87 protein-coding genes (2 of these 87 running past the window's edge) are annotated in these 115,343 nt (G+C 58.4%); 34 read left to right on the top strand and 53 right to left on the bottom strand.

The window, feature by feature from the left end:
• From ABD937_RS18290 to ABD937_RS18280, 3 genes are all read right to left on the bottom strand, one after another.
• Positions 1-294, bottom strand: partial view of a GIY-YIG nuclease family protein gene (locus ABD937_RS18290; protein ID WP_345257291.1) — the 5' end (the start) only. The gene continues 648 nt to the left of window position 1, outside the view; 294 of the gene's 942 nt are visible here — the first part of the coding sequence; the start codon lies at positions 292-294; the stop codon falls past the left edge of the window.
• Positions 295-408: 114 nt separating this feature from the next.
• Positions 409-1,350, bottom strand: coding sequence for an HNH endonuclease (locus tag ABD937_RS18285; protein WP_345257290.1), 942 nt, complete (start codon positions 1,348-1,350; stop codon positions 409-411).
• Between the two features lie 36 nt (positions 1,351-1,386).
• Positions 1,387-2,064 (bottom strand): DUF4339 domain-containing protein, encoded by a 678-nt coding sequence (locus tag ABD937_RS18280; protein ID WP_345257289.1) that lies wholly within the window; start codon positions 2,062-2,064, stop codon positions 1,387-1,389.
• A 149-nt stretch (positions 2,065-2,213) separates the two neighbouring features.
• On the opposite strand from ABD937_RS18280, the gene ABD937_RS18275 reads away from it, so the two are divergent.
• The gene (locus ABD937_RS18275; protein WP_345257288.1) at positions 2,214-7,031 is read left to right on the top strand and encodes a RecQ family ATP-dependent DNA helicase; all 4,818 of its coding nucleotides are present in this window, start codon (positions 2,214-2,216) and stop codon (positions 7,029-7,031) included.
• 129 nt (positions 7,032-7,160) lie between these two features.
• On the top strand, positions 7,161-8,159 hold the full coding sequence (locus tag ABD937_RS18270) for an HNH endonuclease (RefSeq protein WP_345257287.1): 999 nt from the start codon (positions 7,161-7,163) through the stop codon (positions 8,157-8,159).
• A gap of 61 nt (positions 8,160-8,220) precedes the next feature.
• Here ABD937_RS18270 and ABD937_RS18265 read toward each other — a convergent pair whose 3' ends face one another.
• The 8 genes from ABD937_RS18265 to ABD937_RS18230 form a co-directional block, all read right to left on the bottom strand.
• Positions 8,221-9,102, bottom strand: coding sequence for an SRA domain-containing endonuclease (locus ABD937_RS18265; RefSeq protein ID WP_345257286.1), 882 nt, complete (start codon positions 9,100-9,102; stop codon positions 8,221-8,223).
• Between the two features lie 98 nt (positions 9,103-9,200).
• Positions 9,201-10,805 (bottom strand): AAA family ATPase, encoded by a 1,605-nt coding sequence (locus tag ABD937_RS18260; protein ID WP_345257285.1) that lies wholly within the window; start codon positions 10,803-10,805, stop codon positions 9,201-9,203.
• Entirely contained in the window at positions 10,792-14,490 is a 3,699-nt protein-coding gene (locus ABD937_RS18255; RefSeq protein WP_345257284.1) for an Eco57I restriction-modification methylase domain-containing protein, read from the bottom strand. Before ABD937_RS18255 ends, ABD937_RS18260 begins: the two co-directional genes overlap by 14 nt.
• A 104-nt stretch (positions 14,491-14,594) precedes the next feature.
• Positions 14,595-17,963, bottom strand: coding sequence for a helicase-related protein (locus tag ABD937_RS18250; RefSeq protein WP_345257283.1), 3,369 nt, complete (start codon positions 17,961-17,963; stop codon positions 14,595-14,597).
• An 88-nt stretch (positions 17,964-18,051) separates the two neighbouring features.
• The gene (locus tag ABD937_RS18245; protein ID WP_345257282.1) at positions 18,052-19,155 is read right to left on the bottom strand and encodes a Fic family protein; all 1,104 of its coding nucleotides are present in this window, start codon (positions 19,153-19,155) and stop codon (positions 18,052-18,054) included.
• A gap of 461 nt (positions 19,156-19,616) precedes the next feature.
• Entirely contained in the window at positions 19,617-20,453 is an 837-nt protein-coding gene (locus tag ABD937_RS18240; protein WP_345257281.1) for a hypothetical protein, read from the bottom strand.
• 131 nt (positions 20,454-20,584) lie between these two features.
• Positions 20,585-21,130 carry a hypothetical protein gene (locus tag ABD937_RS18235; protein ID WP_345257280.1) on the bottom strand — a complete coding sequence of 182 codons (546 nt, stop codon included), beginning with the start codon at positions 21,128-21,130 and terminating at the stop codon, positions 20,585-20,587.
• A 515-nt stretch (positions 21,131-21,645) separates the two neighbouring features.
• The gene (locus tag ABD937_RS18230) at positions 21,646-22,059 is read right to left on the bottom strand and encodes a hypothetical protein (RefSeq protein WP_345257279.1); all 414 of its coding nucleotides are present in this window, start codon (positions 22,057-22,059) and stop codon (positions 21,646-21,648) included.
• Between the two features lie 173 nt (positions 22,060-22,232).
• Here ABD937_RS18230 and ABD937_RS18225 point away from each other — a divergent pair, with 173 nt between their 5' ends.
• Positions 22,233-22,781 (top strand): GNAT family N-acetyltransferase, encoded by a 549-nt coding sequence (locus ABD937_RS18225; RefSeq protein ID WP_345257278.1) that lies wholly within the window; start codon positions 22,233-22,235, stop codon positions 22,779-22,781.
• A 43-nt stretch (positions 22,782-22,824) separates the two neighbouring features.
• The gene (locus ABD937_RS18220; protein ID WP_345257277.1) at positions 22,825-23,403 is read left to right on the top strand and encodes a hypothetical protein; all 579 of its coding nucleotides are present in this window, start codon (positions 22,825-22,827) and stop codon (positions 23,401-23,403) included.
• 937 nt (positions 23,404-24,340) lie between these two features.
• On the opposite strand, the gene ABD937_RS18215 is transcribed toward ABD937_RS18220, so the two are convergent.
• From ABD937_RS18215 to ABD937_RS18205, 3 genes are all read right to left on the bottom strand, one after another.
• Positions 24,341-28,006, bottom strand: a complete 3,666-nt coding sequence (locus ABD937_RS18215) for a hypothetical protein (protein WP_345257275.1) — start codon at positions 28,004-28,006, stop codon at positions 24,341-24,343.
• A 207-nt stretch (positions 28,007-28,213) separates the two neighbouring features.
• Positions 28,214-28,861 carry a response regulator gene (locus tag ABD937_RS18210; RefSeq protein WP_345257274.1) on the bottom strand — a complete coding sequence of 216 codons (648 nt, stop codon included), beginning with the start codon at positions 28,859-28,861 and terminating at the stop codon, positions 28,214-28,216.
• 60 nt (positions 28,862-28,921) lie between these two features.
• A complete protein-coding gene (locus tag ABD937_RS18205) occupies positions 28,922-31,915 on the bottom strand; it encodes a sensor histidine kinase (RefSeq protein ID WP_345257273.1) in 2,994 nt (997 codons plus the stop codon).
• A 148-nt stretch (positions 31,916-32,063) separates the two neighbouring features.
• Here ABD937_RS18205 and ABD937_RS18200 point away from each other — a divergent pair, with 148 nt between their 5' ends.
• On the top strand, positions 32,064-32,492 hold the full coding sequence (locus ABD937_RS18200; protein ID WP_345257271.1) for a response regulator: 429 nt from the start codon (positions 32,064-32,066) through the stop codon (positions 32,490-32,492).
• A gap of 57 nt (positions 32,493-32,549) precedes the next feature.
• Here ABD937_RS18200 and ABD937_RS18195 read toward each other — a convergent pair whose 3' ends face one another.
• The 3 genes from ABD937_RS18195 to ABD937_RS18185 all read right to left on the bottom strand — a co-directional run bounded on the left by ABD937_RS18195 (position 32,550) and on the right by ABD937_RS18185 (position 33,635).
• On the bottom strand, positions 32,550-33,020 hold the full coding sequence (locus tag ABD937_RS18195) for a hypothetical protein (protein WP_345257270.1): 471 nt from the start codon (positions 33,018-33,020) through the stop codon (positions 32,550-32,552).
• A 102-nt stretch (positions 33,021-33,122) separates the two neighbouring features.
• Positions 33,123-33,308, bottom strand: a complete 186-nt coding sequence (locus ABD937_RS18190) for a hypothetical protein (protein ID WP_345257269.1) — start codon at positions 33,306-33,308, stop codon at positions 33,123-33,125.
• Between the two features lie 123 nt (positions 33,309-33,431).
• Entirely contained in the window at positions 33,432-33,635 is a 204-nt protein-coding gene (locus ABD937_RS18185; RefSeq protein ID WP_345257267.1) for a hypothetical protein, read from the bottom strand.
• A gap of 148 nt (positions 33,636-33,783) precedes the next feature.
• Here ABD937_RS18185 and ABD937_RS18180 point away from each other — a divergent pair, with 148 nt between their 5' ends.
• The 6 genes from ABD937_RS18180 (at position 33,784) to ABD937_RS18155 (ending at position 37,684) form a co-directional block, all read left to right on the top strand.
• Positions 33,784-34,326, top strand: a complete 543-nt coding sequence (locus tag ABD937_RS18180) for a hypothetical protein (protein ID WP_345257266.1) — start codon at positions 33,784-33,786, stop codon at positions 34,324-34,326.
• A gap of 4 nt (positions 34,327-34,330) precedes the next feature.
• Positions 34,331-34,981, top strand: coding sequence for a hypothetical protein (locus tag ABD937_RS18175; protein WP_345257265.1), 651 nt, complete (start codon positions 34,331-34,333; stop codon positions 34,979-34,981).
• Positions 34,948-35,733 (top strand): sensor histidine kinase, encoded by a 786-nt coding sequence (locus ABD937_RS18170; RefSeq protein WP_345257264.1) that lies wholly within the window; start codon positions 34,948-34,950, stop codon positions 35,731-35,733. The genes ABD937_RS18175 and ABD937_RS18170 overlap by 34 nt, the downstream gene beginning before the upstream one ends.
• Position 35,734: 1 nt before the next feature.
• The gene (locus tag ABD937_RS18165) at positions 35,735-36,388 is read left to right on the top strand and encodes a response regulator transcription factor (protein ID WP_345257263.1); all 654 of its coding nucleotides are present in this window, start codon (positions 35,735-35,737) and stop codon (positions 36,386-36,388) included.
• Between the two features lie 213 nt (positions 36,389-36,601).
• On the top strand, positions 36,602-37,225 hold the full coding sequence (locus ABD937_RS18160) for a peptidase associated/transthyretin-like domain-containing protein (protein WP_345257262.1): 624 nt from the start codon (positions 36,602-36,604) through the stop codon (positions 37,223-37,225).
• Between the two features lie 237 nt (positions 37,226-37,462).
• A complete protein-coding gene (locus ABD937_RS18155; protein WP_345257261.1) occupies positions 37,463-37,684 on the top strand; it encodes a hypothetical protein in 222 nt (73 codons plus the stop codon).
• A 327-nt stretch (positions 37,685-38,011) separates the two neighbouring features.
• Here the strand turns inward: ABD937_RS18155 and ABD937_RS18150 are convergent, their stop codons facing one another.
• The 6 genes from ABD937_RS18150 to ABD937_RS18125 all read right to left on the bottom strand — a co-directional run bounded on the left by ABD937_RS18150 (position 38,012) and on the right by ABD937_RS18125 (position 47,628).
• Positions 38,012-39,634, bottom strand: coding sequence for a cache domain-containing sensor histidine kinase (locus tag ABD937_RS18150; protein WP_345257259.1), 1,623 nt, complete (start codon positions 39,632-39,634; stop codon positions 38,012-38,014).
• 215 nt (positions 39,635-39,849) lie between these two features.
• Positions 39,850-41,217 (bottom strand): amidohydrolase family protein, encoded by a 1,368-nt coding sequence (locus ABD937_RS18145; RefSeq protein WP_345257258.1) that lies wholly within the window; start codon positions 41,215-41,217, stop codon positions 39,850-39,852.
• Between the two features lie 125 nt (positions 41,218-41,342).
• Positions 41,343-44,678 (bottom strand): error-prone DNA polymerase, encoded by a 3,336-nt coding sequence (locus ABD937_RS18140; protein WP_345257257.1) that lies wholly within the window; start codon positions 44,676-44,678, stop codon positions 41,343-41,345.
• A 254-nt stretch (positions 44,679-44,932) separates the two neighbouring features.
• The gene (locus ABD937_RS18135; RefSeq protein WP_345257256.1) at positions 44,933-45,253 is read right to left on the bottom strand and encodes a GIY-YIG nuclease family protein; all 321 of its coding nucleotides are present in this window, start codon (positions 45,251-45,253) and stop codon (positions 44,933-44,935) included.
• A gap of 141 nt (positions 45,254-45,394) precedes the next feature.
• The gene (locus ABD937_RS18130) at positions 45,395-46,894 is read right to left on the bottom strand and encodes a Y-family DNA polymerase (protein WP_345257254.1); all 1,500 of its coding nucleotides are present in this window, start codon (positions 46,892-46,894) and stop codon (positions 45,395-45,397) included.
• 2 nt (positions 46,895-46,896) lie between these two features.
• Positions 46,897-47,628, bottom strand: coding sequence for an ImuA family protein (locus ABD937_RS18125; protein WP_345257253.1), 732 nt, complete (start codon positions 47,626-47,628; stop codon positions 46,897-46,899).
• A 250-nt stretch (positions 47,629-47,878) separates the two neighbouring features.
• Between ABD937_RS18125 and ABD937_RS18120 the strand changes: the two genes are divergently transcribed.
• The 4 genes from ABD937_RS18120 to ABD937_RS18105 all read left to right on the top strand — a co-directional run bounded on the left by ABD937_RS18120 (position 47,879) and on the right by ABD937_RS18105 (position 55,096).
• Positions 47,879-50,164: a GH92 family glycosyl hydrolase gene (locus ABD937_RS18120; protein WP_345257252.1), complete on the top strand. Its 2,286-nt coding sequence runs from the start codon at positions 47,879-47,881 to the stop codon at positions 50,162-50,164.
• Positions 50,165-50,516: 352 nt separating this feature from the next.
• Positions 50,517-50,873, top strand: a complete 357-nt coding sequence (locus ABD937_RS18115) for a hypothetical protein (RefSeq protein WP_345257251.1) — start codon at positions 50,517-50,519, stop codon at positions 50,871-50,873.
• Complete coding sequence (locus tag ABD937_RS18110; protein ID WP_345257250.1) at positions 50,870-52,180, top strand: hypothetical protein; 1,311 nt, start codon at positions 50,870-50,872, stop codon at positions 52,178-52,180. Before ABD937_RS18115 ends, ABD937_RS18110 begins: the two co-directional genes overlap by 4 nt.
• Before the next feature lie 618 nt (positions 52,181-52,798).
• A complete protein-coding gene (locus ABD937_RS18105) occupies positions 52,799-55,096 on the top strand; it encodes a GH92 family glycosyl hydrolase (protein ID WP_345257249.1) in 2,298 nt (765 codons plus the stop codon).
• A 396-nt stretch (positions 55,097-55,492) separates the two neighbouring features.
• On the opposite strand, the gene ABD937_RS18100 is transcribed toward ABD937_RS18105, so the two are convergent.
• On the bottom strand, positions 55,493-56,452 hold the full coding sequence (locus tag ABD937_RS18100) for a manganese catalase family protein (protein WP_345257248.1): 960 nt from the start codon (positions 56,450-56,452) through the stop codon (positions 55,493-55,495).
• Between the two features lie 519 nt (positions 56,453-56,971).
• Here ABD937_RS18100 and ABD937_RS18095 point away from each other — a divergent pair.
• Together ABD937_RS18095 and ABD937_RS18090 are read left to right on the top strand one after the other, a co-directional pair.
• Positions 56,972-58,180, top strand: coding sequence for a PQQ-dependent sugar dehydrogenase (locus ABD937_RS18095; RefSeq protein WP_345257247.1), 1,209 nt, complete (start codon positions 56,972-56,974; stop codon positions 58,178-58,180).
• Positions 58,177-59,163 carry a hypothetical protein gene (locus ABD937_RS18090; protein WP_345257245.1) on the top strand — a complete coding sequence of 329 codons (987 nt, stop codon included), beginning with the start codon at positions 58,177-58,179 and terminating at the stop codon, positions 59,161-59,163. Before ABD937_RS18095 ends, ABD937_RS18090 begins: the two co-directional genes overlap by 4 nt.
• A 629-nt stretch (positions 59,164-59,792) precedes the next feature.
• Here ABD937_RS18090 and ABD937_RS18085 read toward each other — a convergent pair.
• A complete protein-coding gene (locus ABD937_RS18085) occupies positions 59,793-61,976 on the bottom strand; it encodes a PAS domain-containing sensor histidine kinase (RefSeq protein WP_345257244.1) in 2,184 nt (727 codons plus the stop codon).
• Between the two features lie 227 nt (positions 61,977-62,203).
• Between ABD937_RS18085 and ABD937_RS18080 the strand changes: the two genes are divergently transcribed.
• Entirely contained in the window at positions 62,204-62,479 is a 276-nt protein-coding gene (locus ABD937_RS18080) for a GNAT family N-acetyltransferase (protein WP_345257243.1), read from the top strand.
• Positions 62,480-62,584: 105 nt separating this feature from the next.
• Here the strand turns inward: ABD937_RS18080 and ABD937_RS18075 are convergent, their stop codons facing one another.
• Genes ABD937_RS18075 through ABD937_RS18060 form a run of 4 tightly spaced genes read right to left on the bottom strand, consistent with a single transcriptional unit; the run spans position 62,585 to position 65,699 of the window.
• The gene (locus ABD937_RS18075; protein WP_345257242.1) at positions 62,585-62,992 is read right to left on the bottom strand and encodes an HIT family protein; all 408 of its coding nucleotides are present in this window, start codon (positions 62,990-62,992) and stop codon (positions 62,585-62,587) included.
• Entirely contained in the window at positions 62,958-64,091 is a 1,134-nt protein-coding gene (locus ABD937_RS18070) for an HNH endonuclease domain-containing protein (protein ID WP_345257241.1), read from the bottom strand. The genes ABD937_RS18075 and ABD937_RS18070 overlap by 35 nt, the downstream gene beginning before the upstream one ends.
• Positions 64,072-64,848 carry an HNH endonuclease gene (locus tag ABD937_RS18065; RefSeq protein ID WP_345257240.1) on the bottom strand — a complete coding sequence of 259 codons (777 nt, stop codon included), beginning with the start codon at positions 64,846-64,848 and terminating at the stop codon, positions 64,072-64,074. The genes ABD937_RS18070 and ABD937_RS18065 overlap by 20 nt, the downstream gene beginning before the upstream one ends.
• A 14-nt stretch (positions 64,849-64,862) precedes the next feature.
• Positions 64,863-65,699, bottom strand: a complete 837-nt coding sequence (locus tag ABD937_RS18060; protein WP_345257239.1) for a DUF4339 domain-containing protein — start codon at positions 65,697-65,699, stop codon at positions 64,863-64,865.
• A 649-nt stretch (positions 65,700-66,348) separates the two neighbouring features.
• On the opposite strand from ABD937_RS18060, the gene ABD937_RS18055 reads away from it, so the two are divergent.
• Positions 66,349-67,263 carry a pirin family protein gene (locus ABD937_RS18055; protein ID WP_345257238.1) on the top strand — a complete coding sequence of 305 codons (915 nt, stop codon included), beginning with the start codon at positions 66,349-66,351 and terminating at the stop codon, positions 67,261-67,263.
• Between the two features lie 679 nt (positions 67,264-67,942).
• On the top strand, positions 67,943-68,761 hold the full coding sequence (locus ABD937_RS18050; RefSeq protein WP_345257237.1) for a hypothetical protein: 819 nt from the start codon (positions 67,943-67,945) through the stop codon (positions 68,759-68,761).
• A gap of 102 nt (positions 68,762-68,863) precedes the next feature.
• Here ABD937_RS18050 and ABD937_RS18045 read toward each other — a convergent pair whose 3' ends face one another.
• The 3 genes from ABD937_RS18045 to ABD937_RS18035 all read right to left on the bottom strand — a co-directional run bounded on the left by ABD937_RS18045 (position 68,864) and on the right by ABD937_RS18035 (position 71,652).
• Entirely contained in the window at positions 68,864-69,520 is a 657-nt protein-coding gene (locus ABD937_RS18045; RefSeq protein WP_345257236.1) for an HAD hydrolase-like protein, read from the bottom strand.
• 56 nt (positions 69,521-69,576) lie between these two features.
• On the bottom strand, positions 69,577-69,855 hold the full coding sequence (locus ABD937_RS18040; protein ID WP_345257235.1) for an RNA recognition motif domain-containing protein: 279 nt from the start codon (positions 69,853-69,855) through the stop codon (positions 69,577-69,579).
• 585 nt (positions 69,856-70,440) lie between these two features.
• A complete protein-coding gene (locus ABD937_RS18035; RefSeq protein ID WP_345257234.1) occupies positions 70,441-71,652 on the bottom strand; it encodes a porin in 1,212 nt (403 codons plus the stop codon).
• Between the two features lie 449 nt (positions 71,653-72,101).
• Here ABD937_RS18035 and ABD937_RS18030 point away from each other — a divergent pair, with 449 nt between their 5' ends.
• Entirely contained in the window at positions 72,102-75,011 is a 2,910-nt protein-coding gene (locus ABD937_RS18030) for a PAS domain-containing sensor histidine kinase (RefSeq protein WP_345257233.1), read from the top strand.
• A 425-nt stretch (positions 75,012-75,436) separates the two neighbouring features.
• Here the strand turns inward: ABD937_RS18030 and ABD937_RS18025 are convergent, their stop codons facing one another.
• Positions 75,437-75,886 (bottom strand): hypothetical protein, encoded by a 450-nt coding sequence (locus tag ABD937_RS18025; RefSeq protein WP_345257232.1) that lies wholly within the window; start codon positions 75,884-75,886, stop codon positions 75,437-75,439.
• Positions 75,887-76,190: 304 nt separating this feature from the next.
• Here ABD937_RS18025 and ABD937_RS18020 point away from each other — a divergent pair, with 304 nt between their 5' ends.
• Positions 76,191-77,048 (top strand): hypothetical protein, encoded by an 858-nt coding sequence (locus ABD937_RS18020; RefSeq protein ID WP_345257231.1) that lies wholly within the window; start codon positions 76,191-76,193, stop codon positions 77,046-77,048.
• 196 nt (positions 77,049-77,244) lie between these two features.
• Here the strand turns inward: ABD937_RS18020 and ABD937_RS18015 are convergent, their stop codons facing one another.
• A complete protein-coding gene (locus ABD937_RS18015) occupies positions 77,245-79,656 on the bottom strand; it encodes an outer membrane beta-barrel protein (protein WP_345257230.1) in 2,412 nt (803 codons plus the stop codon).
• A gap of 403 nt (positions 79,657-80,059) precedes the next feature.
• Complete coding sequence (locus ABD937_RS18010; protein WP_345257229.1) at positions 80,060-80,284, bottom strand: DUF3072 domain-containing protein; 225 nt, start codon at positions 80,282-80,284, stop codon at positions 80,060-80,062.
• A gap of 185 nt (positions 80,285-80,469) precedes the next feature.
• On the opposite strand from ABD937_RS18010, the gene ABD937_RS18005 reads away from it, so the two are divergent.
• Both ABD937_RS18005 and ABD937_RS18000 read left to right on the top strand, forming a co-directional pair.
• Complete coding sequence (locus ABD937_RS18005; protein ID WP_345257228.1) at positions 80,470-80,874, top strand: hypothetical protein; 405 nt, start codon at positions 80,470-80,472, stop codon at positions 80,872-80,874.
• 218 nt (positions 80,875-81,092) lie between these two features.
• Positions 81,093-82,949 carry a UvrD-helicase domain-containing protein gene (locus ABD937_RS18000; protein WP_345257226.1) on the top strand — a complete coding sequence of 619 codons (1,857 nt, stop codon included), beginning with the start codon at positions 81,093-81,095 and terminating at the stop codon, positions 82,947-82,949.
• A 242-nt stretch (positions 82,950-83,191) separates the two neighbouring features.
• Here ABD937_RS18000 and ABD937_RS17995 read toward each other — a convergent pair whose 3' ends face one another.
• Positions 83,192-83,590, bottom strand: a complete 399-nt coding sequence (locus ABD937_RS17995) for a DoxX family protein (RefSeq protein WP_345257225.1) — start codon at positions 83,588-83,590, stop codon at positions 83,192-83,194.
• A gap of 106 nt (positions 83,591-83,696) precedes the next feature.
• On the opposite strand from ABD937_RS17995, the gene ABD937_RS17990 reads away from it, so the two are divergent.
• Positions 83,697-84,095 carry a winged helix-turn-helix transcriptional regulator gene (locus ABD937_RS17990; RefSeq protein ID WP_345257224.1) on the top strand — a complete coding sequence of 133 codons (399 nt, stop codon included), beginning with the start codon at positions 83,697-83,699 and terminating at the stop codon, positions 84,093-84,095.
• A gap of 64 nt (positions 84,096-84,159) precedes the next feature.
• Here ABD937_RS17990 and ABD937_RS17985 read toward each other — a convergent pair whose 3' ends face one another.
• Both ABD937_RS17985 and ABD937_RS17980 read right to left on the bottom strand, forming a co-directional pair.
• The gene (locus ABD937_RS17985; RefSeq protein ID WP_345257223.1) at positions 84,160-84,393 is read right to left on the bottom strand and encodes a short-chain dehydrogenase; all 234 of its coding nucleotides are present in this window, start codon (positions 84,391-84,393) and stop codon (positions 84,160-84,162) included.
• A 468-nt stretch (positions 84,394-84,861) separates the two neighbouring features.
• The gene (locus ABD937_RS17980; RefSeq protein ID WP_345257222.1) at positions 84,862-85,014 is read right to left on the bottom strand and encodes a hypothetical protein; all 153 of its coding nucleotides are present in this window, start codon (positions 85,012-85,014) and stop codon (positions 84,862-84,864) included.
• A gap of 187 nt (positions 85,015-85,201) precedes the next feature.
• Here ABD937_RS17980 and ABD937_RS17975 point away from each other — a divergent pair, with 187 nt between their 5' ends.
• Together ABD937_RS17975 and ABD937_RS17970 are read left to right on the top strand one after the other, a co-directional pair.
• The gene (locus ABD937_RS17975; RefSeq protein ID WP_345257221.1) at positions 85,202-86,308 is read left to right on the top strand and encodes a sensor histidine kinase; all 1,107 of its coding nucleotides are present in this window, start codon (positions 85,202-85,204) and stop codon (positions 86,306-86,308) included.
• Positions 86,308-87,069, top strand: coding sequence for a LytR/AlgR family response regulator transcription factor (locus ABD937_RS17970; protein ID WP_345257220.1), 762 nt, complete (start codon positions 86,308-86,310; stop codon positions 87,067-87,069). The genes ABD937_RS17975 and ABD937_RS17970 overlap by 1 nt, the downstream gene beginning before the upstream one ends.
• A 470-nt stretch (positions 87,070-87,539) precedes the next feature.
• Here ABD937_RS17970 and ABD937_RS17965 read toward each other — a convergent pair whose 3' ends face one another.
• Positions 87,540-91,313 (bottom strand): ATP-binding protein, encoded by a 3,774-nt coding sequence (locus ABD937_RS17965; protein ID WP_345257219.1) that lies wholly within the window; start codon positions 91,311-91,313, stop codon positions 87,540-87,542.
• Between the two features lie 154 nt (positions 91,314-91,467).
• On the opposite strand from ABD937_RS17965, the gene ABD937_RS17960 reads away from it, so the two are divergent.
• From ABD937_RS17960 to ABD937_RS17950, 3 genes are all read left to right on the top strand, one after another.
• On the top strand, positions 91,468-91,890 hold the full coding sequence (locus ABD937_RS17960) for a response regulator (RefSeq protein WP_345257218.1): 423 nt from the start codon (positions 91,468-91,470) through the stop codon (positions 91,888-91,890).
• Positions 91,891-91,981: 91 nt separating this feature from the next.
• Entirely contained in the window at positions 91,982-92,188 is a 207-nt protein-coding gene (locus tag ABD937_RS17955) for a hypothetical protein (protein WP_345257217.1), read from the top strand.
• A 24-nt stretch (positions 92,189-92,212) separates the two neighbouring features.
• Complete coding sequence (locus ABD937_RS17950) at positions 92,213-92,566, top strand: DUF6717 family protein (RefSeq protein ID WP_345257215.1); 354 nt, start codon at positions 92,213-92,215, stop codon at positions 92,564-92,566.
• 88 nt (positions 92,567-92,654) lie between these two features.
• Here ABD937_RS17950 and ABD937_RS17945 read toward each other — a convergent pair whose 3' ends face one another.
• The 3 genes from ABD937_RS17945 to ABD937_RS17935 all read right to left on the bottom strand — a co-directional run bounded on the left by ABD937_RS17945 (position 92,655) and on the right by ABD937_RS17935 (position 96,409).
• Positions 92,655-93,041, bottom strand: coding sequence for a hypothetical protein (locus tag ABD937_RS17945; RefSeq protein ID WP_345257214.1), 387 nt, complete (start codon positions 93,039-93,041; stop codon positions 92,655-92,657).
• 144 nt (positions 93,042-93,185) lie between these two features.
• Positions 93,186-95,336, bottom strand: coding sequence for a S9 family peptidase (locus ABD937_RS17940; RefSeq protein WP_345257213.1), 2,151 nt, complete (start codon positions 95,334-95,336; stop codon positions 93,186-93,188).
• Positions 95,337-95,452: 116 nt separating this feature from the next.
• A complete protein-coding gene (locus ABD937_RS17935; RefSeq protein ID WP_345257212.1) occupies positions 95,453-96,409 on the bottom strand; it encodes a hypothetical protein in 957 nt (318 codons plus the stop codon).
• A 319-nt stretch (positions 96,410-96,728) separates the two neighbouring features.
• On the opposite strand from ABD937_RS17935, the gene ABD937_RS17930 reads away from it, so the two are divergent.
• A complete protein-coding gene (locus ABD937_RS17930; RefSeq protein ID WP_345257211.1) occupies positions 96,729-97,088 on the top strand; it encodes a UvrB/UvrC motif-containing protein in 360 nt (119 codons plus the stop codon).
• A gap of 80 nt (positions 97,089-97,168) precedes the next feature.
• Positions 97,169-97,342, top strand: coding sequence for a hypothetical protein (locus ABD937_RS17925; RefSeq protein WP_345257210.1), 174 nt, complete (start codon positions 97,169-97,171; stop codon positions 97,340-97,342).
• Between the two features lie 490 nt (positions 97,343-97,832).
• Here ABD937_RS17925 and ABD937_RS17920 read toward each other — a convergent pair whose 3' ends face one another.
• The 3 genes from ABD937_RS17920 to ABD937_RS17910 are packed head-to-tail and all read right to left on the bottom strand — an operon-like array spanning position 97,833 to position 104,966.
• Positions 97,833-99,788 (bottom strand): OmpA family protein, encoded by a 1,956-nt coding sequence (locus ABD937_RS17920; protein WP_345257209.1) that lies wholly within the window; start codon positions 99,786-99,788, stop codon positions 97,833-97,835.
• 26 nt (positions 99,789-99,814) lie between these two features.
• Positions 99,815-100,804 carry a PorP/SprF family type IX secretion system membrane protein gene (locus ABD937_RS17915; protein ID WP_345257208.1) on the bottom strand — a complete coding sequence of 330 codons (990 nt, stop codon included), beginning with the start codon at positions 100,802-100,804 and terminating at the stop codon, positions 99,815-99,817.
• Between the two features lie 4 nt (positions 100,805-100,808).
• A complete protein-coding gene (locus tag ABD937_RS17910) occupies positions 100,809-104,966 on the bottom strand; it encodes a beta strand repeat-containing protein (RefSeq protein ID WP_345257207.1) in 4,158 nt (1,385 codons plus the stop codon).
• Between the two features lie 485 nt (positions 104,967-105,451).
• On the opposite strand from ABD937_RS17910, the gene ABD937_RS17905 reads away from it, so the two are divergent.
• Positions 105,452-105,652 carry a hypothetical protein gene (locus tag ABD937_RS17905; protein WP_345257206.1) on the top strand — a complete coding sequence of 67 codons (201 nt, stop codon included), beginning with the start codon at positions 105,452-105,454 and terminating at the stop codon, positions 105,650-105,652.
• A 185-nt stretch (positions 105,653-105,837) separates the two neighbouring features.
• On the opposite strand, the gene pepE is transcribed toward ABD937_RS17905, so the two are convergent.
• The 3 genes from pepE to ABD937_RS17890 all read right to left on the bottom strand — a co-directional run bounded on the left by pepE (position 105,838) and on the right by ABD937_RS17890 (position 107,877).
• A complete protein-coding gene (gene pepE / locus ABD937_RS17900; RefSeq protein WP_345257205.1) occupies positions 105,838-106,554 on the bottom strand; it encodes a dipeptidase PepE in 717 nt (238 codons plus the stop codon).
• A 233-nt stretch (positions 106,555-106,787) separates the two neighbouring features.
• Complete coding sequence (locus tag ABD937_RS17895; protein WP_345257204.1) at positions 106,788-107,201, bottom strand: YqaE/Pmp3 family membrane protein; 414 nt, start codon at positions 107,199-107,201, stop codon at positions 106,788-106,790.
• Positions 107,202-107,268: 67 nt separating this feature from the next.
• On the bottom strand, positions 107,269-107,877 hold the full coding sequence (locus ABD937_RS17890; protein WP_345257203.1) for a DUF6642 family protein: 609 nt from the start codon (positions 107,875-107,877) through the stop codon (positions 107,269-107,271).
• Positions 107,878-108,409: 532 nt separating this feature from the next.
• Here ABD937_RS17890 and ABD937_RS17885 point away from each other — a divergent pair.
• Complete coding sequence (locus ABD937_RS17885; RefSeq protein ID WP_345257202.1) at positions 108,410-109,492, top strand: L,D-transpeptidase family protein; 1,083 nt, start codon at positions 108,410-108,412, stop codon at positions 109,490-109,492.
• A gap of 211 nt (positions 109,493-109,703) precedes the next feature.
• Here ABD937_RS17885 and ABD937_RS17880 read toward each other — a convergent pair whose 3' ends face one another.
• The 5 genes from ABD937_RS17880 to ABD937_RS17860 form a co-directional block, all read right to left on the bottom strand.
• Complete coding sequence (locus ABD937_RS17880) at positions 109,704-110,165, bottom strand: SRPBCC family protein (protein ID WP_345257201.1); 462 nt, start codon at positions 110,163-110,165, stop codon at positions 109,704-109,706.
• 89 nt (positions 110,166-110,254) lie between these two features.
• Positions 110,255-111,688 (bottom strand): rhomboid family intramembrane serine protease, encoded by a 1,434-nt coding sequence (locus ABD937_RS17875; RefSeq protein WP_345257200.1) that lies wholly within the window; start codon positions 111,686-111,688, stop codon positions 110,255-110,257.
• A gap of 574 nt (positions 111,689-112,262) precedes the next feature.
• Positions 112,263-113,591: a DNA recombination protein RmuC gene (locus tag ABD937_RS17870; protein WP_345257199.1), complete on the bottom strand. Its 1,329-nt coding sequence runs from the start codon at positions 113,589-113,591 to the stop codon at positions 112,263-112,265.
• A gap of 163 nt (positions 113,592-113,754) precedes the next feature.
• On the bottom strand, positions 113,755-114,513 hold the full coding sequence (locus ABD937_RS17865) for a hypothetical protein (protein WP_345257197.1): 759 nt from the start codon (positions 114,511-114,513) through the stop codon (positions 113,755-113,757).
• 61 nt (positions 114,514-114,574) lie between these two features.
• On the bottom strand, positions 114,575-115,343 hold the 3' portion of the coding sequence (locus ABD937_RS17860; protein ID WP_345257196.1) for a helix-turn-helix transcriptional regulator. 173 nt of this gene lie beyond the right edge of the window; only the last 769 of its 942 coding nucleotides appear in the window; its start codon lies off the right edge, out of view; its stop codon occupies positions 114,575-114,577.

Here is a 115,343-nt window from a genome sequence, read left to right as displayed (position 1 = left end):
TACAAAAAAGATAACCTCATTCCAAAAATCCTTGCCTGAAATGTGGCTTTGCAAGCGGTTGAACACATTTTCAGCCTCGCCGATATAAGCTTTTGCTTCACCAGTCTGCTCATCTTCACCAAAGAGAAAATAAACACCAGGGCGATTTGCTTCCGCCAGCTCGCTCAGCTCACTCACACGCAACCTGGGACAGGAAATGGATTGAATGGTCTGATTGACCACTTCACCGAACTTGATACCGGTAACGGTACCATCTTTCAAGTAAATGCGAATGCTTTTGCCGAAGGCGTTCATAAGCAATTTTATAACGACCGAAGGTGATTTAGTAGGTTGGAAGTTAGACTAAACTTCTTTTGGAATATCCATGCACCTTTAATTCTTACTAAGTATAAAACTATTATGAGCTGCTTAAGCCCGGAATATATTCTCATTATGCCATCGAATAAACTGCTCTTCTGGAAGATTATTCGGATTCACTGGTAAATGCTGCAGTAATGAGCCGTGGTATTTATAATACTCCTTGCCATTTTGAAACTCCTCCCGAATCCGTCCGCTTATCTCGATCTTCAAATTTGTGGTAATGGTCAAATACCCAGAATCGAAAAGCTTGTGCATATCTGATCTTAGAAGCAGTCCATTAGTCAAAGCATGCGGACCTGATTCTGAATAAGGCTTAATATGTGCCGCTTCCAGCACTGGAAGCGTTTTTTCGCCGGTTATGCCGCAGCGTCGCTGGTAAGCATCTGTTACCAATACCCGGAAAGCTCCTTGCCCCAGCCTGACTTTACGAAGCAATGGATTTCCATACAGGGCCCTGTCTTCTTCAGCAATTAGAATGTCTTTTCGTCTCTCGTCAGCCCTGTTTAACGTATACCGGTAAATTAGCTCTTCCAACCTCTCCCAGAGAAATCTCCCATCCAGGCTCGACGAATCGTATCCTTTACCTTGCACGATGCTTTTTCCCCAATCAGGCGGCGCAGGAAGCCAATCTTTTTCGTGAAAGAATATTGGATCAGTCAATACAATACACCCAATTACTGGATTAGTAGATTGTCTGTCCTGGCGATAGTTCTGAATCAAGCTTTGAAGTTCAGCATAAGTCGCTGTACCATTTCTTTCTTTGAAAGTGTCCCACGCAATACTCAGTGGCAAGGTCGTATGACTCGAGAAGAAACCGACTCCGCCAATATGATTGCGTGGCCTCTTTAATTTAAAGAAGAAAGGGGCACCCTGCTGAAGCGCTTTAAAGACTGAATTACCTGAAGGCTGCCAAAAATTGATGTCTTCTGGGTTTCGTCGGCTCAGGAAATCAAACCAACTATTATCGGTTACGCCGAGATAATATTTCATGCTATAGCCTCATTCAAAAACTGCCAATTGAGAAAATCAAAATGTCTCAGCTCGCACGACTTCCCATCCAGCTGTTCTAGTTCCTGAAGGCGCTTCAATCTTCAACTTGAAGCTCTTTGAATATCCATATTGGCAAACAAGGTCCAAGTCATAGTCTTTGGCATCGATGTATTCTTCACTCTTATTATAAAAAGTAACACGTAAAATCAAGTTCCGATAATTGGTATGTGTTGCCACATTTTCCACTTTACCCTCAATAACGAATTGGTCAATAAGATTGAAACGAGTCTTGCCACTTGTTTTTAAGTATTGACCAGGAGATACTTTCTCATCATCTGTAAAAAGGCTCGCTCCGGCTGTATAATGATTCTGCTGATAAAGGACGAAAGCTGCTGCGCCACCCAGAAGCAGAATTAGGATCAATAAGACGGGCCATCTCGACCTTCTTGCTTTTTGTTCTTTTGGTAAGCGTGTCTGCGCATTTGGGGCGGGAGCTGATTCAGAGGCGGTCTCGTGCCGACGACTGTTCGGATTAAAGGGAGGGGGTGCAACCACCAGAATAGAAGCAAGCTCGGACACGTCTTTTGCTTTTGTCCATCCAGACATGCCGGCAACCCAAATGTTTGTATCACCGGTAATCTTCCGATCGCGCAATTGCTCAAAGCTGAAGGGGCCTGTTTGATTTACCCCGTCATGGATAAAGTATTCCGTCATAGCAGTTGTTTAGGAAAACAAAGTATTTAAATTCTATCGGAATAGAGAAGAAACTTGCATCCATTCTTCATTAGGTCTATCGATTGTGAAATACCGCTAGCATACCCTATATGGGTTATTTATTATATTTAACCCAAACCAATAACTGCTTGTCACCCCTACTCACCTTCTTCGATCTCGAAGCTGACGCAAAGTCGCAGAAGATAATGGACATAGGGGCCATGCGATCGGACGGGAGCGGCTTTCACCGCAACGACCTGAAAACGTTCCTCAGCTTTCAGGAAGGCAGCGATTTCCTGGTGGGCCACAACATATTCCGCCATGATTTGAACCTGATCGCGAAAACGCTAGGGCTTTCGCAATGGCGTCGCTCTATCGCCATCGATACACTGCTCCTTTCCCCACTCCTATTTCCAGCCCACCCCTACCACAGACTCCTGAAAGACAAGCACTTCCTGCCCGAAGAGCTGAATGATCCGCTTGAGGATGCTCGGAAATCGATGGATCTCTTTTACGAAGAAGTAGCCGCTTTCAAAAGCCTCGACGAACGCCTGCAACGCATTTTCACCGGCCTGCTAGCTCACCAGGAAGAATTTTCCCCTTTTTTCCGCTACCTAGAATTGTCGCCGCTGCCGGAGGCGTACCTAGTAGATATGATCCGCCTCCTGTTTGATGGTCAGATCTGCGCACATGTCGCACTAACAGAATTAATCCGGTCGGAGCCTGTGGCGCTGGCCTATGCTTTGGCGCTTATCCGGAGCGGCGACAAATATTCGATTACTCCGCCATGGGTGGTCCATACATCTCCTAAAGTCGAACCCGTTATCCGCCAACTGCGAAATGAGCCCTGCACCGGCTGCCCTTACTGCAACCAATGGCTTGCGGCCTTGCCGGCACTACAGCGCTTTTTCAAGCTGGATTCCTACCGAACCTTTGATGGGGTTGCCATGCAGGAAGAGGCGGTTACCGCCGCTATCCGGCACGAATCCCTCCTTGCTGTATTCCCCACAGGTGGTGGTAAGTCGATTACATTTCAGGTGCCTGCTCTGTTGAGCGGAGAGGCCGCACGTGCCCTCACCGTGATCATATCACCCCTACAATCCTTAATGAAGGACCAGGTCGACAACCTAGCCAGGAAAGGGATCACCGACGCTGTAACGATAAACGGACTGTTGGATCCAATTGAGCGACAAAAAGCGATCGAGCGGGTACAGGGTACTTCACCTGACATTTCGGTGGCCCATTTGCTTTACATCTCCCCGGAATCATTACGTTCAGTCACAATTGAGCGCCTTTTGATGGGCCGAAAGATCGCCCGTTTTGTCATTGACGAGGCCCACTGCTTCTCCACCTGGGGCCAGGACTTTCGCGTCGACTACCTATATATCGGAGAGTTTCTACGGAATCTACAGGAAAAGAAAGGCCTGCAGGAACCGATTCCGGTATCCTGCTTTACCGCTACCGCCAAACCACAGGTAATTGAGGACATTCAAGCCTACTTCCAAAATAAATTAGGCATCCGGATGCGCCTGTTTCAGGCAAGTGTGGCACGGAAGAACCTGCAGTACCGGGTCGTTGCCCGGGAAGGAGAGGAAAACAAATATGCAGAGCTGCGCCGCCTGATTGGCGAGAATAGCTGCCCCACCATCGTGTATGTATCCCGTACGAAGCGGGCCGCCGAATTGGCAGAGCGACTTACCACTGACGGTTACAGCGCCCGGGCCTACCATGGCAAAATGGAGCGTGATGAACGGGTAGCAAGCCAGGATGCTTTCCTTGGAGGCGAAGTGGACGTAATGGTGGCTACCTCGGCGTTTGGGATGGGGGTGGATAAGGACAATGTAGGCCGGGTTATTCATTACAACCTGTCGGATTCACTTGAAAACTATGTACAGGAGGCGGGACGGGCTGGACGCAGTGAAAAAATACAGGCGGAGTGCCATGTTCTGTTTGATGAGGAAGACCTCGACAAGCATTTTGCGTTGCTGAACATGACCAAACTGGATGTCAAGGAAATCAACCAGATCTGGCGCGCCGTAAAACAGTTGACCAGCATCCGGAATCCGAAAATCTGCCTTTCGGCTCTTGAAATCGCCCGGAAGGCTGGATGGGATGAAGGAATTCACGATTTGGAAACCCGCGTGAAAACAGCCATAGCCGCTCTTGAAGAAGCCAAGCTTGTAGAACGGGGAAAGAATGCACCACAGGTATTTGCAAATAGTATTCTAACGAAAAACATGGAGGGGGCCCGTCAGCGTATTGAAACGTCTGACAAGATCCAAGAAGTAGACAAGGAGCCTGCTGTGCGGATCATGAAAAAGCTGTTTTCCAGCAAAAGCAAGAGCTTAGCCTCGGATGAAGCCGCCGAATCGCGGATTGATTATATCTCTGATCACCTGGCTATCCGCAAAGAGGAGATAATTCGCATCATCAACCTCTTGCGTGAAGAAAAAATTCTAGCCGATGCCCGCGACCTGACTGCGTTTGTTCGTCGCCAGGATGGATCGAAGAACGCACAAGCAGTGCTTAAAAGCTTCCGGCAGCTGGAAACCTGCCTAGTGAGCTTAATCGAAGACGGAGAACATACCTACAGTATCAAAGACTGGATGGAAGTGGCGACGGAGGCCGGATGCGCGGATGTAGCCCCGGCACAGGTCCGCACCTTGCTTAACTTTTGGGCCGTACGAAATTTTATCCGCAAACGCAGTTCGGAAGGGACAAGCCACTACGTAACGATTTTGATGGAACATGATCAGGAGCAGTGGCGACGAAAAATGGAGCGGCGTCATGAAATGGCCGGTACCATCTTGAACATCCTTTTTGAAAAAGCTGCAGAACTGCGGGCAGCTGAGGGGGATGGAAGTGCAGACGTGCTGGTTGAATTCTCAGTGTTAGAACTCAAAGAGGCCCTTTTGCGAGAAGCAGGGCTCTTTGGCACTGAGCCTACCATCGAGGACATAGAAGACACCCTCTTCTATCTCACCAGAATCGAAGCCCTCAAAATAGAAGGCGGCTTCCTGGTAAGTTATCAGCGTATACGCCTGGAAAGGATTGAGCCAAATAACGCTGTCAAATACGGCCTTGCTCAATACGCCAAGCTCGCCGAGCATTATAAGAATAAAGCGCACCAGATCCATATAGTGGGCGAGTATGCACGGAGAATGCTGGAGAATTATGAAGAGGCGCTGACCTTTACGAATGACTATTTCAGGCTGCCTTATGATGCGTTTCTACGCAAATACTTCCGCGGACGAGCGGAAGATCTCAAACGAACCATGACCCCGGCCCGCTTTGAAACGCTCTTTGGCCAACTTTCGCCTGCGCAGCTGGCCATCATCAAAGAGCGCGATCAGCAACAAATTGTGGTGGTGGCAGGGCCTGGAAGCGGCAAGACGCGTGTTTTGGTGCATAAGCTCGCCTCCATCTTGCTTACCGAAGATGTTCGCTACGAACAGATGCTGATGCTCACCTTTTCGCGTGCAGCTGCTTCCGAATTCAAAAAACGCCTGGTCGCCCTCATTGGAAAAGACGCACATCACGTGGAGATCAAAACCTTCCACTCCTACTGTTTCGATCTTTTAGGTCGCAATGGCAACCTGGCTGAATCCGAAGGTGTTATCCGGGCGGCCACCGAACGTATCCTGGCGGGAGAAGTAGAACAAAGCCGCATCACCAAAGCAATTCTGGTGGTAGACGAAGCGCAGGATATGAATGCGGAGGAATACGAGCTGCTGCAAGCCATTATCGCCCAGAATGAAGACATCCGCGTTCTTTTAGTTGGTGATGATGATCAGAGTATCTATGGATTTCGGAAGGCAGGGTCTGAGTTCATGCAGCGGTTTCTGAGCAATGGAGCCTTCAAGTTTGATCTGGTGGAGAACTACCGCAGTTGCGCTGAAATCGTCTCTGTAGCCAATCAATGGGCCGCACAGCTCCAGCACCGATTAAAAGAGCTTCCAATCGTGGCCGTGAGGAAAGAGCCGGGACAGATACGCATCACGAAGCATAGTTCCGGATCGCTGGTGGTTCCGCTAACGAAAGAGTTGAAAGCGGGGAAAGACGGAACAACCTGCGTACTTACATTCGAGAACAAGGAAGCCGAAATCATAGCCGGCTATCTCGCCGCACAAGGAATCCCGACAAGACTCATTCAAAGTGCCGACAAAATTGCGTTGAACGACCTGCGCGAGCTGCGTCATTTCTCAGACACTGTTTTGAACAGTAACGACAACTATACCATACTACCGGACGATTGGCTGGCAGCTAAAGCTGACCTAAGAGCAAAATTTGCTCGCAGCATACAGCTCGAACGAATGTTGGCCGTCATTGACGAATTTGAGCTGCTTCATCCCGACAGAAGGTACAAAAGCGACTGGCAGCTGTTTCTCAAAGAATCAAAGTGGGAAGATTTTGTTCAGATTGAGCAAAACATCGTTTACGTCTCTACCATTCATAAAGCAAAGGGACGGGAATTTGACAAAGTGCTAATAGCGCTTCAAAAATTTACACCGGACGAAGAAGAGAAAAAGCGACTTCTGTATGTGGCTATGACGCGGGCGAAGAACGAGCTTTCGGTACATTATCGGGCCGATTATCTCCAATCATTCGCCGGCGAAGGAGTCGCCTATCTGCAAGACCAAGCATCTTACCCAGGCCCCGAGGTCGTATCGTATCTACTCAATTACCACGATGTATTCCTCAGCTTCTTCTCAAGGAGGCAGGATGCCATCCACGCCTTGCATTGCGGCGACGAGCTTTCGATCTACGGCAATGAACTGCATAACTCCCGCGGCATTACGGTGCTACGATTTTCAGCGTCTTTTACTACAAAAATTGACGAATGGCAAAGTCGGGGCTATCGACTCGATAGCGCGCGGGTTTTGTTTATGGCCTATTGGAAGGGGCAGGAAGCAACTGAAGAGACATTGATCTTCTTCCCTGAGGTGCGCTTTGAAAAATCACTCTAAGTACATACGTTGTAGCTGCTCGAACCATCTATTCAGATTGCTCCCTATGAACTAGCTATTTGGTTCGAAACCAATCTTAGTGACAAATCTTGATCTGAAGTTTGGGAGTTACCTTCAAATCTCGGAATCATGAACACCTTTCGGATTAACATGCCACAGATTGCTGCCAGCATTGACCGCCAGGCACTTTCCTACTACCTGCATGCCTTCACCCACCTTAAAGTTGCCATAGTAGCTGGCCAGCCTGCGCCACACAAACCCATCTTGCTAATAGCAATCCTGGAAGGGATTGAAAAAGGCGAAATCACCGATAACAAAATCTACATCACTCCCGAACTGGTAGCCCGTTTCAAAGACCTCTGGCACCAATTGGTGCACTACCCGAAATTCACCGCCAACTTTGCCCTACCCTTTTTCCATCTCCAGGGCCCGAACAGAAAGAAAGCTTTCTGGCACCTCAAAACAAAACCGGGTAGGGAGATCTTACTCACATCCTCTGCTTCGATTAAAAGCTTCGCGCATTTAAAGGAAGTGGTGGATCATGCTTGTTTTAACGATGACCTTTTTGAACTGTTGCTTCAAAGGGAAAGTCGACAAAAGCTGAAAGGTGCGCTCTTTCAAAGATGGTTTCCGAACATACATAGCGTCCGAACTGCCAATGGACTCTATGAGGTAATCACAGCGCAGGTCTTGGATAATACCCTTTCGCCATTACCGTCCCTATTGGAAGTAAACGACGAAGAGATCACCTATATCCGGGGCAGTATTTTTAAAAAGGAAGTTCCGCGTGTCTATAATTACGCTTGTGGCATCAGCGGTATGCGCGTCATCGCCGACCGGCAGCTGCAGATGATTGATGCTTGCCACATCATTCCGTTTGCTGAGAGCGGCGACGATCATATTTCCAACGGCATTGCACTTTGCCCCAATCTCCATCGCGCCTTTGACAGAGGATTGATCTCGATAGATGCTAATTTTAAAGTTATAGCAACTTCTTTTACAGAAGCACAGGCCGACTACCTGATCCGACCATTTGTAGGAAGGCGGCTTTTACTCCCAAGCGATCAGAAGTATTGGCCGGCCCAGAGCAAGCTTGAGCTACACCGACAGAAATTCGGGTTCGTTTAATCACAGAATTAGGACCCGACCATGCCGGTGTTCCAGTGGCATCAAAAGAAACGATCGACACTCAGACCTGCAGCTTGTGTCGATGCAAGCACAAGTAGTCAAGATTTCCCTTGGAAAAGGCTTTTACTCGCTCACTCCCTGTAATCCCGAGCTCTTCATAGTTTGTTCGGAGTAACGGTTCTGAAAGAATGATTTTCCCCGAGTCTTCAAAACTTATTAGGTGTCGGTCGAATAGTGCGTCATAATTCGGCGATAGCAAGATGCCATTGTTTACGTCGAGGCGTTGGTCATTGGAAGCTTCGTTCCAAGGAACGATATGTGATGCTATCAAAATGTCCTTTTTATTATAGCCCGTCACGGCACATCGAAACTCCCACCGATATAATATGCTTTTCCGGTACGCACCTTGTCCCACCCTTGAGGTCACCAGGCCCTTACGCTCGGTTTCATTGGGCTTATTCCAGTCTAAGGCCGCATCGTACTCGGCTGCATAGCTGGCTGCGGAAAGATCTTTAGGGTACTCAAGCTGCTTACCAACCCGCTGAAAAAAGAATTTGATCGCGGTCCTGTCCGTCCCATCCCGATCAGGAGCAATGAAAAAGTCAAACTCGCGCAATTCGACCTCAGTTTCAAACATAACATGGCTGCGGAGAGGGGCTTCGGTAAACAGGAAAATGCGTTTCCCGCCTTTCATATGGTCACGCAGCGCCAGGTTCCCTTTTATAAACTGCATATCGGACTGCTGCCCTTCGCCGGTATAGGAGAATACATCCCGGTTCTCCCATTGGTCTTTATAGCCGTGTTGATGCCCGGACTTTCCCGAAAAAATAAAGATATAAGGAAAGCGAGCTGAAGCGGCTATGCCACCCTGCCGATTGCCGCCATACTGATCGTGAATCAGTGAGCGTTTGTAGATTTTATGAACTTCGAATGGTTGGTCCACAATATGCCGATGGTTCGGCACCTGGAAAATAGTTAGGAAAGTTGAAAGATGTTTTTAGATTTCAGAGGAACTACTGCTTCTTGCATAAATCTGTTTGGTCATATAGCTTTCAGTTTGTTCCTTAGTTCTTCGATTATTTTATCTTTTGCCGCCATATCCATATTCAATTTGGCAATATCTTTTTCTAGCCTATCAATAGACCGGTCTTTTTTTATGTTACCCGATGCGGCTTTCAGTTTTTCAATGGCGCCTATCGTGTCCCTAAGTTCTTTCTCAAACTCAGGCTTTTCAAGGTCGTAATGACTAAAGGGGTTCATCACAACACCCCGATGAACTTTTACTTCTTTTATCAGTTCCGGGTCCAAATCAGTTTGAGATTCAATGGCAGCCCAGAAATCATCACTTGTGACTTCTTTTTGGTTCTTTTTGTACGATACCGGTATCCGCTGCTTGTCACAAATAGTTTTAACCAGCCGTTCAAACTCTGTTCTAATGTAAACGGCTGATGCCTTAAAGTCTTTATCGGCAAGATATTTCTTTGCTTTTTCTAAATAACCGTTGTCGTGCTTGATAATAGGAATCTCGAAATCATCTTCTTTTAAAAACTTCGAGTATACCTCAACAAATTTCCACTGCTCTGCACCAAAATAGCTTTTCACTAATTCGTACCAAACCTTGTCATAGGTAGTCATGATGATTTGGAACCGATCATCAGGTTTGACATCTACGAAATGTTTTCTCAGGATTTCCAGCAAGGGCAGCCGGTTACTCATATCAAGACCAATGAGCAAATCATCCAGTACTAAAATCTTCAAGGCTCCCTTAGTAGGATTTACTTTAATCGAAGCCAAATATAAACTGATAGCCAAGGCGGTTAATCGTGCTTCGTTGAGGAAGTTCTGGTGTTTAGGGATATGCTTTGTGAAAAAATCAATCTTGAGTTGGATAACGGCGCCATTTAAATGTCTTCTGCCCACATATCCCACTTTATCAAAATCCAACTTGACATTCAGGCCTATCCCAAAAGTGTTAAGAAATGTGTTTGTGTCGCTCTCGATAGACTGCAAAATTTCCTTCAAGCCCGGACTAAATTTGTCTTTTAGGTAGTTTTTCGTTGAATCCTTTTGGCGGGCTGTTTGCATTTTGTTGAAGGTATCGCCAACAATTACTTCCCACTCTCTCCCTATCTCTCTGGTTGAGAATCTGTTTACGGAATGATACAGTATTCCTTGGTCAACTAACTTATATTCTTTGTTACTATTATATGCGAAGTTTCCTAGGAGGAGACTGAATAAATCCACGCTTTCGGCGTGTCCAAGATGAGTTCTTAGTAAGCTGCGGTAATCAAAAAAGCCTTTTATTTTATTAGCATCCGAAATGAGGATTTTATCGTCGCTAACTATTTCTTTTTGTAAAGCGTTCAGCTCAAACAGGATGCTTTTAGAAGAGCTTGGATTTTCTTTTAACGTTAATTCAATCTTGACGGAGTTCTTTTTGGATGCAGGAACAAAGATATTTTCTTCTAATTCTGGCAGTTTTTTTACCGACGCGGAAAAAAAATCTTTCATGGCGGTGAAAAGGGAACTTTTTCCACTGCCGTTTTCACCGTAAAGCATTAGGTTTTTACCGTCTTTATCTAGACAGATATGGTGCTCACCATAGAAAGCCCGGTAGTTGGTTAATTTGATGTCAGTTATTCTCATGTTTACCTTCTATGATTGCAATCTCAGGTATGGAGCTCATGTAAAACAAATTCGTCCGCACTTGGTGGTCACGGTCGTTGAGGCGATTGAACACCATTTTGCAGATTTTCATTTTCTGTTCATCGCTCATTCTATCGGCAAACTCCGGCAACTCGCCTAAATGTTCAATGATTTCTCGATTGCTTCTCTTAATTAATTCTGGAAAATACAATTCGTAAACCATGCCGTCAATAATTTGCTCAAAATATGCAGGCATAAGCGGATTTGACGTAATTAGTAAGTCTCCTCTTTTTAGAAACACTATGTAGTCGACAATTGTGCTAAATAGCTTTTGCTTAGGTGAGTTCTTTATTCGGAGTCTTCCGACCGGACCAGGGTAATATTCATATCGGTAGTCCATCAATTTACCGTACGACTTAAAGTAAAATGACAATACTTTCGAATTTAATAATGCTAACAAAAACTTGGTCCCAAACCTTTTCTTTCCAATGGAATTTAAAGACACTACTGTTGTATCTGCACTTGAATAAAAGCCTTTAGAATCATAGCAAAATATATTTTCAGATGCCTTGAACCTGCAAATCAATTTTTCTGATTCAAAAAGTTCTTGTTCACGAGGCCATTGTAAATCGAACCATCGGATTTTGCCATTTTTTGCTTCACGTCTATTGGATAGCTTCAGTTTAAACGGCAAAAGCCTTTGTTCAAGTTGTGGGTAGTCCTCAATAGAATCAATTAGTTTAGTGTAAACCAATTCCCTTTTTTCAACAAGCCGAATTGAATATTTATGTATATCACCAACTTTTAACCAAGGCTTGACTATTTCTTTTGGTAGGTTTTTAAATTCGTTTTCAGTCGTAATAAATGCTTTATCAAGACCGGTAACAATACCTTGTTTGCAATTTGCAATTTCATTCAGAGCAATGGTTTCGTTCTCGATTAATTTGAGAATGTCAGTTGATGCTTCATCTGTCAGATTCCATGAGTCTTTACTTGTAATGTTCTCTGCCGAAATAGTATTCGAAACATATTCATTCAAGTCTATGTAATCTATTTTTTTTCCTGGATGAAATCGATAATGAAAATGACTAAGACAGTTTGGTGTTTTCAAAAAACTTGTAATGCAAGTCTTAATGCCAATCCCATCGAATACAGTAACATTTTTGAAGTCAATAATTTCCTTAAGCATTGTTTTAGCTGATAGAAATCTCCTCAGCTTTTTGGCATACTCCGCTTCTATCCAATATCTGGAGGTAATTAATGTTGTTATTCCATGATATTTAGTGAGCTCACATGATTTATTAAAGAAATAGTAATAAATATCTGCTTTGCCATCAAATACTTCTGGGTATAGCTGCCTATATATCTCTTTATCGTCTGTAGAATACATTTTGAAATTTAAGTAGGGCGGATTCCCAATAACAATATCGAATCCCCGCTGCTTTTCTTCAGTAATCAGATAGGGATTAAGCACCTCTGGAAAATCCAACTTCCAATCAAAATGTTCAAATGGTTCTTCTTTATGTTGCTTCAACTTTTGTAATTGGTTGATATGCCTATCGAAATCTTTCTTTTTCTCCTTTAATTCTGCATTGTATCGCAAATCGCTTGCAGTAGGTACAAAGCCGCCACGTACCGCATTGTTCGTTAAAAAACGCTCCTTATTAAACGAAAGTTGATTAATCAGCAAATCCAGTTTTAGGTTCCGTATTTCGGCTTGTAGTTTCTTCTTTTTTTCCTTTTTATCCGTCCTGAAAAACGTTTCCTGCTTTTCAGCAATTTCCTTTAACAGCCTTTGAATGTTCTGCACATACTCATTCGCCTTCCCAACGCTGCTCTTCCGCTCCCAATCAATTTCAATTATCTCCCCCTCAAACTTGCTCATTAAGCTGTCTCCTACCACAATCTTGTAATCGAGGTTAGGTAGGGGACGTGGTGTTTCTTCATCCACCACAAGGCTTAACCAAAAGCGCAGACGGGCAATATCCACAGCTCCCTTTTCAATGTCCACGCCGTAAATGCTGTTTTGAATAATGGCTTCTTTTACATCGGCTGGTTTCCAAGGTTGCTTAAGCTCAAAGGCAATCACTTCTTTTAATGCGTGTATCTCCTGCAATAGACCCATTGGGAAAGCACCAGAGCCGATCGCAGGGTCGCAAATCTTTACAATGTCCAGCAGGTAGTCAATTGTTTTCACTTGTGCTTTGGTTAGGCCGCTGATGTCTTTTTGTTTTACCATGTAGGCCACGTCGTCCCGGTTCAAAGCCTTATCACCGAGGCTTTCCACCAGCTTAAGTTGCCCCGCCTTGGTGTCGTCGCCATAAAGCTCTACCTGTGCATTGCCAAGCTCACGGTATACAATATATTCTTTGCTCAGATGAGTAGTCAGGTACTCTATCAAGCTTTCCTGGCACATGTAGTGCACGATCTCCTTGGGCGTATAAAAGGCGCCTTTGTCTTTGTTGTCTTCCAGTAGGTTTTCAAAAATATGGCCCAGCATTTCGGGATCGACAGCTACGGTTTGGTCGTCAGGGCTGTCTTCATGCACGGTAAAGTTGAACGAATCCAAAAAGTCAAAAAAGCCTCTGGCATGATTGCCATTCTTTTCAGTGAGGATAACATCTTCAAAATCGGCATGGTGAAACAATTTTGCTGGAAAAGTCAGGATGCGTTCATCGTAGTCTTCTTTGTCAAACAGGCCACCGTTCAAGAAGGGCACTTTTCGCTTTTCGCCATCAGGCATGGTAAAGGTATCATCGGTTCGCTCCTTGTTTAGCGTGTCGAAAAAAAGCTTCGTCAGCCAATTATTATAAAAAGTTTCATCGCCACCCGATTGCTTAAATAGCCGTTTGATAAAGTCGCGCAGCCCATCCTTATACGTTGTATCGGTGGCACCCAACCAGCCTTTCTTCTGCACGAAGTAAAGAAACACTATTCGGCCGAGAAGCTTTTTTACAAAATCCCGTATAGGCTTATAGGCTTTGTCCTTTTCCTCGGCAGTTGCTCCAAGCGAAAGGGATATGTTGAAAACCGATCGCCGGAAGTCGGACGCCTGCAGATAAGTGCAGAACTTCTCGTAATGCAGTGTGTATTCGTCAAAAAAAGCATCACTAAGCGTTTCTACAGAGAAAGCCTTTACCAAGCTCTGAAAGGTGATGCGCTTTTCGATACTGAGGGCTTCTAATCGTTCTGCTGCTGTTTTGCCCGATTCCGACGGGCCTAATAGGTAAGTGTATCGCTTGGCGTGGGTAGTTTTTTCTTTGATGCCTTCTTCGGTTAGCTCACTGTCTTTTGCGATGAGTGTAAGGCGCCACACCTGCCTTCCAATTGCCCTACCTTTCGCGTCGGAACATGGAATAAAATTGACCAGAGCAATTTGTCCTGCTGTTAGCAGCTTTCGCACATAATGCTGAATGGCCACCCTGTTGTGCTCGATACGAACGGACGGTTGCAGGTAAATTTCATAGCAAGTGATTTCTGTTCCGTCTTCCAAGTTGATAGCGCCGTAAATGGAAACCGATCGGATAATTGCGCTTTCCGACTTGTTTGGTTGCACGGACGCCGCAATGGGGATGCTGCTTAGGGTAAAAAGCGAACCGAAAACGGGACTTAATACGTCCTTACCGAAAAGGATAGTATCGTAAGGCTTTTGTAGTACAGTTTGTAATTGGGTCCTGGTAGCCATTCTTTCAATTCTTAGTGGTTTCTGTTGCCGATCATGTTACTTTACACTTAGTTTATGTGCTTTTGCTATAAACTTTTGGAACTCGAAACTCTCAAGTCAAAGGTCTAACTGAAGCTTTGGGTTAAAACAATCTTGGGGTTCACGATGCCTTGCCCGTTTTTTCTTTCCAGTCCAGCCTCTGCATTGGCTGAAAGGTCGTAACTATCTAACAAATCAATAAACAGCTGCTCCACAAATTTTGATGGATCTTTAAGCATCTTGGAATTTGTAATAAAAAAATCATTAATGGATTTTGGTAAACCCTTTGAGCCATACGTTCCTTTTTTGATCAGCTCCAAAGCCCGTTGAAGCGCCATTCTTTTTTGTTCTGTAGAGACCACTTTCACAATAGCGTTAATATTGGTAATGGCTTTGTTTTCGGCAGGGCTTAGATTTCTACGAGAAATAGTTTGCACACTTTCTTGGTTTTTCTCCGACTTAAAGTAATCAAGGCCCTTCAGGGTTTGTTCGAAGTGCTGTGCATGCAAGGAAATGGCTTTTTCGTTTTCTGCTGCCTTGTACACCTTTACGGCCTGTAAAAAATTAAGCTCAATGATATTGTAGTCTGCAGTAATTAAACAAAAGATGCCGGGATGATTTTCACTTTTCAAGTACGTAAGCGATGTATGTTGAAGCGGGTAATTGATTTCACCAGTTTCGGCTTTTATGAGGGTTAGTTGGCCGCCTTCGGCGGCTTTTCTACCACATCGCGCTTTATTGGGTATCTGGGAGATTTCGACAAAGCGCTTCGGAAATTTCTTTTTAAAATCTCTCAGTTCATTCAGGTAGTTTAAAATTTCACTTTCTTCCTTTTGAATCTTATTGCCGAATAAAGCACCATCCCCTTTTTCTTCTAATAAGGAGAAAATCTTGTTGTCTTCTCCAAACGCTGTGTGAAATGATTGTAGCTTCCGCAAGGCGCTGTTCACCAACTTTATCTGTTCATCGCCATGCGCCGACGGATAAAAGTTATAGACAAAGATTTGTTCGGCTCTAGAGCCAATCCGGTTCACACGGCCGATGCGTTGCATTAAACGGGTGGCATTCCAAGGAACATCATAATTTACAATCAGGTTGCTGCGGTGCAGATTGATGCCTTCGGCCAATACTTCGGTGGTGATGATAATGTCGTAGTCGAACTTCCACTTTTCTTCTTCCAGATTGGCATCGAAGTTTTCCCGAAGAGTGTTTTCAATGGTTTTCCGGTTTTCGGCGCTAACAGTCAGCACCCGATGATTGAAATTCTTGCTGATTTTTGCTGAAAGCTGCTCGGCTGTTTCCTTTGACTCGGAGAAAATGACCAACTGTCCGCTCGGGTTGTGCTGCTTGCTTTTGAAAAATTCTTTTTTCAGCTGTTCGGTGAACGCTTCTAGTTTTGGGTCTCGTTTTACCTTGCCCCAACGTAAAGCTAAGTAGTCTATTTTTTCCCTATCGGACTTTAATAGGTCAATAAACTTTTTATCAAATGCCCGACTCTTGAATTCTTTGTTGTTGCCACCCTTGCTATTAATCTTGGCTTCGATTTGGTCGTAGCTCCAGCCTTCTTCCAAGAGCTTGTTGATGTCAAGATCCGGAGCAACAAACACGCGGTCTTCCTCGAACATGGCTATCATATTGTCAATGGCGCGTTGAAAGCGCTGGATAGATTGCGAAAAGGCGAAAAAGCTGCTTTCTAGACGCTTTACCAACAATGTTTTCATGATTGCACTCAGGCGGCCGGATATGGATGTTACATTACCGTATATTTTTTTATCTTCTTCGTCGGTCAGAAACTCGATCGCACGGTAACGGTAGTATCCCAAACCATCGGTTTCGTTTCCATACTCGTCCAAACCAGTTATCAGTGACACGGTTTCGTAAAACAGCGTTGCCAGTTTTCCATCCAGCTCATAAAACAAGGGAATAGGGTCATCTACCCGTGGGAAGGTAATTCCCTGACTTTGCATGTCTTCCAGGTACTCTTTATTTTTTTCAATATCGGTTCTTGTACGGCGGATAACGAGGGGTTCAACCACATCATCCCGCAATTTTTGAAACAGGTTTTTCAGCCTTTTTATATTGAGTTCTTTTTCAGCCGCTAGCCTTTTGTACTGCTCATTCAAGGGCTTAAAGTAGTCTTGGAGATTGCGGTTAGCAATATTCTCCAACGTGCTATTGCGCCTATCCTGAAAAAGATAAAGCTGGTTTTCAATGTCTTGCGGCCGGTTATTTAAGGGAGTTGCCGATATTAAAATAACTTTCTTTCTCGTATCACCGTTTTCAGCAGGTCGGCTTCGAGGCTTTTTGCAGATTTCCTGCAGGGCCAAATACATATCTGTGTAGTCGTTTCGAAACTTGTGCGACTCATCCACGACGATCATATCAAACTTATCGGCGTTGGAGTAGCTGTAGTTCTCTTCATTAAGCACCTTATGAAGACTGCCGAGCGTTATAAATTCAAAATGATTCTTTATCTGGAACTCCTCAGTTGTTCTCCGCCAGTTTGCTTCTAGAGCAGGCGGTACCACAACCAGGATTTTTGAATGCGTGCCGTTTTCATAGATAAATTTCTTTATAACCATGCAGGCAATGATGGTTTTGCCTAGGCCCACCACATCGGCCAGGATAAATCCATTGTGCTTCATCATGATAGCATACCCCTGGTTGGCGGCATCCGACTGATATTTCAGTCGCATGAATTTATCAGGTAGCAGCAAGTCAATATTGTAAGGGTCATATTCTACACGTTTGCCGAAGTACTCAATCAACATTTTGATATAAAGCTCAAAAGGGGTGAAATTGTCACGTAAATAAGTTTTATTTCTGATTGCTTCGGCTTCTGCATGAAGAATTGGAACTGACTCACTCCAGAGTCTCTCAAATTCGTCGGATGCGAACTTTACATCTTCATATTCCCGCAAACTAACGTTAAACTCATAATTAGATTCAGGGTGAGCACCGAGACCGGCATCCGTAAGATTTGATGACCCGGTAATGACTTCACAAGGAGCATATTCGTTGAAGGGCTCTGATTTAAAAATGTAAACTTTCGCGTGAATTTTCTTTTTGGGATGTGCTCTTAGTTCAATTTTGCCGCTTATCAGGTCCTCTATAAGCTGGATGATTCCTTTTTCTGTTTCCTCATCATAGTTAGCTTCTTGGATGTTGGCAATTGTTTCTTCCAAAAAGTCTTCCTTTGTCTCTTCAGGATTATCTAAATAGAGCTGCCCCTTATCGTGGTACTTTTTTATGAGCCGATCAACATTAATGCCTACCAATATTCTGATTTGCGGAATCTTGTCTAGGAATTCCCGAACCTTGAAGTATCCGGATGCCCTAAAATAACCAACAAGCGCATCAAAATGACGAATGCTGTCGATGTTAGAAAACACACCTTCAAACTTCTTAAGTAAGCTATTATTATCTTGATTTGTAAAAAACTTTGTTGACGTCAATTTTGTGTTTTTTATCTTTTCTCAACCATTAATCGTTTAGCCAAATTCTTTTCCACCGAGATGGGAATATCAACAAATTTGACTGATTTTATTTTTCTTCAGTCACCGAATAACTTGTATTTCGCCCCCCGCCAGACTCCTTAATCAACACTCCATTGCGGATCAAATCCTGGATATCCCTCCCAGCCGTATCCTGCGAGCACTTCGCCATCTTTGCCCACTTGGACGACGTCATCTTGCCTTCCATCCCGTTCAGCATTCTGTCCAGCATCAGGCGCTGGCGCTCATTCAGCGCTATTCCAGCATACCGCTCCCAGAACTTGGCTTTCATCAGCACATTCGCCAGCAGGTCATTCGTTGCCAACAACGCCCTGCCAAGGCAACCGAGAAACCATTTCAACCAGGGCGTTATATCCAGCCCACCTTTCTGCGTGGCTTCCAGGATCGCGTAGTAATCGTTCCGTTCCTTGCGAATCTGTGCCGACATCGAATAAAACCGCTGCGGGCTTTCATCTGCCCTGGCCAGCTGCATGTCGGCGATCGCCCGGGCAATGCGGCCATTACCGTCTTCAAATGGGTGAATCGTAACAAACCAGAAATGCGCGGCGGCGGCTTTCAATACCGGATCCATATCGGAAGCCCCATTGAACCAATCAAGAAAAAGCTTCATCTCTTGCGACACTTTATTCGCTTCAGGCGCTTCGTAATGCACCTTCTCTTTGCCAATAGCACCTGATACTACCTGCATCGGGCTTTTCGTGCCCGTCCGCCAGGCACCCACCGTGATGCGGTGCATGGCACTCCGGCCCGTCGGGAAGAGTGCGGCCTGCCAGCCAAAGAGCCGTTCGTCGGTAAGTTGCTTCCCTGAGTTCTGTGTGGCATCCAACATCATTTCCACCACACCTTCTACGTTCCGATCGGCTGGCACGGCCTCGGCGATTTCTATTCCGAGGCGCCGAGCCAGCGAAGACCGTACCTGCTCGCGATCCAGCACCTCACCTTCGATCTCGCTGCTCTTGATTACCTCTTGGGTGAGTGCCTGCAGCATCGCCTCTTCACGGAGTGAAAAACCAAGCGCTTCCATATGGCCAATGAGCCGTCCCTGGCGATAGCGCACAGCCGCCAACTGCTCAGCTAATACCTGCTTATCCCACGTCAGTTTGGACCAATCGGGTTGCTGATGGATATACATTCTCCGCACTTTATGCGGTGAATGTATTGCTTTTTCTCCGCAAATGGGCTCTTATTTACCGCACCGGATGCGGAGAATAACTGCCTTATTCTCCGCATCCGTAATCACGGCATTACCCGTCGAAAATGCAAACTTAGCCAAATTGACTTGAAAGCCCCTCGGAATAGCCGATCTTCTCAAATAGCTCATATTCAAGCCTTTATAACGCCTTTCAAGTGATAAATCCCCCTCAATTTCTCCAGCAAAAGGTTTGAGTAACACACTTCCGAGGGAGCAAGTATAAGGTTTGAAGTTGTAAACAGCTTCAAACCTTTTTCATTTTGTGCTTCGTTAAGTCGTTAACAAAACCCCACGGTTGCATTAAAGTCTTTATATTAGGTTCAAAGGACTTGAGGAGAGCCTTTAAACATTATAAAGGCTTGGCCATACAGCCAACTGAAATGCTTCTTCATCATCTCGGTTTAACTCGTATGGTTTGGGTGGTATATCCCAATTTGTAGACCTTCGAATTGCTGAATTGCATTCATCATTAACTCGATCCGATTACCTAATAAGATTTGGTATTTTCCCTGTCGGTATTGGATCATTATGCCTATAAGATGGTAATCGCAAACCAGTTTGTCTCCGGATTGCATTGGCGAAATAGTCCATAACCCACACCCACTTATACCATAAGGAGATGAATTTGCTTTAGTCTTTTCTCCAGTTTCAAGAGAAGTAGCCTTCCCACTATAATTTAGAACTAAGTGAACCGTTCTATCAAAGTTATAGTAATCGTATACCTTCTGCTTTGCGCCCGCGAGTAACATTGTGGTTGACCCGGCATATACTGTGCTTCCTTCTACCCTGATATTCTTCTCTGGGTAACCCAATACCACATACCCGATCGTCTCTTGTAAGTGGTGTCCTGCAGCAATCTTTGATAACTGGAGTGGGACGTAGCTATTAAGCAGCAGCTCTCCTACACCATCTTCCAAAATAATATAACTCAGGTCTAGGTATTTGTATTTCTCTAAGTCCGTTTCACGAACGTATCCTTGTACCAAAATAAATTTACCGCCTGAGTTGATATAAAGGTTCTTGCTCGTAGCCACCTCGCTTACGTGCGATGCTGTAAATATAAAATAACGCGAAAGAATCTGGACAAACACGCCAGTACCTACCGGCTTCATGCCATATGGACCGCCCTCCTCTAAGAATTGAACGGTGTGGAAATGTATGTGTTCAGTTGAGAGACGCCAAACCTCAGCTTCAAACGCAGACTCATATTTAACTTGATCGTCTTTCCCTAATTCCATATTGTCTTGGTCGGTGGTTAAATTATTAGTTACAATGTAGAATACTGAATAACGATGTTTGAAACGTATGACTTAAGGAAGTCCAGTATTCTAAACCTAGAGTGCTAATTTATGAGATTGCCAACCTAAAATTAATCGATGTTCCAGTAGTTATCTGGGTCGTCGTTGAATAACTCACGATACCCCTGATCTACAATTTCATCGTCATCAGCTGACTCAAATCTGGAAGCGTTCTCAGACACCCACTCATCATGTAATATCCAAGCAGTATCGACAATCTCCTTTGTCGTCCGCTTACATGCTCCATATTCTTTCCATCCGAGGATATCATCAGAATAATAATAATGTTCGACAATAATACCATCCCGGAGCCCTATTCTAAAATACGCATTGTCCCGCGTATCGAACTGTTCATACCATTCTTCACGAGTAAATTTTAGACTTCTTTCAGTTTCAACTCTACTCTCTTTACGAAAGCAGGCTAAATAAGTTTTAGTCAAGCATGAAAAGTCAAGTTCAGAAACAAGACTTGGGGCTAAAGGGTCTAAATCAAACCATTGAGGAGCGTTTTCCGTGTTGCGTGGTGCTGCAAAAATCAGATCGTATTTTCTGTTTCGAGGAAAGCCTAATTGACACTTCAGAACTTCGAATGAAGAACAACATTCAACGAATGTCATTACACTATCTATTGGATCATACAAATACCACCGATGTCGAAATAATTCCGTGTACACTATTATTTTAACTTTCAAAGGGACTTTGGGATCTCTATTTTCGAAGGGTGATGAATCGCCGACAGTTCGCTGTTTTAATGGTATCAAGCGAAAACACTCGACTTCGTCTCACGGATAATATTTGTCCTCAGCCCATGCATATAATTGACGTCTATTCATTTACTGGATGTAGTAGATTAAATGTGACCAAATAAAATCAATTGACCAAACAGTCTACAATTGGGATGAGACACTCAATTTACCAAAGCTTCTACCTCCCTCAAATTTGAAGAAACTAAGACATTGTCGTCCAAATAGTTATTAGTCCGGACAACCTATCAATGCTGCATCTATCGTCAATAAGGGGAGCACGTATAAAGTTTGAAGTTGTATACGACTTCAAACCTTTTTTGGATAAGACTTTTATTATTGTAACTGCTTGATTGAATCAAGCCATACTTCTTCTCGAATCTTCCTTATTAATCCCCATATCCTAACGCTTCACCAGATCCATTTTCTATAGACCGTATATAGTCTTCATCATCCATATCTCCGGAATACCTTTCTCTTCGAGAGTCATTTTGATCAGAAACAATAACAAAGTTTCCATCCTGAAGAGTATATTCGGGTGATTCTAAATCTTCAGAAATATACTTCCTCCGCCTCCTACTAATATCATTGGCTTTCTCAACTTGAATTAACACGTGCTTGAGGCTCGAAATCTTGTGTACCCGCAAGGTATTTCCCCGTTTCCAATATTCAATTTGCTTCCTGACGTATTGGAGAATACAACCTTTGTCATTGGGGTCGAAAAAGTCGAAATCTTGAGAAATAAACCATCCTTCACAGAGACTATCGGGAATTACGATAGGCTCAGGGGTTCTATAACTCATAGAAATAAAGAATTAGTTCATACAAATTACGATATAGCTGGAATTTCTCATTGTCATTTCAATAAATAAACGTCCTGTAAATTTGAATAAACTAAACCATTGTTTTCCAAATGGTTCCCGCTTTCGACAGTCTCTCATTCATAATTGAATTATATTAGATTCAAACTCTCCCCATGGACATTTTTTCGTCTGATTATCCAGTAATTCAAACTAAGAGACTTGCACTCAGGCCCTTGGAGAATCGAGATCTTGCATCACTTTACGAATTATATAATTCACCAGATACTCAAGCCTTCCAGTCAAAACACTATTATTCTGTCGAGGCATTAGGACAATATATCTCGGGACAGACTAATGCTTTTAGGTCCAAAGAGAAGATAATGTGGGGAATCGAACGAAAAGCGGATGGGAAATTGATTGGTGTGCGGATCCTATATAATGACGGAAACCAGACTTTTGAAATTCAAGGTGATACAAGAACGGAGTTCTGGAGACAAGGATACACGAAGGAGGCTTATCGAGCGATTATAGACTTTCTGAAGAAAAGCTATGAAAAGTGCACAGTATATGGAAAAGTTCAGGCCCAAAATATAGGAGCTAAAAGATTACTAGAATCGCTGGAATTTACACAAACAGGAATGCATCAAAATAACGGGATAACATTCTTAACATACACCAAGGAGATCAAAAAGAACTGGATCTCAAAAGTATTCAGCGTTTAATTCTACATCTAAGTTTCCGCCAAAAAAACCATTAAGTTTTGGAATGCGTGGCCGAATTTCGAAAGAGGAAAAACTAGCGTTAGAACGCAGAAAGTTGCTTTCGCGAAAGATAGCGTCAGTCGTCTGCTCGCTTTATGATGATGAATTTGAAAACAATCTGGACTCAATTCTATGTTCAATTCCATTTGTCAACTTGCGCCCCGATTTTCTTCATGAAGATTTCATCGTCGTGCGAATATTAGCTGATGTTCGTGGCCCCGTAACTGAGGATCGCCTACATGCTATAGAAGAAGAGCTAGAAAAATTCTACCAAAGTCACCGCCAAAATATTGACATTGAAACTCTTTATCGCTTGGAAATGGAAGCAATTCAGGCCATTGAAGATTTTAATGCTGAGATGATGTATCTGAAAAGGATGAGTGAAACAGAACCTTTTTCGTCCTACATGGTAGAATACAAGATGATTATGGCCAGCAAATCCCCCCTCTCAAAAGCGGACAAAAATGTCGCAATGCACTTTTCCTCTAAACTTAGGGAATTACATTCAACAGGTAAAAGAAACCGTTTGATACAGCTGGATGATGACGGGTCGCCCAAGGACTGCCCAAACCCAGATTGGTAGTAATTGGAGGAATATACATTTCCTCAAATTACTCGACCGGACTATTACATACGCTAAATTAAGAGAGGATTGACTTTCCTGGCAGCCAAGCTCCAGCAAATTTGAAGAATCTAACTATTTGTTTTCCAATTAGGTACCAATTCATAGAGCTCTAAAAAGCTGCATCTTTGGTCAATAAGGGGAGCTGAAAGCCGCACAAACAGTGCGGCTTTTTCATTTTCCGGTTACCAGCACATAACTCGTGCTCCGCCCGCATCCTCCTTTGCCAAAAGCCCCTTTACCATCAGGTCCTGGATATCCCTACCTGCCGTATCCTGCGAGCACTTCGCCATCTTTGCCCACTTGGAAGAGGTCCTGTTGCCTTCTATACCATTCAGCATCCGGTCCACTATCAGTCGCTGGCGTTCACTCAATGCAGCTCCCGAATACAGCTCTCAAAATTTAGCCTTCATCAACACATGCGCCAGCAGGCCATTCGTGGCGAGCAGCGCACGGTCCAGGCACCCGAGAGTCCATTCCAGCCAGGGTGTAATATCTAACCCACCTTTTACGTCGCTTGCAGGATGTCGTAGGAATCGTTTAGTTCCTGGCGGATCTGCGCCGACATGGAGTAGGATTGCTGTGGGCTTTCGTCCGACCTAACCAGCTGCATATCGGCGATGGCCCGCGCAATGTGGCCGTTTCAGCCTTCAAACGGGTGAATCGTGACTAACCAAAAATGCGCAACGGCCGCTTTTTACACCAGGTCTATTGCTAAAGAGGCAGTGAACCATTCCAAAAAGACCACGATTCCGTTCGGCACTTTGCCAGCATCCGGCGCCTTGCAATGCACCGTTTTCTTGCCAATAGCACCCGATATTACGTCCTACCCAAACCTTCCATGAAAAAGAAAAAGCCCCGGCCAAATGCCGGGGCTTACTATAACCAGTAACGAGCCCTATAGCTTCACCACCTTCCGGTAGTACACCGCACCCGTACTGCCTTCCAGCACCCGCACATAATAGGCGCCGGGGCGGAGGATACCGAGGTTAAGCGTCATCACCGGTCCCGTGAAGGCGCGTGGCGCGATCAGGACCGTACCGTACTCGTCCCGTACATCTACGGTGTGCCGGCCCGCAGCCCCGGTGAAGGTGAGGCGCACGAGATCGCGGGCGGGGTTGGGACTCACCTGCAGCGTAGCGGTGCGCGCATTGCCGGCGTCGCTGCCACCGCCGCCTGTGGCCGTGATGCAATTGCCCACCCCATATTGATAGGTCACCGGCGCGCCGGGGCATTTGCCCGGACCCACTGGCGTTACCGTGATCGTAGAAGCGATGGGGCCCGCCGTCGGGTTCGCCGCAACGAAGGAAGGCACGCTGCCGACACCGCGCAGGGCAGCAAGGCCGGTCTGTGTCGAGGAGTTCTGCCAATAGTAGCGCGTGCCGCTCACCGGCCCGGAGAAGGTCACAGGCGCGCTCGCATTGCCCCGGCACAGGAACTGGTCCGCAACGGCATCCACAGCAGGCACCGCGAACACGGCGATGCGGAAGGTGGCCGGCTTTGCCGTGCAGCCGGCAGCCGTCACCGGTGTTACCTCGATCATCGCGTACTCCGGCTGCATGCCGCCGTTCACCGTGGTAAACGAAGGCAGATCGCCCGTGCCGGAGGCCGGCAGCCCGATCGCTGGATTACTATTCGTCCAGGTATAGGAGTCACCCGTTCCGGTAAACGACACCGGAGCCGTCGCCACACCCGCGCAATAAACCGGGTTGCCCACCGGGTTCACGGTCGCCTGCGCGTTGATCCGGATGTCGGTGCCGTTGTCGGCACTGGTATAGGCGGGATCCGAAGCCACGATCCGGACGCGGTAGCCATCGCCGTTGGGAACAGCGGCCGGGATCAGGGCATACGTAGTGCCCGACCCCGTATCGCTCACCGTGCGCAGCGCGAGCGGCGCCGCAAAGGAGCCGGCCGCATCCGACAAGTGCACCGTGAACGTATTGCCCGCGTTGAACGGCTGGAAGGTCTTGTATTGGATCGTCATCGTACTGCCGGCACAGTAGGTGCCACCATTCACCGACACCACTACCGGCAGGTCGAGGGCGCCCAGCGACACGCCGGCGATCACCCCCACCGGGCCCGGGTGGTTGCCGAAGCCGGCCACGTATGCCTCGTTGTTGTGCAGCACCATGCCGCGCATCGTCTGGTCGCCGTCGGCTGCCTTTACGAGCAGCGAGCCGCCGTTGAACTCAGGATCGAGGGTGCCGTTCGGAAGCAGCCGGGCCAGCGTAAATACGGAGTTCGAGAACTCGCGGAACGACTGCCCGCCCAGCACATACTTCCCGTCGGCCTGCAGCGCGATCGCGGCCGTTTGCGAGGGCTTGCCACCACTGGTGAACATCGTCTTGCCGGTGCCGTTGAAGGTATTATCGAAAGAGCCATCAGCGTTGAGGCGGGCCGCCGCCATCTGGGCAATGATCCCCAGCGATGAATTACCGTTCACGTAGCCGCCCACCACAATCCTGCCGTCGGAAAGCGGGAGGATGCCGTTCACGAACTCCGGCGGCGCGCTGCTCCAGCCGAGGGCCACCCAGCCCGTGCCGTTGAAGCTGTTGTCCATCGCCCCCGCGGCGGTGAGCCGGAGCAATGCGCCCTTCTGAAATCCGGCAGTGTAGGTGCCCCCTACGAGGATCTTTCCGTCGGGCTGCAGCGCCAGCGTGCTCACGGCATCGGCGCCTGTGCCGGAGCTGTGGGCACGCAGGAACTTACCACTGGTGCCGAAGCTGTTATCGAGCGTGCCGTTCGGGTTGATCCGCGCGATCGCTATGTCGTTGCCGGTAACGCCGGGGAAACCCGCAAAGCCGCCCGCGAGGATCTTGCCGTCCGGCTGCAGGGCCAGGGTATTGATGGTTTCCACATTCGAGTTGAAGCTGACCAGCAGCTTGCCCCCGGAGCCGAAGCTGTTGTCGACCGAGCCGTTGGCCTGGAGGCGCACCAGGGCGAAATCGGTGTTGGTGGCCGTTACATTGGCCGTGCCGCCCACCACGATCTTTCCGTCGGGCTGCAGCAGGATCGCGTTGGCCGACTCGGTAAGGGATCCAAACGTATACACCACACGCCCGTTGGTGCCGAAGCTGCTGTCGGGACTGCCGTTGCGCAGGTAGCGGGCTACCAGGAAATCGTTGTTGATGGCAGTGGTGGCGGAGCCGTTCCAGAGGCCGGCCACGAGCAGCTTGCCATCGGGCTGGCGCACCACGTTGGATTGAAAGCGCGTGGTGCCCTGGTTCACGAATGCGGTAGCCTTGCCGCTGCTGCCGAAGCTGTTGTCGTTACTGCCGTCGTCGTTGAAGCGGCGCAACTCCATCTGCGTGCGTGCTGTCGACGACGGGGTGCCGACGTATTCAAACCCGAACGTCACCACCCGGCCGTCGGGCTGCAGCAGCATGTTGCGGCTCGTAAGGTTGAAGCGCTCTTCGTTGGGATTCGATACCACACGCACGCCGGTGCCATTGAAGCTGTTGTCGGTAGTGCCATTGGCCTGAAGGCGGAAAAGACCGATATCGTGATTCGCAGACGTAGTGGCCACATCGGCCACCCCGATGATCTTTCCATCCGGTTGCAGGCGCAGGCTCACGAGCTCTGCATCCACCGCCGGGAAGGGCAGCACCGACTTACCGCTGCCGTTGAAGCCGTTGTCGGTGGAGCCGTCGGCATGAAAGCGCCACACCGTCGCCTCCCAGTGCGTGCCGTTGTGGGAATAGCCGCCCACGAGGATCTTCCCATCGTCTTGTACGGCGATCGTTTCGCCGGCCTGCTCGCCTGCGGCGTTGAGCACGCGGTAGCCGGTGCCGTTGAAGCTCGTATCCGGCGCGCCGTTGGAGAGGAAGCGGGCAAGCACGAAGTCCACGTTGTTGCCGGCGGATACGGAGAACCCGGTGGCGAGGATCTTGCCATCGGGCTGGCGCGTGATGCCGTAGATGCGGTCGCTACCGGCGCCAATGGAAAAGACCACCTTGCCGCCGGAGCCGAAATTCGGGTCGAGGCTTCCGTTATGGAGATAGCGGGCGAGGGCGAAGTCGCCGAGGCCGGCATTGTTCTCGTTGGCGCTGCCGGCCGCCAGGAACTTGCCGTCGGGCTGTACGAGGCCGTCCCAGATCCAGTCGATGGTGTTGCTGAGGGAGGTGGCCACCATCCCCCCGTTGCCAAAGCTGCGGTCCAGCCGGCCGTCGGGGTTGAAGCGCGCCACGGCAAACTCCAGGGAGCTGAGGCCCGAGTTGCAGTAACCCGCCATGATCATCTTTCCATCGGCCTGCAGGTAGCCCTTCGGGAAATTCATACGCACGGCCTCGGAATAGCCGTTGTTGCCGTAGGTGACATCGAGCGTGCCGTCGGCGTTCCACCGGGCGATGACGCCGTTGGCATTGATCTCGGCGGTGGTGTACAACTTGCCGTCAGGACTATAAGCGATCGCGTTGGCGAGGTGCGCGAATGCCGGCGCCCCGGTATTGTTGCCGTTGTCGAGCCGCGCCACGCCACGGGTACCGAAGCGCAGCGGGGTGCCGGGCTGGGCGGAAACGGTGACCCCGGTACATACCAGCGCCAGCAGCAAAAGGATTCTGTTCATATACAGTTGATTTGGGTTAACAAAGCGGAAGAGGGAGCGCTTTTCAGAGGTGGGACATCCTTGCGGACGGATACAAAGTTTGGCTCCCGGCCGCTCCCGGGCAATGGTAGATTCCTACTACGGAGGGTGACCACAGGGGTATGCGCAAGCAGCCTGTACCGTACAAATACGGGAGCCGGAAAACACGGCGCGCAGGGAGCGCAGGCGCTAACGGCGCGGACTCCCGCCGGTGGAGCCCAGTGCCTTGTAGGCCGCTTCGGTGGCGGAATTAACGTGCAGCTTCTCGTAGATCTTGTGAATGTGGTTGCGCACCGTGTTGGGACTGATGCCAACGGCCGCGGCGATCATCTTGTACGAGTTACCGCGCACCAGCAGGCCGAGGATCTCCTGCTCGCGGGCGGTGAGCGCGGGCCCCGGCTCGGCGGGCGCGGGCTGGAAGTGCCGGAGCACGCGGCGGGCAATGGAGCCGCTCATGGGCGAGCCGCCGGCGTGCAGCTCCTTCACGGCTTCCAGTATTTCTGCGGGAGGCGTTTTCTTGAGCAGGTAGCCATTGGCGCCGGCACGGATGGCGGCGAAGATGTTGTCGTCGTCCTCGAACACGGTCAGCATCATCACCTGGATCGATGGCGCTACCTTGCGCAGCCGGGCAATGCCCTCGATGCCGTTGGCGCCGGGCATGTCAATGTCCATCAGCACCACGTCGGGACAGGCAGCCGCGATGTGCGCCTCGATGTCGACGGCGTTGGCGAACTGGCCCACGACCTCGATGGCCTCGTCCCAGTTCAGGAAGAGCGCCAGGTTGCGCCGCAGCTCGTCGTTATCCTCGAAGATGGCCAGTCGGATCAAAGGGGGCATTTGCTCAAAGTTATTCTGAACCGGCGGTTTGCCGATGGTACATTGCTACCATGTGGCCCGCTATGCAAACCAGAGCGACACCTTCGTGCCGGAGCCCGCGCCGGTTTCCCAGCGGATGCTGCCACCCAGCTGCACCGCGCGGGCCCGCATGTTGGCGAGCCCATTGCCCGAATACGGCCTGTCCGGGTCGAAGCCGCGGCCATTGTCGGTCACCGTCAGCAGTACGCCCTTCCGGCCGTGCCGCACTTCGATGCCGACCTCCGTGGCACCCGAGTATTTCACGATGTTGTTGAGGCACTCCTTGTAAATGAGGAACACGTCGCGCCGCTTTTCCATAGGGATGCGCAGGCCGCTGTCGGTGGGGAAGTCGAGCGTATAGCTGATGCCCTTCGGCTCCAGCAGCTGGGCGGCTACCTCGCCGAAGCGCAGCTGCAGGTTCTGCAGCTCGTCGTTCTTCGGGTTCACCATCCACACGATGTCGCTCATGGCATTCTGCACCGAGGCGAGGCTTTCGGCAATGCGGCGCTGCAGCTGCCTCGGCTCGGGGCTGCGCACCGCCATCTCGTTCATCAGCGAAATCGAAGAGAGCGTGGAGCCTACCTCGTCGTGCAGGTCCTTGGAGATGCGGCTGCGGATATGATACAGGGCGATGGCCTTGCTCAACTGGTAGCCGTAGAGGGCATAGATGCTGCCCGCCAGGAGCAGTACCGCCAACGTGTAGAACCACCCCGTTTCCCAGAATGGCGCCGTGATCACGAACGTATACGCGGCCGGCTCCGACCAGACGCCCTGGCCGTTGGCCGTCTTTACGCGGAAGGTGTAGCGCCCGGGCTTCAGTCCCGAGTAGTCGGCAAAAGGTGAGCGGCTGTTCATGATCCAGGTCTTGTCGTGCCCTTCGAGCAGGTAGGCGTAGCGGTTCTCCTCGCTGTTATTGAGGTTGACGCCGCTGAATCGGAACCGGAAATGCTTGTGGTCGAAGGTGAAGCGCTCGCGGTCGAGCACGGGTTCATTGTCGACGAGCACCGCCTCGATATAGGTCTTTACCGGCTGCTGGGCGGCCAGCAGGTGTGCCGTGTTCACCCAGCAAAGCTGGTCCTGCATCATCACCAGCAGGCGCTCCTTCCGTTCCTGGAACGGGAAGGCGATGGAGACGATATAGTTGACCGGCAGCCCGTCGTCGGTAGTGAAGGTGCGGAAGCTGTGCTCGCCTTTCACCAGCACCGAGAGCCCATAGATGGTGCCGGCCCACAGGTTGCCTGCGGCATCCATCGCCAGTGCGTTGATGGCCGGGCTTTTCAGCCCCTGGGTATAAGCCACGAACCGGCCGGAGCGCGCATCGCGCCGTAGGAGGCCGTGCTCGTAGGTGGCAATCCAGAGGTCCTGGCTCACCGTATCGAAGACGAGCTGGTGGATGATAAGGCGCTTCTGAGTGATCCCACTCAACACCACGGGCTCGTTGAAAAAGCGTTGCTGCCGGTCGTCCCAGCGGTACAGCCCTCCGTGCCAGCCGCCCAGCGCAAACCACATGTCGCGGCCGGGGCCGTCGGCCACATGGGCGGGCGTGCGCGGTATCCCGCTGCTGTCGCCGCGGCGCTGCACCACGCGGAACTGCCGGGTGCGCATATCCGTAACCGAAAGCTCGCGGTTCAGGCTTGTCCAGCCGCGTCCCCAGCGGTCGAAATGCAACAGGTAGCTCACCGTGTCCTTGTATTTCTGCGGAAGGAAGGGTGGGTGCCGGAAATTCTTCGCCCGCTCGTCGTAGTAGAACAGACCCTTGAAAAACGTGGCGGCGTAGAGGGTGTCGTTGAACACCCGCATGTTCTGCACCAGGTGGCCAAGCGCCGTGTTCGGCTCTTTGAAGCGGCGAAGGTATTTTCCTTCGGCAGTGGCCTCGTAGAGCCCTTCTCCATAAGTGCCGATCCAGAGCCGCCCCTGCCGGTCTCCTACCGCTCCGGTATACTCAATCAGCTTGCCCGTGCCTTCCTTGAAGAACCGGAAGGTGCCGAGGGGCTCGAAGGCCGATACATTGCGCCCGATGCGCACGAGCCCGCCCCGGCTGGCCACCCAGGTGCTGCCGTTGTTGTCTTGCAGCACCTGGGTGCAGTAATTGAGCTCGCGGTTATACTCGCCCCGCTGCTGGAAGGTATACAACGTGTGCTTCAGCTCCGGCAGGCGCAGCTGCACCACGCCCGAGCCGCTTCCCATCCAATAGAGGTTGCTGTCACGGCGGTCCCGATACACGTCGCGCAGGTTGTTGTAGTCGCCTCCCGCAGCGGACGTGATGTTGAACTTCTTCTCGACCTTCTTCTGCGCATCGTACACACTGTACCCTTCGCTCCAGAAGCTGTATAAATACTGGTCGGGGCCAAGGCGGTTCAAGGCCTGAAGAACCGTATTGTATGGGCTGTTGAGGCTTCTCGGAAATTGTGCCGGAGTTCCGTAGGTAAGGGTCCGGGTATCCAGCTCCAGCAGCGCCGGCCCGGCGAGCAGGCGCGTCGAATCCCGGTCGAGAAATACCGCGTTGCGGAAGAAGAAGCCCTCGGGCCGGCCGAGCTCCTTTTTCCGCACCACGCGCAGGTGCTCATCGAGCACGGCCACCCACCGGGCCGCCCCAACGAGTAGCTGCTTTCCCGGCAGCCGGGCAAAGCAAGTGACGGTGTAGGCCGACCCGAGCGCCAGAACGGTATCGGTGATCCGCTCGTTCTCGAAGCGGTTGCGCTTCAGGTTATAGACGGCGATCCCCGAAAGCGTGCCCGCGAGCAGGAGGGAGTCGTTGGGCTGGATCAGCTCCGTGCACACCGTGATGGGCAGCCCCGAGCCAAAGCCGGTGAAGTTCTGGAAGGAGGCCCCGTTGAAGCGTGCGAGGCCATGAGAGGTACCGACCCAGAGATAGCCGTAATTGTCCTCATGCAGGCGGTATACCTCGTTGGACGGCAGCCCGTCGCGTACAGTGAAAAGACGGTAATGCTCGATCACCGACTGTGCGGCCGGGCGGAGGGGCAGGAGGCACAGCAGGAGTACCTGGAGCAAAGCGATCGGAGGCCGCAGCGTCATACGGGCAGTTTGGGGTTCTGGCAGGAGCGCCGGGGCGGCGCCTCGAAAAGATATTGAAAATCCGCGGCCCGCGAAACGGGGCAGCGCATTTTCCCCGCGGCAGCCGCCCGGCATCTACCTTGGCTCAATTATTTTAAGCAGGGAGGGCATGTCACGCTCAGGACCCATTCTTGTGATCGAAGACGATACCGACGACCAGGAGCTGCTCGAGCAGGCCTTCCGCGAGCTGGAAGTACCCAACCCCCGCGTCTACTTCACCAACTGTCCGGACGCCATTGCCTACCTGCTCAAAATGGAGTCGCAGCCCTTCCTCATCTTCTCCGACATGAACCTGCCCGGCATGAACGGCGCCGAGCTCAAGCGGATGATCAACGGAAACGAAACCCTGAAGCGCAAGGCGATCCCCTTCGTTTTCTTCACCACCACTGCCGACCGCGACGCCGTGAACGAGGCCTACAAGGAGATGTCGCAGGGTTTTTTCGAGAAGCCCCACGACATGACGCGCATCAAGAAGCTCATCGGGATGATCGTGCAGTACTGGAAAGCCTGCAAGCACCCCAACTCGGAGTGGGTGTGAGCCGCGCATAAAAAAAAGACCCAGCGGGTCTTTTCGGTAAAAAAGTTCCGGCAGGCCTTAGCGCGCCTCCGGGGTTTCCTCTTCTTCTTCTCCGTTCTTCGTATAGATCGCGATGGCGCCGCCCGGCAGGGTGCGCGCACCCACCATCACCGGCGACCGCATCACCTTCACGAGGGCGATGTCCTGCACCGGGATCAGGTTGAGCACCGAAGGGTCCATGGCGATCTCGTCTATGAAGATGGAAGCGGGCTGGTTGCGGAGGAAAGGCACCGGCACGCCGCGCACGCGGTACAGCTGGAGGCCCGCTACGCGGCCCTGCAGCCAGTCGAGCACATTGAGGTAACTGACGGCGCTTTGCGTGGCGGCATCGTTTTCAAAATCGAAATAGGTACCGTCCACCGCACGGAAGAGCCGTACGTTGTTGGCCTCGTCAAGCCGGTCTTCCCGCCGTTGCGTGGGGGTATAGCGCTGCGCAAACGCGGCGGTAGAAAGGGTGAGGGTAAACAAGATCGATAACAGGCGTTTCATAATCTACTCCTTTTCGGGGCCGGCGGGGTGCCGCGGCCACACATCAAGTTACGACACAAAACGGGCCCTTTCAGGCAACGAAATGTTAGATTTTGGAGGGGGTCAGGCGGCGCGCTCCAGCACGCGCCGGGCGAGGCGGCCGTTCCATTCGCGCTGGAGGACGGTGAGCTCGGTGCAGATGCGGAGCAGCTCGTCGTAAGGGCCACCGGCGGCAAGCAACCGGGTATAGGTTTCCCGTGCAGTACGGATAGACTGGATGAGCTGCTGGTCGGAAAGGATGCTGTTCATGGCTGAGGCGATTACGAGGGGGGAAAGGGGTATGGAAAAAAACAGACAAAGGCCGTGCCGCTTCCGGACCACGGCCTTGCTGCTCATCACAGGCTTCGCCGGCACCACTCTTTCGCGGTGCCGCTAGAAGACGCCGAATGGCAGCCCCACAAACAGCTCGAAGGCGAAGCCGTCGCTGAAGGAGGCCATGTTCGCCGTCGGGGTCAGGTAGCCGGGGCTGATGCCGCCGTTGATGCCGGCGAGGCTGTTGTTCGTACCACGCGTCGGCAGGAAGTACAACGGTACCCGGATCGGCAGGCTGGCAGGCGCATCACTCCGGTGACGCACAAAGATGTGTGCCCGGGCAGCTCCGGGCCAAGCGTTCAATGACCCGGAAATGCACCGTGAAAACACGGTACCAGAACCGTGTAATCCAGAGCCCGGGTTCTGGAACCGGAAGCCTATTTTTGATCCATTCATCACCAAAACTGTATTTATGCCTAAGAGAAGAATGTTGACCGACACGTATATCGACAACACGGGTAAAGGTGGCCCTACCCTTCTGAAATCGGGAGGGACATTCGAATTCACGTTCGATACATTGAAGCCGGCCACGAGCCAGACGACCTACGTAACGCCCTGGGCTGCCCGGGAAATGATCCAGGACCTCCTCAAAGCGGATTGGGACAACGAGGAGAAGGGCGACAAGATCATCGCCGTGGAATTCGATAAGCAGGCGCTCCTCCAGATCCTTTCGCAGAATGGCTGCGAGGGCATCCGCTTCAGCCTGTGCCGCTTCAACGAAAGGGACACGCTGGTGGCATTCGGAATCTCCGGCGACGGCACGCTCATCGGGGAAGAGATGTTCCTTGAGTCCTTTGTGCCCGCCAGCGCCGCGCCGCCGCCCGGCTCCGAGCAGGGCCACGGGATCACCCTTCGCGCCTTCAAGGAGAAGCTCGCTAGAAAATCCGGGGAAGGATTTACCGGCAATCCGGGTGACGTCACCGACATGCTCATCAAGCACAAATTCGGCGTCTGACCCGATGGGCATCGATCCTAAATTCCTTGTCTATTACTTCCTCATCTTTCTCTGTAGCGTAGCCGGCATGCTGCGCTACAGGGAAAAGAGGGAGCTGCGGCCACTCTTTGTGCTGCTGCCGGTATCGCTGTGTACGGAAGTCTATGTTGAATACCTCATTCAGCAGAAGCGCCCCTACTACTTCGTGTACCATGTTTACGAGATCCTGGACTTCCTGTTTTTCTGCCTCCTGTTCTCCCGGAACCTACCGGGCGGCAGGGCAAGGCTGGCCCCGCTTGCGCTGTTTACGATCTACGCCGCCGTCGCCATCACCTTGTCCCTCACCCGGATCCCCGTTTCCGTATACCCGTCGGTGCAATACTCGATCGAAAGCTTTTTCCTGATCCTGCTGAGTCTTTTTTACCTGCTCACGATCCCCGCCGAGAGCGGCAAACGTATCTTCGAGCACAATATGTTCTGGATCTGCACCGGGCTGCTCTTTGTGCATGCGGGTATCCTCCTCGTCAACGGAAGCTATAATTACCTCAAGAGTCTTTCCTCCGCCCGGGCGCTCGCCATCAAAGACTGGGTGAATATGCTGTTTAATTATATCTTGTACTTCAGCTTCTTAACAGCCACCTTATGGCGGACCGGTTCGACGAGGTCGTTATCATGATCATCCTGGCAAGTCTCCTGCTACTGCTCCTGGCGGTCATCGTCATCGTGTCGGTTATCAAGTACAAGCAGCGCCAGCGGAGACACGTGGAAGAGAAAAACGCGATACGCCAACAGTTCAACCAGGAACTGCTGCATACCCGCATCGAGATCCAGGAGCAGACCCTGAAGCACATCGCCCAGGAAATCCACGACAACATCGGCCAGACCCTCAGCCTTGCCAAGCTGCATCTCAACACGATCGGCACAAGGGAAGGACATGAAGGAGCCGAAAAACTGGGCACCACCAAGGACCTCGTGAGCAAAGCCATCGTAGACCTCCGGGGGCTTTCGCGAACGCTCAATAGCGATGCCGTGCTGAGCGGCGGGCTGCTGAAAGCCGTCGAGTCGGAGCTTGCCCTGATCGGCCGCGCCGGTGTCTTTACGACGTCCCTGGAAATCACCGGTCAGCCGGTATCGCTGGATCCGCAAAAAGAACTCATTCTGTTCCGGATCGTACAGGAAGCGTTGAACAACAGCATCAAACATTCCGAAGCGAGCCGCATCGTCGTCAGCCTTTCCTACGGCGAAAACAGCGTGTGCACTTCGGTAGCCGATAACGGCAAAGGCGCAGTCCGGGCACCCGCCGCCGATCAGCCGGGCGGCACCGGCCTGCTGAACATGAAAAGCCGCTCAGAGATCATAGGCGGCACTTTTTCCTTCACCAGCGCAGCCTCCGGAACCGAGGTCCGCGTTATCCTTCCAACCAACTAGTATGAGCGTAAAAGTTGCTTTAGCAGACGACCATATTTTGCTGCGCAACGGGCTGGCAGACCACCTGAAGTCGATCGGCTACGACGTGCTTTTCCAGGCGGATCATGGCAAGAGCCTGATCAGCCAGCTGAACCCTTCGGCCTTGCCCGACATTGTGCTGATGGATATCAATATGCCGCAAATGGACGGCTACGAAACCACTGCCTGGCTCCGGACGAATCATCCTTCCATCAAAGTGCTGGCCCTATCGATGTACGACGACGAGAAAGCGATCATCCGGATGATCAAATCCGGGGCGAAGGGCTATATTCTCAAGGACTCCGAACCCGCAGAGCTCCACCAGGCACTGACGGCGGTGTACCAGAAAGGCTTTTATCACTCGGAGCTCGTATCGGGCAGGCTCATCTACACCATCAACCACTTCGACGACAGCGACAAACCGTTTCCACACGACCTGTTCAGCCTGAGCAAGCGCGAGCTTGAATTCCTGAAGCTGGCCTGCAGCGAACTGACCTACAAGGAGATCGCCGACCAGATGCACCTCAGCCCGCGCACCATAGACGGCTATCGCGACGGACTCTTCGAAAAGCTCGAGCTCAAGAGCAGGGTAGGACTGGTTTTGTTCGCCATAAAAAACGGGATCATTACGCCCTGATCCGTACCGGCCGCGAACGGTGCTCCCCGGGTCAAAGACGGCGGCCGCCAGCCGGTACGTTGCCGCACGCGTTCAGGACCGCTGCATGAAGCGCGCCCCCCACTGACGGGCCAGGGCTCCCGTTGCCCGCACGTTAAAGTTTTTCCAACAAGCACAGCCCCGCTTTTCTGCCCGGCGCATACCCGGTAGCTTGGCCTTCTCAACCAACCGCCCATGCGCCCCGCCTCCGTCCGGAACTGCCTCCTGGGCTCCTGCCTGCTCCTGGCCGCACGCAAGGCCTCCGCACAGGAAGCCGTCCCCACACGCAGTGCCTCGGGCGTAGTGCTGGCCAAAGCCACGATGCAGCCGCTCGCCGGCGCCAGCATCAGCAGCCGGAAGCGCGGCACGATCGCACAGGCCGACCCCGACGGCCGCTTCTTCCTATACACCAACGCCGGCGACACACTGCTGGTCACGCACGTAGGCCACGAAGCCCTGCAACTCGTAGTGCCCGCCACGGCAGCGGACGGCAACTGGGTTGCGATGGCGGCGCTGCCGGCGCGCAGCAACCTTCTCCCGACCGTGTCGGTAGGCCAGCGCCCGACGCCGGCGCAGTTTGGGCGCGACTTCCTCAAAGCGCCGGTGAAGCCCGACTCCGTGCGCGCTGCCATGAGCGGGCTCAGTGCCATTGACCTGGCGATGCTCCGCAAGACGACACCACCCTCCGGCTCCGAAGCGGTCAACGCTACGATGCGCGCACAGGCGGAGGCCGCCGTACACAGGGGCCAGATCGCCACGGTGCCCGGACTCAACGTATTCACCTGGCTGAAGAAGATCAAGCGCAGAAAGAAGAAGTAGGGAAATCGTTTATTGGTTTATTCGTCTATTGGTCTATTGGTAAATAGAGGGACCGTCTTCAGGGGCTGGTTACCGCACGCCCCGCTGCTGCTCATCGACCATAAAACGAAAGTGTCCGTTATGTACCCTGGCCGGGCTGGGCGTACCCGTGCGTCTTTCAGTTTACCAATAAACAAATAGACCAGTAGACAAATAAACCATCCTCCCCGTGGCACGTCCGTTGCACCGGTATGGGCTATGAACGCACAAAACAACCCCAACAATCCCGGCCAGCAGGAGCCCAAGACGCCCCTGGGTCCCGACCCGGAGACCCTGCACACGACCGACCCGCAGGAGCACATGGAAGGCCCACTTTCCTCGCTGATGCACAAGATCGAGCACCAGGGCGAGAAGTCGGACCGCGAGGACCCCATTCCGCCCAGCGGCTCCGAAGAAGAGCAGCGCCGTGACGAAGCCTGAGTAAAGCCCCTAGCGGGGCTTTTTTTGATCTCAGATCGCGGATCGGTGATCTCAGATCTTTGGCTGACGCCGGAGGAATTTCAGATTTCAGATTTGTTGCTATCGCCCGTTGGATCCCGGATTTAAGATTTTTGATTTGGGATTGGGTGTTCCTGCATGACAATCACGGAGCGCGGATCCTTGGTTTCGGACCAGCCCGACGCGTCCACTTCGGATCTGAGATCACAGATCTGATCTTCCCCGGCGTGCGCCGACCATAAATCTGAAATCTGAAACCACACATCTGAAATCCAGATCACAGATCCGCGATCACCGATCTGAGATCCGCTAAGGCAGTGGGAGTTTCACGGTCAGTGTGGTGCCCGCGCCGGGCTTTGTTTCCACACGCGTGGAGCCGCCGAGCACGCGGGCGCGGCTGCGGATGTTGGAGAGCCCGACGCCGCTCCCGCCGGCACGCGGGTCGAAGCCGGTGCCGTTGTCGCGCACCGTAAGGGTGGTATGCTGCTCCGACTGCGCCAGGTCGATCTGTACTTCGGTGGCGCCCGAATGCCGCACCACGTTGTTGAGCGCCTCCTGCAGGATGCGGTAAAAGGCGAGCTTCTGCTCCTTCGGCAGCAGGGTACGGTAGTGCTGGTGGGTGAAGCGGACGGGCAGCCCCGACGAGGAGGTCACCATGTCTATGAGGGCGTTGATGGAATCCACGAGCGAGCGGGTGCCCAGCGTCGGCGCCGAGAGCGCGCGCGAGAGGTTGCGGATCTCGCTGATGCAGTCCTGCACGTGGCGGATGGCGCGGGGCAGCAGCGTCGGGGCCTGCGGCGGCTCGGCAACCGCCATATCGAGGTAGAGCTTTACGGAGGTGAGTACCTGGTTGACGTTGTCGTGCAGCTCGCGGCCGATGGCTTCGCGCTCCTGCTCCTGCGCCCCGATGATCTGCTTGGTGAGCTGCTGCTGGTAGCGTTCCTCCTCCTCCACGAGGCGGCGCTCGCTGGCGCGGATACGCTCGAGGCTGCGCCTGCGCTGCAGCAGCACGATGACCACCAGCGACCCGAAGAGCAGCACGAGCACGGTGATGATGCTGCCGAAGCGGTACTCGCGGCGGGCGGTGGCGTGGTGCTCGGCAAGGATGTCGCTCTCGGAAGCCCCCACGGTGGCGATCACGGGGTAATCGGCAAGGCGGCGGTAAGCAAACCAGGTGGGGATGCCGTGGATGGCGTCGCGGGCAAAGTAGTGGCCGATGGGGCGCCGGGCCACGTGGCCGAAGAGCGGGCTTTTGGAAATGTCTTCGCCCCAGCTCTCGCGGCGGCCTTTGCGGCGCGCATAGGTGATGCCGTTGGGCGCAATGAGCGAGATGAGGTCGTTGTCGCGGAGCGAGGCGTTGCTGTAGAAGCGCAGGAAGGCATGCGGCTCCAGCTGCACCACCACTACGCCCCCGAACGACCCGTCGGGGCGCGAGATGCGGCGGCTGAGGGCCACCGCGGTCTTGCTGAGCGTGCGCGACAGGAAGGGCGTGCTCAGGTAAAGACCCTGCTCGCGCAGGCGGTGCCAGGTGAAATACTCGCGATCGGAGAAGGTATGGGCCTTTTCGTTGTAGCGGAGGATGTTGTGCCGGAGGAGCCGTCCGCCGGTGTCGATGATGGCCACGCCGCTTACGTTCTGCGTGTCGATGACGCCGGCGGCAAGGAGGCGCGGCAGGTCGATGGCATCTCCGCTGCGGGCGTACTCGAGGCGCACGAGCTGGAGCAGGGCGTCGGCATTGCGGATGGTGCGCACGGCATACTGCTCGAGCGACACGGCAAGGTTGGCGTTGTGGGCCACCGCCGCTTCAATGTGGGCGCGCTTTTCTTGCGCCAGCTGCCGCACGATGCCTGCCCAGATGAGGGTGAGGAGGAGCCCGCAAAAGAGGAGCACCCCGGCGATGAGGCGACCGGTCTTTTCGAAATAGCGGGACATGCGTTGCAAAGGTACATCGCTTGGGGGATGCCGGGGAGATCTCAGGTCTGTGATTTCGGATCTGGGATCTATTGCTGACGCACGCCGGGAGATTTCAGATGTGTGATTTCAGATTTATGGCTGACGCACGCGGGGTGAGTCCGAGATCTGAGATCCATTGTGCGTCAGCGCTACATCACAGATCCGCGATCCTGGATCTGGGATCACCGCGCCGGTTACCGCGCGCGCCGCGCCGCTTCGGCCAGCAGTTCATCGAGCCGAGCGCGGTCGTAGAGCACACCGCCCACGATCACGGCGCGGATCCTGCGGGCATTGCCGATATCGGCAAGCGGGTCGGCATCGAGCAACACGAGGTCGGCCGCCTTGCCGGTGTCGACGGAGCCTGCGCTGCGCGTCTTGCCCAGAAAGCGGGCAGGGTTGATGCTGGCGCTGCGCAGGATGTCGATGGGGCGGAAACCCGCCGCCTGCATCCAGTAGAAACCGTCGTGCAGCGTAAAGCCCGGTGTAAGGTAATCGGCGGTCTGTGTTCCGTAAAGCAGGCCGAGGCCCAGCTCCTGCGCCCAGCGGATCTCGTCGATCTCCACCGTGTTCTTGTAGCGTGCGAGCGTCGCAATCTGCTCGTTGTCGGCCAGGGCTTTTTGCAGGGCGGCGGCCCGGCGGGCGGGGCGGTAGCGGGCACGCGTCGTATCGCCGGCCTCGAAGCGCGCTACCGAGGGCATATAGGAAGCATGGTTTAGCACGAGCCAGCAGTCTTCGCGCCGCAGGGTGGCGATCGTGCGCCGGAAGCAGAACGTATCGAGCGGCCCGAGCGACGGGAGCAGGCGGTTGTAGAATTCGACGCGCGGCACCACGCGGCTGCTGTCGGCGCGGTAGAAGGCGAAGTAGCGGGCGCGGCCCACGGTGTTGGTGCGGCGCAGGTCGGAGGCATGGTCGATGGCGTCGACGCCGGCGAGTGCGGCGGAGTCGAAGGGCGTGGTGAAGCCACCCACCACGCGGCGCCGGTGCTGCTGTGCCTGCTGCGTTACCGCTGCCAGCACGTCGGGAGCGAGCGTGTAATCGACCTTGATGACGTCGGCCCCATCGGCCACGGCGGCATCCACGGCGGCGCGCCCCTCGGCGGGGGTGGTCACCACGACCTTGGCGTCGCGGCGGCCGCGGGTGGTGATGAGCGGGCTCACGAGGTAGAGGCGGGGGCCGGGGCGGCCAGCGGCGAGCTCGCCGCGGAGGCGGGCCCCGAAGCCTGCGGGTACGTTGGGCTGGAGGTCGCGCACGGAAGTTACGCCGTTGGCCAGCAGCAGGAGGAGCGCGGGCTCGCCCTGCGCCTCGTAGTTGAGCACGGAGGCGTTGAAGTCGGTGTAGCCCGGCGCGAGGTAGCGGCCGGCGCCGTCAACCACCGGAATGCCGGCCGGCACCCGCAACCTGGGGCCAATGGCGCGGATGACACCCTCCCGGACGAGCACCGATTGGCCCGGGCGGTTGACGCCCCTGATCACATCCACCACGGTGACGTTGCGGATGAAGAGCGACTGGGTGCTTCCGAGGGCAGGAAGGAGCAGGAAGAAGTAGAGCAGGAGGCGCGTCATGCGGTCGGGGTTAAAGAGGCCGGTCTTAAAGATAGGAAAGGCGCGGGATGCGGCAGTGGGCGCACAGGTCCTGCCCGTGCCGCCCGAATAAAGCGCTCAAAGGTTTCAAAGGTGATCATTGCGCGCTAGCGGAAGTCGCGGCTCCTCCCCAGCTCCCTCGCTTTCCGCTGGTCTTCCATACTCGTCTTCGCTTCATCGGCGCGCGACAGCACCCCCATCCCTATCGCCTCCCCGGGAGGGAGGGCGTCTCCTTGTTCCGCCTCCGAAGAAGGCAGCAACTTCCGCAGCAGCTTACTCCCGTCCCACCCTTTCTTCACGATCACATGCACTACGATCCCCTCGCGCTGCACGGTGCCATCGGCCACGAAGAGGCGGGCGTTCACGATCCGTTGCCGGAACAGGTCTACTACCTGCGGGAAGAGTACGAGGTTGGCGGTGCCGGTCTCGTCTTCGATGGTCATGAACCACACGCCCTTGGCGGTGCCGGGGCGCTGCCGCACGAGCACGAGGCCGGCCACGCGCACGGGCGCCCCGTGGGGCAGCGTCACGAGGTCGGCGGCGCGGGTGCAGCGGCCCCGGTCGAGCTCGGAACGCAGGAAGTGCAGGGGATGCGCTTTCAGCGAGAGGCCCTGCGTGTTGTAGTCCTGCACCACGTGCTCCGACTCGAGCAGCAGCGGCAGCTGCACGGCCTCGCCCACCGCGTCGGGCGCCACCTGTCCTTCGAACAGGGCCTGCGGGCGGTCTTTCGTGCTCACCTCCCAGAGCGCCTGCCGGCGGTCGAGGCCGAGGGAGCGGAAGGCGTCGGCATCGGCGAGGCGCTCGAGGGCAGCATCGGAGAGGCCCGCGTCGCGGAGGTCGTTGATGGAGGTATAGGGTCGCGTGCGTTTCGCTACGAGGAGGCGCGCGTCTTCCTCGCGGAAACCCGAGATGAGGCGGAGGCCTAGCCTCACCCCACCCATCCCCCCGCCCCCCTTCCCAGGAGGAAGGGGGAGAGCAGCAGTGTCGCCGGAAGATCGGAGTAGAATCGCTCCCCCCTCCCTCTGGGAGGGGCTGGGGGTGGGAAGGTCATGGTCCCAATCGGAATAGTTCACATCCACCGGCAGTATTTCTACGCCATGGCGCTGCGCGTCCTGCACGAGCTGCGCGGGCTGGTAGAAGCCCATGGGCTGCGAGTTGAGGATGGCCGCGGCGAAGACGTCCGGGTGGTAGCACTTGAGCCAGCAGCTCACCCACACCAGCAGCGCAAAGGAGGCCGCATGGCTTTCGGGAAAGCCGTAGGAGCCGAAGCCCTCGAGCTGCTTGAACACGCGCTCGGCGTATTCCTGCGTGTAGCCCTTTTGCATCATGCCGCTCACGAGCTTGTCGCGCCACTCGCTCACCACGCCCTTGAACTTGAAGGTGGCCATCGAGCGGCGGAGGCCGTCGGCTTCGGCCGGCGTAAAGCCGGCGGCCACGATGGCGATCTTCATGGCCTGCTCCTGGAAGAGCGGCACGCCCTTCGTCCGCTTCAGCACCTCGTAGAGCTCCTGCGTGGGATAGCTTTCCTCTTCCTGGCCGTTGCGCCGCCGCAGGTACGGGTGCACCATATCGCCCTGGATCGGTCCCGGCCGCACGATGGCCACCTCGATCACGAGATCATAGAACTCCCGCGGCCGCAGGCGCGGCAGCATGCTTTGCTGTGCCCGGCTCTCGATCTGGAACACGCCGATCGTGTCGGCCGCGCAGATCATATCATACACCCGCTGTACTTCCGGCAGCTTCTCGTCGTGCGGAATGGAGGCGAGCGTGTGCTTGATGCCGTAATGCCGCTCCAACAGATCGAAGGCCTTGCGGATGCAGGTGAGCATGCCCAGCGCCAGCACGTCGATCTTGAGGAAGCCGAGGGTTTCGATGTCGTCCTTGTTCCACTCGATGCAGGTGCGGCCCGGCATCCGCGCATGGAGCACGGGACACAGCTCCGTGAGCTTGCCGCGCGTGATCACGAAGCCGCCGGTATGCTGACCCAGCTGGCGCGGGAAGCCGATGTATTGCGCCGTCAGCTCCAGCACCTTGCGCAGGTGCGGCTCGTCGGGGTCCATGCCGGTGGCACGCACGGCCTCAGGGTCGATGGGCTCGTCGCTGTAGTGGTGGCTCAGCACACCGGCGAGCTTGCCCACGGCGTCGAGCGAGAGGCCCATGGCGCGGCCCACGTCGCGGATGGCGCCGCGGCCATGCACCTGCGTTACGGTGGCCACAATGGCGGCGCGGTCGCGCCCGTACTTCTCGTAGATATACTGGATCACCTCCTCGCGTCGCTCGTGCTCGAAGTCGACGTCGATGTCGGGCGGCTCGGCGCGCGCCGCGGAGATGAAGCGCTCGAACAGCAGGTCGAACTTCTCGGGGTTCACCGAGGTGATGCCGAGGCAGAAGCACACGGTGCTGTTGGCCGCGGACCCGCGCCCCTGGCACAGGATGCCGCGGCTCCGCGCAAAGCGCACGATATCGTAGACCGTCAGGAAATAGGGCGCGTAGTTGACCTCCCCGATGAACTTCAGCTCGTATTTGATGGCCGCCGCCGTTTTGTCCGGTATGGGTGTACCGAAGATCTCTTCCGCTCCCTTCCAAGCCAGGTAGGTCAGCTCTTCCTGCGGCGTGCGTCCTTCCGAGGTGATCTCCTCGGGGTACTCGTATTGCAGCTCGTCGAGCGAGAAGCGGCATTCCGCAGCGATGACCCCCGCTCGTTCCAGGGCCTCGGGGTAGTGCATGAACAGGCGCGCCATCTCGCGGGCCGGCTTCAGGTAGCGCTCCGCGTTGGGCAGCAGGCGGTAGCCCGCCGTCTGGATCGTGCACTTCTCGCGGATACAGGTGAGCACGTCCTGCAGGGGCCGCCGCGCCGGCTCGTGGTAGTGCACGTCGTTGGTGGCCACAAGGGGCACGCCGGTGCGGCGCGACAGCTGCGCGAGGCGGTGCAGCTGCTTGGCATCGTCGCCGTTGTAGCGGCGCGTGGCGGCCAGCGAAAGGCGGCTGCCGAACGCCTCCCTGTAGAAATACAGGTCCCTTTCGAAAGTGGCATCGAATTGAAAGGCGGCATCCAATGCCTCCGGCGGGAGGGCAATGAAGTGCAGCCCCTCGCCGTGTGCGCGCACGTCTTCCTTATAGAGGTGGCACGCTCCCTTCTCGGCGCGCCCGTTGCCGAGCGAGAGCAGGGCGCAGAGCCGCGCCCAGCCGCCCCCGTTCACCGGCAGCGCCAGCAGCGACGGGCCATCGAGCAGGTCGAGGCGGCAGCCGGGGATGATGCGCACCCCATGCTTGCGCCCGGCCGCATGGGCACGCACCACGCCCGCCAATGTATTGCGGTCGGTAATGGCGAGGCTGTCGTAGCCGAGGGCCCGCGCGTGTTGCACGAGCTCCTCGGGGTGGGACGCCCCGCGGAGGAAGGAGAAATTCGTGGTGGATTGTAGTTCCGTGTACATGATGGGCATCGGTCCGTGCTCCGGTCTTCCTTCGACAAGCTCAGGATGACAAGGAGATCAGCGTCTTATTTGAGAAGCTCAGGATGACAAGGAGGTGGGTGGCTTTCCACAGTTTTGGATGACCCGGTGTGCAGTGTTGTATACGTGATCGAGCCAAGTCCCGAAAGAGCATGGTATGGTTAATGCCAGGATGAACCGGGCGCTTTACCCTGGCACCAGCCCTTTCACGATAACTTGCCTCCCACTTTCCGGAGCTTGTATCCTTACCCGGAGCTTTCCGGAGGATTGACCTGAGCAGAACGGCTTTTCGAAAGAGTTTGTAACCGTTGCATATCTTGCTGCATCAGTGCTTCCTTCTTTGCTCTTGACCATCCCTTCAATTGCTTTTCCCGCTTTATCGCTGCCTCCACATCATTGAAGCGCTCTACGTATTTAAGCACCAGAGGCCTTCGTGAATAAGTGAAGCACTCCCAGTTCAATCCTTCCTCATGCTCCGTCAGCCTGCGCTCGATATCATTGGTAAACCCTGTGTAGTAAGCACCATCACTACAAACAAGGATATAGACGTAGTAATCATGTCTCATAACCTTCCTTTTGATCATCAATAGTATCCGCCTTAGCGACTCTCTCCTATCGAACACGGCCCTCCTTGTCGTCGTGAATAGGCGAAGAAGACACTGCCCTCCTTGTCATCCTGAGCTTGTCGAAGGAAGACCGGAGCATGGTCATGCGAAAAGCCCATGCAGGTACCACTGCTCCGTACGCTCCGGCGTATAGTGCCCCGACCGGAACAGCCAGTACCGCCTCCCCGCCTCGTCTTCCACGCAGTAGTAGTCGCGGTGGGGGCCCTCGCGGATCCACCACTCGGGCTCGATGCGCTCGGGACCGTCGGCCTTGACCACCTGGTGGAGCACGCCGCGGTAGCGAAAGAGCATCGGCGGGTAGTCGGGCACGGGCGCCGTTACCTCGATGCGCTCCGGCGGCGACAGCAGCTGCAGTGGCCGCGGGCGGTCTACCTTCCACTCCGAGGCGGGCGTATCGGTGAGACCCGACGCCGGTACATAGCAGCGCTCGGGCCAGTAGTGCTCTGCCGGCAGGAAGCGGTGGAGGCTGCCCGCGCCGAGCTTGCCCGCGAGGCGGTCGAGCAGCTCCGAGAGCTGCGGGTCGAGGAGGCCGCCACCCGCGCTCCAGAGCGCCGACTGTACTGCGTCCTGGTCCTCCACCTGCGTGGCTTCGAGCAGAAAAAGCTCGATGCCCGTACCCGGCGCCATCGTTTCGAGCTTGAGGCTGAAGAGGTGAAAAAGGTGCTCCTCGTGCTGCGCGGGCCGGCCCGTGGCGATCTCGATGCCGGCGGTGCCGCCGTCCATCCGGTAGCCGCGGAAGACGGCGGTGCGCAGCCCTTTGCCCTCCGCGCGCAGGCGGGTGCACAATACTTCCAGCAAGCGCTGCAGCGCGATCTCGATGCCGGTGCGCGTCACGATGGGCTCGAGGCAGGGCAGGCGCTCCTGGTAGGGCGCGATGGGACAGACCGGCACCAGTATTTCTACTTCCTCGCCCAGGGCCTGCCGCAGGCGCTGCAGGAGCGCGTCGCCGAAGCGCCGGCGCAGCGCCGGCCGCGGGATGACCACGAGATCCCTGATCAACCGGAGGCCCAGCTTGTGGAGGCGCGTACCGCTTTCAGGGTCGAGGCGGAGCGCGGTCACCGGGAGCGGGAGGAGCGCCCGCCCGTGCTGCCCCGGCTCCACTACGGCCTCTTTGCCATAGCGGGCCATCGCCCAGGCGGCGCCTACGGTATCGGCCATCGCGGCGCGTACCGTATAACCACGGTCGGAGAGGCGGCGCACGATGTCGGCTACGTATGCGTCTTCCCCACCCCACAGGTGCGCGCAGCCCGTGGCGTCGAGGAGGATGCCCGCCGGCCCATCGGGGGCGGCTACCGGCGTGAAGCGGATGCACCACTCGGCGATGCGGTCGAGGAGCTGGGCCCCGAGGCCGGGCTTGTCGTCGAGCACCTGCAACCCGGGCATCAGCGCGCGGGCATCGGCCAGCACGGTGCCGGCGCGTATGCCCCCGGCCGTTGCACGCGGACAGGCCGCCGTTACCACGGAGCGGTTGTGCACGGCTGCCTTCAGCACAAAGGCGACGTCGCGCAGCTGCGGCTGCTTGCGCACGTGCCAGTCGGTAACGAGGTGCGGGAACCATATGGAGAGAAAGCGGGCGCCCATCGTTAACCGGTTTTTGTTTGGGCCGCAGGCACGGCAGCGAGCTTCGGTGTGTGGCGGAAGCGTCCGCCGGCCCATTCGAGCTCCCAGGTGCCCGGTGTGCCGTTGCGCACCTTCAGGAGTTGCACTTCCCAGCGCGGCGCACCGAGGCCGGGCAGCCCTTCCTCGGTGCGGCTCGCCAGCGGGCGCACGCGCCAGCGCGCCACCGCGGTAGTAGCCGTAGCCGGAAGCCTGCGGCGCAGCGCGAAGCAGGGCACGCCGCTCGCTTCGATGGCGAGCTGGAAGCGGCGGCTGTCGGTAAAGGAAAGCTCGGACAGCTCGCCCACCACGGCCGACAGGGCGCTGCAGCGGAGGGCTTCCGTGAGGGCCCAGGTCACGTCCTTTTCCTTTTTCAGGTCGAGGAAGATGACCTGCTCGGGGCGGAGGCCGAAGGCGCGGAGCGCGGGCGGGAAGATGCGGCGCCCGGTGCCCACCCAGAGGGCCGCGCCACCGCGCCGCATGAAGGCCGAGAGCAGCCCCGCCACGAATGCCGTGGCTGCCGCGGCCTCTTCCGGTGCCGCACATACGAACTCGTGGAGCGCCGCGCGCGGGAACACGCCGTTGGGGAAGGCCGCGTTGATGCGCCCGAGACCGGTATCGTCGAGCAGGTGCGTCAGCGGGGCCTTGAAGCCTTGCAGCTGCAGCACCTCCTGGCGGAGGCGGGTGATGATATCGGCTTTCTCGTTCGTCAGGAGCATATGCAGGGCAAGATTACTAAATATTTTAGCAAATGGGGTGCCGGTATGGCGGGTATTTGCGCACATGTGGATATTTTACCGGGGGGGCCTGCGCCAGGCGCTTGCCCTGCATTTTCGGGTAGGCCCGGGCGTGGGAGGCAGCCGGAGCAGGTTTTCCCAACCCGGAGTCCGCACTAAAAAAAACCTTCCAAAAGGTTTCAAAACCTTCCAAAACCCTTCAAAACCTAATCTTCATGTTACCTTCCTCCCCATGATCCGAAAGATAACCCTGGCCCTTGGCCTGCTCGCAGCCACCACCACGCAGGCGCAGCTCGTTCAAAAAGTGACCGACCCCGTAGAGTGGGTGAACCCGCTGATGGGCACCGACTCGAAGCCCTCCCTCTCCAACGGCAACACCTACCCCGCCATCGGCCTCCCGTGGGGCATGAACTTCTGGACGCCGCAGACCGGCACCATGGGCAACGGCTGGCAATACCAGTACACCGCCGACCGCATCCGCGGCTTCAAGCAAACGCACCAGCCCTCGCCCTGGATGAACGACTACGGCCAGTTCTCGATCATGCCCGTCACCGGCAGGCTCCGGTTCCGGCAGGACGACCGCGCCTCCTGGTTCTCGCACAAGGCCGAAGTGGCGAAACCGTATTACTACAGTGTGTACCTCGCCGATGCCGACGTCAGCACCGAGATCGCGCCCACCGAGCGGGCGGCGCAGTTCCGCTTCACCTTCCCGAAGACCGACTCCGCCTTCATCGTGGTAGACGCCTTCGACCGCGGCTCGCAGGTACGCATCGACCCGGCGGCCCGCACCATCAGCGGCTACAGCAGCCGCTACAGCCGCGGCACCCTGCCCAACTTCCGCAACTACTTCGTGATCCAGTTCGACAAGCCCTTTACGCTGGCCTACGGCTGGCACGACAGCACGCTCGTGCGCGACTCGTTGCTCATCACCGCCCACCACGCCGGCGGCATCGTCGGCTTCCGCACGCACAAGGGCGAAGTGGTCACCGCGCGCGTCGCCTCCTCCTTCATCTCCGAAGAGCAGGCCCGCATCAACCTGCAGCGCGAGCTCGGCAAGGATGATTTTGAGACCACGAAAGCGAAAGGCAAACGCACCTGGAACGACGTGCTCGGCCGCCTCAGCGTGGAAGGCGGATCGCCGGAGCAGGTGCGCACCTTCTACTCCTGCCTCTACCGCGCCGTGCAGTTCCCGCAGCGATTGTATGAATACGATGCTGCGGGCAGGATCGTGCACTACAGCCCCTACAACGGCAAGGTGCTCCCTGGCCGCATGTTCGGCGGCACCGGGTTCTGGGACACCTTCCGCGCGCTCTATCCCTTCCTCAACCTCGTGTACCCGTCCATCAACAAGGAGATGCAGGAAGGCCTCGCCAACGATTATGCCGAAGGCGGCTGGCTGCCCGAATGGAGCTCGCCGGGATATGCCAACATCATGATCGGCAACAACTCCGCCTCCGTGGTGGCCGACGCGTATATCAAAGGCCTGCGCGGCTACAACATCGACTCGCTTTACGCCGCCCTGCTCAAAGGCGCCAACAACGAGGGACCCATGGATGCCGTCGGCCGCCGCGGCGCACCGTACTATACTTCGATCGGCTATGTGCCCACCGACGCCGGCATCAACGAGAGCGCCGCCCGCACGTTAGAGTATGCCTACGATGATTGGTGCATCGCCCAGCTCGCCAAAGCCCTGAAGCGCCCGCAGTCCGAGATCGACCTGTATACGCAGCGCTCCACCAACTGGCGCCACCTCTTCGACTCCACCATCAAGCTGATGCGCGGCAAGAAGAAGGACGGAACCTTCCAGTCGCCGTTCAACCCGTTCAAGTGGGGTGATGCGTTCACGGAAGGCAACAGCTGGCACTACACCTGGAGCGTCTTCCACGACATCGAGGGGCTCAAGCGCGCCATGGGCGGCAACGACGCGTTCGTAGCCATGCTCGACTCCGTATTTACCCTGCCGCCGGTGTACGACGAGAGCTACTACGGCTCGGTGATCCACGAGATCCGCGAGATGCAGATCATGAACATGGGCCAGTACGCGCACGGCAACCAGCCGATCCAGCACATGCTGTATTTATACGACTGGGCCGGGCAGCCCTGGAAAACGCAGTACTGGGTGCGCCAGGCCATGGACCGTCTCTACAAGCCGACGCCCGACGGCTATTGCGGCGACGAGGACAATGGGCAGACCTCGGCCTGGTACCTCTTCTCGGCGATGGGCTTTTACCCGGTGTGCCCCGGCTCCACGCAGTACGCGATCGGGACGCCGCTCTTCAAAAAGATGACCGTAACGCTGGAGAACGGGAAGCGCCTCGAGATCTCATCTCCCGCCAACAGCTCCGCGAATTACTACGTGGAAAGCGTTCGCCGCAACGGCAAGGTCCATCCGCTGAACTGGCTGGAGCACGGCGACCTTCGGCGCGGCGGCACGATCGACTTCCAGATGAGCGCACAGCCCAACAAGGTGCGCGGCACACAGCCTTCGGCGTGGCCCTACTCGGCATCGCGCAAATAATCACCAACACGTTTCATCGAACGAAAGGACCCGCCCGGGTCCTTTTTTGTTGCCAAACACATATAAACACGGGACAGCGCCGGGTACCGGGACGGAGTACCTTTACCGTCGCACTTTCCGATAGGAGCAGATGGGACAAGCCCCATTTTTTACCGTGTTTTCACCAAATTTTTAAATCGCCTGCGGCCTTATATTTTGCAGCGGCCGGCCCCTGTGTGTAACGCGCTCAGCCTCAAGCGCTTTTGAGCCGTGCCGGGTACGGGAACAGGGCAGGGTGCGGCGCAACGCCGGCCGCCCGCTTGCCACGCCGCGCTCCCCTTATTAGCTTAGCGCTTCCACCAAAGCCCTGCTCATGTCCAAGGTATACCGCTACCGCGACCTCTCCTTTCCCGTCAACGACAACGAAGACGTGACGCTTACCATCAGGTTCGTTTCGTCCGGCAATACCGGCCACACCGTCATCAACGTGCCCGGGCCCAACGACCCCGAGCTCGCCGACGAGGGATCCGTATCGCTCGGCAAGGGCAGTGCCCTTCGCGGTGACACTACGGTTTCCTTCTCCGACATCGTGAACCTCGTTCCCGAGGAAGACGAGATCGCCGTGCAGTATTTTCTCAACGACACGCTCCTGCAGGAGCACCGCAACCCCAAGACCGATGCCGACTCCGTATACATCGTGCTCTTTATCAAATTCCCCCAGGCCTTATGAGAACGCATCCCTTCCTCTTGTTGCTGCTGGCCGCGGCACCCGCCGCTGCGCAGCAAAGCGACAAGCTCGATCCTATTAAGGCGCCCACGTCGCCGGCCGCCTATGCCATCGGCGTGCAGCCCAGCGCCATCCTGCAGCCGAAGTCGTATACCGCTCTCGAAACGGCCCTCTATTCCAACTTCCGGAACGGCTCCGGCGGCTTCGGCCTGCCTTCCGACTTCGCGCTCGAGTTCAGTCCTTACTGGGCAAAAGACCGGGGCCTGTCGTTGCAGGAGTACCTCTTTGCGGCGCCGGGCCGTCAGTTCACGCGCAACTCGTCCTTCTCCATCGCCACCACACCCGGCTTCGCCCTCAGTGGCAACGATGCCACGGCGGCGGTCGGCATTGGCTGGCGCACCTCGATCCACTTCGCCGACCAGAACGACAAGAAGGAATTGAAAGCATATGCCGATTCGCTCGCCCTGCTGCAGCGGCTCTCGGCGGGCATCAAAGTGTATGCGGAAACGATCGCCGACACGGCCAACAACAAGAACGCCTTCCTGCAACTGATGCAGCCCATCGTAGAAACACGGCTCCGGAGCCTGAAGATCGCGAACCCGGGCGCCACGGCCGCCGCGATGATCAGCAAGGCACGCACCGAAGTGACGGCCGACCTGAAGAACGACCGCGACAACTTCGTGGACCAATTCTATGCGTCGCTCGACACCTACGCCGGCGTGGCGGGCGTGGTGGACCGCTACCAGGACTATATCCGGAACCGCTACGGCTTCTCGATCGACCTTGCCTATGCAGGCATGGTCAGCTTTCCGAACAACGACTTCGAATATTCCTTCGCACCGAAACACTCCTTGTGGATCACGCCCAGCTATCACTTCGACAAGGGCGCCCGCTGGCTCAAGCTGCTCGGCGTGTTCCGTTACGAGCGCCTCGACCGCGGGTACTATAGCCGTTTCTTCCCCGGCACGCCGGTGTTCACCAACAATCTGGATTACGGCATCGCGCTCAACGGCAATTTCCGCAAGCTCTCCTTCCAGCTCGAAGGCGTGGGCCGCGCCAGCGGCACCGAGGTAGAAGCGGGCACGGATGCGAATGGCAACCGGCTGTACCGCAAAGAGTCGCGCTCCGACTTCCAGTACATCGGCTCCTTCACCTATCGCGTTACCGATGGTATTGCCCTCACCTATCAGTTAGGCAACAAGTTCGCCCCCATCACCAACCCGCTTCAGACACTCGTGTCGCTCTTATCGCTCAACTTCGGCTTCGGCGGCCCCAAACGCACCGACGTGAAAGGCCTAGGCGCCCCGTGAGGGTGGCACGCAGAAAGCGCGGAAGACGCGGAAGATTTTTTTCTTTTGGTGGAGGAGTTACTTTGGCTCTCGTCAGCGTGTTGTTGGGAATGATTTATGCGTAGTGGCTTATAAAAGTGGCAACCTTACGCTGCCCGACCTGTTTGGGATAAAACGCGGAATGTGCTCCGGATGAAGCGTCTTGCTACCGTTTGTTTCCTTTTCCACGCTTCATCCGAGCCTGCCCCACCCACCGACTACGTCGCGGTGAGGCACGCGGAATACGCGGAAGACGCGGAAGCTTTTTTTCTTTATCTGGCGGAGTTCCTTCGATTCTCGTCAGTGTGTTGCTCGGAGTGCTTTATTTGAAGTGGGCTACAAAAGCTGCGTCTTTACACTGCCCGACGTTGCTTGGATAAAACGCAGAAGCGGAACCCGGCGGGGCGGCCTTGGCGCCCATTCCGCGTTTCATCCAAAACTGTCCCACCCGCAGTCTGCACCCGCCTTTAGAATGAATAATGAACCCGCAGCACCTTCATCCGCAGAAATGCAGCAATCGTAAAGATTATACATCCTGGAATAAATATCTCTTCCGCGTTTTCTGCGCATTCCGCGTGCCCCTCCCCGTAGCTTTGAGCCATGTCCCTCAAGTTACTCCCCGTTGCCCTGCTGCTGTCGCTGGGCACCAGCGCCCAGACCACCAACCATGCTTCCTTCGTGAACCCCCTCATCGGCACGCACCGCATGGGCCATACCTACCCCGGCGCCACGGTGCCTTTTGGGATGGTGCAGCTCTCGCCCGACACAGACACCATTCCGTACGAGGTGAACGGCAAGTACGTGCCCGATGTGTATAAATACTGTGCGGGCTACCAGTACAGCGACCGCACGATCGTCGGCTTCTCGCACACCCACTTCTCCGGCACCGGCCACTCCGACCTCGGCGACGTGCTGCTGATGCCCACCCTCGGGCCGCTGCAGCTCAACCCCGGCACCGCCGACGATCCCGCCTCCGGCTTCCGCTCCGCCTATGCTCATACCGACGAGCGCGCCGCCCCCGCTTACTACCGCGCCCTGCTGCAGGACCATGACATCGACGCTGAGCTCACCGCCTCCACCCGCGTGGGCATGCACCGCTATACCTTCCGCAAAGGCGGCGACGCCCACGTCATCCTCGACCTCGTGCACGGCATCTACAACCACGCGCAGAAGAACGTGTGGACCTTCGTGCGCGTCGAGAACGACTCGCTGATCACGGGCTTCCGCCAGACGGCCGGCTGGGCCAAAACGCGCACGCAGTACTTCGCCATCGCCTTCTCGAAGCCGTTCAAAAGCTTCGGCTACAACACCGGCGGCGACAAGGAAACCTACCGCGGTTTCTGGGGCAAGTTCAACACCCGCCAGAACTTCCGCGAGCTCATCGCCCGCCAGCTCCGCGCCCACTTCGACTTCGACGCGCGCGACGGCGAGCAGCTGCTGGTGAAGGTGGCCCTCTCGCCCGTGAGCGCACAAGGCGCGCTGCGCAACCTCCGGGCCGAGGTGCCGCACTGGAGCTTCGACCGCGTGAAGAACGAAGGACAGCAGCAGTGGAACAAGGTACTCGGCGCCGTGGATGTGCAGACCATCGAGCCGGCCGACCGCATCAACTTCTATACGGCACTGTACCACGCCTATATCGGCACCACGGTCTACAGCGACGTGGACGGGCGCTACCGCGGGCTCGACCAGGAAGTGCATACAGCCACAGGATTTACGAACTACACGACCTTCTCGCTCTGGGACACCTACCGCGCGCTGCACCCGCTCTATACGCTGCTGCAGCCTCAGCGCAACGCCGACATGGTGCGCTCCATGCTCGCGCATTACCGCCAGAGTGCCCATAAGATGCTGCCCGTGTGGAGCCACCATGCCAACGAGAACTGGTGCATGATCGGCTACCACGCCGTACCGGTACTCGTGGATGCCGTGCTGAAAGGCGCGCCGGGCATCGACCCGAAGGCTGCGCTCGAAGCCTGCGTCACTACCGCCCGCAACCGGCAGTACGAAGGCCTCGGTCCCTATATGCAGTACGGCTATGTGCCCGAAGACAAGAGTGGCTCCTCCGTGTCGAAAACACTCGAGTATGCCTACGACGACTGGTGCATCGCGCAGCTCGCCAGGAAGCTCGGACGCACCGACATCTATAACGAGTTCAGCAAGCGCGCAGCGTCGTACCGCAACGTGTGGGATGCGTCCACCGGCTTCATGCGCCCGCGCATGAGCGACGGCTCCTTCCTCAAGGAGTTCGACGTGCTCAACACGCACCAGCGCGGCTACATCGAGGGCAATGCCTGGAACTACAGCCTCTATGTGCCGCACGCGCCCGAAGCAATGATCGGTCTCCTGGGCGGCCCGGAGCTCTTTACGGCCCACCTCGACTCGCTTTTTACGATGGAGCTGCCCGACAAGTATTTCGAAAAGACCGAGGACATCTCGCGCGACGGCATCATCGGCAACTACGTGCACGGCAAGGAGCCTTCGCACCACGTACCGTATTTGTACAACTGGACCGGCGCGCCCTGGAAGACGCAGGAACGGGTGCGTCATATCCTGCCGCGCATGTACCGCCCCGAGCCCGGCGGCCTTGGCGGCAACGACGACTGCGGGCAGATGAGTGCGTGGTACCTCTTCTCGGCCCTTGGCTTCTACCCCGTGACGCCCGGCTCCGGCGAGTACGCCATCGGATCGCCGCTGGTGCAATCCGCTACGCTCCGCCTCGGTGGCAAAACGCTGCGCATCGAAGCGGCGCATCAAAGCGCGCAGAACGTGTACGTGCAGTCGGTGACGCTCAACGGCAAGCGCCTCACGCGCCCCTTTATCCGCCACGCCGACCTGGTGCAGGGCGGCACGCTTCGCTTCGTGATGGGCCCTGTGGTCAATAAGGAAGCGTTCAAGTAAAGACAAAGAACACGGATAGAACAGATGGAGCGGATCGGTACGGAAGTATCGATCCGTTTTTTATTCGTAGCATCCGTATCATCTGTGTTCCCTTACGCACATGCCGGTATGCTGCAAGCGAGCATTTAAAAATGTTTGTGCCTAGTGCTCAACGACTTGCGCGCTCCTGACGCTGCCCACTAACTGTTTTATCGCTTAAATGATCCGGAGCACCCGCGATAATTGCAATTGCCAGCGCGCAGCTGCCTTCAAAAAAGAAAGCCCTGGCGCCAAAGAGCGCCAGGGCTTTTATTGCTGTAGGCATCACTGCTAACGCAAGAAATACCCGACCTAAGTTCCCCCTACGGGGTCAACCGAGCGAAGGCGAAGGTTGCGCGCGTAGCGCTGGGGCCGGGCCTACTTCTTTTTCGCACTCTTCGAAGCCGGCTTCTTCGCATCCGCCTTCTTCGCCATGCCTTCCTTGAACTCCGTGAGCGCATCGGCGAGGGCCTGCAGCTCGGGGTCGAGGCCGGGCGCGAACTCCTCGGGGCGCTCGGGCGCCGTGGGGATCGGGAAGCTGCGGTCGGGCTCGGTCTTCGTGACCACCTCGGTGCCGTCGTTGAAAGGCGCCGCGCCGCTGAAGATCGCGCCCATGTCGGAGCCGTCGAGGCGGAAGGTGTATTGCTCGCGGTGGATGCCGAGGTCCATGAGGCGCTTCACCTCGGGCCATTGCGTGGAGTCGAACTTCGGCACCGGCAGCACCTTCGACCAGTTGACGCCGAGGCTTTCGAGTGCCTTTCCGAAGGCGGCCTGGTGCGCCTCGTCGCGCACGATGAGAAAGGCTACCGTATTGCGCAGCGTTTTGTTGGCCGACATCTGGTAGATGCGGCATTTCTGCAGGCGCCCCGTGGCCTCGAGCACGAGGTTGTCCATCAGGTTGAGCACCAGGTTGCCATGATCGTGCACCCAGGAGCCGTTCCAGGGATTGTGCGCGGCGTCGACCGGCAGGGCGCCCTGCGCGCCCACGATGAAGTGGTGGGGGTTCTGCTGCTCCTTGGCCATGGCCATCGATTCGGCGCCGCCCTTGCCCGGTGTTTCGAACTTCTTACCCTGGTAGCGCGGCGAGCCGTCGAGCAGGGTGGAGATGGTCTTGGAGATGAGCTCGACGTGCGAGATCTCCTCCACGCCTACGCCCTGGATGAGGTCGAGGTAGGGCTTTGCGTCGCCGCGGAAGTTGAAGCTCTGGAACAGGTACTGCATCATGGTGCGCATCTCGCCGAACTGCCCGCCGAGGCCTTCCTGCAGGGCATTGGCGGCCGAAGGATCCGGCTCATCGGCAACGATCTCGTTGATAAGCGACTGAACGTGGTAGAACATAGCTGATTTTGTTTGTGTGCAACACCGCACAATAAGAAGGCCATACGCGGCTGTAGGGAAGGGGCACGCAGAATGCGCAGAACACGCGGAAGGTATTTGTTGGCTGTTTGAGCGATTATTACGATGGCAACGTTGCCGCAAGTGCAAGTGCTGCAGGTGCAACTTTCGTTCTAAAAAACGAGGCAGAATCAGGGTGGTACCTTCCGGTATAAAACGCGAAAAGGGGGCGCCTGGCGCCCCTGTCTCTATGAAGAGGCATTCTTCTGCGTTTTCACACAAAACTTCATACAGCAAGCTGCCTGCACTTTTATAGTCCATTGTGCATAGGGCATCCGCAACAGCGGAGTGACGGCGTACCGGGCAACTCGTCTACCAAAAGAAAAAAAATCCTTCCGCGTGTTCCGCGCTTTCCGCGTGCCATACTCTACCCATGCCCCATCGGGGCACCACAGCAGAGGCTGAAGGCCGTACTATTACGGAGCCCGGTAATTGCAGCCCTGCGGGCAAACCTTATCCCTCATGTTTCAGCTCAGAAAATGGCTATCGGTCCTGCTGCTCTTTGCAGCCCTGGCCGCGGATGCCCAGCGCGGGGTGCCGCCCCGCCATAAGAAAAAGAACGTCTTCGTGGCCAAGTATGCCGAGCACCTCGACTTCCTGCCCCCCATGGTGAAGCTCCTCAAGCCCGCCGAAGGCTGGGAGGTGTCCATCGCCGCCGCCGGCCTCGGCAAGGTGCGCATGATGCACCGCATGCCCAACGGCGACATGTACGTGACGCGCCGCGATGCCAACGACGTGCTGCTGCTCCGCGACGCCGACGGCGACAACGTGTTCGAGGAAGTGAAGATCGCGGAGTATATGTTCCGCACCGTGCACGGCCTCACGAGCCGCGACGGCTACCTCTACCTGTGCAGCAACTACGAGCTGCGCCGCTACAAGATCCGCCCCGACGGGATGCTCGAAGGCAAGGAGGTGCTCATCAACGACCTGCCCTCCGGTGGCCAGCACCCCAACCGCACCATCGCCTTCGGGCCCGACGGGATGCTTTACATCACCGTGGGCACCCTCTGCAACGACTGCAAGGAGATGGACCCCGAGGTGGCGGCCATACTGCAGGTAGATCCGAAGACCTGGAAGCGCACGATTTATGCTACCGGCCTCCGCAACACTATCGGCTTTGACTTTCACCCGCAGACCGGCGAGATGTGGGGCATCGACAACGGCGGTGACGGCAAGGGCAACAAATGGCCGCCCGAAGAGGCCAACCGCATCGTGAGAGGCGGCAACTACGGCTTTCCCTTCGTATACGGCAAGCGCGAGGTTGACCGGGTGAAAGACGACCCGCCCGGCGATACCAAGGAAGAATGGGCGAAGAGCACCGAGCCTTCGGTGTATGAGTTCCCCGCGCACATGGCGCCGATCGACTTCAAGTTCTTCAGTAATGGCGTACAGGCACCGGCGGGCTACACCGGCGACGGCCTCGTGGCCTGGCATGGCTCCTGGAACCGCAGCAAGCCCGTCGGCTTCACCGTGCAGCGCGTGCACTTCGAGAACGGCGTAGCCGTGGGCGCCTCCGACTTCCTCACCGGCTTCCTGCGCCGCGGCTTCCCGCTCTTCCGCCGCCGCATGCGCTTCGGCCGCCCTACCGGTCTTTTCATCGCCCCGAGCGGCGTCGTGTTCCTGAGCGACGATGCCAACGGGGTCATTTATGCCATCAAACCCAAGAAATGATCATGCGTAACTTCTATATATCCGCTTTCTGCGCGCTCCTGCTGGCCTCCTGCGTTCCCGTGCGGCCCACGCAGCGCATCAACTTCACCGCGCCCGACCTCTACCCGGAGGGCATCGCGTACGATGGAGCGGCCAACGTCTATTATGTATCCTCCGCCCGCACCGGCGCCATTGGCCGCGTAACCCCCGACGGTGCTTATACGGTGCTCCATGCCGACTCCACGCTGAAGTCGACCTACGGCATGAAGATCCACCCCGACGGCAAGCGCCTCTTCGTGTGCGCCGCCGACGCCAACTACAGTAGATTTACGGCCCCCGACACGCGTTACAAGATGTCGCGCCTCATCTCGATCGACCTCACCTCGGGCCGCCGTCTCTCGGATGTGGACCTCAGCAACCTGTTCCCCGGCAAGCACTTCGCCAACGACCTCACCTTCGACGACAAAGGCAACATCTTCCTGACCGATTCGTATGGCGACGCTATCATCAAGGTGGACGCGGCCGGCAAGCCCTCGGTGTTCTCGAAGCACAAGCTGTTCGAGACGGTGGGCATCGGCCTCAACGGCATCGTGTGGCACCCCGGCGGCTTCCTGCTGGTCAGCAGCACGGCCCACGGCGTCATCTTCAAGGTGGATGTGAACAACCCCGACAACGTCACGAAGGTGAAGAGCGACATGTACTCGGTGAACGGCGACGGCCTCCTGCTCAAAGACCCCAACAACCTGATCCTGGTGGTGAACGGCGGCGCCGACAAGATCTTCCGCATGACGACCGACGACAACTGGGCCTCGGCGAAGCTGACGGGCACCACCTTTCTCACCGACCGCTTCACGCATCCCTCCACGGCCACCGCGGCCGGCGACGACGTCTGGATCATGAACGCCAAGTTCCACGACCTCAACGACTCCACGTCGATCCCCTCCAAGGTGTTCGCCATCCAGAAGCTGGTACTGAAGCCGATCCCGCGGAAGTTCCGCGGATAAGGCAACTTACTTGCTGGTGCTTCCCGCCGCAAGCGGCTGGCAGTCATCACAGTTCGGCGCGGGTTTCACGCCAAGACGCCAAGGCGCAGGAAATAGTCTGCTACGCGGAGTGCCCGTCATGGCGGGCGCAGCGAAGCAATCTCCTGCGTTACGCAGAGTGTCGCTCATTGCGAGCGCACGACAAAGCCCGTCATCCTGAGCCTGTCGAAGGACACCCTGAGCCCGTCGAAGGGTGTCGAAGGAGCTAATTGTGGAACCGGGTTGTAGAAGCCTGCCCCCTTCTTTATGTGCGGCGAAATGCGACGTCCACAACAACCGGCAAGCGACGCCCCGTATTGCCGCCTCCCGACAACGATCCGACGCCGCTTCCCCAATCGGTGAAACGCAAACGTTTCGGCACGGAATTGCTATTATAACAGACGTAGCAAGCGGGTAACACCGCGCTACTCCCGGCCCTCCGGGATTCGGCTAACCTGTGAAGAAGACACCTTGTGCGGCATGAATGGTAGCCGCCTCAGCAATGAGCAATTGGGCTCCCTTCGTGGGGGCCTTTTTGCATGGGCGCCAGCCGTAATGCGGCACCCTTTCCTTTCTCGCGCCTGCTTCGGCTACCGGAAGAAACGACCAACCTAAGTTCCCCCTCCGGGGGACAGGGGGCCGGGGCTGGTGGGAAGCACCAGCACAAACACCGCCCCTTGCCCCGCGGCTCCCTGTGCCGAGATATGCCCGCCATGCCGCTGCACGATCTTGCGGCACAGCGCGAGGCCCAGCCCCGTGCCTTCGTAATGATCCTTCGAATGCAGGCGGGTAAACGTTTCGAATATATGCTCGGCATAATGCTGGTCGAAGCCGATGCCGTTGTCGCGCACCTCGATGCGCGTCCAGCCGGGAAGGGCGTCGGGCTGGCTGCTCAGCTCGATGACGGGCGTGCCGTCTTCGCGGGCAAACTTCAGCGCGTTGTTGAGCAGGTTGAAGAACAGCTGGTACAGCAGCACCGGCGAACCCAGCAGCACCGGCAGGGCGTGGCTGATGATGCGCGCGCGCTTGTCCGCGATCGCTACTTCGAGGTCTTCGCGGATCGCCGACAGCAGGGCCTCCAGCGGCACTGCCTCCCGGTCGGGCTCCGACTCCTTGATGGACGAATAGGAAAGCACCCCGTTGATCATCATGAACATACGGTCGGTGGCGCTCCTGATCTTCGCGAGGCAGATCCGCCCGCGCTCCGACAGCCGCGTTTCCGGGTCGTCGTCGAGCATGCCTGCGAAGGTCTTGATCTTGCGGGTCGGCTCCTTGAGGTCGTGCGAGGTGACGTGCGCAAACTGCTGCAGGTCTTCGTTGGAGCGTCGTAGTTCGGCGGTGCGGTCGCGCACCAGCGATTCGAGCAGGCTGGCGGCGTCGCGTCGCTCGGTAACATCCACGGCGATGCCTGAGTAGCCCGACAGCGATCCGTCGGCCGAGTAGCGTGGCGCCACGGTAAACTGGAACCAGCGGTACACACCGTCGTGCCGGCGCAGGCGCAGCTCGTGGGTCACGGACGCGTGGCAGGCCACTGCGTTATTGTAGGCGGCAATGGCGCCGGCCACATCGTCGGGGTGGGCCGCCACGCGCCAGCCTTTGGCGTGCGACTCCACGGCGCTGAGCCCGGTAAATTCGAGCCAGAATTTATTCCAGTAGGTGGCGTTGTCGGGTGCGGTCATGAACACCACCACCGGCACCTGGTCGGCGAGCCCCCGGAAGAGCTCCTCGCTCTTTTGCACGGCGGCAGCCATCTGGCGGAAGTGCTCCCAGTAGGCCTGGAGCTGCGCTTTGGCGCGGGCCTCTCCGGCGGCGCGGTCTTCGGTGTAGGCGAGAAAGGCGGTGAGGGCTACCGACAGCAGCTCGTAAAAAGCGAGGTAGGCTTCGTTGAGGGTGAGGCGCGGCGACACGCCCGCTACGGCGAATGCCGCCGGCCCGGTGTACCCGGGAGGGGTGATGGGCAGGATGAAGGCGCGTTGCGGCGCCTCGGGGTAGGGACCTACCGGCACGGCGCCGAGGCGGTCCCCTACCAGCACCTCGAAGGGCGTGCCCGTGCGCACGGCGTTTTCGAAGGGCCAGTCGGCGTCTTCGGCCACCTGGGGCGGAACGGTATGTCCGGCGTGGTCCTCGGTAAAGCCGGCATGGGCCACGAGCCGGTTGCCGCCCTCGTGGGCGCGGTAGAGCAGCAGGAAGGGCAGGTCGAGGTCGAAGGGCGCGAGGGTGAGGGCGGCGAGGCTCAGGGCGGCCTCCACGCTGTGGGCTTCGCCGTTGCGGCTGGCGAGGGCGCGCAGGGCGCTGCAGCGGCGCACCGCCAGCAGCTTGGCCGTTTGGCTGAGCACCTGCACCAGCACGCCGGCCACCGAGCCGTCGGCGCCCGGCACGGGGCTGAACGAGAAGGTGAAGAAGCACTCTTCGGGATAGCCATTGTGGTCGAAGAACAGGCGCTGGTTTTCGATGGAGGACGCTTCGCCGCGGGCGGCGCGCCTAAACGCCGGCCCTATGCCCGGCCAGCCGGGCGGGTGGCAGCGGCGGAAGTCGTGCCCGAGGGTGCGCGCGTGCCCGTCGCCGCAGAGCATGCGGTAGCTGTCGTTATAGAGCAGGGTGAAGTGCGGCCCCCAGGCGAGCGCCATCGGCTCGTTGGACGGCAGCAGCAGGGAGAGGGCGCTGCGCAGGGATTCGGGCCAGTAGTCGAGGGGGCCCAGGGGCGATCTCGACCAGTCGCGGGCGGCGATGGTGCGGCCCATTTCGCCGTCGGTGAGGAATCCGGGCAGGGATAACGATGGCTTGGGGTTTCGCATAGGGTTGGGCAATAAGGAGGTTCCCGAAAATGAGCGTCCGTACGCGGTTCTTGCCACAACAATGGGTCCGGGTTTCTACGGGAACGCCTTCCCGGCGCCTTTTCCCGGAATTAAATAAAAGCGACGGCCAACGGCTGTTTGCGGGCGGTAGCGGGGGTGGCGGCAGTGTTGGGCTATGGCCCAGTGCGCTTATTCCATCGGCTCCGGATCCTCCCTACCTTTCCGGCATGAACATCCGCAACAACACGCAAAACCTACGGTTTGAGATCGAGCTCGACGGCGAGCTGGCCGTGCTCGAGTACCGGCTACATGGCGGCAACATCATGCTCATGCACACCGGCGTTCCCGATGCGCTCGGCGGGCGGGGCATTGCCGCGGCGCTGGCGCTGCATGCGTTTGAATATGCAAAGGCCGAGGGAATGCCGGTGGTGGTGTATTGCCCGTATGTGAAGGTGTGGCTGGAGCGGCACCCGGAGTGGAAGGGGCTGGTGCAGGCGCCGTGAGCCGATTGGGGCGGTTAATCGGCTCAGGATAATGGGATCTTGTGAGCCGAATAGCTAATTGAATTGGCTCCTGTGTCCGCTTGCAAAGACGGTTTGTCTGAATCGTTAATAGGATCCTTTACCAGGTATTACATGTCGGATGCCGCCCGCCGGCAAATCAACGTCACCGTGATAGCGCGGAATGATATGCACATGCGTGTGAAAAACAGTCTGTCCTCCTGCCGCCATCACATTAAAGCCGACATTGAAACCGTCGGGCTGATAACGTTCTCTTGCCAGAGCAACCGCATCGTCAACTAAATTCCACACGGCGGCTTTTTCCGAAGGCAGTAACTTAAAATAATGCTCTGAATGACGTTTTGGAATGACGAGCATGTGGCCTAACGAAACAGCGAAGCCATCTTCTATTACAAAAGCTTCATCGTTCTCCAGGACGATTTTCCTCTCGTTCGCCAACTGACAAAAAGGACAGGTTGGCTTAAGCGTAGGTCCACCCACTTCGAAATCCGGCATTTTGAGCAATTTGAATCATTGGTTTGATACTGTCACAAAGCCTCCCCTTAAACAGTTCGGCCGGCATTGTGTCGATTTCATTTAGGTCATCATTGAACAACAAGGCATAGTCCTCCAGGATCAGGTCGTCGGGACGGGCCTGCCGGGTAAATCTATAGAACTGGTGCTGCAGCTCAGCGAATTCGCCCAAGTAAACTTCGGCAGGAAGTGCATCATTTTTTGCTGAGTTGACTTCTTTTCCCACTGAAGCAAGGTTCCAGTTAAGGTCGTGAACGACAAATGACCAGGGCACAAAGTGGTCCAAAGAAAAATTCGCTGGCAAAGGTGCATTAGAATAAATGCAGGCACAGGACTCACTCTCAGTCCTGAAGAGTGTCCAGGCCTTCCTGCTGCGCTCCAGGTTTCGCTTTTCCGGCTTGAACAGCTTTTGAGAGATCCCAATGATATTTGGGTTGTTTCGTTGAAGGAAACGAGTAAGGTGCCAGTTAATAAATGCGTCCAACAAGCCAAGGTTCTCCAGAAAATAATCCCTCCATTCGCTATGCAAAACGATACCGGCAGACGTAAAGTGGTAGGGAGCTAAATGAGAGCTCCCCCTAGCTGCCCGTGATGCGCAAGCAGCTATCGCCCGGTTGACGTCATGATCCTTGACCTTGGCAATTTCTTCCTGGAAGAAGGGACGCAGGAAACGAAACGGCACATAATTCGTCAGGCTCAACACCGCAGCATAAAAGCGCTCCTTTTCCTGCGCCGATAATAAAGTTTCTACTTGCCGAATGACAGAGGGTGCTCCGGGCGCATTGTTGATCTTGAGATGTGCCGGAAGTTGTTCTGCGATCTTTATAAACCCGTCTTTCTTACCAAACGACAGCTTGTAATAGGTCAACGGGTACCAGACTTGTGCAAACATCTCCTGAGTGAGCTCCTCCCAGGTAAAAGCGCTCGCACGCGTGTTACGGGTCAGCTGCAGTATAGCGCGCAACCAATAAAACTTGTACGAGTTAGTGGTATCCTTGAATACCAGCATGAGGCGGTCTATCGCAAGCCGGCTGTGAAAAGGCAAAAGAACCGCGCTCGTGTCAGGCCCTAAATCGCTCATCGTTATGGTATTTAAGAAACTGGGGGTCAGGTAAAAACCGTGAAGGAAGGTGCATCAGGCTGCCATCATACTTATGAAAATACTTTTTGACAGTATCGTCTTGCTGTTTCAATAGTATCGGAGATACGCGAATGTGAAAGTCCGGAGTGATCGTTATCAGACCGTTTTCGAAGGCCCGGTCGTGCAAATAGTTTATCGCAATTCCATTGGAGGGGTTGATTCTGTTCGCTTCATCAACTCCCCAAGGCCGTATGTGCCCCGCCACCAAAAGCTCATTTTGCTTGAGACCTGTGATACAGCAAGTACCGTTGTAGGCACTAATCACTGCCTTTCTGAAAAACGCCTGATTTATCCGAACTTTTACCAACTGCTCCTTGGTTCTTCCTACCGGAAATTGCAATAACTCGCTTTCTTCGATAAGCTCTTCAACTGCTGTCTGTTTCTTGTTGGCCAGCCTCAGTTCGCTCTCAAAAGCCAGCTCAGTCCAATTTGAGTAAAACTCGTTCCAAACTTTTTGATCCAACCTGCCTGCATTGGCAGCTCCTTTTATCCCGCGGGCACGAAGGGTGGGATCAAAGGAAGCGAAATTGGCCAGCTTGAATGCTACCGATCCGGGCGTACGCTCAACCAGATGGGCGAGGGCGATGACCTCCGGGTTCCGATGATGCATCTTTCCAAACGGGAGCTTGCAATACAAGTTTATTGCTAAGATCAACTCATCTCTCGTCCAAAGCTTACGTGCGCTTTTCTGTACCACAGGCACTCTTTTGACTATTTAGCGAAATACGGATCTTCAGGGTTGCCGCTATAATAGTTGTCACCAACATAGATATGTAATTTCTTGCTGCTGATTCTTTTTATGTCAACCTGAACGGATGTCCCACGCTCTACATCTGGCACGGAAACAGTTTTTTCACTATAAGCGGGAACATTGGTAACGGGTATATCCACACGATCCCAAACTCCTCCATTGGCCTTGATATAGGTAACGGTAGCCACCATCTCGTCTGCCATGTATTCCGAATTATTCTGAAAAATGACTTTTAAGCCATATATGCCTCCCAAGGCACTATATCTATATTCACTACGTGTAGCTGTAAAATAGGTAGTCCAATTATTCCGGTAGTTTCTATTTTTTCGTGTCAATTCCTCCAGCGCACGCTTTTTCTCTTCTTCCTTTTGTCGCCGCTCTTGTTCTTTTTGACTTTCATCCGCTTGCATCTGCGAGATCTGTGATTGAACTAAAGCTGTTTCCTGCCTGCCGTTGATATAAAGGAATACAAGCGCCAGCACTACTATCGCGCCTATTCCAATAGGAATAAAGGCAATATTGTTTTTGGAGCCCCTGATTACAGGAACCTGCTCTATCGGCGCAGAATCTGACCTTGAGAAAGGCGGCGGCGTAATTGGTGATTCTATTTTTGTGCCCGTGAATGGAGGAGGCGTTCTGAATACCTCTCCTAACTCATCAAGTGCACCAGCTTTCGACCAGCCGTCTGCTCCTTCATACCAAACATAAGTATCCCGGTTTACAGTAAGCGCTTTCAATTCGTCGACGGAAAAGGGGCCCTTCTGCTCTTGGCCATCGATGATGTAATACTTTTTCATGGGCAGTTAGTTTTGATTTCGGCGACGAACAAGATATAAATTAAAATTCAGGGCGCTGAATTTCACCGGCGCAAGGCGTAGTATCTGTTGAGGAAAGGTCCTTACTGGCCGGCGCACGTCGGTACCCGGCGGTGTTCACCCCCTTCCCGCCTCCGCTTACCGTTGCGCAGCATCCCGCCGGGAGCACCGGGCGACGCCCTGCCGATTGGGAGCAGGGTAGGCTCTCCGGCTGCGGGGCTGCAACGGGATCGGTTCGATGGGGAAGCACGGGACGCCGGTAAGCAAGCACCGTCGTCGCCCGACTAAAAGCGAGTACCATTTCTTATGGCCGAGGGGACGTCTTCCGAAGACACGACTCAAAGGGCGCTCACTCCGCGCCTCGTACCTGGTGACTAAAGAACGCGGGTCGTTCCCGTTTCCTTGTTCCCCGTACCCCACGTTCCGTTCCCGGTATCCCGTTTCCCGTTCCCGTGCCCCACGGCTAAAGCCGTGGGCTGGTCGTAAATCGAAAACCCACGACTAAAGTGTGGGCTGGTTGTAAATCGAACACCCACGGCTGAAGCCGTGAGCTGGTTGGCGCCAACCCCCAAAACCTCCAAAACCCTACAAAACCTTCCCCGCCCGTACCTTGAGCCTTCAACTCCTTCCTATGCTCGTCATCGACGCCCGCAACGCTGCCCTCGGCCATGGCCTCGCCGTGCGCCGCATCCTCCCCTTCCGCCAGCGCCGCATGGTGGGCCCCTTCATCTTCATGGATCATGCCGGCCCCGTGGCCGAGCCGCCCCGCGTCGTAAGCGAGCTCGACGTGCTGCCCCACCCCCACATCGGCCTCTCCACCGTATCCTATCTCTTCGGCGGCTCCGTCACGCACCGCGACTCCCTCGGCGTGCAGCAGGTGATCCGCCCCGGCGAGGTCAACTGGATGACGGCCGGCTCCGGCATCGCCCACTCCGAGCGCTTCGAAGACCCCGCGGCCCTCGCCGGCGGCGCCCTCGAAATGATCCAGACCTGGGTGGCCCTCCCGGAGCAGGACGAGGAGGCCGCGCCTTCCTTTGCCAATTATTCGGAAGCGGAGCTGCCCGTGTTCACCGAGGGCGGGCTCTGGATGCGCCTCATCGCCGGCGACGCCTATGGCCTGCGCAACGGCGTCAAAACGCACTCGCCGCTGTTCTATATCCACGCCGTGCTGCAGCCCGGCACCACCTTCGGCCTTCCGCAGGGCCACGAGGAGCGCGCCCTGTACATCGCCAGGGGAACCGTCGAGATCAAGCACGTTACCTACGGCATCGGGCAGATGATCGTGTTCGAAAAAGACGAAGACCCCGCCCTCCGTACTTCTACGGGCGCCACCCTCCTGCTCCTCGGCGGCGCGCCCCTCGGCGACCGCTTCATCTGGTGGAACTTCGTGTCCTCCCGCCGCGAGCGCATCGAGCAGGCCAAGCACGACTGGAAGGAAGGCCGCATCCTGCTGCCCCCCAACGACAACGATACCTTCGTGCCCCTTCCGGAAGACAAATCCAAACCGGCCGGCGGACCACCGCCTCCGCCTAACCCGCTGTCGTGATCTCAGATGTAGGATCTGGGATCTCAGATGTGGCTGACGCCGGTAGCGATAGGGGCCTTTAGCGTGGAATATGGAATAGAGAAGGAACGCAGATCACTATGATGTATACGATGAACGCGGAGGGTTGCTTGCATCACCTCCGCGTTGGCATATTTGCCGTACGTAAGATCTGTTGGTACGATAGGGTAAGGCGCGGAAAGAAGGAACACGGATCTAACGGATTTGATACGATGAGCGCGGATAATAGCTTAAAGCGCTTGGGTCCCACCCCGGCATGTGTGCAGCAAGGATGATTTGTGGGTAGGATAGCGTTGGGCGCGGAGCGAAGAAACGCAGCTGATTTGGATGTGTACGATGAACGCGGATGGCAGCTTTCATCACCGTCGCGTAGGCAAGTCTGCCGCACGTATGACTTGTTGGTACGATAGGGTCTGCCGAAACGATCTATTACCAATAAACGAATAGACCAATAGACCCTCTCTTAGCGAAACCCTTAGCCTCTTCTTTTCTTAGCGGTAAAAATCCCTTCTTCTCCTTCTTCCGCCTTCCCACGGAAGGCTACAATTCATCGACGGATTACCGCAACTGGTGCCCGCATTAACCTTCGTTCACGTTTTACACAGGTGCATTAACCCGCTCCGGGCGCGGGTTGCAGCAGCTTTGCGGGAAATCAACCGATATGAAACCGCTCTTCCTGTGCCTCCTGCTCCTAACCTCCCTCAGCTCCCTCCACGCCCGGCGCGATGCGCCCGACAGCAGCATCGTGCAGCAGCTGCGCGCCTCCGGTAAAAAGATCGAAGGGACCCGCGCCATCGTCTGGTACCACCCCAACGAAGCAAAGGAACCCGTCGTCGCCGCCTTCCTCCGCGAGCTCGAGCGCGGCATCGAAGCCATCGAATCCTTCACCGGCCGCCGCTTCGACAGTGCGGGGTACGGGCAGGCACGCATCGAGTACTTCGTGTCGCGCGCCACCACCGTATCGCATGTCTACAACGGCTACCAGCACAACGAAGGCCCGCGTCTTCCCTACATCTTCTTTTCGGCAAAGCGCCTCGCCGACGGCACCGTGCCCTACCTCCACGAAACCACCCACCTCGTGCTCCGCGACTTCCACTCCCTGTGGCTCCGCGAAGGCACCGCCGAATGGGTAGCGCAGCAGGTGGCAGCGCAGCTTGGCGCGGGACATACCGCCTTCTACGGCAGCGCGGGTAATGAAGACGCGCATACGCTGGCCGCAGCCCTGCACAACGACCCCGACCGTGATGCCGTGCTGTCACTCGTTCCGCGCAACGGCATTCCATCGTTCACCAGCACGGAGCAGCGCCGCAAATTCTACATCGCGGGCACTTCTTTTGTCTCCTTTCTGGCGGAGCTGCTTGGGAAAAACGGGTTGCTGAAATTGTATGATGCGCCCGATACCGACGGGGCACTTGCCACTACTTTGAACCAATCACCGGCTGCGCTGCAGGGTCAATGGTTGTCGGCGATCCGGAAGTAAGGCTCCTTCGGGAAGACGAGGAACGCGGATCAAACGGATGCGGCAGATAAAGACGGATCGATTCGTAACGCTCCGTCCAATCCGTACTATCCGTGTTCTTCATTACGCGGGGCGGGCAACGGGATCTGCAATGAGTGCCTGGAGCAGCGTCAGCAACTCCCCGGCTGTGTGTACGGCATAAGCAGGCGCACCAACGGCAACCGCCGCCTCGGTATCATAACCCCAGCTTACCCACACGGCCCGGATGCCGGCTTCGGCGCAGGCTTCCACGTCGCGGAGCTCGTCGCACACATACAGCACCTCGGAAGGCTGCAGGCGCTGCGCGCGCAGGAACTGCTTCAGCGCCCGCCCCTTGCCGAAGAGGCGGCGCGTGCCGTGGATGTCGGTGATGCCGGCAAGGCCCTGCGCCTGCAGGAAGTGGCGGATGGTGTCGGCGCGGTTGGAAGAAAGGATGGCGAGGTGCGCCGGCCCCGCGGCAAGCGTGTGCAGCAGGTCGGCGATGCCGGGCTGAAGGCGAACGCCGCCGAGCGCGGCGCGGTATTCCCGCAGGAAGCGGCGCGACAGGAGCGGCAGCTTCCACAGCGGCACCCCGAGCGCGCGGAAGCGCTGCCGCATGGGCAGGGCACGCAATGCGTCGAGGTTGTGCTGGTCGATGGGCAGGAAGCCGTGCGCGGCCGCAAGGCTGTTGTAGGTGCGGATAAAGACGTCGCGCGAATCCACGAGGGTGCCGTCGAAATCGAAGAGCAGGCAGGTGACCATACCGGCAAGTACCGAAAAAAGAAGGGGACGCACAAGGGGCGCCCGTACGAAATGCGTCAGCCGGCGCGGCGGGGAGCGGGGCTGCCGGCGCCGAGCTCTTTGGGACGCGCCTCCATCACCCGGATCGGCTGGCCGCCAAGCACGCTGTTGTCGAGCGCGGCGATCGCTGCCAGGGCTTCGGTATCGGCCATCTCCACAAACCCGTAGCCCTTCGGCAGGCCGGTGTATTTGTCGATGATGACGCGGCAGAAGACCACGGTGCCGTAGGGGGAAAAATGCGCGGCGAGCGCAGCATCGCTGGTGCCCGGGCTTAAGTTCACAATGTAGATGTTCATTTCCTTGACCTTTATAGATGAAGAGGATCTGAGGAAGGCAAGGAGTAAAGCGTAACTAAAGTGCGCAGGCAGGATAATTAAACCGGACTGGTTGCGAGGCTCAAATGATTGCAGGGTGAAGGTAGGCTTTAAATGCCGCACGCCCTGTTAATTAAATGCAGCGTGTTGCCGCCGGGCTTCGCGGGGAGAGAAAGAACGCAGATGGTTATGATCTATACGATGAGCGCGGATACAGAGAAAAAGGCCAATGACTTCACTGTCCGGGACAAGCAGTATGATTTGTTGGTACGATGAAGCGACAGCACGGCTATGCAGCAGGCCGAACCCGCGCCGAAGGAGAGAAGGAACGCAGATTTTTATGATTGATACGATCAACGCGGATATACGAAAAACGGCCGATGTCTTCACTGTGCGAAATAAGCGGTATGATTTGTTTGTACGATAAAGTGGGCGCGTATTAGTTTGGTACGTGGTGCGTAAAAACACCAGCGCGGCGAACGATGACCAATCGTTTTCACCAATCGCCCGAATAAGCGGGATCTCTAACTCCCCTCCCTCCCGGGGAGGGGCCGGGGGTGGGGTGGGCTAAAAATTCAACTGTGCCTGCAGGCGCAGCAGGTTGCCGCGCTGCCGGTTATGCTGCTTGCGGAAATCTTCGAAGCGGCGATCGGAGATCATGTACTCGGCCACGAATTCGAAGTTCTTCATCGGCTGCCACTCCAGGCCGATCTCGAGGTCGCGCACCGTATAACTACGGGCATCGGTCTCGAACTTCTTACCGCCCGAGTAATACTGGCCGCGCACAAAGGGGAAGAAGAACTGCTTGCCCGCCTTCAGCATGTAGTGCAGGGTCACGTAGCCGCCTTCGAGGCGGCGCGTCTCGATGGAGTCCGTAACCGGGTTGAACTCGGGGCCCCGGCCCACGTTGTACTCGGCGTGGATGCCGAACGGCCGCGGGTAAAGCACGAAGGTGGCGGCCACGCGCTCGTCGGTGTACTCGCCGCCGGGGCGCACCTTTACGCCCGCCGAAAGCTGGTCGGCCGTCACCACGTAGCGGCCTGTATAGGCCTGGAGCGCCGGCTCGATGATCTGGTTGCCCACGGCAAAGGGGTAAGCCACGCGGCCCACCACGTGCAGCTGATCGTTCTGCTCGGGGCGGTTGGCGGTTTGCCCGTTGAACACACCAAAGCCCACCACGCCGTAATCGCCCGAGCCCTTATACCCCTCGCTTACGAGCTCGGAGAAGCGGTCGCGGATCTTCCGGGGCGCCCAGTAAAAGAGGGCCGCCAGGTCCCGCTCGTTGGAGAGGGCGCTGTTGAGCGCGTCGGCACGGTCGAGGGGCATGCGGTTCTGGCTCGACTGCATGTTCTCGAAGCCGAAGGGGATCTTGCTCTGCCCCAGGCGGAGGCGGTACTCGTTCTTCTTATCCAGGCCGAGGTCGATGTACATGTCGCGGATCTGCCCGATGTGCTGGGTGGTGCCCACCGAGGAGGCGAAGTCGGGCTGCACGTAGAAATACACCCGCTCGCTCACCTGTCCGAAGATGATGACCCGCATCCGCCGCACGAAGAGCCCGCCGTCCTCACCGATGGAGCGGTCGCACTGGTCGCACTTCAGCTGCGGGTTCGTCTCGAGCAGGCGGTTATAGCGCACCTGCATATAGCCGCGGATCGAGATCTTGTCGAACCACTTTGATGGCTTCTGGCCGGCGGCGCTGTCTTTCTGCGCGGTGGCGGGCAAAACCGTTGAAGCTACAAGGCCGAGGGTGCATCCGAGGGTGCGTAACAATTTGTTCATGGAAAATTAATCGCCGCAAAACTAGGCCCCGGGGCCTGCCAAAACCCGCATGAGCTTCCGGTAACAGTTAATTAATGAAAAGGTAACATGGAGCGTCCGCCCCGGTGGCCCTGATAGCCTCAGCCGCTGTTCGAGTGCATGTGCTTTCGGGAAGACCGGAATTGTCGGCCCCAAGCGGCCTTATCGCGACGGCGCTCCCGAAGCTTCGGGGTGAAAAGGGGCGAAAGCCCCGCATGCCGTGCTTGCACGGCCAGACAGGCAGAAAGATCGCTGATTCAAACAGAATATAAGGGATGCCGGCTGAGGCAATCCGTGCCCTGCACAGCCTTTCTGATCAGGGTATCTGCCTAGCCCTGGTTAAGTCTTCTCCCGGAGCGGTAGTAGTTTTACGAAGCCTTTCTGAAGGCCGCTCCGCCGGGTTTTGTACCTTTCAAGACTTTCCACATCCGATGCAAAGCCCCCTCTTTCCGTCCGCCCACCCGGATACCGCTCCCCGCTATCCCACCCCGAGCCAGCTCCAGCAGCTGTTCGACTCGTCGCCGGACGTTATCTGCTCCATCGACGGCGACGGCCGCTTCGTGCTGGTGAGCCGGGCTTCCCTGCAGGTATGGGGCTACGCGCCCGAGGAACTCATCGGCAGGGCCTATATGGACTACGTGATCCCGGAAGACCATGCCCTCACCGTTGCCGCGGCTACGGCCATCATGAGCGGCACCGATATGACCGACTTCCAGAACCGCTACCGGCGTAAGGACGGAGCCATCATCCCCATCCTCTGGTCGGCGCGCTGGGACGAAGCCGGGCAAACGATGTTCTGCATCGCCAAGGACGCCTCCGAGAAGCTCGAGAAGGAGCGCCTCCGCTCGCAGCTCGACACCGAGATCCGCCGCCAGCACCACCAGATGCAGGAGATGCTCGGGCGGATCGCCGACGGCTTCTTCTCGGTCGACCACCAATGGGTGATCCAGTATGCCAACCCGCGCGTGCAGAGCATGCTTGGCATCAACGTGGCGGATTATATCGGCCGCAACCTTTGGGAGAGCTTCCCGTCGGTGCGCGACTCCGCCTGCTACGAGCAGTACCACGAGGCCATCCGCACCCACCGGCCGGTGCATTTCGAAGTATGGCTCGACGTGTTCGGCAAATGGTTCAGCGTCGACGCACACCCCTCCTCCACCGGCCTCTCCATTTTCTTCCGCGACACCACGCAGCAAAAAGCCACCGAGGAGGAGCTGCGCCGCTCGCACGAGCGCTTCGCCCTCGCCGCCAAGAGCGACGCCATCTACGACTGGGACCTCATGACCGACGAGCTGCAGTGGGGCGATGGCCTCCACCGCATCTTCGGCTACCACCCCGACGAGCTGCGCACCACCGCCCAGTGGGAAGAAGCCCTGCACCCGGCCAACTTCGCGGAAACCACCCGCAAGCTGAGGGCAGTGCTGGCCAACGAATCCGCATCGGTATGGGAAGCCACCTACCGCCTGCGCAAAAAAGACGGCAACTACTTTATCGTGCACGAGCTCGGGCACATCGTGCGCGATGGATCGGGCGCCGCGCTGCGCATGGTAGGCAAGCTGAACGACATCACTGAGAAGCGCCGCGCCGAACTGGAGCGCCGCAGCTATGGCGAGCAGCTCCGCAACCAGCATGCCTCCATGGTGGCCGTGCTCGAGCAGATGAACGACGGCTTCATCACCACCGATCTCGAAGGCCGCATCCTCTACTGGAACAAGGAGGCCGAGCGCATGACGGGCATCCCGCGCAGCGCCGCGCTCGGACAATTGTTCCCGGAACTCTATTCCGGCTTCGAGGAATCAGAATACGCCGGCATCTTCCGCCGGCTTGCGGCCGACCCTACACCGGTGCACCGCATCATCTTTTCGCCCTTCACGCGTCGGTGGATGGAGCTGCATGCCTACGTGGCCGTGCAGAAGATCTCGGTGTTCTTCCGCGACATCTCCGAGCAGAAGCGCAGCGAGGAGGAGCTCCGGATGCTCTCGCTCATCGCCCGGCAAACCACCAATGCCGTGTCGTTGCTCGATACCGCCTTCCGCGTTACCTGGATCAACGGAGCGTATACCAAGCTGTTCGGGTTCACCGAGGAAGAAGCCCTCGGGCGCCGCACCAGCGAGCTGCTCGCCGGCCCCCGCACCGACGAAGCGCAGATGCGCGCTTTCCGCAACGCGCTTGAGGCGGGTCATGAGTTCGTGGGCGAGTTCGTGAACTACAATAAGGACGGCGCCGAGATCATCACCGAATGCAGCGCCCAGCCCGTGCACGATGCCGAAGGGGCCGTGCTGTATTACTTCATGATGATGACCGACATCACCGGCCGACGCCGCCGCGAGGAGGAGCTGCGCCTGCTCTCGATGATCGCCACCGAGATGGAAGACGGCGTCGTGATCATCACCCCCGACCGCAAAACGACCTGGGTGAACGCGGCCTTCACCCGCATGACCGGCTATACCCTCGAAGAGATGCTGGGACGTACGCCGGCCTCCGTGCTCGAAGGCCCCGCCGGCGACCCCGAGCTTCATGCCTTTATCCGTGAGCAGTACCGGAAGGCACAGCCCTTCCGCGTCGAAGTGCTCAACTACAAAAAGAACGGCGAGCCCTTCTGGTCGGAAATGCACGTGCAGCCGCTCTTCGATGCCGACGGAGCCGTGGAGCTGTATTTCAGCATCCGTAAAGACATTACCGCGCGCAAGCAGCTCGAGCAGGAGCTGGAGGAGCAGCGCAAGCGCACCACCGCCGCCGTGATCGAGGCGCAGGAGGCCGAGCGCTCGGCCGTGAGCCAGGAGCTGCACGACAACGTCAATCAGGTGCTCACCACCGTGAAGCTGTACCAGGAGCTGTGCCTTTCCGGCATCGGCGACCGCGACGAGCTCACGCAGCGCTCGATCCGCCTCCTGCAGGAATCCATCACCGCTATCCGCAGCCTGTCGAAGCGCCTCTCGGCGCCCTCGCTCGGCAAGATCCGCCTCGAGGAGTCGGTACGCGAGCTCACCGATGCGGTGGCCGCCACCGGGAAAATACAGGTGGCGCTCGACACGGAGGCCATCGAGCAGCTCGAGGTCGACGGCACCATCCACCTGGCGGTGTACCGCATTCTGCAGGAGGGACTCACCAACGTGCTCAAGCACGCGCAGGCCACGCGCGTGAGCGTCTCCTTCGGCTTTACCGGCGAACGGCTGCTGGTGCTCGTTTCCGACAACGGCTGTGGCTTCGACCCCGGCGAGCGTGGGGGTGGCATCGGCCTCTCCAACATCCGCACGCGCGTGGAGAGCCTCGCCGGCGCCGCCACCTGCGACAGCGCGCCCGGCGCGGGCTGCACGCTGCGCGTGGAGCTACCGGTGTGAGGGGATGTCAGATGTCAGAGGTGATGATGTCAGATCTACAGGGCAGTGGTGCCGGAGGGTACTCCCGCTGGCTTTGGAACACAATCGATGCCGGCACCCTAAACTTGATCCGAAGCATCGCAACGACGCATCATGATGCGTCGCATCCAATAGCGAAGTGCCTGCAACAGAGAGTACGGTTACGGTGCATCAGCGTGACGCCGGCTACCGTGAAGACGGCTCAACAGAGTCGCCTCTTACTAATAGACAAATAGACCAATCGACAGCCTCTTAGCGTCCCTTGTCACCCTGAGCTTGCCGAAGGGCCTTAGCTTCTTCTTTTCTTAGCGGTAAGAAAACTCTTCCTCTCTACTGAACGCCTTACAAGCGCGAACAAAAAAGACGCAGTGGCTGCGTCTTTCCATTTCGTATCCGTCTTTGCTTCCTTACTGCTGCGGCTGCGGCTGGAAGGAGCGCGTGTCGATGATCGGCAGGAAGGCGTGGTGCATGAAGGTACCCTTGAACATACCGAACAGGGTGCCGCGCGCCGTTGCGATCGACTGCGTGGCGAGGAGCTCGGCGAGCACCTGCGGGATCTGCAGCTGACCGTTCTCGGGATCGATGCCCACTACGGTGTCGATGTTCTCGATGCTGAAGATATTGCTCAGCACGAGGGCACCGAACACCTGCTGCTGGTCTTCGGAACGTACTTCTACGCTCACGATGACGGCCAGGAGGTTCTGCGAGAATTCGGCCTTGTGGTCGAGGTTGATGTTGAAATGGAAGTTGGCCATGGAAACCTGGGGGTTCTCAGGCACGTTGCAGGAGGCGTGGAGGATCTCCAGGCCTTTCAGCTGCAGGTTGATAGCCGTTTCGGCGGGACGTTGTTGCGACATAGGCAGCGAAGATAGGATAACCGGAAATGCCGGACAAGGCTGTGTTTGGGCAGTTTGAAGGGTGCAGTTGGGTTGCCAACAAGATGCGCCGTGCCGCTGCGCCGCCGTACTGCTGGGTAAAACAAGTATGCCGTAGGCAGGAATCCTCTGCGTGCTCCGCGCCTTGGCGTCTCCGCGAGAAACCCGCGTGCCGCTTTAGGGAAAGAGAGGCGCATGCGCCGGCCACCCTGCAAAACGTGCCCACTACCCCGCGCCGAATCCGCCCGCTTTTCGATAATTTACCGCCCTAAACCAAACACCCCTCATGGCCGAATTCCTGACCCGGTTTGAACTTGAAGAGCGCCTCAACGCCGTGTTCCTGCACGCGAAGAAGAGCATCCTCCTGCTCCTGCCCACCCTCGCGCTCGACGAGCACTTCCGCCGCCTGCTCGCCACCCACCAGCACAACCCCGAGCTCGACATCGTGATCGTATTCGGGAAGACCGAAGCCGGTGCGGCGAACGACCTCTTTGGCTACTTCCAGCAATTCAACAACCTGTCTCTTCTTTACCAGAAAGACCTGCATGCTTCTTTCTATGCCAACGAGGCCGGTGGCCTGCTCTCTTCCATCAGCCTGGCCGATACGGCCTTCCGCGGCCACATCGAATTCGGCGTATATGCCCGCAACCCCGAGCAAAGCCTGCTGGGCCTCACCACCATCAAGAACCCGCTCGGCGACAGCACCGATGCCGATGCCTGGACGAAAGCCACCGCGCTGCTCGAGTCGGCCCGCGCCGTGCTCATCCGCCGCCCCATCATCCAGAAAAAGCTGATGGGCCTGTCCACCAACTACATCGGCGCCCATACCGTGTACGACGGCACCGAGGTCTTCAGCGCCCACGGCACCGCCGCCAACAAGACCTATCACGACTTCCCGAAGATGCTGGAGCACGGCCGCGTAACGCCCACCGAGAAGCCGGCGGCGCTGGCACCCGAAGTAAAAGCGGATGCGCCCGCGACCGTAGAAATACCGTCACCTGCCCCCGAGCCCCCTGCAGCTGCCGCAGCACCCGCTCCGCCCGAAGAACCGACAGCGCCCACGCACATCCCGCCCATCAACTACGGCAAGCCCGCCGACGAGCCGAAAAGAGAACACCCCGGCGGCTTCGGCTATGGACAATAAACCGCAAATGAAAAGAGACGCACGTGTGCGTCTCTTTTTTTGTTCTTTGTTCCCTGTTCCTTGTTCAATTATTCCTTGTCCCCATGGCTAAAGCCATGGGCTGGGTATAAATCGAAAACCCACGGCTGAAGCCGTGGGCTGGTTGAGTCTACACGATTCGACATTCAACATTCCCTGTTCCTTGTTCTATTGTTCCCTACCCGTTTCCCACGCGTTGCATCTCTTCTACCTGCGTGCGCTTGCTTTGCTTGAAGGCTTTGCCGAAGCGCCACTGGAAGGCCAGCGCCACTACCCGCGTATCGCGCGACACCTTGAACCACTCGTGCACGCCCTTGAAGAACGTGTCGCCTTTGATCCATTGTGTGTGAAAGAGGTCGCGGCCGGCGAGGCGCAGGGTGCCCTGGCCCTTCAGGATCGACTTCGCAACACCCACCGACAGCTGCCCCGAAGGGTCCAGCACCTCCTGGATGTCGACCTGGCTACGCGTGATGTACTGCCCGCCAAGCTCCGCCGACCAGCCCTTGCCAAAGCGGAAGCTGTTGGTCATGTTGAGCGTGGCCTGCGTGATGCGCGCGGTATAGTCACGCTCCACGAAGCCCTCCTGGATCTTGTGCTGCACCAGCAGGCTCGTGTTGAGGCTCCACCATTTGGTTGGCGAGCGCTGCACGCCGACATTGGCGCTCAGCACCTGCAGCTTGCCGAGATTGCCCTCGGTATATACCACGAGTCCGCCGGGATCCACCGGGAACAGTTGCGCAAAGTAATCGGTAGTAATACTGTAGCCGACGCCGGTAATGAGCCAGCCCTTGTACACATGCGTGAGCTCCGTGTTCCAGCTGTATTGCGGACGGAAGTAGGGGTTGCCGCGCTGTACCGTATACGCGTTGATGATGGCGGTAAATGGATTCAGCTTTTGAAAGGGCGGGCGATCGATGCGGCGACCGGCCGAGAAGGTCCAGGTATGGCTGCTGTCGGCATTCCAGGTCACGAACAGGGTCGGGAACAGGCTGGCGTAGCTGCGCGAGAACGAAGAGTCCTTCACCTGCGCATTGCCCAGCTGGCGCGCGTCGTAGGCCGTGCCCTCGAAGCGGAGACCGCCCTGGATCGTCCATTTGCCCATGCTGTGCTCGGCGGAGCCATACAGCGCCCCGATGCGCTCGTGGTAGAGGAAGTGGTTGCTCCGCCCGAGGTCCTGGCTCCAGGGCACGCTCTCGGTACGGCGGTCGAACAGCACCTCGTTGTCGGTGCGGATATCGGACCAGCGGGCGCCGGTCTCAAGGCTCCAGCGCTTTGTGCGGGCGCTCCAGTCGACGCGGGCCGAGAGGATGCGCAGCTTGCCCGGCGCCTCGGAGCGAAGACCCTCGAAGGTACCCGTGCCCACGGCGCTGTTCTCCACGAGCTGGTCGCCGCGCATGCGGTACCACTGCCCGTCGAGGTCCACCGATAGCTGGCGCGTGGCGCTGATATTATGGCGGAGGCTGAGTCCCGCGCCGCCGTTGCGCCAGCGGTTGGCATTGCTGCCGTCGGTATGCAGCACGGCCGAATCGGCCCCGGTGCTGCCTTCCCAAAAGGCTTCGTTGCGCGAAGTGCCCTTGCGGCGCACGGTGATACCGTTGAGCGTGAGGCCGAGCGTGGTGCGCTTGTTCAGCGTATAGTCGATGGCGGTGCGCAGGCTGTGCACGGTGTTGCGGCCCCGTTGCCGGCTCGGCTGATCGTAGCGGGCCACGACCGTTTTACCGTCGGCTGCATAGTAGGTGCGCAGCGCCTCGATATCCGTATAATTACGGGCCGCGTTGAGGCTGTAGTTGGTGGAGATGCTCCAGCGGCCGCCGCGCCAGGCGAGCTGGGCGTTGTTGTTGGACTTCGGGTAGCGGCCCTGCGTGAGGGCGGTGGAGAGCGAGCCGTTGAAACCGCTTTGCTTTGTCTTTTTCGTAATGATGTTGATGACGCCCGCGCCACCCGCGGCCTCATAGCGTGCCGGCGGCTGGTCCATGAGCTCGATCTGGCTGATGCCCGAAGCGCTCATGCCCTGCAGCAGGGTGGCGAGCTCGGCGCCCGACAGGTTGGTGGCCTTGCCGTCGATGTACACGGCCACGCCGGGACGTCCCTTGAGGGCGATGCTCCCGTTGCGGTCCATCGATACACCAGGCAGGCGCTCGAGCGCTTCGGCCACCGAGGTACCCACCGCCGAGATGCTGCTCTCCAGGTTCACGATCGTCTTACCCGGCTTCTGCTCCACGAAGGGGCGCCGCGACGCCACGGTAACGCCGGCCAGGGTACCTGATGCCGGCTGCAGGCGCACCACCGGGAGGGAGGCGCCGCCAGTGGGTGTGAAGGGGGCAGAGCGGTAGGTGCTGAAGCCGGCGTGCGACACGCGCAGGAACAGCGGGGCGGCCGGCAGCCGGGGAAAGCTCACAGCGCCGCGCGCATCGGTGACGCCGACCTTGACGAGGGCCGAGTCGCGGGCCGACAGCACCTCCACGGTAGCGGCCGCCAGCGGGCCGGAGCCCTCGCGCACCTCCACGGTTACGGGGCCCTCCTGTGCCTGCACGGCACCAGCCAGGAAGAGCAGCGGCAGGAAAGCGGGTTTTCGGAAAGAAGCGTACATACCCCAAAATAAGGCAGCCGAAACGCTTCCGCCGGCCGGCATCCGGCCCAATGGTCGAAAATGACGATGAACGAGGAGGGAATGTGCTGATGTGCTAAAGTGTTAATGTGCTAATGGCGCTATCCGCCGTTGTAATTCCCTTGCCCTCTGAAGCTGGATTGACTCCACAAATAGATCAGCAAGCCGAGGACTGCCCGGTATGGGTAGCGGCCCGATGGTGTCCGTTTTCACCTGCCGGAAATAAAAAAGACGCACACCGTGCGTCTCTGGTTTTCCATGCTCTATGTTCTCTGTTCCTTATTCCCTGTTCCTTGTTCTCTGTTCCTTGTTCGGCCGGAGGAGACGCATAGGAATGCGTCTTTACTTCCTTTTTCAGCCGGGGGAGACGCCTATGAATCCGTCTTTACTTTCCTCGCCCGGTCTTGTCCTGCAGCTCGTCGATCTTCTTGGATGCCTCGGCCTTGGTGAGGTCTTCTTCGGCCTCCTCGCCGGCTTCCTGCGACAGGGTACTGAGGTAGGAGCGCTGGGCGCCGGTCATCTGCTCGTCGCCGGTGGTCCACTGGTCGGGATCCTTGATGGTATTGCTGCGCGGGGTTTCGTCGGCGCGCGGATTATTTTTCTTGTTCATATGCTTCGATTTGAAAGAAATAATACCAAGACCATACCAGAAATACTAAATTTTTTAGCATATTTGAAGCAGGAAATTCACCGGATTTTCCGGGAATAAAAACAGGAAAACGGGGTGAAAAACCTTTGGAACGGCGCAACCGGCGGCCGGAACTTCGGAGCATTCCTCATCAATCAACCGACACTATGACCGCACTGGAAGAAAAACAGGCCCTCGAGCTCCTGCCGGCGCTGAAGCGGCGCTGGGGCAGCTGGATCGCACCCGACCTGCGCTCCCTCCTCTTGTCGCAGACCGCAGATTGGGTACAGGTGGAGCTTACCTTCAACGATGCTTCCGGCAGCGACGGCCACAGCCGCTGCTTCTACCTCGATTTCATCGACGATGACAACGGGCCCCTCTTTCGCCCGCAGCACGATATCGTGGACAATGCCTGCACTTTCGTGGACCTGGACGGCATCACGCTGAGCCAGTGCTTCCACGACCTCTTCAACCCCTCCGCGGAAGCTGAGCTCGACCGCATTTACCAGGACTGGTGGCTGCGGGAGAAAGGCGCATGTGCGGATGGGGTGGCTTCGACAGGCTCAGCCTGACAAAAGACACTTATCGTCCCGAGCTTGTCGAGGGAGGGTGGATGGAGTAATGGGGTTTGGGTAATGCCCTTCGCCGGATGCGCCACCGGTAACCGCCCGCGGCAGGCATTTCCTTGGTAGTCCGCCTTTGTTGAAGGGTGCGCGTTCCGCATTGAGGTGCAGCACCCACTTACCAACGGCTCCTTTCGCTTTCCGTGCGTATACCGAAAATCCTCACTATGCCTGAGATCCGAGATCCAAAGATCCGACATGCGCAGATCCCTCGTCCTACCTTTGCCGCTCCTATGCCCGCACCCGCCTTTACGCCTACCCCCGAGCAGCAAGCCATCCTATCCGCGCCCGGCAACCTCAAGATCAACGCAGTGGCCGGCTCGGGCAAGACCACCACACTCATCCAGTATGCCGCCTCGCGCCCGGCCGGCGCAAGAATCCTCTACCTCGCCTTCAACCGCACCGTGCGCACCGAGGCAGAAGCACGATTCGCCGCCCTCGGCCTCCACAACGTGCGCGTGGAAACGGCCCACTCGCTGGCCTTCCGCCACGTGGTGCCCGCGCAGGGCTACCGCGTGCGCGCCACCGGCTACGCCACCCGCGAGCTCGCCGGCCTGCTCGGGCTCAACGCCGCCGGCGAGAAGCACGGCGCCCACATCCTCGCCAACCACGTGGGCAAGTTCGTGGCCTTCTTCTGCAACTCCGACGCGCGCCGCGTGCAGGACCTCAATTACACCGACCTCGTGCAGGAAGAAAAGGCCCGCAGCTTCGTGCGCACCCACTACGCCCAGATCGAGCACGGCACCCGCATGCTGCTCGCGAAAATGGACAAGGGCCTCATCGAGTGTACCCATGACTTCTACCTCAAGAAGTTCCAGCTCAAGGAGCCGCAGCTCGATTACGACTATATTCTTTTCGACGAGGGACAGGACGCCTCTCCCGCCATGCTCGACGTGTTCCTCCGGCAGCGTGCCACCAAGCTCATCGTCGGCGATACGCACCAGCAGATCTACGGGTGGCGCCACGCGGTCAACGCGCTCGATGGCGTCGACTTCCCGACCTATACCCTCTCCACCTCGTTCCGCTTCGGTCCGCCGATCGCGTCGCTGGCCGTATCGGTGCTTTCCTGGAAAGGCTACTTCGGCGACATGCCGCTCGTCGACATCAAAGGCGGCAGCAAGCGGGCGGCTGACGGCAAGTCCTGCGCCACCATCGCCCGCAGCAACCTGGGCCTCCTGCTGCAGGCCATCCGCTTCATCACCGACAACCGCGACGTCAAGCGTATTTACTTCGAGGGCAACATCAACTCCTACACCTATGCCGACGAGGGCGCCTCGCTGTACGATGTGCTCTACCTGTCGAACGGCAAGCACGACAAGATCCGCGACCCGCTCCTCAAAGGCATGAAAGACCTCGACGAGCTGGAGGAATACATCGAGAAGACCGAGGACGCGAGCCTCTCCACGCTGGTGGAGATCGTGAAAGAGTACGGCAACGAGATCTTTGACCTGCTGAAGTCGCTCAAGGCGAAGCATGTGGGCGACGGCGAGCGCGGCACTGCCGAAATGATCTTCTCCACCGTGCACCGCGCCAAGGGCATGGAGTACGACACCGTGCACCTCGCGGCCGACTTCTTCACCGAAGCGAAAGCGGAGCGCCTCGCGGCCGACAAGAAGGCAAACGCCGCCAGGATATTCGAAGAGATCAACCTCCTGTATGTAGCCCTCACCCGCACCAGGTACTGGCTGCATGTGCCGGAGGCGATGCTCCCGAAGAACTATACGCCCGCACCGCAGATCAAGGTAGTGGCGCCACCGCCGCCGCCGGTGGAGGCCGCCCCCAAAGCGCCGTCCTGGGACAAAGGGCGCTACCGCCGCCCGGGCAAGGAGCCCGTGTCGTTCATGGAGGAGCGCCTCGCCTATAAGAACAGCGCTGCCGCCTGGACCGCCGAAACCGACGACGAGCTGCGCAAGCTCTTTCACCGCGGGGTGTCGCTCAGCGACCTCGCGCGCCACTTCGGCCGCAACAAGGGCGCGGTGCTGTCGCGGCTGCGCAAGCTGGGCTGCCTCGGAGAGGAGATGTAAGGGATGTCAGATCTGTGATCGCGGATCGGTGATCTCAGATTTCAGATGTTTGATTTCAGATTTATGGCTGACGCACGTGGGGGATCTCAGATCTGTGATCTCGGATCTCAGATCTGTTGCTGACGCGCGATGAAGATTTGGGATGTATTACTCACACACTCATATAGATCTCAGATTTGTGATCGCTGACCTATTGTTGACGCAGGCCCGAAGATCTCAGATCTGCGATCACCGATCTGAGATCATGCAAAGCGGGTGTTGAGGCCGGTAGCTTTCCGGGGTGCGCCGCGCTGCCCCCATTTCCAGGTGCCATAGGAGGTGGCGAGAAGGGCCGCCAGTACGAACATCGGGGGCGCGAGCGGGTCGCCGGAGGCGGCGTGCGACCAGGCGGCGCCGATGAGGTTGATGGTGAAGCCGGCATAGGCCCACTCGCGGAGCGTGGCTAGGCGCGTTTGCAGGAGGGCAAGCACGCCGAGGGCTTTGGCGGTGCCCAGGATGCCGAGCAGGTAGCGGGGATAGCCCAGGTGCTGCATGCCGGCGACGAGGTCGGGGCTGGAGGAGAAGTAGAGGAAGGCGCTGAACGCCATGGCGAGCGCGAAGAGGCCGGTGGCCGCCCAATGAGCAATGCGGATCTTTTTCATAAAAAATGTTTCCACAAACCTACCGGCAGGTTGGTAACTATTTGGTACCAGTATACCTTTGTATACCGGTTTACCAGAAGTAACCGGTATACCGGAGGAAACCATCATGGCAAAAGCAAAAGCACCCGTCATGCCCGAAACGCACAACCCTAAAGAATGCACCCAGCGCCTGCTGCCGGTGCGCGACGCGCTCGACGTGCTGAGCGGCAAATGGAAGATCCCGATCATCATCGGCCTCACCTTCGGGCATATCCGCTTCCGCGAGCTGCACCGCAAGATCGAGGGCATCTCGCCCAAGATGCTCTCCAAGGAGCTGAAGGAGCTCGAGGAGCATGGGCTCGTGTCGCGCACCGTGTATGATACCCTGCCCATAACGGTGGAATACGAGCTCACCGAACATGGCCGCACGATGCAGCCGCTGGTAGAACAGCTCTACCAGTGGGGACTGAAGCACCGGGAATACGTGATGAAGGGCGCCCGCAGGAAGACGCCGCGCCCCGCCTGATGTAAAAAGGCCACCCGGGAGGGCAGCCTTTTGTATCATGCGTCCGGCCGGGCCGGCAGGTTTGCTAGAATTCTTCTTTCAGCAGGCTCAGCTTCTGGAAGTCGGAGCCGTGGAAGATGCGCGACAAGTTCATGTCTTTCGACTTCTTATACGCGTCGAAGTTCGTGCGGGTCACGATACGCCAGAAGTTCTTCGAACTCAGGTCGCCGAAATCGCGGTCCTTGATGAACAGGCCATAGATGGCGTCGCGCTTTTTGAAGGAGATCTTTACATAGCTGTCGTTGGGGTGTTTGGACAAGAATGTCTGTATTTCTTCGTTTGTCATATTCGGAGCTTATTGTTTAGGACACCTGAAGAACAGGGCCGGAAGGGGCTAAAGCTAAGCAATCCACCCAGTTTTGATGCTTTAGATCCTGTTAAAATACGGCACTCCGCTCGTTTCCAGCGGAAAATACCTTATTCATGACCCTTTTTTCCGGACCATTTCACCCGGAAAAGGGGCCGGTTCCCGTCGTCAAGGGTGGTACTTGCCCCCCAGGAAGCAGCCGCCGGACACGCAGCTTTGGCCCGGAAAAGACATTCCCACACCCTTGCTCCGGCCCTACCCTTCCCCCGAAAACCCGGAGCCTGCCGCCCCGGTTCCGGAACGCCCTCATCGGTCCCGCTACCCAATAGAACAGTACCCACAACACCCCACTCCCCCATTCTCCCATTACCCCATTCTCCCATTACCCCATTAAAAAAGCAGCCTCCCGGCTGCTTTTCCTCATGCTTTCTTGCACTCTTTCTTCTGGGTGCATTTCTTGGAGCACTCGGTCTTGTCTTTCTTTTTGTCCTTCTTACCGGGATCGTTCTGGACGGCGGCAACGGAGGCGAGGGCCATGCCCGCGGCGAGGAGGGAGAGGGTGATCTTTTTCATGACGATTAATTTTTCCGAAAGTAGCGGCCCCGGTATTGCCGCCCGCACCCTGCCTGACGAAGCGTGCGCCCGCCGGGTAAAGCGTGACCGTCGGCGCCCCCTCTCCGGACGAAGCGTGCCCGGGGCGGGTGAGCCGTGTGCCGCCCCCTGCGCGGTTTGCGCCGGCCGGACTACTTTTGCAGGTATCATGGCACACCAGGAGATCAGCACCATCTATCGCCGCTTCCGCAACGGGCTCCTCCTGTTCTGGGTGCTCTTTGCCGCCTCCAACCTGCTGCAGCAATATGTTGCCCGCACCTACCTCGTGCCCAACCAGTGGTGCGAATACATGCCCTCGGTATGGCGCTTCACCCTCTGGACCATCGTATCGGTGTACCTGCTCCGCTACATCCTGCTGGTCAGGAAAGACATCCCGCGCTTCGACACGGCCTTCGTGCTGAAGGAGTGCGGTCTCGCCTTTTGCTTTTTCGCGCTTTCCTACGTGGTGGAAACAGGCGTTTCCTTCCTTTACATGGAGCAAACCTGCCGCCTCAGCGGCGCCGCCCAGGCCAATAACCATGAGCGCTTTCTCCGCCTCGTCACCAACGCCTATCTTACCCGCCTCAACTACTACCTGCTGGTGTATATCGCCATCAAGGGCTTTGCCTACTTCCTGCGCGCGCAGCATGAGCGCAAGCAAAGGGAGCTGGAGCAATCGAGGTTGCTGGCCGAGCTCAACGAGCTGAAGCTGCAGTTCCTCAACATGCAGATCCGCCCGCACTTCCTCTTCAACGCCCACCACGCCATCATCTCCCTCATCGAGCAGGGCGAGGTGAAGCAGGCGTCGTCCATGCTCGTGCGCCTCAGCACCCTGCTGCGCAACGTGCTGCAATACAGCAACCGCAACAGCATCACCCTGCAGGAGGAGCTCGACAACCTGCGCAACTACGTGCAGCTGCAGCAGCTCCGCTTCGGCGAAGGCATCGACGTCCGCTTCGACGTCGACGCTGAATGCGGCGGCTTTGCCGTGCCGCCCCTCCTGCTGCAACCCGTGGTGGAGAACGCCTTCCACCATGCCTTCAGCAACCGCGAGGAAGGCCTCCTCGAGATCGCCGTCAGCCGCGACGGCGAAGGCTGCCGCATCTCCATCCGCGACGACGGCCACGGCTTCGCACCGAAGGCCGGCGGCGAGCCCCGCATCGGCCTCTCCAACGTACACAAGCGTATCCTGAATTATTACGGCAGCAACGCCCGCTTCTCGATCTGCGCGCGCCCCGTTGCCGGCACCGAAGCCACCTTTATACTTCCTGCCTGATGGAAAAGCTGACCTGCATCCTGGTAGACGACGAACTGCATGCGCGGCGCCTGCTGCGCAAGTACATCGAGAGCGACGGCTCCTTCGAGCTGCTGGGCGAGTTCGCGAATGCCGACAGCGCCCTCGAAGCCCTGCCCCGCCTGCAGCCGCAGGTACTCTTTCTCGACGTGCAGATGCCCGGCAAAAGCGGCATTGAGCTACTGGCCGCACTCGACGAGCCGGATGCCTTCCTCGTCGTCTTCACCACTGCCTACGATCAGTATGCGCTGCATGCCTTCGAGGCGAGCGCCGTCGACTACCTGCTGAAGCCGTTCGACGAGGAGCGCTTCGCGCAGGCGGCAGCGCGGCTGCGGCGCATGCATGCCGGCCGCACCGATGCGCCCGTGCAGCGCTTGCTGGAGCAGTATCCCGCGGCGAAACCCTCGGGCCCGCTGGAACGCATCACCTGCCGCAGCGGCCCGCGCCTCCGCATCATCAACGTGAAAGACATCTACTACATTGAGGCGGCGGGCAATTACTGCAAGGCCGTCACCGCCGAGGGCGCACACCTGCTAGGCTGCTCCATCTCCGAGGTGCAGAAAAAGCTCGACCCGGCGCGCTTCGTGCGCATCCACCGCTCCACCATCGTGCACACCGAATACATCGCTGGCATCGAGGCCCACTTCAACGGCGAATACAAGCTCGAGCTCCGCAACCGCGCTGCCCTCAAGGTGAGCCGCTCCTACAAGGAGGAGTTCAACCACGCGATGGGACTATTGTAGCAATGTGCTAATGGGGTAATGGGGTAATGATAGAGAAGGAACGCGGCCCCGAGGCTTCGGGGTTGTATGATACATACGATCGGCGCCGATGCGCTTTTCTTTCGTTACTTCCGCTGCTGCTGACTCTTCTATAAGATAGGTGGTACGATGGAACCCGCCTCTTCATCTCCGCCGAAGAGGAGAATGCTCTCGACTCGCATTTCTACCGGCGATCTTCGCTCAAACGATAATTTTCAGCGTTCTATGTACCAACGTGCTTGCATTATAAAATGTACCCGTGCAAATACGAACATCATCAGCCATTCTGAATGGCAAAGCATTTCAGAAATAGGAAACACGCACTACAACTAAAAGCCCTGCCATCCTTAACGTGGTTAGTTTCTTCGAATGAAGAAACGTAGATGCCGTAGTTAGGTAGCATAAAGTCACCCCTCCCTTGGGGAGGGGCCGGGGGTGGGCCGGGGGAGAGGTCACAACACACGCTGCTCCTGCTTCACGGGCAGCACGATGGTGAAGGTGGCGCCGCCTCCGCGCACACCGGTGGCCGAGATGCGGCCGCCGTGCCGCTGCGCGATGCGCTGGCAGAGCGAAAGGCCGAGGCCGGTGCCCTCGTACTGGTCCTTGGAATTGAGGCGCGAGAAGGCGTTGAAGATCTGCGCGCCCTGCTCGGCGTCGAAGCCGATGCCGTTGTCGGCGTACCGTATTTCTACCAGCTCCTTCCCGGCTTCCTCCAGGGTGCGGGCGCTTACCTCGATGAGAGGCGGCACGCCGGCGCGGGCAAACTTGAGCGAGTTGTTCACGAGGTTGTAAAACAGCTGGTAGAGCAGCACCTGCGCGCCCTCTACGAGCGGCAGTAGCGACACCCGGAGTTGCGCGGCCTTCTGCGTTATGGGAAGCTCCAGGTCGGTCTCGATGCTGCGGATCACCACGTTGAGGTCTACCGGGGCAGGCTCCTGCTCGGTGGCATTGATCATCGAGTAGTTGAGCACGCCTTCGATCATCGCGTACATCCGGTTGGCCGCCGAATGCACCTTGGAGAGATAGAGCCGGCCCTTGTCGGAGAACTGCGTGTCGGGGTCGTCGGCAAGGCGGCCCGCAAAGGTCTTCACCTTGCGCAGCGGCTCCTTCAGGTCGTGGGAGGCCACGTGCGCAAACTGCTGGAGGTCGTTGTTCGACTGCTGCAGCGTGGCGTTGAGCTCCTGCAGCTCGCGGGTGCGGCGCGCTACCTCGGCCTCGAGCACGGCCGACTGCTCGCGTGCGCTGTGCACGTCGGTGGCCGAGCCGAACCATTTGATCACGTTGCCGTCCGCGTCCTTCTGCGGCACGCCGCGGCTCAGGAACCAGCGGTACTGGCCATCGCGGGTGCCGATGCGGTGCTCGGCCTGGTATACGTCGCCCGTGCGCACCGCCTCGGCCCAGGCGGCTTCGGTGGCGACCTGGTCGTCGGGGTGCACGAGCCCTTTCCACGACCAGCTGCCGTCGGGGCGGCGCTCCGCACCGGCGAACTCCTGCACGCGGTCGTTGTAATAGAGTACGTTGCCCGCGGGGTCGGCCACCCACACAAGCTGGGGCACTGCGTTGGCGAGCTCGTTGAGGCTGCGCTGGCTTTCCTCGATATGCTGCCGCGCAATGACCTGCTCCGATACATCGATGCCCACGGCTACGATCCCGTCGATATCACCCTCGTCGTTGCGCAGGGCCTCGTAAATGAAATTGAGGTACACGGTGACGGCTTCGCCATTGCGCTGCAGGTGCACCGGCATCTCGTTGGCGACAAAAGGCTTCCCGGTCTGATACACGTCGTCGAGGATGGCCCCGAAGCCCTGGTCCACCAGCTCGGGAAATACGTCGAGCGCCGGACGGCCGATCACGTCTTCCCGCTTGCGCCCCCAGATCTCCAGCGCCTTGTTGTTGGCGAGGTCGATCAACATCTCCGGACCCCGGAACATGTTCATGGCCACGGGCGATTGGCGGATGATGCGGCGCAGGTTGCGCTCGGCGGCACGGCGGCTGCGGGCGATGCGGATATTGCCTTCCACGCGGGCGATGAGCTCGCGGGCCGAGAAGGGCTTGACGAGGTAATCGTCGGCGCCGGCATCGAGCCCTTCGATCTTGGCCTCCTCCCCGGCCCGGGCCGAGAGCAGGATCACGGGCACGTCGCGGAGCTGCGGATGGGCCCGCACCTGCTGCAGGAGGCCGAAGCCGTCGAGCCGCGGCATCATGATGTCGGAAAGCAGGAGGTCGGGCTTCCGCTCCAGCATTTTCTGAAAGGCTTCTTCACCATCAGCAGCGGTAACCACCTCGAACGAGCCGGAGAGGAGGCGCGCCACGTAGCTGCGCATGTCGGCGTTGTCATCGGCCAGCAGCACGGTATGCTCGGGGGTGCTGCTGCGGGCGGGGGCTTCCACCTCGGCGGCGCCGGGAATCCAGCGGAGCGCTTCCTGCACATAGGCCGCAGCGCCGGAGGGCACCTCAGGTGCAGTGCTCAGCTTATCGGCGGGCAGGTGCTCCTTGCCGGTAGGCAGGGTGATGATGAAGGCCGTGCCTTTGCCCACGACGCTCTCCACACGGATGTTCCCGCCATGCAGGTGCACGAGCTCGCGCACGAGGGCAAGGCCGATGCCGGTACCTTCCTGGCTCCGGCCGCCGCGGCTCTCGATGCGGTGAAAGCGGTCGAAGATGCGGGCGTGCTCGCTTTCGGGGATGCCGATGCCGGTATCCCAGACGGTCACTTCGAGCTCGGCGCCGATCTGGCGCAACTGTACGCCGATGGCGCCGGCGTTGCTGTATTTGAAGGCATTGGAAAGCAGGTTGAGGATGATCTTTTCCCACAGGTCCACATCCACGTATACCTCGCTGTTGACGGGCCCGCACTCGAAGCGCAGCTCCATGCCGGCGCGCTCGATGGCCGAGCGGAACGAGGAGGCCAGCTCGCTGGTGTAGGCACAGATGTCGACCTTCGAAAAGGTGCCCTCGAGGCGCCCCGCTTCGATGCGCGAGAAGTCAAGGAGCGTGTTCACGAGCTTCTGCATCCGTAGTGCGTTGCGGTAAGCCACCTCCAGCCGTGCCCGGTTCTCCGGAATGGTGAAGGGGTCGTTGAGCGCGTCTTCGACGGGGCCCAGCAGCAGGGTCAGCGGCGTGCGGAACTCGTGCGAGATATTGGAGAAGAAGGTCGTTTTTGCGCGGTTGAGCTCGGCAAGGGCGGCAGCACGGCGGCGCTCCTCGTCGAGGCGGTGCACGTCGGCAAACGATGTGGCCACCTGGTCGGACAGCAGGCTGAAGAAGCCGCGGTAGGCTTCGTCGAGCAGGCGATACGGGTTGAAGCCGACGAGCAGGAAGCCATAGGGCTCCGTGTTGCCGGCCGAGAGGATGGGCAGCAGCAGCACCTTTCCGGAAGCCACGGGCCAGGCACCCACGGGGAGCGCCCCCCAGCTGTCGGCGAGGCCCTCTACAAGTACCGGCGTGCGCGCGGCCAGCGCTTCCCGCAATCCATCGCCCAGCAGACCGGTGTCGCCGGAGGCAACCGCACGCAGGAGTGCCGACAGCTCCTCCTCCGGAACCGTGGCGCCGGTGAAGCGCAGCACCGGGCCTTCGCTGCGGTAGAATACGGCATAGGGAAAGTCCTGCGGGTTTTGCCGCAGCGTATCCAGGGTGCGCCCGATCACGTCGCTGTCGGTGTAGCAGTCGGTGAGCGACTTGCCGAGGCCCGTCAGCGTCCGGAGCTGCCGCTCGCTGATGATGCGGTCGGTGTCGTCGGTATTGGCGCAGATCATGCCGGCCGTGCCGCCGCCATCGCCGGGGATGGGCGTATAGGAGAAGGTGTAATAGGTTTCTTCGGGGTAGCCGTTGCGCTCCATGATGAGCAGTTGCGACTCCACGTAGGTGCCTTCGTCGTTTTCCATCACGGTGCGGAGCATCGGGTCGATGGCGTCCCAGATCTCCTTCCACACCTCGGAGGCCGGCAGGCCGAGGGCCCAGGGGTGCTTTCCGCCGACGATGGCTTTATAAGGATCGTTATAGAGCTTGATGAGCGCGCGTCCCCAGCCGATCCAGATGGGTTGCCGCGAGCTGAGCATGATGCGGACGCAGGTGCGCAGGCTTTGCGGCCAGGAGGTCACCGGGCCCAGGGGCGTGCTGGCCCAGTCGAAGTCGCGGATTCGTTGACCAAGTTCGCCGCCGCCGGTAAGAAACTCAGGGATGGCAGGCGTGGGAGTGGATGGTTCCGGCATAATGGTGGGCCTCATGGAGTCAATAAAGATAAGGCAATACGGCCGGAGCCAATGCCGGGCGCCCTGCATTGTCGTGCGGCTGCGCGTTACCGGTGCGTCCCTTCTTTTTTTGCCCGGAAATGTCGCGGCCTGCCAATAAATTGCAGGGCCTTTGTAAATTAGGGTACCCATGAGCCATACCAAGCCCCTTATCTACATCGTAGAGGACGACGCCGACGACCGGCACCTGTTCAAGCAGGCCTTTGCAGCGATCCCCGGCTGCCAGGCAACGATATTTGCCTCGAGCGATCAGTTTTACCGCCACATGCTCTCCATCGGCAACCCCGACCACCTGCCGACGCTGATCGTGCTCGACTTCAACATGCCCATCATCAACGGCGGCGAGCTGCTGCTGCGCCTCAAGCGCGAGGAAAGCCTGCAGGCGATACCGGTGGTGGTTTACTCTACCGGCATGCTGCCCATCCTCGAGGAAACGCTCCGCTCCTACGGCGCCTACGCCTGCTTCGTGAAGAGCATCGACTACCGCGAGATGGAAGCGATGGCGGGCACCCTGTACGTGATGGCGCAGGAGCTCCAGCACCAGGCCGTATAAATACAGGAGCTTCCGCACAGCCTGCTCTGCCGCAATGCGCGCGCACGCTGAGTATGGCATTGTTTTTACGCGGTTCTTCAAAACCTTGCACATGAACAAGAAGGAGAACAAGGGCGGCTTCCTCAGCAATGAGCAGCTCGAGCAGGACCAGCGCGTACACGGCAACGGCTCCACCGACACGCACCCCTACCACGGCAGCCAGGATACCGGCGACCGCAGCCTCCGCGACCGCGGCACCGAGGTGCAGCAGCGCGATGGCTATACTCCGGAAGATGAGCAGGACACCGGGCGCGCCTGAGCGTCCTTCGTAAACCGACCCGTCATGCAGCGACACACCTTTATTCGCCAGTTCGGAGGATGGTACATCGACCTGCCCGAGTATATCGCCCAGGGCGGCAGCAAGGCCGATCTTGCCATGGTGGCCGGCGCCGACACCCTGCTCGACATGATCGCCGCCGGGCACGACCAGGTAACCCTCGATATCGATGCAGCACCCTTCGAGGGCGCCGACGAGCTGCGGCTGCTGCGGGTGTGCGCCCCCGAAACCGGCGGCGGCGATTATGTGATGGAAGCCTTTGAAGGCCGCCGCATCGACCAGGAGCTCTGGCTTTGCGATGTTACCCTGTTCGTATTCGGCGACCTGCCGGAGCGCGTCTATATCCGGCGCGTGGCCTGACCCGTGGCGGAACCTCTTCCCGGTCGGTTACATCCGGACGCAGGAGACGCATGTGAATGCGTCTTTACGGTTCCATGTTCGATATTCGCTATTCCTGCTCTTCCTCCTCTTCCTTGATGCCGATGCCTTTCGGGCTGGTCACCTCGATCTGTGGGCGGCCTTCCACCATTTTCACGGTGCCGTTGACGCACACAGGTCCCATGCCCGCGCCGAACAGCAGCTCAACGGGCTGGCTGAAATTCTTCCGGTCCTTCTCCCAGATCACCACCGAAAGCACATGGTTGGGGTAGGGCTTACCGAAGAACAGGAGCGTCGGCTTTCCGTCCATCTGTACGAAATAACGGGAAGAGGCCGGCGGCGCGCAGAACTGCACGTGCTGGCCGGCATAGGCGGCGGCCGAGTCGATGGAGATGGTCTTCTGGCCGAAAGCGGCGGGTGCGGCCAGCAGGGCGCCGGCGATCAGGATCGATCTCATAGCAATAACGTTTGGTGCGCTAAAGCTAGTAAAAGCAACGGGACGGCCCAAGCGGACCGCCCCGTTGTTCAACGTGCCCTGGTCCGAAGCCGGATTACGGTCCGGAGCCACGTCGAACCCAAACAACATACTTCCAACAAATTCCTACCGCAGCTGCTGCCGTATATAGTCGGTCACCTTGCCGTACAGGTGGGCGCGGTCGCGGCCCAGCACGTTATGCGCATGCCCGGGGTAGATCATGTAATCCACCTGCACCCCTTTATCGATGGCCGCGCGCACGAAGCGCACCGAGTGCTGCTGCACCACCACATCGTCCTGCAGGCCGTGAATGAGGAGGAGCTTGTCCTTCAGCCGATCGACCGTCTTAGTGAGATCGGTGGCGGCATAGCCCTCCGGGTTCTCCTGCGGCGTATCCATATACCGCTCGCCGTACATGATCTCGTAGAGGCGCCAGTCGGTGACCGGCCCACCGGCGATGCCCGCCTTGAAGGTGCCCGGGCGCTGCTGCAGGTACTGGATCGTGAGATAGCCGCCGTAGCTCCACCCGAAGAGCGCCATGTTGCGGGCATCTACGTAGGGCAGGGACCGCAGGTGCGTTACGGCGCGGTCCATATCCTGCACCTGCGCGGCACCGGTGCGCCGGTGGATCACCGACTCGAAGGCACGGCCGCGGTTGTCGGAGCCGCGTGTGTCGAGCGAGAACACGAGGTAGCCCTGCCCTGCCATATACTGGAACCAATAATCACCGGCGCCGCCGTTGTAGCCGGCGGTGATGAGCTGCGCATGCGGCCCGCCGTACCAGTACACCACCACGGGATACTTCCTGGTGCTGTCGAAGCCCGCGGGCAGGTAGGTGCGTGTGTAGAGCGGCGTACCGTCGTCGGCGCTGATGGTGCCGATGCGCATCGTGCCCAGCGCATAGCCGGCAAGCGGGTCGGGAGCGGCGAAGAGCACCTTCTCCTTCCCGGAGGCCACGTCAAGGAGGCGTACCGTGCGCGGCTGTGCCGGGCTGCTATAGGAGTCGAGCACGAAGGCGCCGCTGCTGCTCACCTGCGCTGCGTGTACGGCAACACCGGGCGTAAGCCCCTTCGCAGCTCCGGTGCGGAGGTCGAGGCGATACAGGTTGCGGCACAGGGGCGACACTTCCGTGCTGGTGTAGAACAGCGCCTCTCCTTTTGCATCGAAGCCCTTCAGCTCGAGCACTTCCCAGGGACCTTTCGTTAGTTGCCGGATGAGGCGCCCCGACGTATCGTATAAATACAGGTGGTTGTAGCCGTCCCGGTTGCTTTGCCATACGAACTGCCCCGGCTTCCCCTTCACGAAGGCCATGGGTGCCAGCGGCTCCACGTAGCGGGTATCGCGCTCCTCGAAGAGGGTCTTGACGAAGGCGCCTGTAGCGGCATCGTACTGGTTGAGGCGCATGTGGTCCTGCCCGCGGTTGACCACCGCGATATAGACGTAGCGCCCGTCGGGGCTCCAGGCGATGTTGGTGAGGTATTGCTCGAGCGGTGCGCCCGTTTGTAGAAATACAAGATCACCAGTCGCGGCATGGTACACGCCCACGCTGACGTGGTGACTCGCATCGCCGGCCATCGGGTATTTTACGAGGTTCACCTTTGCGGGTGTAGCCGCCCAGTCGATGATCGGGTAATCGCGCACCATGCTTTGGTCCATCCGGTAAAAGGCGAGCTGCTTCCCGTCGGGGCTCCAGAAGGTGCCCTTGCTGATGCCGAACTCGTTGCGGTGCACGGCGGAACCGTACACGATGTTGGCGCTGCCGTCGGCCGTAATGGCCTTTGCGGTGCGGCCGTCGCTCACGTACAGGTTGTGGCCGTCCACATAAGCGGTATAGCCGCCGCCGCTTTCTTCCAGCACTTCCTTTCCCGACAGCTTTTGCGGCACCAGTGTGTCGAAGGAGCTCTTCACGGGGTCCCAGCGGAAGCGCCCGCGCTCGCTGCTGAGGAACCAGCCACCGGGGCGGTCGAAGCGGATGTCGGGCATCGTGGCGAACGTATCGCAACCGGTGCGGCGCAGCGCGTCGTTCAGGCTGGCTAAAGTGATCAGCGACTGCTCGCCGCCCTTGAAGGAGCCGCGCACCCATTCGGCACTGCTGCCACTGCCCTTGAGATAGGCATACTGATCGGTGCCGTGGATGAACTGCAGCCCGCGGAGGCTGGCGGGTGCGAGCGTACTGCGGTTGCGCACGAGGGCATCCTCGAGGCTGAGCGCCTTCTGCTGCGCGCCGGACGCAAGCGCGAGCAACAGCGCAGCCGGAAGCAGGAATGTCGTTTTCATTACAGCAAGATAAGTCCTCCGCTGCCGGCTTCCGGTAGCGCCCTGCATAAAAAAGCGGGTCGCCCGTGGCGACCCGCTCCGAGAAGCATTGTTCCGACAATGCGCTTTTTGAATGCTTAGAAGTACGGGCGGATCACGGTCTGCGTGTTGCCGTTGGCGCCCGTCCACACTGCTTTGAAATAGTAAGGGTTGGCACCGGGGCAGCCCGTGGGGTTACCCTGTGCATTGAGGCCGAAGGTGACCACCGTGTTGGCGCCTACCACGTTGTGCTGCACCTTGCCGGCGCCGAGGCGGAACCCGCAGCCCTGGTTGAACTTCAGCGGCTCTACGATCTGCGTCGAGAAGGCGGCGCCGAAGCGGTTGGTGCCCCACTCGGAGATGCCCGTGGTCTGTCCGTCGGTATGCGTGCCGGTAACCGTGATCACGAGGCTATCCTGCGGTGCGCGGGTGAATTCGCGCTGGCGGGCTACGCTCCACTGGCGCTGCGTGTTGTTGTCGAAGGCGACGGTCATGTTGCCGTTGATGCGGTGGCGGATCGAATTGCGGTGGCCCGGTCCGGGGAGGTAGAGGTTGGGGATGCGGCCACCCGAGGCGTTGGTGAGGGTGCGCGTGCCGTTGACGCTGATGCTCTTGTTGTCGGAGAGGCGGGTGATGCGCAGGTTGTTGATCGTTTCGGTGATCACGGCGCCCGAGTCGCGCCAGCGCTGCTGCATGGGGATGGTGGCCACGATGGTGCCGGTGCGGGAGTGCGTGTTGGCGCAGTTGTTCCCGTTGAAGGTGATGGTCATGCGGCGCAGTGCCTGGGTAGAGTCGAAGGTAACGGTGGTATTGCAGGGCGGCGCCATCACGTTCTGCTCGCGGCCAAAGGCGCTGGTTTCTTCGATGTAGGTGTTGACGTCGTTGTCTACGGCGTCAAGCTCGTTGGAGATGCGGCTCTGGTCGTCGGCATGTGCCGTGACGCGTGTTTCGAGATCTACGGTGTTGGAGTCATCATCGTCTTTTGCATCTTTCTTACAGGAAGTTACCGCGAGTGCAAGCGACAGGACGGCGAAGGTGAGGACGCGTACTTTCATAGTCGTTGTTTTAGTCGTTAATGCAGATACAGACCGGTGCCTGCCTTCGAAGTTTAAGCGTTGTTAAAGAAATTATGCGCGCGTGCCGGCAACGGGATGACGGCCGCCCTTTCGCATGCAGGTGCATTTGCATATATAAACGATTCACGGGCAACGATTCCAAATCGGTTCAACCGGTGGCGGGCGCCAGGTCTTTTTGTGTACAAAAAAAGTTGACGGCTGCGGGATGCAGGGCCGGCGGGCACGGGGAACCCTGTTGATAACCGGGGCGTGGTGCGTGCTCGCTGTGGGGTTGGCCGGAGCCACTAGCTTTGGGAACATGACGGTGCAACGCCATAGATCGGTGCGCGGAGCGTACCTCCGCTGGGGCCTCGGGCTCTTCGGGCTGCTGGGCTGGCACCGCCGCTACCTGGGCAAGCACCGAACGGCGCGCCTCTGGCTGTGCACGGCCGGGCTCCTGGGTGTGGGCGCGCTGGCCGATGCCTTCCTGCTCCGGTGGCTCGTGCGGCGCCACAACCTGGGGCGCGAGATCGTGCGGGTAAAAACCCGCATCCGCGAGCTGGAGGAGCAGAAGACGCAACTTGTGGAGGCGCACCGGTTCGAGGAGGCGGCACTCTGCCGCGATCAGCAAAAGCTGCTGGGGGCGCGGCTCCGGGAGCTTTCGGAGGGCCTGCGGTAGGGGCGGAATTCCCCAATTAACATTTTGGCACGGTGCATGCAATTAGGTAAGCAGTTGTTAACCTAATCATACTCAAAACCATGAAACCGTCTAAAAACACCCAGGCCTCTACGTCCATCATCCGCAATCCCCTCACCTGGATCCTGCTCCTCTCCCTCACCACGTTCTCTTCCTGCTTCCGTAGCTCCTACCGCTCCAGCGAAGGCTGCCCCTCGATGAACATCCCTTCGATGCGCGCCAGCTACCGGGGGTAATTAGTTTATTGGTCTATTAGTCTATTTGTTTATTAGTAAGGTTTCCGCTTGTGGCGTCCCTACGTACGGCAGGGCAATCCTTTCGGTAAGGAGGCTTAACGAGCGCAACCGATACCCATATACTTTGTGCAGGAGCCAGGCAAGCATACGCTAACTGGCTCCGGTACGCAACAGATGCTCATCTCTTTCATTGTCGGAAACAATGACGCTTTCTCAGCTTATGCAAACGCCCCTTCCGCTGAAGGGGCGTTTGTATTTCTACAACCGTCGGCGAGGATCTTCTCGCCCAGACGTTGCGAACACGATTCCACAAACACATCCACAAACTCGCTCCACAATTCACACTGCCGGATAGAAAAAGCCGCTGCCGGAATAATTCCCGAGGCAGCGGCTGTATTCATTTCCCGTTAAGAAAAGACTCACTCCTGTCAGAAAAGCACCACAGAAACGAACCCTTACCAATAGACCAATAGACCAATAAACCAATAAACTAATAAACCCTCAACTCTACACGTCGGTTGATGCGGCGGGCGGCAGGTGCATCGGTGCCGTCGGCGGTGCGCTCGGGCGCCACGGGGCAGCATTCACCAAAGCCTTTGACCTCGAGGCGGGAAGCATCGATACCTTTCTTCCACAAGTAGTCGCGCACGGCCTGCGCGCGGCGTTGCGCGAGGGCGTCGTTGTAGGGCTCACCGCCTTTGCCGTCGGTATAGCCACCAACCTGCACGCGCAGCGACGGGTCCTCTTTGAGGTCGCCGAACACAAGATCAAGCTGTTGCTGCGCCAGCACCGTAAGCGTATCCTTGTCGAAGTCGAAAAGAATGGGCTGCCAGGCACGCTCCCGGGCCGGTAGACAGATATCCACCACATAGGTGGTATCGCCCGATGCAGGCGGCACCTGCAGGGTGGCCGCGCCGGGGCCGTAGCCGTTCAGTGAAGCGGTGAGGCTCAGGGCACCTTCCTGCGCTGCGTCCAGCTCGAGGTGGTACGTACCGTTGCTGCCGGCAGCCACCGTGCGCGTACCGGCTGCCACCGCCGCCGCCAGCGGTGTACCGGCGCCACACTTCGTGATCGTGCCGGTAACAAAGCGTTTGTACACCTTCGGCGTGTAGTCTTTCGAAACCGTATAGAGCTCCAGGCAACAGTCCGACGCGCGATCCGAGCTGAAATAGGCATCACGGAACAGCGAGTCGGGAGACGTACTGTAGAAATACGAGTCGTCGCGCACCGAGTTCACCGGCGCACCGAGGTTGCGCGGGTTCCCGATGAAGGCGGGCGTTTTCCCGGTCAGCTGCGTCAGCACGCCATAGAGGTCGAAGCCACCCATGCCGGGCAGGCCGTTGCTGGCGTACACGAAGGTGGCGCTCGCGCGGTGATAGAAGGGCGCGCCTTCATCGCCCGCCGTATTGAGCTGGGCCCCGGCATTGTGCGCGCCATATTCATGGTTGGCATCATCCACCGGCGCATACCAGAGGTCGTAGCCCCCCACCCCGCCGGGGCGGTCGGAGCTGAAGAAGAGCAGCGATTTGCCCGTCGTTTCCACGATACAGGGCTGCGCGTTGGACGTACCCGGCAGGTTGACCTGCGCATTCAGCTTTACGGGCGCGCTCCACTGACCGTTGGCGAGGCTGCTGGTGTAGATAGCGGCTACGCTGCGTCCTTCCTGGCGGCTCCAGGCGGTGAAATAGGCACGGCGTCCGTCGGCCGTAAACGCCGCAAGCCCCACATCGGTGGCGCCCGGTACGGATACCGGCAGTTGCCGCGCGGCGGCCGTGTCGGAAACCGCTGCTTCAAACAGGTGGTTCAATGCCGGGCCCTTGGCGCGGCCGCTGTCGGTGCGCCGGCTGGAAGTGAAATAGAGCGTCCCGTTGGCAACCGCTGCCGCATAGTTGCCGCTGCCGCTGTTGGCGGCGCCTTTCATTTTCGCAACCTGGAAGCGCGCGGCCTCGGGGTTCCGCTCCTGGGCCCGGGCAAAGTCGATCCGCTGCAGCTCGAGGGTCGCTGCGGCAGCCTCGGGTGCCCCGGAACGTCCCAGCCTCAGGAGCAAGGGTGTAGCCTCGGCGCTGCGCCCCGTTGCCCGCAGGCTCACGGCATAGCGCAGCTGGTCGGCAGGGCTGGTGGTGCCCGCTGCAGCGGCCTGTGCATAGTAGCCGGCGGCCTTCGCATGATCGTTGAGGAGGTAGTAGCATTCGGCAAGCCGGCTCAGCGCGCGGCCACGGGCGTTGCTGTCGGGCGCCGCGGCACCACCGGTGCGCTGCGGCGAATAGGGAGCGAAGCGTACGGCCGTAGACCTACGGAAGCCCAGGTACTGCTCGTAGCGCAGTGCGGCGTTATAGTGATCGCCATCGCTGTACAACCGGTCGGCGAGGCGCAGGTCGGCGCTGCTTTGCGCCGCCGCAACGCCGGCAGCGGCCAGCAGGAGAACGGTAAGAGAAACTCGTGACATAAGGGAAGAAGCTTTCGTTGATTCGATCAGAAGCGCGGGCATTTGAAGTAGTCCATCGACTCGCCCCGCTTGCCCAGCAGCGTCAGCGAGAGCTCGAAGGCATTGGCGCCCCGGGCCATCTTCCCGAGCCGCGACGTATTGACGTCATACGACAGCCCGATCATCATATTGCCGAACAGCACGCCGGCATAGGGCGACACGGCATCCTCCAGGCGGTAGTTGGCGCCGACCATGAAGTCGGTGGTCTCGTTCACGCGGAGCTGCGCATAGCCGCCGGCCATGATCTCGCGGGCCGTTCCCTGCTGCATGAACAGGAGGTTGGGCACGATGAAGGCGTTGTCCGACACGCGCACGCGCGCGCCGCCATGCACCGTGAGGCGCACGGGCAGCCGCTTCGCCTCACCCGATACGATAAAGGGGTCCTGGGGCTGCGTGAGGTGCGCTGCCGAAATGCCGCCAAAGGGGTTCACGTTGGCGTCTGCGGCCGAATTCACGTACGCAATGCCCGCACCCACGTCGAAGGCGCCCGCCGCACTACGGGTAAGCGGGTCGGTGGTAGGAAGCGTGGGGTTGAAGCCGACACCGGCCTGCCACTGGTCGCCGCCCTGGAACTTGCTCGGGTCGAAGCGGCGGTTGAGGAAGCCCGCCTGCAGGCCGAGGCCCAGTTGGTGGCGCGCGTCGGCGCCCCAGCGGATGCCGTTCCAGGAGAACGACAACATCCCGGTGGTATAAGTATAGCCGCCGGTGCCGGCGGTCTGCCGCATGATGTTGGCGCCGAGGCCCACGTTATTGCCGGCGCTGAAATCGCCCGACACCCCGAAGGTGGAAAACGGCGTGCTGATGCCGGCCCACTGGTTGCGGTAGAGGCCCGACACGCGGTAGGCATTTTCCGAAGTGCCGGCGAGCGCGGGGTTGAGCCACATCGGGTACACGTAGTACTGCGAGAAGTGCGGCTCCACCTGGGCTTGCGCCGCAAGGGAGGAACCGGAAAGAAGGAGGATCAGGAGCTTTTTCATGCTGTTAGCGGATCAGGTTGATGGAGCCTTTGAGGGTGATCTTTTCGCCGTTGGTGAGCGTCACCTGCGCGGCATACATATAAACGCCCACGGGCTGCGCTTTGCCGGAGGCGGTGCCGTCCCAGCCGCGGCCTTTATCGGTGGTGGCGAACACCTGCCCGCCCCACTGGTTGAAGATGCGGAAGTCGAGGGACTGGATCACCGTACCGTAGATATACAGCACATCGTTGCGGCCGTCGTTGTTCGGCGTGAAATAGTTGGGCACGAATACGTCGCGCACGCAGGAAGCCACCGTCACGGTTGCGGTGCGGGTGCCGATGCAGCCGCCATTGTTGATCGTATACGTAATGGTAGTGGTGCCGGCGCTGAGAGCGGTTACGACGCCGGTGGCGGAGATCGTGGCCACGCCCGTGTTGCTACTGGTCCACGTGCCGCCGGGATTGGTGATGGCAAGGGCGCTGGTTCCGCCAACGCAAAGCGAAGTATTGCCGGTGATCGGGTCTATCGTGGTGCCCACCGACAAGTTGACGTTCGTTACCCCGGTGCACCCGTTGGTGGTCACGGTATAGGTGATCTGGGTGATGCCGGTAGCGATGCCGGTTACGACGCCGGTCGTGGGATTTACCGTGGCGATCGCGGCATTCTGGCTGCTCCAGGTGCCACCGGGGGTGGCGCTGGCGAGTGTGGTCGTGCCGCCGATGCAAAGCGACGTATTACCGGTTATGGCAGCCGGTGCCGGCGTGGATTGCACGTTAATGCTAGTAGTGGCCGTGCCCGCGCAGGGGTTGGCGGCGATCGTATAAGTGATGGTGGCCGTGCCCGTAGCAATACCGGTGACCACACCCGTGGCCGATACCGTGGCCACCGCGGTGTTCGACGACGACCAGGTGCCGCCGGGAGTGCCGTGCGTAAGCGTGGTGGTGGCACCGGAGCAGAGCGGGCCGCCGCCGAGGATGGGTCCGAGCGCGCCGGCTGCCGTAACCGTAACGATGGTGCTGACGGAAGCGGTGCAGCCCTCGGCACTCAGCACGGAGTAGGTGATGGTGGCCGTGCCGGCGCTCACGCCGGTTACCACGCCGCCAACCACCGTAGCCACGGCGGGGTTGCTGCTCGTCCAGGTGCTGACGCCGACGCCCGAGGAATTCAAGAGAGTAGTGCTGCTGCCCACGCACACGTTGGGGTTGCCGGTGTTCGGGTTCAGCACCGGCAGGGGCGATACGCTGATGCTCTTGGTGGCAGTGCCCGTGCAGCCACCGGAGGTGACCGTATAGGTGATATCGGCCGTGCCCACGGCGACGCCGGTGATAACGCCGGAGGCGCTGATGGGGGCGATAGCCGGGTTCGACGACGACCAGGTGCCACCGGGTGTGGCGCTGGCGAAGGGCGTAGTGGCGCCGAGGCATACCGTATTATTACCGGTGATGGGCGCTACCGCGGGCGACGGGTTGATCGTGAGCTGGAAGGGAACCGTAGTACTACAGCCGTTCTGGGTCACGGTGAAGTTGATGGTGACGGTGCCGGGGCCCAGGGCGGTGACGAGCACCGTGGAGGGGCCGCCGAGTACGATGCTGGGTACCAGCGTCGTCAGCGCCGGGTTGGAGCTGCTCCAGGTGCCGGAGCCGTTCACCGCGGGGTTGGTCAGGGTTACGGTGCCGCCCACGCATACCAGGTTGGTGCCCGTGGTGGGCTGGAGCACCGGGGGCGCATTCACGTTCACGAAATGGTTGACGCCTACCGAACAGCCGTTCTCCGTGATGCGGTATTGAACCGCTACGGTGCCGACGGCCACACCGGTGAGCACACCAGCCTGCGTGATGGTAGCGAACGAGCCATTGGTAACCGACCAGCTGCCGCCAGGAGGGGTGCCGCTCAGGGTGATGCTGTTGCCGATACACACCGCCGAGGGGCCGGCGATCAGCGGAGAAGCCACCGGCAGCGGGTTGACGGTGACGGTGATGGATTGTTCCGCGGTGCAGTTACCATTGACTACCCGGTACGTGATGACCGAGGTGCCGGGCGAAAGACCGGCAATGGTGGCAATGTTGTTCGGCGTGCCGACGAAGTTGGCCACGGCGGGGTTGGACGTGGTCCAGGTGCCGCCGGGCGTGGCCGACTGGAGCATCAGGTTCGTATTGAAGCATAGGGTATTGCCCCCGGTGATGGGCGCCACGACGGGGGTTTGCTCCACGGTAACGGGGGCGCTCGCCGTAACGGCGCAGGCGCCGGTGCCTACCGTATAGGTGATGGTAGCCGAGCCCGCCGCTACGCCGGTGACGACGCCGGTGGCCGGGTTCACCGTTGCGATGGCGGGGTTGCCCGATGACCAGGTGCCGCCCGGAGTACCGTTGCTGCTAAAAGTGACGGTAGCGCCCGTGCACACGCCCGGCCCTCCGGTTACGGTGCCGGCATTGCCGCCCGCGGTAACCGTGACCGGGGCCTGTGCCGTGCCGGCGCAGGGACCCGTACCGAACGTATAAATGATATTGGCTGTGCCCACAGCCACGCCGCTAACGACGCCTGTGCTGGGGTTCACGGTGGCGATGGCGGGGTTCGAGGAGCTCCAGGTGCCGCCGGACTGTGCGTTGCTGGTATAGGTGGTGGTAGCGCCCACGCATACGCCGGGACCACCGGTCACGGTGCCGCCCGGCATGCCTACGTGCACCACGCGGGTGACCGAGCGGGTGCAGGTGCCGTTGGTGACGGTGTAGGTGATCGTCGTTGAACCGAAGTTGTTGCCATTGACGACACCGGCAGCAGCATCAACGGTGGCGATGCCCGGGTCGCTGCTGGTCCAGGTGCCGCCGGGTGCCGAATTGCTCAGGATCATTGTTTGCCCGGGCATGAGGCAGATGTTGGCGCCGGTGATGAGCCCGATCGCAGGAGTAGCCGACACCACGATGGGGGTGCTGGCGAAGTAGCCGCAGACAATGGGTCCGGGCGCGGTGTAGATAAGGGTAGTGGTGCCGGGCGCGACACCCGTTACCACGCCGGTAACCGGGTTCACGGTGGCGATGCTGGGGTCTACAATGTTCCAGGTGCCGCCCGTGACAGGAATCGGGAAGCTGACCGTGAAGGGCGTCTGTTGACCTACGCAAACACCGGGTCCGCCGCTGATGGTGCCCGGAGGGGACACGAGCGTGCTGGTGATGGTGAAGGTTGCGCTCGCGCTGCAGCCCCCGGACGTGACGGTATACGTGATCACCGCGGTACCGGGAGTCCAGAGCGTTACCATACCCGTAGTGGCGTTCACGGTCGCCACGGCGGGGTTCGAGGAGGTCCAGGTGCCGCCGGGCGTGGCGTTGGTAAGCTGGGTGTTGGTGCCGACGCAGGGCGTGGGGTTGCCGCTGATGGGGCCTACCGAGGCGCCGGGCACCTGCACGCGCATGCTGTTGATCCAGGTCGTGTTGGCGCCGCCGTTGGGCGCGCCGGGCGTTTCGTTCACGCCCACGTCGCCTTGCTGCCAGGAGGCCGCCTGCGTGTAGTTGGCGTCGGTGAGGAAGTAGTTCTTGCCGCCGAGCATATCCGGAACGATCACCGTTGCCGTGGCGCCGGGGCCCAGGTCGCCGTAGGCAAACGAGAAGGCGGCCACGTTGGGCGCGGCGGGGTTGACGGTGAGGATGGCGTCGCCGTCGTTGCGGAGGGCGGCGGTGCTCCAGGCGTCTGCGGGCGTGCCCTGGGCCCAGCCCGTATTGGAGTAGCCGGCAGGCGTGATGGAGGGAGGCGACGGCACGGTGAGGTGGCGCTCCATCAGGCTCGACGAGGCCGGCACCACATATACGTAGTCGCGGTTGGCGTCGGTAGGGTCGTTGGGGAGGGTGATGGACGAGTTCTTGTCGTTGTCGTTGTACACGAGGATGATCGACCCGTAGGGTACCTTTTGCCAGGCGGCCACGTTGGCAAAGCGGAGGGCGCCCGGGGCGATGCCGGTTCCGGCGCCGCTCTTCACCCAGCCGTTGTTGTCGTCGAGGATCCAGCCGCGGAGGTCGAGGGTGCTGTCGGTGCAGGTGCGGGTGCCCACCACCAGCAGCTCGGCATAGGCCCGCTCGGTACCGTTCGGGCCGTTGCCGCTGGGTCCCTGCGACACCTCGTTCACAATCAGTTGTTGCGCCGCGCCCCACAGCCCGGAGGCCAGCAGCGCACACATAAGCAGTACTTTACGCATGAGTCTTGGAAATGGGCACAAATATCCCGGTTTTTCCACAGCCGCCCCGGTGCTTATTGTTTATTTTACTAATACCATCGCCGGATGTCTTCTTTTTACGGTCAGGCGGCACCGGAAAACTGCGCCTGCCCACCGCCCTGGCGCCTCTTTACCGGCCTTTTTGCCGGGAGGCGGGCCATGGGGCGGTAGCTTTTTGGCACGCTATTCGAAATATATACTTACGTAAGCGGTCATCTCACCGCTGCTTCTGGCCTCTCCCGAACCGGATTCATTTCCAACCCGAACCGAGAGCGCCAAATCACGCAGCTGAGCCGAACGGGTTCTTGATCGCAGACATGGATAATTCATTCAGAAAGAGGTTGAACTTACGTTCTACCTCTTTTTGTTTGTGGCCGGGGCCGCGCTGCGCTCCGTACCGGTTTACCCATCCTGTTCTTAACAAGCCGCCGCCGCAGGGTGGTTTATTTTTTGTATCATTCGAGGAAATGAAAAAAGGATACAAAATGATCGCCCTGGGCCTCGTCGCCGGCACTGCCGCCGCGCTGCTGGCGCACCTGTGGCGGAGGAAGAAGACCCACCGGATGCTGCAGTCGATCTCCAACGAAGGCTACGAGACCGCGGCCGACATTCTCTACCCCGAAGGCCGTCGCGGCGGCGACCTCCTCTATGGACCGGTACTTCCCTGAGGGAGGGGTTTATTTGTTTATTCGTCTATTAGTTTATTGGTAATTGGGTCCCGACGAGACCAAGCCGGCCGGGATGCCGGCCAAAGCGCCGGCTGTCGTTCCTGGTCGGTCGCTCCCACTGGTGCGTGTCTTTTTTTTATTGAAGCAATCAACATCCGGTGCGGACGCCCCGGATTTTTTATGTCCTAAAGGGCCAGCAAGGCACTGAGCTCGGTGCCGGGCGCGATGCTGCTTTTTTGCACGGAGCCGTTGACGTTATCAAAACGCGTTGCGTCGGCCGTTCCTTCATAACGCAGGTTGTTGCCGCGGCGCAGCAGCCAGCTTCCTTCGGGGATCCCGATCACCGGCACGCCGGGATGCAGCAGCACGAATTCGGAGAGGCGCTGGTCGCGGGTTTCGCCATGAAATCCCGGCGGATTGTGATTCGCATAGTGCGGGTTGAGCTGGAAGGGCAGGAAGCCGAAGGCGCGGAAGCTTTCGGGCTCGATGATGGGCATGTCGTTGGTGGTGCGGATCGAGGCGCCCGTAAGGTTGGCGCCTGCGCTCCAGCCGATATAGGGGGCGCCGCCTGCGACTTTGTCGCGGATCGTGGCCATGAGCCCGGCTTCATACAGGTCGTGCAGGAGCTTGAACGTGTTGCCGCCACCCACCATCACGGCGTTGCAGCGCCCGAGCACGTCGGCCCCGTTGTCGTGCTCCACCACCTCGATCGTATAGGGTAGTCCGTCGAGGCCCCGGCGCACCGTGTCGGCATAGGCGGCATAGTCGCGGTCCACGGCGGCAAAGGGCACAAAGGCCACGCGGCAGGGACCATCGCCCAGCAGCTCCCGGATGGGACCACGGGCGGCCTCGAGGTAGCCACCATCGGCCACGCGCGAAGAAGAAAGGGCAAGTACGTTCATGGGCAAAAGATTAGGGAGGAAAATTAACCGTTGTTTCCGGTTCAGCGGCGCCCCGGGGATCGTGAGGCGTGAGGCGTCAGGCGTGAGGAAGGATGTCGGACAGCAGCAACATTCTGCTCACGGCTGACGGCAAATCACAGAGGGTCGATTCAGAGACTATTTCAGGTAAATGCGCCGCGCAAAAAAACGCACGCACCCTTCCGGATGCGTGCGCCATTCGTTTGCAGACCGGATCACTCGTCGCCGAGCACGATCACCAGCGCATAGATCATCCCCGGGATGAAGAACAGCAGCGTCAGGATGAGGGAGATCCAGAAGCGGTTGTTGATCTCGCCCTCGTGCAGGTACACGCCCAGCGGCGGCACCAGGATGGCAAAGATGACCTGTACTACCTTGGAGGCCTTCGGGGCACGGCCGGCGGCGCGCTCAGCCTTTACGTAGTCCTTCACGGCCTTGCGGCTTTCCTTGATACGCGCTTTGCGCTCCTTGCGGGGCAGGTTGCGGAACTCGGTCAGCGCCTTCTTCACGGTGGCCGGGTCGGGCTCCACCGAGGCCGTGGCCGCGGGCGGCACAATGGCGAAGGATTCAGGCACAAAAAGGCCGGTGCAGAGGAGCACCAGCAGGAGGCGGGTAAAGATGCTTTTCATGTACGATGATTTGGCGCTAGGTGCATAATAATTGCGCCAGGCGGGGCGGTGCAGGCGCCCTGACCGATTATTCCGCCCGCACCTGCTTCCGGCGGCGCGGGAAGTGCTCCCGCTCGTTGGCCACGAAGCGGAAGTCGAGCCGCCGCGCATGCGCGCCGTACATGTCGAAGATCTCGGTGCCGAAGTCCTTCATGCCTTTCGAATCGAAGGGGAAGCGGGAGAGGTTGTCGAGCAGCAGGATCTCGAAGGCGCTGGAAGGCAGCCATTCCACATCTTCCTTGTAGCCCAGCACCGCAAGGCAGCGCGTGCGCTCCATGAAGTTCTGCAGCAGGCGCTTGTCGTAGTTTAACGTAGAGCAACAACCGAAATGGATCACGGTGCGCTCGCACTTGTTGCCCAGCAGCTCGCCGAGTTCCGGCAGGTCGATGCGGGTGTCGCCGATCAGCACCATGCCCGGCTCGCCGTGGAAGGAGATGTAGAGGATCGGGTAGCGGCGCTGGAACGCCTTTGTTTTCCAGCGGGAGAGTGAGTACCGGAACTCGTCGAGGGTGGCGCAGCGGTGATGAATGAACGGCATATCGCTGTAGCGGTGCAGGAGCTCGAGCAGCGGGGCCACGGACGTTTTATCGCGATGGTCGCCGTACCAGAATCCTTCGAGGCAGAACACTCCTTTCATAGCAGATCGTTTGCGTTAAGCTACGGCATTTCCAGATGAGCTTGTAGGGTCCGGCACGCGAACGGATGCGCGGTTACAGGAAAAGAAAAAAGCCGGCTTCGTCTGTCGACGAGCCGGCAACAAGGTTGGTATCGGAAAAGGGTTGATGCGGGTTGGTTTTGGTTGCGAGCCCTACGGGTCAGTTGCAGTGATGACACAAAGCAAGCCCGTTTTACCGTCTGAAACAACCGTATTTCCACTATATTTTAACCCCTGTTTTTGCTAATCGATTTAGCACCCGGGAAGGACGCCGACTGTAGAAATACCCCAATCCGGGTAGCCAGCGTTCCCCAGACCTTTCCTGGGCGCCACAGGCAGCCCGGGCCTACCCGAAATGGGGGAGCTTGCCTTCCTCCGCACCTGCTTTTCCGGTAAGAGCGCCCGGGACCCCGAAACTCCGCCGGCGCGCGGCGCGCTCCGGCGGAGTTGGCCCCGTTCTTGTTTTTACCGTAATAATTCCCACCCGTTGCGGAAGTGATTGAAACAGTGAGTTATGAAAGCAACCTCCCACCACGGACCCCGCATGGTCCGCCTCCTCCTCTGGCTGTGCTGCGCCCTGCTGCCGGCCCTGGCCTTTGCCGCACCGCATCCCCAATTACCCTTGCTGCAGTCGCACCTCGCGCGCTACCAGGAGATCGAGCGCGCCGGCGGGTGGCCCACCATCAAGGCTACCAAGAAATTCATTTCCAAAGGCGATAGCGGCCCTGCCGTAACGGCGCTGCGCCAGCGCCTGCAGGCCACCGGCGACCTCGCCGCCGATGCCTTGGGCGACACCTTCGACGAGGCCCTGCTGGCCGCCGTGAAGCGGGTGCAGCAACGCTTCGGCTTTACCCCCAGCGGCGTGGTGGATGCCGCGCTGCTTAAGGAGCTGAACGTGCCCGTGAGCCGGCGCATCGCGCAGCTGCAGGCCAACCTGGAGCGCGCCCGCTCCCTGCCCGAGCCCGCCGCCGAAGGCATGCACTTCATCGCCAACGTTCCGGAGTTCAAGCTCCATGTATACGACAACGGCCGCCACGCCTTCGACATGAACATCGTGGTGGGCTCCGAGTCGAACAAGACGGTGCTGTTCAACGACCAGATGACGCACCTCGTGTTCAGCCCCTCGTGGAATGTGCCGCCAAGCATCGTGAAGAACGAGATCCTGCCGGCGATGCGCGGGCGCCGCGAGTACCTGTGGCGCCACAACTACGTGATCGAGGGCGAGGAGGGCGGCCTGCCCAAGATCCGCCAGCTGCCCGGCCCGAAGAATTCGCTCGGCCGCGTCAAGTTCGTGTTCCCCAACGACCACAACATCTATTTCCACGATACGCCGGCGAAGTCGCTCTTTGCGTTGCGCAAGCGCGCCTTCTCACACGGCTGCATCCGCCTTGCCGAGCCCGAAAAGCTCGCCCAATACGTGTTGCGCAACGATCCTTCGTGGACCGCCGAGAAGATCCACAAGGCCATGTACTCCGGCAACGAGCAGCGGGTGAACCTCGCAAAGCCCATCCCCGTGTCGCTTACCTACCTCACCGCCTGGGTGGATGGCGACGGGTTGCTGCACTTCCGCGAGGATATTTATGGGCTGGATTCGTGAGCGGGTGATCGGGTGAGCGGGTGAACATGTGAGCGAGTGAGCGGGTGAGCGGGTGAATGAGTGAGCGCGCAACCCGAAAACGACGAACGGATGCCAAAGGCATCCGTTCGTTTATTACTGGCTGTCAGCCGCGTAAAGCTAATCTGCTCATTTGCTGACGTGCTCACCCGCTCACTTGCTCACCCGCTGACGTGCTGACGTGCTCACCCGCTCACCGGTTCTGCTCCAGATAGCGCGCCAGCGATTGCAGTCCCTGTTCCCAGCCTTCGCGGTGGGGCTGCACGGTCTCCTCGCTTTTGAATTGCTCCTGCCGAACCTGCAGGCGGCTGCCTTTGCCGGCTTCCTGGAAAGAAACGTGCAGCACAAAGGAGGCGTCCTCCGGCTGGTTGGTCGGGAGCTCCCAATCCCAGCTGTACACCAGGCGGCGGCCGGGCTCCACTTCTTTATAGGTTCCGCGGATGGTGAACGCATGGGCTCCCTCCGTTGTCTGAAACTCGTACTCCACGCGGCCGCCCGGCTCTATCTCGTTGGTGAGGCGCACGAGCTCGTTGCCCATCGGGCGCCACCATTGCCGTAATGCTTCTTCTTCCGTCCAGGCGCGGTACAGCGCATCTGCCGGTGCGTCGAATTCGTATTCAATCTCCAACTCCAGCGTCTTTGTATTCGGTTCCATTGGTCTTGTTTTTCGAAACGGCACAAGGAGCGTGCCCGCTTGCCGGTTGTTTAACTAAGATTCCGAAAAGTCCCGATCTCTTGAACGCCCTATTTTGCTTGCCCCGACAACGCTTCCAGGATGCTGTTGAGTTCCGCGCTCACCTGTGCGAAGGGCGCATTGGCGGTGGAGTCGCCGCGGTTCATCCGTATCAGCAACTCGGTTTCGCGGAGGCGCAGTTGCACGTAGCGGTTCAGCAAGGAGCGGCGCTGCTGCTGGTAGGGCAGCAGGCGGTAGCCGGCAGCCACCTTCAGCTCCTGCTCGGCAGCCTTCCATTCGGGAAGCGCTTGCGTCGCGAGCAGGTTCGCGTAGTCGCTGCCGCCGAGGCTGTCGGGCAGGTTGAGGGCCTTTACGCGGTGTGCGCTCACAACCTTGTCGGCACGCTCGAAGGCGCGGGTATCGTAGGGATGCCTGTAGAGGTAATAAAGGCAGATGCCGACCGACAGCAGCGCCGCCACCAGCACCGGCACGGGCGAGCGACGGCGCTCCGGCTTCAGGAAAGGCAGGAATGCATAGCCGAGTACAAAGCCACTCAACACGCCGCCGAGGTGCGCGGCATTGTCGACGCCCTGCTTGAGCCCGTACAGCAGGGTGATGCCGATGTACACCAGGAAGCCGCGCAGCAGCGAGGCGCGTGTGCGCGGCGGCACGAGCTTCGTGGTGAGCAGGGCTACGAAAACACCGAACAGTCCCATGATGGCGCCCGAGGCGCCGGCGGCAAGGCGCGGCACAGGGTGCCACCAGAGGCTCGTGAGCGAGGCCAGCAGGCCGGTGGCGAGGTAGGCGGCGAGATAACGTTTCCAGCCCAGCATCGGCTCGAGGATGGTGCCGACCAGAAAGAGCGCGTACATATTCATGACCAGGTGCACGACGCCCACGTGCACGAAGATGCAGGTAAGGAGCCGCCACGCTTGCCCGTCGAGCGTGTAGGGCGGAAAATTGGCGCCCCAGCGCAGGAGGCCTTCGCCCGCCGGCTCGAAGAATCCGACGCCGCCGATCCACATCAGTATAAATACAAGTACGTTGACGCCGGCGATTCCGATCGTGGTGATGGCCCCCTTTTCTTTTTCGGGCATCACGGCGTCGAGGGCGGCGGCCTCCTGCTTCTCGGCCTCGATGGCGGCCGCGGTGCGCTGCTGCACGTCGGCAACAAAGGCGCTCCATTCGCTGCGCTGCGCGTCGGTGGCGGAGCCGCTCACGCCAGCCCAGGCGGCCAGGAACTGCTGCACCTTCTTCGCGTTGGTTTGCTTCCGGTCGAGCGCGGCATTCGGGAGTGCGCTGGTCACTTCGAGCGCAGCGGGAAGGGCACGAACGGTGATGAGGTCCACGGGCTGGCCCCAGGTCTTTTTGGTGAAGCCGCTATAGCGGTCAGCATCGATGAATTGTACCGTCCAGCCGAGTTGCTGAAAAGTGCCGTGTACGAGGGCCAGCGCGGCATTTGCGTCGAGGCCGGATGTATCGATGGTTTCGCTGTGTTGCACCATCGGCGCAAGATAGGGGCTTCGGGGTCAGATCGATAAGTCGATTTCTTCCTGACAGGGAGGGCCGTAGTTTCCAAAGAAGGTTACCTGTTAGAAGGGTCCGCCGCAAGGGGCTGGTCTTTCCTAAAGAAGAATCCGGGTTTCACGCGGAGGCGCTAAGACGCGGGGAACGCAAAGACCTGGTGGCGCCTGCGGCCGGACAAATTCACACGGCGGCATGGAGGCACGGCGACACAGCGATTACTTTTTTGGGTTCAGCCTGACCGGTAGGGATTGTAGCGCCATGAGGCCGAAGCGGCTGGCATTCTTCAAAGCACCGCGAGGGTTTTACGAGAAGACGCAAATACGCGGAGCACAAAAACGTCATTGCGAGCGAAGCGTCCCGAAGCCTCGGGACAATCCCCTCCGTTACGCGGGGTGTTTGGCAATTGCCGCTATCGATACACTCCGAAAGTTGTGGAGATTGCTTCGCTGCGCTCGCAATGACCGGCGGCACCTCGCAACGCCGGGTGGAAGCAGGGCTCGTAATAACAGGATCTGCGCTGTTGGATACTTGTAGAATTACTGATGCCAACTTTTACTCCTCCTCCTCCTCCACACGTCCGGCGGCCAGCTCCTTCACCGGCTCGTCGTGCAACACCTCCACGCTCTTCAGCTTGCGCTGGATGGCGCGCGTGCGCACGCCCACCACGTCTTCGAGTTGGTTGAGGCCGGTCTGGATGTTATTCTGTGCTTTCTCGAGCAGGGCGCCAAAGGTGTTGAACTCCTTCTTGACCGTGCCCAGCACCTGCCACACCTCGGAGGAGCGCTTCTGGATGGCCAGGGTGCGGAAGCCCATTTGCAGCGAGTTGAGGATGACGGCGAGCGTGGTGGGGCCGGTGACCACCACGTGGCAGTCGCGCTGCAGCTCCTCGAGCAGGGAAGCCTTGCGCACCACCTCGGCGAAGAGCCCCTCGAAGGGCAGGAAGAGGATGCCGAAGTTGGTGGTGTTGGGCGCGTCGAGGTATTTCTCGCAGATGTCCTTCGCCATCCGCTTGATCACCGTTTCGAGGTTCTTCTGTGCGGCCTCGATAGCGGCGGCATCGCCCGCATCGTACGCGTTCTGCAGGTGCTCATAGGCATCCTTCGGGAACTTGGCGTCGATGGGCAGCCATACGTACTCGCGGTCCGCCTCACGGTTGGGGAACTTCACGGCAAACTCCACTCGCTCCGCCGAGCCTTTCTTCGTGGCCACATTGGCCTCGTACTGCTCCGGCGCGAGGATGTTCTCGAGCAGCATCTGCAGTTGCACCTCGCCGAAGCCGCCGCGCATCTTCACGTTGCTCAGCACCTTCTTGAGGCCGCCCACATCCTGCGCCAGCGTCTGCATCTCGCCGAGTCCTTTCTGCACGCTCTCGAGCTGCCGGCTCACCAGCTCAAACGAGTGGCCGAGGCGCTCGTTGAGGGTCTTCTGCAGCTTCTCCTCCACCGTTTCGCGCATCTGGTCGAGCTTCTTCTCGGTGCTTTCCACGAGCTGCTGCTGGCGCGCCTGCAGCTCGTCGAGCTTCTGCGCCTGCAAGGCCTTCATGCCGTCTACATTCTCGGCGAAGCGCTCGGCGAAGTTGCGGAGCGAGCGGTCGAGGGCGCTGCGCTGCTGCTCGGTGAGGTGGCCCAGGGTGGTGGACAGCTCGGTGCGGAACTGCTGCAGGGCGCCCAGGAGCTCCTGGCGGTTCTGCGCGGCAAGGGCAGCCGCTTCCTCGCGCCCGGCCTTGAAGTCGGCGCGGAGGTATTGCGTAAGGCGGTCGAAGTGTGCCTGGAAAGGCGCGTCGAGGGATGCACCGCTCAACGGCCGGGGCCGGAACACGAGGATCAGGATAATGGCGAGGAGGCTGAGGACGCAGGAAAGCACGGGCAGCAGGGTGAGCATAAGCGCGAATTGGCCTGCAAGATATTAAGAATAATATGATTATGACACCCTGCCCTTCCCAAAGGAGCGGGGTGACTCTGTGCGGCTGAACTCCAGTAGCGATATAGGCCAACGACGAAGTTTCCGCTATCAAAAGCTCCTACATCGAAGATGTCGGGTATCGTTAGGCCAGCGCCCGCTCCTTCTGTATTTCTACGGCCGCCAGGGCCTGTGAACGCCGGGCCAGCGCCAGCTGTCGCAGCGACAACAGGTGTCCCGCCAGCGCTACCAGCACCAGCACGGCCGGCAGGTACACGAAGGGGAAGGTGCCCACGACGGCCATGCTCACCGTACCCGACGGCACCTGCCCGGGCATATGCTGCGTGGCCACAATGGCGATGTTGCCCAGCGAAACGAGCCCCAGCACGTTGAAGGCGACGTGCGCCACGCGCGCCGTTGTGCCGCCGCGTTGTACGAGGTAGCCGGCAGGCAGCGCGGCGAGTCCGATCAGCAGGTCCCAGTTGCGGCCTTCGAAGCTCATGGCCTCCGGGATGATGCCGCGCTGGTAACCCATCCAGAGCACCAGCTCCACGGCGATGCGGAAGGCCTGGAGGTAAACGAGCGCATGAAGGGGAACGGCCCGCAGCAGGGCACGCCCGCCGGCGCTGAACGAAGCGAAGAGCACGCCGGCGGTGCCCAGCACCATAGCGATCATGGGCCGCGGCGGCAGGCCGGGCACATCGAAGACGCCGAGCGCGCCGAGCCCACCGACCAGCAATAGCCAGCCGGCAACGACGCCGAAGACGCGGTTGCGGAGGCCGCGCTGCGCTTCGGCCGGGAGACCGGTGCGGGGAAGGGCAGCTCCGGCGCCGCGAAGAATCAGGAGTACCACTGCGGCCGTGATGGCGCTCATGAGCAAGGCAGGAAGTATCGTTGGTTGCATAACAAGGAGTTTATACCACAAAGGTGGCCCGGCCGGCCGCTGCGTGCCATCACCAAAATTGCTATTTCGCGGCGGCGCGGTACTGTGCCGGGTACAGGCGGTGCCGCTGGGCGAAGAGGCGGCTGAACGACTGCGGGTTTTCGAAGCCGAGGGCGAAGCCGATGTCGGCCACCGAAAGGTCGCTGTGGCGCAGGAGCTGGCAGGCCTTTTCGAGGCGGAGGCGCTGCGCATACTGGTACGGCGTGCAGCCGTAGGCCTGGCGGAAGAGGCGCAGGTAATGGAACCGGGAGAGGCAGGCGATGCGGGCGAGCATCTCGCCGTCGGCATCGCCCGTGCTGTGCAGGTAATCGAGCGAGGCAGACAGCCGCTTGTAGACCTCGATGCGGGTGACCGTCTTGAGCGCCGGCAGGCGATGCAGCTGCTCCAGCGTATCGCGGTGCTGCGCGAGCAGGTAGTGGAGCAGGCCGGTGAGGGCTTCCTCGAAACGGGGGCGGTTGACGCCGCCGGGTTCGTCGGCGGACTGCAGGTCCTGTACGAGCGACTCAAAGGCGGCATCTCGCCGGTAGAGCCGGTTTTGAAAGGCTACGGTTACGGCCTTTTGCTGCGGGCCGTTGTTGAGGATGGTATCGGCCGGTGTGAGCAGGGCGCTCAGCACGCCTTCGGAGAAGGCCTCGCCGATGTGGATGTTGAAGGTCTCCACGGGCTGGCGGCTGTCGATCTCGAGGGTGTAGGGCTGAAAGCGGTTGCTCAGGAAAAAGTATTCTTCGGGCACTTCCTGTATCCGGCCGTCCACGCCGCAGCGGCTGCGGCCGCGCAGGTTCAGGAACAGC

Origin of the sequence: Flaviaestuariibacter amylovorans, assembly GCF_039541815.1 — a bacterium.
GTDB lineage: Bacteria > Bacteroidota > Bacteroidia > Chitinophagales > Chitinophagaceae > Flavisolibacter > Flavisolibacter amylovorans.
This window is presented reverse-complemented; position numbering and strand designations above follow the sequence as displayed.

What these genes read in the sequence shown, in the direction of transcription:
- ABD937_RS18285 (WP_345257290.1), bottom strand. Translation starts at nt 1,350, where the DNA reads ATGAAATATTATCTCGGCGTAACCGATAATAGTTGGTTTGATTTCCTG.
- ABD937_RS18280 (WP_345257289.1), bottom strand. Translation starts at nt 2,064, where the DNA reads ATGACGGAATACTTTATCCATGACGGGGTAAATCAAACAGGCCCCTTC.
- ABD937_RS18270 (WP_345257287.1), top strand. Translation starts at nt 7,161, where the DNA reads ATGAACACCTTTCGGATTAACATGCCACAGATTGCTGCCAGCATTGAC.
- ABD937_RS18260 (WP_345257285.1), bottom strand. Translation starts at nt 10,805, where the DNA reads ATGAGAATAACTGACATCAAATTAACCAACTACCGGGCTTTCTATGGT.
- ABD937_RS18255 (WP_345257284.1), bottom strand. Translation starts at nt 14,490, where the DNA reads ATGGCTACCAGGACCCAATTACAAACTGTACTACAAAAGCCTTACGAT.
- ABD937_RS18245 (WP_345257282.1), bottom strand. Translation starts at nt 19,155, where the DNA reads ATGTATATCCATCAGCAACCCGATTGGTCCAAACTGACGTGGGATAAG.
- ABD937_RS18240 (WP_345257281.1), bottom strand. Translation starts at nt 20,453, where the DNA reads ATGGAATTAGGGAAAGACGATCAAGTTAAATATGAGTCTGCGTTTGAA.
- ABD937_RS18235 (WP_345257280.1), bottom strand. Translation starts at nt 21,130, where the DNA reads ATGACATTCGTTGAATGTTGTTCTTCATTCGAAGTTCTGAAGTGTCAA.
- ABD937_RS18230 (WP_345257279.1), bottom strand. Translation starts at nt 22,059, where the DNA reads ATGAGTTATAGAACCCCTGAGCCTATCGTAATTCCCGATAGTCTCTGT.
- ABD937_RS18225 (WP_345257278.1), top strand. Translation starts at nt 22,233, where the DNA reads ATGGACATTTTTTCGTCTGATTATCCAGTAATTCAAACTAAGAGACTT.
- ABD937_RS18220 (WP_345257277.1), top strand. Translation starts at nt 22,825, where the DNA reads ATGCGTGGCCGAATTTCGAAAGAGGAAAAACTAGCGTTAGAACGCAGA.
- ABD937_RS18215 (WP_345257275.1), bottom strand. Translation starts at nt 28,006, where the DNA reads ATGAACAGAATCCTTTTGCTGCTGGCGCTGGTATGTACCGGGGTCACC.
- ABD937_RS18210 (WP_345257274.1), bottom strand. Translation starts at nt 28,861, where the DNA reads ATGCCCCCTTTGATCCGACTGGCCATCTTCGAGGATAACGACGAGCTG.
- ABD937_RS18205 (WP_345257273.1), bottom strand. Translation starts at nt 31,915, where the DNA reads ATGACGCTGCGGCCTCCGATCGCTTTGCTCCAGGTACTCCTGCTGTGC.
- ABD937_RS18200 (WP_345257271.1), top strand. Translation starts at nt 32,064, where the DNA reads ATGTCACGCTCAGGACCCATTCTTGTGATCGAAGACGATACCGACGAC.
- ABD937_RS18195 (WP_345257270.1), bottom strand. Translation starts at nt 33,020, where the DNA reads ATGAAACGCCTGTTATCGATCTTGTTTACCCTCACCCTTTCTACCGCC.
- ABD937_RS18190 (WP_345257269.1), bottom strand. Translation starts at nt 33,308, where the DNA reads ATGAACAGCATCCTTTCCGACCAGCAGCTCATCCAGTCTATCCGTACT.
- ABD937_RS18180 (WP_345257266.1), top strand. Translation starts at nt 33,784, where the DNA reads ATGCCTAAGAGAAGAATGTTGACCGACACGTATATCGACAACACGGGT.
- ABD937_RS18175 (WP_345257265.1), top strand. Translation starts at nt 34,331, where the DNA reads ATGGGCATCGATCCTAAATTCCTTGTCTATTACTTCCTCATCTTTCTC.
- ABD937_RS18170 (WP_345257264.1), top strand. Translation starts at nt 34,948, where the DNA reads ATGGCGGACCGGTTCGACGAGGTCGTTATCATGATCATCCTGGCAAGT.
- ABD937_RS18165 (WP_345257263.1), top strand. Translation starts at nt 35,735, where the DNA reads ATGAGCGTAAAAGTTGCTTTAGCAGACGACCATATTTTGCTGCGCAAC.
- ABD937_RS18160 (WP_345257262.1), top strand. Translation starts at nt 36,602, where the DNA reads ATGCGCCCCGCCTCCGTCCGGAACTGCCTCCTGGGCTCCTGCCTGCTC.
- ABD937_RS18155 (WP_345257261.1), top strand. Translation starts at nt 37,463, where the DNA reads ATGAACGCACAAAACAACCCCAACAATCCCGGCCAGCAGGAGCCCAAG.
- ABD937_RS18150 (WP_345257259.1), bottom strand. Translation starts at nt 39,634, where the DNA reads ATGTCCCGCTATTTCGAAAAGACCGGTCGCCTCATCGCCGGGGTGCTC.
- ABD937_RS18145 (WP_345257258.1), bottom strand. Translation starts at nt 41,217, where the DNA reads ATGACGCGCCTCCTGCTCTACTTCTTCCTGCTCCTTCCTGCCCTCGGA.
- ABD937_RS18140 (WP_345257257.1), bottom strand. Translation starts at nt 44,678, where the DNA reads ATGCCCATCATGTACACGGAACTACAATCCACCACGAATTTCTCCTTC.
- ABD937_RS18135 (WP_345257256.1), bottom strand. Translation starts at nt 45,253, where the DNA reads ATGAGACATGATTACTACGTCTATATCCTTGTTTGTAGTGATGGTGCT.
- ABD937_RS18130 (WP_345257254.1), bottom strand. Translation starts at nt 46,894, where the DNA reads ATGGGCGCCCGCTTTCTCTCCATATGGTTCCCGCACCTCGTTACCGAC.
- ABD937_RS18125 (WP_345257253.1), bottom strand. Translation starts at nt 47,628, where the DNA reads ATGCTCCTGACGAACGAGAAAGCCGATATCATCACCCGCCTCCGCCAG.
- ABD937_RS18120 (WP_345257252.1), top strand. Translation starts at nt 47,879, where the DNA reads ATGATCCGAAAGATAACCCTGGCCCTTGGCCTGCTCGCAGCCACCACC.
- ABD937_RS18115 (WP_345257251.1), top strand. Translation starts at nt 50,517, where the DNA reads ATGTCCAAGGTATACCGCTACCGCGACCTCTCCTTTCCCGTCAACGAC.
- ABD937_RS18110 (WP_345257250.1), top strand. Translation starts at nt 50,870, where the DNA reads ATGAGAACGCATCCCTTCCTCTTGTTGCTGCTGGCCGCGGCACCCGCC.
- ABD937_RS18105 (WP_345257249.1), top strand. Translation starts at nt 52,799, where the DNA reads ATGTCCCTCAAGTTACTCCCCGTTGCCCTGCTGCTGTCGCTGGGCACC.
- ABD937_RS18100 (WP_345257248.1), bottom strand. Translation starts at nt 56,452, where the DNA reads ATGTTCTACCACGTTCAGTCGCTTATCAACGAGATCGTTGCCGATGAG.
- ABD937_RS18095 (WP_345257247.1), top strand. Translation starts at nt 56,972, where the DNA reads ATGTTTCAGCTCAGAAAATGGCTATCGGTCCTGCTGCTCTTTGCAGCC.
- ABD937_RS18090 (WP_345257245.1), top strand. Translation starts at nt 58,177, where the DNA reads ATGATCATGCGTAACTTCTATATATCCGCTTTCTGCGCGCTCCTGCTG.
- ABD937_RS18085 (WP_345257244.1), bottom strand. Translation starts at nt 61,976, where the DNA reads ATGCGAAACCCCAAGCCATCGTTATCCCTGCCCGGATTCCTCACCGAC.
- ABD937_RS18080 (WP_345257243.1), top strand. Translation starts at nt 62,204, where the DNA reads ATGAACATCCGCAACAACACGCAAAACCTACGGTTTGAGATCGAGCTC.
- ABD937_RS18075 (WP_345257242.1), bottom strand. Translation starts at nt 62,992, where the DNA reads ATGCCGGATTTCGAAGTGGGTGGACCTACGCTTAAGCCAACCTGTCCT.
- ABD937_RS18070 (WP_345257241.1), bottom strand. Translation starts at nt 64,091, where the DNA reads ATGAGCGATTTAGGGCCTGACACGAGCGCGGTTCTTTTGCCTTTTCAC.
- ABD937_RS18060 (WP_345257239.1), bottom strand. Translation starts at nt 65,699, where the DNA reads ATGAAAAAGTATTACATCATCGATGGCCAAGAGCAGAAGGGCCCCTTT.
- ABD937_RS18055 (WP_345257238.1), top strand. Translation starts at nt 66,349, where the DNA reads ATGCTCGTCATCGACGCCCGCAACGCTGCCCTCGGCCATGGCCTCGCC.
- ABD937_RS18050 (WP_345257237.1), top strand. Translation starts at nt 67,943, where the DNA reads ATGAAACCGCTCTTCCTGTGCCTCCTGCTCCTAACCTCCCTCAGCTCC.
- ABD937_RS18045 (WP_345257236.1), bottom strand. Translation starts at nt 69,520, where the DNA reads ATGGTCACCTGCCTGCTCTTCGATTTCGACGGCACCCTCGTGGATTCG.
- ABD937_RS18040 (WP_345257235.1), bottom strand. Translation starts at nt 69,855, where the DNA reads ATGAACATCTACATTGTGAACTTAAGCCCGGGCACCAGCGATGCTGCG.
- ABD937_RS18035 (WP_345257234.1), bottom strand. Translation starts at nt 71,652, where the DNA reads ATGAACAAATTGTTACGCACCCTCGGATGCACCCTCGGCCTTGTAGCT.
- ABD937_RS18030 (WP_345257233.1), top strand. Translation starts at nt 72,102, where the DNA reads ATGCAAAGCCCCCTCTTTCCGTCCGCCCACCCGGATACCGCTCCCCGC.
- ABD937_RS18025 (WP_345257232.1), bottom strand. Translation starts at nt 75,886, where the DNA reads ATGTCGCAACAACGTCCCGCCGAAACGGCTATCAACCTGCAGCTGAAA.
- ABD937_RS18020 (WP_345257231.1), top strand. Translation starts at nt 76,191, where the DNA reads ATGGCCGAATTCCTGACCCGGTTTGAACTTGAAGAGCGCCTCAACGCC.
- ABD937_RS18015 (WP_345257230.1), bottom strand. Translation starts at nt 79,656, where the DNA reads ATGTACGCTTCTTTCCGAAAACCCGCTTTCCTGCCGCTGCTCTTCCTG.
- ABD937_RS18010 (WP_345257229.1), bottom strand. Translation starts at nt 80,284, where the DNA reads ATGAACAAGAAAAATAATCCGCGCGCCGACGAAACCCCGCGCAGCAAT.
- ABD937_RS18005 (WP_345257228.1), top strand. Translation starts at nt 80,470, where the DNA reads ATGACCGCACTGGAAGAAAAACAGGCCCTCGAGCTCCTGCCGGCGCTG.
- ABD937_RS18000 (WP_345257226.1), top strand. Translation starts at nt 81,093, where the DNA reads ATGCCTGAGATCCGAGATCCAAAGATCCGACATGCGCAGATCCCTCGT.
- ABD937_RS17995 (WP_345257225.1), bottom strand. Translation starts at nt 83,590, where the DNA reads ATGAAAAAGATCCGCATTGCTCATTGGGCGGCCACCGGCCTCTTCGCG.
- ABD937_RS17990 (WP_345257224.1), top strand. Translation starts at nt 83,697, where the DNA reads ATGGCAAAAGCAAAAGCACCCGTCATGCCCGAAACGCACAACCCTAAA.
- ABD937_RS17980 (WP_345257222.1), bottom strand. Translation starts at nt 85,014, where the DNA reads ATGAAAAAGATCACCCTCTCCCTCCTCGCCGCGGGCATGGCCCTCGCC.
- ABD937_RS17975 (WP_345257221.1), top strand. Translation starts at nt 85,202, where the DNA reads ATGGCACACCAGGAGATCAGCACCATCTATCGCCGCTTCCGCAACGGG.
- ABD937_RS17970 (WP_345257220.1), top strand. Translation starts at nt 86,308, where the DNA reads ATGGAAAAGCTGACCTGCATCCTGGTAGACGACGAACTGCATGCGCGG.
- ABD937_RS17965 (WP_345257219.1), bottom strand. Translation starts at nt 91,313, where the DNA reads ATGAGGCCCACCATTATGCCGGAACCATCCACTCCCACGCCTGCCATC.
- ABD937_RS17960 (WP_345257218.1), top strand. Translation starts at nt 91,468, where the DNA reads ATGAGCCATACCAAGCCCCTTATCTACATCGTAGAGGACGACGCCGAC.
- ABD937_RS17955 (WP_345257217.1), top strand. Translation starts at nt 91,982, where the DNA reads ATGAACAAGAAGGAGAACAAGGGCGGCTTCCTCAGCAATGAGCAGCTC.
- ABD937_RS17950 (WP_345257215.1), top strand. Translation starts at nt 92,213, where the DNA reads ATGCAGCGACACACCTTTATTCGCCAGTTCGGAGGATGGTACATCGAC.
- ABD937_RS17945 (WP_345257214.1), bottom strand. Translation starts at nt 93,041, where the DNA reads ATGAGATCGATCCTGATCGCCGGCGCCCTGCTGGCCGCACCCGCCGCT.
- ABD937_RS17940 (WP_345257213.1), bottom strand. Translation starts at nt 95,336, where the DNA reads ATGAAAACGACATTCCTGCTTCCGGCTGCGCTGTTGCTCGCGCTTGCG.
- ABD937_RS17935 (WP_345257212.1), bottom strand. Translation starts at nt 96,409, where the DNA reads ATGAAAGTACGCGTCCTCACCTTCGCCGTCCTGTCGCTTGCACTCGCG.
- ABD937_RS17930 (WP_345257211.1), top strand. Translation starts at nt 96,729, where the DNA reads ATGACGGTGCAACGCCATAGATCGGTGCGCGGAGCGTACCTCCGCTGG.
- ABD937_RS17925 (WP_345257210.1), top strand. Translation starts at nt 97,169, where the DNA reads ATGAAACCGTCTAAAAACACCCAGGCCTCTACGTCCATCATCCGCAAT.
- ABD937_RS17920 (WP_345257209.1), bottom strand. Translation starts at nt 99,788, where the DNA reads ATGTCACGAGTTTCTCTTACCGTTCTCCTGCTGGCCGCTGCCGGCGTT.
- ABD937_RS17915 (WP_345257208.1), bottom strand. Translation starts at nt 100,804, where the DNA reads ATGAAAAAGCTCCTGATCCTCCTTCTTTCCGGTTCCTCCCTTGCGGCG.
- ABD937_RS17910 (WP_345257207.1), bottom strand. Translation starts at nt 104,966, where the DNA reads ATGCGTAAAGTACTGCTTATGTGTGCGCTGCTGGCCTCCGGGCTGTGG.
- ABD937_RS17905 (WP_345257206.1), top strand. Translation starts at nt 105,452, where the DNA reads ATGAAAAAAGGATACAAAATGATCGCCCTGGGCCTCGTCGCCGGCACT.
- pepE (WP_345257205.1), bottom strand. Translation starts at nt 106,554, where the DNA reads ATGAACGTACTTGCCCTTTCTTCTTCGCGCGTGGCCGATGGTGGCTAC.
- ABD937_RS17895 (WP_345257204.1), bottom strand. Translation starts at nt 107,201, where the DNA reads ATGAAAAGCATCTTTACCCGCCTCCTGCTGGTGCTCCTCTGCACCGGC.
- ABD937_RS17890 (WP_345257203.1), bottom strand. Translation starts at nt 107,877, where the DNA reads ATGAAAGGAGTGTTCTGCCTCGAAGGATTCTGGTACGGCGACCATCGC.
- ABD937_RS17885 (WP_345257202.1), top strand. Translation starts at nt 108,410, where the DNA reads ATGAAAGCAACCTCCCACCACGGACCCCGCATGGTCCGCCTCCTCCTC.
- ABD937_RS17880 (WP_345257201.1), bottom strand. Translation starts at nt 110,165, where the DNA reads ATGGAACCGAATACAAAGACGCTGGAGTTGGAGATTGAATACGAATTC.
- ABD937_RS17875 (WP_345257200.1), bottom strand. Translation starts at nt 111,688, where the DNA reads ATGGTGCAACACAGCGAAACCATCGATACATCCGGCCTCGACGCAAAT.
- ABD937_RS17870 (WP_345257199.1), bottom strand. Translation starts at nt 113,591, where the DNA reads ATGCTCACCCTGCTGCCCGTGCTTTCCTGCGTCCTCAGCCTCCTCGCC.
- ABD937_RS17865 (WP_345257197.1), bottom strand. Translation starts at nt 114,513, where the DNA reads ATGCAACCAACGATACTTCCTGCCTTGCTCATGAGCGCCATCACGGCC.